General features: G+C 65.0%; 80 protein-coding genes, 1 tRNA gene and 2 pseudogenes. 41 read left to right on the plus strand and 42 right to left on the minus strand.

What is annotated here, in order from left to right:
• Window positions 1-114: 114 nt before the first annotated feature.
• Window positions 115-792, minus strand: a complete 678-nt coding sequence (locus RJT48_RS19510; RefSeq protein ID WP_311174032.1) for a 2,5-diamino-6-(ribosylamino)-4(3H)-pyrimidinone 5'-phosphate reductase — start codon at window positions 790-792, stop codon at window positions 115-117.
• A gap of 169 nt (window positions 793-961) precedes the next feature.
• Here RJT48_RS19510 and RJT48_RS19515 point away from each other — a divergent pair, with 169 nt between their 5' ends.
• Window positions 962-1,987 (plus strand): glycosyltransferase family 4 protein, encoded by a 1,026-nt coding sequence (locus tag RJT48_RS19515; protein WP_311174107.1) that lies wholly within the window; start codon window positions 962-964, stop codon window positions 1,985-1,987.
• Window positions 1,988-1,991: 4 nt separating this feature from the next.
• On the opposite strand, the gene RJT48_RS19520 is transcribed toward RJT48_RS19515, so the two are convergent.
• Window positions 1,992-2,480, minus strand: a complete 489-nt coding sequence (locus tag RJT48_RS19520; RefSeq protein ID WP_425604740.1) for a DUF7510 family protein — start codon at window positions 2,478-2,480, stop codon at window positions 1,992-1,994.
• Window positions 2,481-2,599: 119 nt separating this feature from the next.
• Here RJT48_RS19520 and RJT48_RS19525 point away from each other — a divergent pair, with 119 nt between their 5' ends.
• Window positions 2,600-3,358, plus strand: coding sequence for a GNAT family N-acetyltransferase (locus RJT48_RS19525; RefSeq protein WP_311174034.1), 759 nt, complete (start codon window positions 2,600-2,602; stop codon window positions 3,356-3,358).
• 54 nt (window positions 3,359-3,412) lie between these two features.
• On the opposite strand, the gene acs is transcribed toward RJT48_RS19525, so the two are convergent.
• A complete protein-coding gene (gene acs / locus RJT48_RS19530) occupies window positions 3,413-5,395 on the minus strand; it encodes an acetate--CoA ligase (RefSeq protein WP_311174035.1) in 1,983 nt (660 codons plus the stop codon).
• A gap of 168 nt (window positions 5,396-5,563) precedes the next feature.
• Here acs and RJT48_RS19535 point away from each other — a divergent pair, with 168 nt between their 5' ends.
• The 4 genes from RJT48_RS19535 (at window position 5,564) to RJT48_RS19550 (ending at window position 10,073) form a co-directional block, all read left to right on the plus strand.
• Window positions 5,564-6,175, plus strand: a complete 612-nt coding sequence (locus tag RJT48_RS19535) for a nitrous oxide reductase accessory protein NosL (RefSeq protein ID WP_311174036.1) — start codon at window positions 5,564-5,566, stop codon at window positions 6,173-6,175.
• Entirely contained in the window at window positions 6,175-8,181 is a 2,007-nt protein-coding gene (locus tag RJT48_RS19540) for a NosD domain-containing protein (protein ID WP_311174037.1), read from the plus strand. The genes RJT48_RS19535 and RJT48_RS19540 overlap by 1 nt, the downstream gene beginning before the upstream one ends.
• 22 nt (window positions 8,182-8,203) lie before the next feature.
• Window positions 8,204-8,992: an ABC transporter ATP-binding protein gene (locus RJT48_RS19545; RefSeq protein ID WP_311174038.1), complete on the plus strand. Its 789-nt coding sequence runs from the start codon at window positions 8,204-8,206 to the stop codon at window positions 8,990-8,992.
• Between the two features lie 82 nt (window positions 8,993-9,074).
• The gene (locus tag RJT48_RS19550) at window positions 9,075-10,073 is read left to right on the plus strand and encodes an ABC transporter permease (RefSeq protein ID WP_425604743.1); all 999 of its coding nucleotides are present in this window, start codon (window positions 9,075-9,077) and stop codon (window positions 10,071-10,073) included.
• A 48-nt stretch (window positions 10,074-10,121) separates the two neighbouring features.
• On the opposite strand, the gene RJT48_RS19555 is transcribed toward RJT48_RS19550, so the two are convergent.
• The gene (locus RJT48_RS19555; protein ID WP_311174040.1) at window positions 10,122-10,760 is read right to left on the minus strand and encodes an FAD-dependent oxidoreductase; all 639 of its coding nucleotides are present in this window, start codon (window positions 10,758-10,760) and stop codon (window positions 10,122-10,124) included.
• A gap of 326 nt (window positions 10,761-11,086) precedes the next feature.
• Here RJT48_RS19555 and RJT48_RS19560 point away from each other — a divergent pair, with 326 nt between their 5' ends.
• The 6 genes from RJT48_RS19560 (at window position 11,087) to RJT48_RS19585 (ending at window position 17,812) form a co-directional block, all read left to right on the plus strand.
• Window positions 11,087-12,841: a 2-oxoacid:acceptor oxidoreductase subunit alpha gene (locus RJT48_RS19560; protein ID WP_311174041.1), complete on the plus strand. Its 1,755-nt coding sequence runs from the start codon at window positions 11,087-11,089 to the stop codon at window positions 12,839-12,841.
• Entirely contained in the window at window positions 12,838-13,701 is an 864-nt protein-coding gene (locus RJT48_RS19565) for a 2-oxoacid:ferredoxin oxidoreductase subunit beta (protein WP_311174042.1), read from the plus strand. The genes RJT48_RS19560 and RJT48_RS19565 overlap by 4 nt, the downstream gene beginning before the upstream one ends.
• Window positions 13,702-13,839: 138 nt before the next feature.
• On the plus strand, window positions 13,840-14,928 hold the full coding sequence (locus RJT48_RS19570) for a DoxX family protein (protein ID WP_311174043.1): 1,089 nt from the start codon (window positions 13,840-13,842) through the stop codon (window positions 14,926-14,928).
• 385 nt (window positions 14,929-15,313) lie between these two features.
• On the plus strand, window positions 15,314-16,549 hold the full coding sequence (locus RJT48_RS19575) for a digeranylgeranylglycerophospholipid reductase (protein WP_311174044.1): 1,236 nt from the start codon (window positions 15,314-15,316) through the stop codon (window positions 16,547-16,549).
• Between the two features lie 95 nt (window positions 16,550-16,644).
• Window positions 16,645-17,427 carry an aldo/keto reductase gene (locus RJT48_RS19580; protein WP_311174108.1) on the plus strand — a complete coding sequence of 261 codons (783 nt, stop codon included), beginning with the start codon at window positions 16,645-16,647 and terminating at the stop codon, window positions 17,425-17,427.
• Between the two features lie 190 nt (window positions 17,428-17,617).
• Complete coding sequence (locus RJT48_RS19585; protein WP_311174045.1) at window positions 17,618-17,812, plus strand: DUF7333 family protein; 195 nt, start codon at window positions 17,618-17,620, stop codon at window positions 17,810-17,812.
• Between the two features lie 30 nt (window positions 17,813-17,842).
• Here RJT48_RS19585 and RJT48_RS19590 read toward each other — a convergent pair whose 3' ends face one another.
• Both RJT48_RS19590 and RJT48_RS19595 read right to left on the minus strand, forming a co-directional pair.
• Window positions 17,843-18,949, minus strand: a complete 1,107-nt coding sequence (locus tag RJT48_RS19590) for a DUF373 family protein (protein WP_311174046.1) — start codon at window positions 18,947-18,949, stop codon at window positions 17,843-17,845.
• 125 nt (window positions 18,950-19,074) lie between these two features.
• Entirely contained in the window at window positions 19,075-19,998 is a 924-nt protein-coding gene (locus RJT48_RS19595; protein ID WP_311174047.1) for a coiled-coil protein, read from the minus strand.
• Window positions 19,999-20,351: 353 nt separating this feature from the next.
• Here RJT48_RS19595 and RJT48_RS19600 point away from each other — a divergent pair, with 353 nt between their 5' ends.
• Window positions 20,352-20,801 (plus strand): DUF371 domain-containing protein, encoded by a 450-nt coding sequence (locus RJT48_RS19600; RefSeq protein WP_345784772.1) that lies wholly within the window; start codon window positions 20,352-20,354, stop codon window positions 20,799-20,801.
• Window positions 20,802-20,948: 147 nt separating this feature from the next.
• The gene (locus tag RJT48_RS19605; protein WP_311174049.1) at window positions 20,949-21,779 is read left to right on the plus strand and encodes an endonuclease III domain-containing protein; all 831 of its coding nucleotides are present in this window, start codon (window positions 20,949-20,951) and stop codon (window positions 21,777-21,779) included.
• Window positions 21,780-21,802: 23 nt separating this feature from the next.
• Here the strand turns inward: RJT48_RS19605 and RJT48_RS19610 are convergent, their stop codons facing one another.
• The 3 genes from RJT48_RS19610 to RJT48_RS19620 all read right to left on the minus strand — a co-directional run bounded on the left by RJT48_RS19610 (window position 21,803) and on the right by RJT48_RS19620 (window position 24,987).
• A complete protein-coding gene (locus tag RJT48_RS19610) occupies window positions 21,803-22,285 on the minus strand; it encodes a DUF7332 family protein (RefSeq protein ID WP_311174050.1) in 483 nt (160 codons plus the stop codon).
• A gap of 469 nt (window positions 22,286-22,754) precedes the next feature.
• Window positions 22,755-22,943 carry a hypothetical protein gene (locus RJT48_RS19615; protein WP_311174051.1) on the minus strand — a complete coding sequence of 63 codons (189 nt, stop codon included), beginning with the start codon at window positions 22,941-22,943 and terminating at the stop codon, window positions 22,755-22,757.
• Between the two features lie 127 nt (window positions 22,944-23,070).
• Window positions 23,071-24,987 (minus strand): beta-CASP ribonuclease aCPSF1, encoded by a 1,917-nt coding sequence (locus tag RJT48_RS19620; protein ID WP_311174052.1) that lies wholly within the window; start codon window positions 24,985-24,987, stop codon window positions 23,071-23,073.
• Window positions 24,988-25,214: 227 nt separating this feature from the next.
• Here RJT48_RS19620 and RJT48_RS19625 point away from each other — a divergent pair, with 227 nt between their 5' ends.
• The 4 genes from RJT48_RS19625 (at window position 25,215) to RJT48_RS19640 (ending at window position 29,003) form a co-directional block, all read left to right on the plus strand.
• Complete coding sequence (locus RJT48_RS19625; RefSeq protein ID WP_311174053.1) at window positions 25,215-25,706, plus strand: DUF7984 family protein; 492 nt, start codon at window positions 25,215-25,217, stop codon at window positions 25,704-25,706.
• 82 nt (window positions 25,707-25,788) lie between these two features.
• Window positions 25,789-27,255: a proline--tRNA ligase gene (gene proS, locus RJT48_RS19630; RefSeq protein ID WP_311174054.1), complete on the plus strand. Its 1,467-nt coding sequence runs from the start codon at window positions 25,789-25,791 to the stop codon at window positions 27,253-27,255.
• A gap of 81 nt (window positions 27,256-27,336) precedes the next feature.
• Window positions 27,337-28,152, plus strand: coding sequence for a diadenylate cyclase (dacZ, locus tag RJT48_RS19635; protein WP_311174055.1), 816 nt, complete (start codon window positions 27,337-27,339; stop codon window positions 28,150-28,152).
• On the plus strand, window positions 28,152-29,003 hold the full coding sequence (locus RJT48_RS19640; RefSeq protein ID WP_311174056.1) for a mechanosensitive ion channel domain-containing protein: 852 nt from the start codon (window positions 28,152-28,154) through the stop codon (window positions 29,001-29,003). The genes dacZ and RJT48_RS19640 overlap by 1 nt, the downstream gene beginning before the upstream one ends.
• Window positions 29,004-29,063: 60 nt before the next feature.
• Here the strand turns inward: RJT48_RS19640 and RJT48_RS19645 are convergent, their stop codons facing one another.
• Entirely contained in the window at window positions 29,064-29,573 is a 510-nt protein-coding gene (locus tag RJT48_RS19645; protein ID WP_311174109.1) for an acyltransferase, read from the minus strand.
• 186 nt (window positions 29,574-29,759) lie between these two features.
• Window positions 29,760-31,058 (minus strand): phosphoribosylamine--glycine ligase, encoded by a 1,299-nt coding sequence (gene purD / locus RJT48_RS19650; RefSeq protein WP_311174057.1) that lies wholly within the window; start codon window positions 31,056-31,058, stop codon window positions 29,760-29,762.
• Between the two features lie 184 nt (window positions 31,059-31,242).
• On the opposite strand from purD, the gene RJT48_RS19655 reads away from it, so the two are divergent.
• Entirely contained in the window at window positions 31,243-33,498 is a 2,256-nt protein-coding gene (locus RJT48_RS19655; protein ID WP_311174058.1) for a thioredoxin domain-containing protein, read from the plus strand.
• Window positions 33,499-33,540: 42 nt separating this feature from the next.
• Here the strand turns inward: RJT48_RS19655 and RJT48_RS19660 are convergent, their stop codons facing one another.
• On the minus strand, window positions 33,541-34,266 hold the full coding sequence (locus RJT48_RS19660) for a sensor domain-containing protein (RefSeq protein ID WP_311174059.1): 726 nt from the start codon (window positions 34,264-34,266) through the stop codon (window positions 33,541-33,543).
• Between the two features lie 131 nt (window positions 34,267-34,397).
• Window positions 34,398-34,796 carry a thioredoxin family protein gene (locus RJT48_RS19665; RefSeq protein WP_311174060.1) on the minus strand — a complete coding sequence of 133 codons (399 nt, stop codon included), beginning with the start codon at window positions 34,794-34,796 and terminating at the stop codon, window positions 34,398-34,400.
• Between the two features lie 128 nt (window positions 34,797-34,924).
• Between RJT48_RS19665 and RJT48_RS19670 the strand changes: the two genes are divergently transcribed.
• Window positions 34,925-35,932, plus strand: coding sequence for a PLP-dependent cysteine synthase family protein (locus tag RJT48_RS19670; protein WP_311174061.1), 1,008 nt, complete (start codon window positions 34,925-34,927; stop codon window positions 35,930-35,932).
• A gap of 46 nt (window positions 35,933-35,978) precedes the next feature.
• Here RJT48_RS19670 and RJT48_RS19675 read toward each other — a convergent pair whose 3' ends face one another.
• From RJT48_RS19675 to RJT48_RS19690, 4 genes are all read right to left on the minus strand, one after another.
• Complete coding sequence (locus RJT48_RS19675) at window positions 35,979-38,204, minus strand: LUD domain-containing protein (RefSeq protein WP_311174062.1); 2,226 nt, start codon at window positions 38,202-38,204, stop codon at window positions 35,979-35,981.
• The gene (locus RJT48_RS19680; RefSeq protein WP_311174063.1) at window positions 38,197-38,706 is read right to left on the minus strand and encodes an LUD domain-containing protein; all 510 of its coding nucleotides are present in this window, start codon (window positions 38,704-38,706) and stop codon (window positions 38,197-38,199) included. Before RJT48_RS19680 ends, RJT48_RS19675 begins: the two co-directional genes overlap by 8 nt.
• Window positions 38,707-38,766: 60 nt before the next feature.
• Complete coding sequence (locus tag RJT48_RS19685; RefSeq protein WP_311174064.1) at window positions 38,767-40,731, minus strand: Nramp family divalent metal transporter; 1,965 nt, start codon at window positions 40,729-40,731, stop codon at window positions 38,767-38,769.
• Window positions 40,732-40,875: 144 nt separating this feature from the next.
• Window positions 40,876-41,502: a Fic family protein gene (locus RJT48_RS19690; RefSeq protein WP_425604741.1), complete on the minus strand. Its 627-nt coding sequence runs from the start codon at window positions 41,500-41,502 to the stop codon at window positions 40,876-40,878.
• Between the two features lie 385 nt (window positions 41,503-41,887).
• Between RJT48_RS19690 and RJT48_RS19695 the strand changes: the two genes are divergently transcribed.
• Window positions 41,888-43,627 (plus strand): L-lactate permease, encoded by a 1,740-nt coding sequence (locus RJT48_RS19695; RefSeq protein ID WP_311174066.1) that lies wholly within the window; start codon window positions 41,888-41,890, stop codon window positions 43,625-43,627.
• A gap of 163 nt (window positions 43,628-43,790) precedes the next feature.
• Window positions 43,791-46,874: an FAD-binding and (Fe-S)-binding domain-containing protein gene (locus tag RJT48_RS19700; RefSeq protein ID WP_311174067.1), complete on the plus strand. Its 3,084-nt coding sequence runs from the start codon at window positions 43,791-43,793 to the stop codon at window positions 46,872-46,874.
• A 247-nt stretch (window positions 46,875-47,121) separates the two neighbouring features.
• Here the strand turns inward: RJT48_RS19700 and RJT48_RS19705 are convergent, their stop codons facing one another.
• Both RJT48_RS19705 and RJT48_RS19710 read right to left on the minus strand, forming a co-directional pair.
• Window positions 47,122-47,706, minus strand: a complete 585-nt coding sequence (locus RJT48_RS19705; RefSeq protein ID WP_311174068.1) for a GIY-YIG nuclease family protein — start codon at window positions 47,704-47,706, stop codon at window positions 47,122-47,124.
• Window positions 47,703-48,131, minus strand: coding sequence for a DCC1-like thiol-disulfide oxidoreductase family protein (locus tag RJT48_RS19710; RefSeq protein ID WP_311174069.1), 429 nt, complete (start codon window positions 48,129-48,131; stop codon window positions 47,703-47,705). The genes RJT48_RS19705 and RJT48_RS19710 overlap by 4 nt, the downstream gene beginning before the upstream one ends.
• A gap of 127 nt (window positions 48,132-48,258) precedes the next feature.
• Here RJT48_RS19710 and RJT48_RS19715 point away from each other — a divergent pair, with 127 nt between their 5' ends.
• From RJT48_RS19715 to RJT48_RS19740, 6 genes are all read left to right on the plus strand, one after another.
• The gene (locus tag RJT48_RS19715) at window positions 48,259-50,640 is read left to right on the plus strand and encodes a DEAD/DEAH box helicase (protein WP_311174070.1); all 2,382 of its coding nucleotides are present in this window, start codon (window positions 48,259-48,261) and stop codon (window positions 50,638-50,640) included.
• Between the two features lie 103 nt (window positions 50,641-50,743).
• Complete coding sequence (locus RJT48_RS19720; RefSeq protein WP_311174071.1) at window positions 50,744-51,916, plus strand: alpha-1 4-glucan-protein synthase; 1,173 nt, start codon at window positions 50,744-50,746, stop codon at window positions 51,914-51,916.
• A gap of 46 nt (window positions 51,917-51,962) precedes the next feature.
• The gene (locus RJT48_RS19725) at window positions 51,963-53,144 is read left to right on the plus strand and encodes an extracellular solute-binding protein (protein WP_311174072.1); all 1,182 of its coding nucleotides are present in this window, start codon (window positions 51,963-51,965) and stop codon (window positions 53,142-53,144) included.
• Window positions 53,145-53,163: 19 nt separating this feature from the next.
• Window positions 53,164-54,768 (plus strand): ABC transporter permease, encoded by a 1,605-nt coding sequence (locus tag RJT48_RS19730; protein WP_311174073.1) that lies wholly within the window; start codon window positions 53,164-53,166, stop codon window positions 54,766-54,768.
• Window positions 54,758-55,969, plus strand: coding sequence for an ABC transporter ATP-binding protein (locus RJT48_RS19735; protein WP_311174074.1), 1,212 nt, complete (start codon window positions 54,758-54,760; stop codon window positions 55,967-55,969). The genes RJT48_RS19730 and RJT48_RS19735 overlap by 11 nt, the downstream gene beginning before the upstream one ends.
• Before the next feature lie 3 nt (window positions 55,970-55,972).
• Window positions 55,973-58,300, plus strand: a complete 2,328-nt coding sequence (locus RJT48_RS19740; RefSeq protein WP_311174075.1) for a DUF7846 domain-containing protein — start codon at window positions 55,973-55,975, stop codon at window positions 58,298-58,300.
• Window positions 58,301-58,309: 9 nt separating this feature from the next.
• On the opposite strand, the gene RJT48_RS19745 is transcribed toward RJT48_RS19740, so the two are convergent.
• On the minus strand, window positions 58,310-58,561 hold the full coding sequence (locus RJT48_RS19745; protein ID WP_311174076.1) for a hypothetical protein: 252 nt from the start codon (window positions 58,559-58,561) through the stop codon (window positions 58,310-58,312).
• A 115-nt stretch (window positions 58,562-58,676) separates the two neighbouring features.
• Window positions 58,677-59,825, minus strand: a complete 1,149-nt coding sequence (locus RJT48_RS20855) for an alpha-amylase family glycosyl hydrolase (RefSeq protein ID WP_425604745.1) — start codon at window positions 59,823-59,825, stop codon at window positions 58,677-58,679.
• Here RJT48_RS20855 and RJT48_RS20860 point away from each other — a divergent pair.
• The 4 genes from RJT48_RS20860 to RJT48_RS19765 all read left to right on the plus strand — a co-directional run bounded on the left by RJT48_RS20860 (window position 59,748) and on the right by RJT48_RS19765 (window position 68,889).
• Window positions 59,748-60,437, plus strand: coding sequence for a hypothetical protein (locus tag RJT48_RS20860; RefSeq protein ID WP_425604746.1), 690 nt, complete (start codon window positions 59,748-59,750; stop codon window positions 60,435-60,437). The two genes, RJT48_RS20855 and RJT48_RS20860, sit on opposite strands and share 78 nt — an antisense overlap.
• A 622-nt stretch (window positions 60,438-61,059) precedes the next feature.
• Window positions 61,060-65,601, plus strand: coding sequence for a DUF7997 domain-containing protein (locus RJT48_RS19755; RefSeq protein ID WP_311174078.1), 4,542 nt, complete (start codon window positions 61,060-61,062; stop codon window positions 65,599-65,601).
• 65 nt (window positions 65,602-65,666) lie between these two features.
• The gene (locus tag RJT48_RS19760) at window positions 65,667-66,146 is read left to right on the plus strand and encodes an SRPBCC family protein (RefSeq protein ID WP_311174080.1); all 480 of its coding nucleotides are present in this window, start codon (window positions 65,667-65,669) and stop codon (window positions 66,144-66,146) included.
• A gap of 142 nt (window positions 66,147-66,288) precedes the next feature.
• Window positions 66,289-68,889 (plus strand): outer membrane protein assembly factor BamB family protein, encoded by a 2,601-nt coding sequence (locus RJT48_RS19765; protein WP_311174081.1) that lies wholly within the window; start codon window positions 66,289-66,291, stop codon window positions 68,887-68,889.
• Between the two features lie 43 nt (window positions 68,890-68,932).
• On the opposite strand, the gene cutA is transcribed toward RJT48_RS19765, so the two are convergent.
• Window positions 68,933-69,238, minus strand: a complete 306-nt coding sequence (gene cutA / locus RJT48_RS19770) for a divalent-cation tolerance protein CutA (RefSeq protein WP_311174082.1) — start codon at window positions 69,236-69,238, stop codon at window positions 68,933-68,935.
• Window positions 69,238-69,465, minus strand: coding sequence for a hypothetical protein (locus tag RJT48_RS19775; protein ID WP_311174083.1), 228 nt, complete (start codon window positions 69,463-69,465; stop codon window positions 69,238-69,240). The genes cutA and RJT48_RS19775 overlap by 1 nt, the downstream gene beginning before the upstream one ends.
• Window positions 69,466-69,594: 129 nt before the next feature.
• Here RJT48_RS19775 and RJT48_RS19780 point away from each other — a divergent pair, with 129 nt between their 5' ends.
• A complete protein-coding gene (locus RJT48_RS19780; protein WP_311174084.1) occupies window positions 69,595-70,314 on the plus strand; it encodes an SDR family NAD(P)-dependent oxidoreductase in 720 nt (239 codons plus the stop codon).
• Window positions 70,315-70,513: 199 nt separating this feature from the next.
• Here the strand turns inward: RJT48_RS19780 and RJT48_RS19785 are convergent.
• The 3 genes and pseudogenes from RJT48_RS19785 to RJT48_RS19795 form a co-directional block, all read right to left on the minus strand.
• Window positions 70,514-71,907, minus strand: a pseudogene (locus RJT48_RS19785) (FAD-dependent oxidoreductase).
• Between the two features lie 520 nt (window positions 71,908-72,427).
• Window positions 72,428-72,757 (minus strand): ArsR/SmtB family transcription factor, encoded by a 330-nt coding sequence (locus RJT48_RS19790; RefSeq protein WP_311174085.1) that lies wholly within the window; start codon window positions 72,755-72,757, stop codon window positions 72,428-72,430.
• Between the two features lie 60 nt (window positions 72,758-72,817).
• Window positions 72,818-74,200 (minus strand): M20 family metallopeptidase, encoded by a 1,383-nt coding sequence (locus RJT48_RS19795; protein ID WP_311174086.1) that lies wholly within the window; start codon window positions 74,198-74,200, stop codon window positions 72,818-72,820.
• A 615-nt stretch (window positions 74,201-74,815) separates the two neighbouring features.
• Between RJT48_RS19795 and RJT48_RS19800 the strand changes: the two genes are divergently transcribed.
• Complete coding sequence (locus tag RJT48_RS19800; RefSeq protein ID WP_311174087.1) at window positions 74,816-75,877, plus strand: ABC transporter ATP-binding protein; 1,062 nt, start codon at window positions 74,816-74,818, stop codon at window positions 75,875-75,877.
• Window positions 75,878-76,002: 125 nt separating this feature from the next.
• Complete coding sequence (locus tag RJT48_RS19805; RefSeq protein WP_311174110.1) at window positions 76,003-76,827, plus strand: ABC transporter permease; 825 nt, start codon at window positions 76,003-76,005, stop codon at window positions 76,825-76,827.
• A gap of 127 nt (window positions 76,828-76,954) precedes the next feature.
• Here RJT48_RS19805 and RJT48_RS19810 read toward each other — a convergent pair whose 3' ends face one another.
• On the minus strand, window positions 76,955-78,460 hold the full coding sequence (locus RJT48_RS19810) for a carotenoid oxygenase family protein (protein ID WP_311174088.1): 1,506 nt from the start codon (window positions 78,458-78,460) through the stop codon (window positions 76,955-76,957).
• Window positions 78,461-79,016: 556 nt separating this feature from the next.
• Here RJT48_RS19810 and RJT48_RS19815 point away from each other — a divergent pair.
• From RJT48_RS19815 to RJT48_RS19830, 4 genes are all read left to right on the plus strand, one after another.
• Window positions 79,017-79,313, plus strand: coding sequence for a DUF5789 family protein (locus tag RJT48_RS19815; protein ID WP_311174089.1), 297 nt, complete (start codon window positions 79,017-79,019; stop codon window positions 79,311-79,313).
• A gap of 150 nt (window positions 79,314-79,463) precedes the next feature.
• Window positions 79,464-79,883: a RidA family protein gene (locus RJT48_RS19820; protein WP_311174090.1), complete on the plus strand. Its 420-nt coding sequence runs from the start codon at window positions 79,464-79,466 to the stop codon at window positions 79,881-79,883.
• A 115-nt stretch (window positions 79,884-79,998) separates the two neighbouring features.
• A complete protein-coding gene (locus RJT48_RS19825; RefSeq protein ID WP_311174091.1) occupies window positions 79,999-80,607 on the plus strand; it encodes a DUF7342 family protein in 609 nt (202 codons plus the stop codon).
• Entirely contained in the window at window positions 80,608-81,063 is a 456-nt protein-coding gene (locus tag RJT48_RS19830) for a toxin-antitoxin system TumE family protein (protein WP_311174092.1), read from the plus strand.
• Window positions 81,064-81,422: 359 nt separating this feature from the next.
• On the opposite strand, the gene RJT48_RS19835 is transcribed toward RJT48_RS19830, so the two are convergent.
• The 5 genes from RJT48_RS19835 to RJT48_RS19855 all read right to left on the minus strand — a co-directional run bounded on the left by RJT48_RS19835 (window position 81,423) and on the right by RJT48_RS19855 (window position 85,088).
• Window positions 81,423-81,698: a hypothetical protein gene (locus RJT48_RS19835; RefSeq protein ID WP_311174093.1), complete on the minus strand. Its 276-nt coding sequence runs from the start codon at window positions 81,696-81,698 to the stop codon at window positions 81,423-81,425.
• Between the two features lie 11 nt (window positions 81,699-81,709).
• On the minus strand, window positions 81,710-82,354 hold the full coding sequence (locus tag RJT48_RS19840; protein ID WP_311174094.1) for a hypothetical protein: 645 nt from the start codon (window positions 82,352-82,354) through the stop codon (window positions 81,710-81,712).
• Window positions 82,351-82,617 carry a DUF7123 family protein gene (locus RJT48_RS19845; protein ID WP_311174095.1) on the minus strand — a complete coding sequence of 89 codons (267 nt, stop codon included), beginning with the start codon at window positions 82,615-82,617 and terminating at the stop codon, window positions 82,351-82,353. Before RJT48_RS19845 ends, RJT48_RS19840 begins: the two co-directional genes overlap by 4 nt.
• A 175-nt stretch (window positions 82,618-82,792) precedes the next feature.
• Window positions 82,793-82,866, minus strand: a tRNA-Tyr gene (locus RJT48_RS19850).
• Window positions 82,867-82,952: 86 nt separating this feature from the next.
• Window positions 82,953-85,088 (minus strand): DEAD/DEAH box helicase, encoded by a 2,136-nt coding sequence (locus RJT48_RS19855; protein ID WP_311174096.1) that lies wholly within the window; start codon window positions 85,086-85,088, stop codon window positions 82,953-82,955.
• A gap of 800 nt (window positions 85,089-85,888) precedes the next feature.
• Between RJT48_RS19855 and RJT48_RS19860 the strand changes: the two genes are divergently transcribed.
• A complete protein-coding gene (locus RJT48_RS19860) occupies window positions 85,889-87,091 on the plus strand; it encodes a Cdc6/Cdc18 family protein (protein WP_311174097.1) in 1,203 nt (400 codons plus the stop codon).
• A gap of 134 nt (window positions 87,092-87,225) precedes the next feature.
• On the opposite strand, the gene RJT48_RS19865 is transcribed toward RJT48_RS19860, so the two are convergent.
• From RJT48_RS19865 to RJT48_RS19900, 8 genes are all read right to left on the minus strand, one after another.
• On the minus strand, window positions 87,226-88,014 hold the full coding sequence (locus RJT48_RS19865; protein ID WP_311174098.1) for an HAD-IIA family hydrolase: 789 nt from the start codon (window positions 88,012-88,014) through the stop codon (window positions 87,226-87,228).
• A 169-nt stretch (window positions 88,015-88,183) separates the two neighbouring features.
• Window positions 88,184-89,527 carry a hypothetical protein gene (locus RJT48_RS19870; RefSeq protein ID WP_311174099.1) on the minus strand — a complete coding sequence of 448 codons (1,344 nt, stop codon included), beginning with the start codon at window positions 89,525-89,527 and terminating at the stop codon, window positions 88,184-88,186.
• Between the two features lie 267 nt (window positions 89,528-89,794).
• Entirely contained in the window at window positions 89,795-90,826 is a 1,032-nt protein-coding gene (locus tag RJT48_RS19875) for an ABC transporter ATP-binding protein (protein WP_311174100.1), read from the minus strand.
• Window positions 90,827-90,829: 3 nt separating this feature from the next.
• Window positions 90,830-91,663 carry an ABC transporter permease gene (locus RJT48_RS19880; RefSeq protein WP_311174101.1) on the minus strand — a complete coding sequence of 278 codons (834 nt, stop codon included), beginning with the start codon at window positions 91,661-91,663 and terminating at the stop codon, window positions 90,830-90,832.
• On the minus strand, window positions 91,663-92,586 hold the full coding sequence (locus RJT48_RS19885) for an ABC transporter permease (protein ID WP_425604742.1): 924 nt from the start codon (window positions 92,584-92,586) through the stop codon (window positions 91,663-91,665). The genes RJT48_RS19880 and RJT48_RS19885 overlap by 1 nt, the downstream gene beginning before the upstream one ends.
• A gap of 3 nt (window positions 92,587-92,589) precedes the next feature.
• Entirely contained in the window at window positions 92,590-93,798 is a 1,209-nt protein-coding gene (locus RJT48_RS19890; protein ID WP_425604747.1) for an extracellular solute-binding protein, read from the minus strand.
• A gap of 442 nt (window positions 93,799-94,240) precedes the next feature.
• Window positions 94,241-95,773 (minus strand): FGGY family carbohydrate kinase, encoded by a 1,533-nt coding sequence (locus tag RJT48_RS19895; protein WP_311174104.1) that lies wholly within the window; start codon window positions 95,771-95,773, stop codon window positions 94,241-94,243.
• A complete protein-coding gene (locus tag RJT48_RS19900) occupies window positions 95,770-96,921 on the minus strand; it encodes a Cdc6/Cdc18 family protein (protein WP_311174105.1) in 1,152 nt (383 codons plus the stop codon). The genes RJT48_RS19895 and RJT48_RS19900 overlap by 4 nt, the downstream gene beginning before the upstream one ends.
• A gap of 239 nt (window positions 96,922-97,160) precedes the next feature.
• Here RJT48_RS19900 and RJT48_RS20865 point away from each other — a divergent pair.
• Window positions 97,161-97,376: pseudogene (locus RJT48_RS20865) on the plus strand (DUF7542 family protein); the annotation flags it as partial.
• Between the two features lie 532 nt (window positions 97,377-97,908).
• On the opposite strand, the gene RJT48_RS19905 reads toward RJT48_RS20865, so the two are convergent.
• Window positions 97,909-98,769 carry a helix-turn-helix transcriptional regulator gene (locus tag RJT48_RS19905; RefSeq protein ID WP_311174106.1) on the minus strand — a complete coding sequence of 287 codons (861 nt, stop codon included), beginning with the start codon at window positions 98,767-98,769 and terminating at the stop codon, window positions 97,909-97,911.
• Window positions 98,770-99,027: 258 nt separating this feature from the next.
• Window positions 99,028-99,588 (minus strand): TATA-box-binding protein, encoded by a 561-nt coding sequence (locus RJT48_RS19910; protein WP_089769931.1) that lies wholly within the window; start codon window positions 99,586-99,588, stop codon window positions 99,028-99,030.
• Window positions 99,589-100,291 lie beyond the last annotated feature (703 nt).

The following is a 100,291-nucleotide window of genomic DNA, read 5'->3' on the forward strand; positions in this document are numbered from 1 at the left end:
CCCGAAGACACGCCCGTGGAGACTGTGACCGCTACGGACACGACTCACTTCGAATCTGTGTCTGCAAGTCACGTCGTAGAAACGGGAAGCCTCGGGGCTTGACCCCGAGGCGATTCACGCCGTTCCGCGTCCGTCTACGTCGTATTGCAGGAGTACCCCGTCGTCGATCCGGGTGACGTCCCGGAGCGATAGGTCGGGAAACGTCCCGACGAACCCCGGACCGTCCGCGAGCGTCGGCGTCTCGCGGCCGCCGATGACCATCGACCCGACGTACAGAGACAGTTCGTCGACGAGCCCCGCCGAGAACAGCGAAAAGATGATCTCGCCGCCGCCCTCGACCAGCAGCCGCTCAATACCCCGCTCGGCCAGTTCCTCGAACGCCGCCGGCAGCGACACCTGCTCGTCGCCCGCGACGATGATTTCGGCGCCTGCGTCGGCCAGTGCAGCGCGGCGCTCCCGGGTCGCGGCCGCCGACACGAGGAGGTGCGTCCTCGCTGCGTCGTCGAGGATCCGCGCGTCGAGCGGCGTTCGCCCCGAGGAATCGACGGCGATCCGGGCAGGCGAGGGGGGCTCGTTCCGCGCGGTCCGCTCGGCGCGGAGGTCCTCGTCGTCGAGCGTGAGGTGAGGGTCGTCGGCGAGTACCGTCCCGATCCCGACCAGTACGGCGTCGCTGTCGGCGCGCAATCGGTCGACGCGGGTGAAATCCTCCGGGCCGCTGATTCGCACCTGTTCGCGGCGCCGCGTCGAGAGTTTCCCGTCGACGCTCGTCGCGGCGTTGACGACGACCTGCATACCATTCTCGTGGGGCGGCCGGAACAAGCGGGTTTCGGTCCGCCTGTGCGGGTTTCGATCCGCCTGTCTGGGACGCGCCTGCGCGCCCCCAAACGGTCGCGAAGCTCCACGGACAGGACTTATGTGGACCAACGTGATAGACTCTCGCAGAATGGCGCCGAACGTCCTGATGCTCGGGTGGGGGTTTCCGCCGAACGTGAGCGGCGGCCTGGACACGCACGTCGGGGAACTGTTCGACGGGCTGTCCGACCGCGGCATCGACGTCGAACTCGTTCTCCCCGCGGAGTACGCACCCGAGGACCGGTCGGGGATCGTCGGCGTCCCGACCGGCGACGGCGACATCATCACGAGGGTCGGACGGATGAGTTCGACCTTCGCCGACCGCGCGGCCGACGCGGACATCGTCCACACCCACGACTGGTTCGGCTACGGCCCCGGTTCCCGGGCGAAGGCCAACGCGGACGTCGAGTGGGTGACGACGTTCCACTCGCTGTCGACGGATCGGAACCTCGACCCCCCGCAACGGGAGGTCGAGACCGAACGGCGCCTCGCCGAGCGCGCCGACCACCGGATCGCCGTCAGCGAACTCACCGCAAACGACGTCTACGAGCAGTACGGCGCGGAGTGTGAGGTCATCTACAACGGCTTCTCGGAGTGTGAGACGACGGGCCGGGATTTCAAGGCCGAACTCGGAATCGACGGCGAGATGCTGTTTTTCGTCGGTCGGCACACCGACCAGAAGGGAATCAGTCATCTGGTGTACGCGATGGAGAAACTCCGCCGCGACGACGTCACGCTCGTGGTCGGCGGCTCCGGCCACCTCACGGACCAACTGAAACGCTTCGCGGAACTGTTGGGCATCGAGGACCGGATCGAGTGGGTCGGCTACGTCCCGGAGGAGGAACTCGGCGACTACTACGCCTCGGCTGATCTGTTCGTTTCGCCCTCGCTGGCAGAACCGTTCGGGATCACCATCACGGAGGCGCTTTCGGCCGGAACTCGGGTGGTCGCCACCGAGAGCGGCGTCAACGAAGTGCTTCCCGCGGACTGTGTCGTCGAGGTCGAACCGGACTCCGAATCGCTCGCCGCCGGGATCAGCCGCGGGCTGAATCTCGAAGGGATGCCGGAGTACGACCCGATCACGTGGGACGAGGTCGTCGAGGAGACGCTCGCGTTCTACGAGCGCGTCCTGTAGGCCATCACCGCAACACGCGAACGTCCGTCACCGGCTCGGGGTGGCGGATCCGGTAGCCATCGGCCGTCGAAATCATCCCCTCGCTGGGGAGACTCTCCCGTGCGGCCTGGTAGGGACTGTCGCTTTCGATGCCCCGGTACGGGCTGTCGCTCTCGACGCCCTGATAGGGGCTACTGTCGCTTTCGACGCCGCGGTACGGACTGGCGCTTTCTGCCCCCCGAACGGGAGCATCGCTCGACCCGCGATACGGGCTCTCGTCGTGTGCCGGCTGATACGAACTGTCGTCTCTCCCGCCCGCCTCGCGCTCGAAATCCTCCGGCGGAAGGTAGATCCGTTCGCCCGACGCCGAGCGGACGATCACGGCGGTGTCGCGGTCGCCGTCCATCGTGATGACCGTCTCGCCGTCCTCGACGGTCACCGAGAATTTGACCCGTTCGGCGCCCGCAGACGCCGCAGCGTCGCCGGTGCCGTCCTCACGTCTGTCCATACTCAAACGAGAGACTCCCGCACACTTATATTTCCGCTACTAACTCCCGAACTGACGTATCACATTGTCAATGATACGCACATATACACCCCGAACGTCAAGTACCAGAGTCACAAATTGGGGGTATGGACGTCCGTGATGCAACGAGGGAAGACGTCGACGGCGTTCGTCGCGTCGCAACCGAATCGTTGAGCGCTTCGTACGGGCACGCGATCGACGAAGCAACGATCACCGCAGCTGTCGAAGAGTGGTACAGCCCCGACCGACTGACGGCGTCACTCGACGACGATAGCGAGGTCTTCGTCGTCGCCGTCGACGAGGGCACCGTCGTCGGGTTCGCACAGAGCGAAGTGTCCGACGGGCGCGAGACCGTCGGGTACCTCGATTGGCTCCACGTCCTTCCGGACTACCGCGGCGAGGGGATCGCCTCTCAGCTCCTGGCACGGCTGAAACAGGCGCTCGTGGCCGAAGACGTCGACCGCGTCGAGGGGCGGGTTCTCGCCGAAAACGAGGAGGGCATCTCCTTCTACGAGGAGCAGGGCTTCAGCGAGTTCGGGGAGCGAACCGTCGAGATTCGCGGCGAGTCGTTCACCGAGCGCGTGTACACGGTGTTTCTCGACGACACGGAGGCCGAACCGACCGGCCTCGCGGCGCGGGAGACGGACGACGGTCGGACCGTCTACGTCGCCTACGACGAGTCGGCTCGCGGCTCCGACGCGCCCTTCTTCGCGGTGTATCTCGACGAAGCGCGGACGGAGCGGTACGGCTGGCTGTGCGGCCGCGAGGAGAGTCTGAACGTCGCGATCGATACGATGGAACGGCTGGAGTGCAACGACTGCGGGAACCGCCGTAAGCCCGTCCGCTGGGACGCGGCGTACCTCTAAGGAACGGACCGGTCCTCGCCGGCTATTTTCCCGAACCGGCGTCCTTTCTTCGAGCTATTCCTCGGCTTTCGCCTGGATGTCCGAGACGACGTCCGGGTTCCGCAGCGTCGTCGTGTCGCCGAGTTCCTCGCCGTTTGCGATCTCTTCGAGCAGTCGCCGCATGATCTTCCCCGAGCGGGTCTTCGGCAGTTCGGGCGTGAAGATCACTTCCTCCGGACGGGCGATCGGGCCGATGTCCTCCTCGACGCCCGCGATGATCCGCTCGTGCATCTCCTCGCTCCCCTCGTAGCCGTCTTCCAGGATCACATACGCGTACACGGCCTCACCGGTCACTTCATGGTCGCCGCCGACGACCGCGGCCTCGGCGACGCCCTCGACGCCGACGATGGCCGACTCGATCTCCATCGTTCCCAGGCGGTGCCCTGAGACGTTGAGCACGTCGTCGACCCGGCCGAGGATCGTGATGTAGCCCTCGTCGTCGATCTTCGCGCCGTCTTCCGGGAAGTACACCCACTCGTCGGTCTCCGCATCCGAGTACTCCGCCCAGTACTCCTCGATGAACCGCTCGTCGTTCTTGTAGAGCGTCCGCAACATCCCGGGCCAGGGCTTGTTCACCGTGAGGTAGCCCGCACGACCGGCGTCGACCTCCTCACCGGCAGTGTCGACGACGCGCGCGTCGATTCCCGGCAGTGGCGGGCCGGCCGAACCGGGTTTCATCGTGCCGACACCCGGTAACGTCGTGACCATCATCCCGCCGGTCTCCGTCTGCCACCACGTGTCCACGACCGGGCACTCCTCGTTGCCGATGTGTTTGTAATACCACTTCCACGCGCGCGGGTTGATCGGCTCGCCGACCGTGCCGAGCAGTCGGAGACTGGAGAGGTCGTGCCGCTCGGGATACTCCGTGCCCCACTTCATAAACGCCCGAATTGCGGTCGGTGCCGTATAGAACACGTCGACAGCGTACTTCTCGACGAGTTCCCACAGGCGGTCGCGGTCGGGGTAGTCCGGCGTTCCCTCGTACATCACCGTCGTGGTGCCGAGCGCGAGCGGCCCGTAGACGATGTACGAGTGGCCCGTGATCCACCCGATGTCGGCCGAACACCAGTAGGTGTCCTCGGGCTCTAAATCGAGCACTGCGTGGGATGTCCACGCCGTGTACGCGAGGTAGCCGCCGGTCGTGTGTTTGACGCCCTTCGGCTCCCCGGTCGTCCCTGAAGTGTACATCAGGAAGAGCATGTCCTCGGCGTTCCGCTCGACCGGATCGACGCGGGCGCCCTGGTGGTCGGCCAGCAGGTCGTCCCAGTCGTGCTGGTTGCCCTTCAGGTCGTGGCCGAAGCCGTCGTCGCCGAGGCGGTCGACCACCACCGTCGCGTCGACGCCGTGATCGACGCCGGAAAGCCCCTCGTTGGCCTTGTCGAGGTGATCGAGCGGGTCGCCGCGTCGGTAGTAGCCGTCGCAGGTGACCAGGTATCGTGAGTCGGCGGAGTTCATCCGCGTCGCGAGCGCGTTCGCGGAGAAGCCGGCGAAGACGACCGAGTGCGGCGCGCCGATCCGGGCGCAGGCCAGCATCGCGATGGGGAGTTCCGGCACCATCGGCATGTACAGGGTGACGACGTCGTCCTCCTCGACGCCGAGGTCCCGGAGCGCCGCCGCGAACTCGTTGACCTCGCGGTAGAGGTCCTGATACGTGTAGGTCCGCGTCTCGCCGTGTTCTCCCTCCCACTTGATGGCGACTCGGTTCTTGTCGCCGCTCTCGACGTGACGGTCGACGCAGTTGTACGCAGCGTTCAGGGTGCCGTCGGCGAACCACTCGTAGAAGGGCTCCTCGGAGTCGTCGAGGACCTGGCTGTAGTCGGTCTCCCAGTCGAGGAGGTCCGCCGCGCGAGTCCACGAGCGGGGCCAGTTCTCCTCGAACTCCTCGTAGATCGACTCCTCGGAGATGTTTGCCTGCTCAACGAACTCCTCTGGGGGCTCGAAGGTCTCCTGTTCGACAAGCCGTGCTTCGAGTTCTCCGTCAGCCTCGTCGTCTGCCATATTCATCCACACAATTCGAAGGCCAGTTTATAAATCCCTGCGCCGGAACGAGCCCGACGGGATGCATCCAAATCGGACCGGTTACCACTTCATCGGTCGCCCTGCGGCGACTTTCAGTCTGTAGGAATCTTCGGGGGTGTTTTTCCCAACGATAGCGTAAGAGTGGATATGTCACGCGTGCGGATTCGGCAGCCGGACAGGGCGGCGCAGCCGGCGTCGCTCAGTCGCCGTCGATTTCTCCTTGCCAGTGCGGGTGTCGCCAGTGTTTCTACAGCCGGGTGTCTCGGCGGTGGCGACGATGCCGACGCTCCCGAACCGATCACGGTCCCGGAGGGGGCGACCTGTGAGGTCTGCGGGATGGTGATCCGCCAGCATCCCGGCCCGACGACCGAGATCTTCTACCGGGACCAACAGCCGAGCGGTCACGAGAACCCCGCCCGCTTCGACAGCGTCTGGGAGGCCTACCAGTACGAGTTCGAGAAAGACGACGCGGGCTGGGCGGACGTCGCCTTCTACGTCACGGACTACTCGACGGTCGACTACGAAACCTTCGAGGACGGCGGCGACACGCTGATCACCAGACATTACGAGGCATCGTCGTTTGCTCCTGCAAGCGAGGTGACGTACGTCGTCAACTCCGAGGTGAAAGGCACGATGGGCCGGGATCTGCTCGGATTCACCGAACGGAGCGACGCCGAGGCGTTCCAGTCGGAGTGGGGCGGGTCGCTCACGACACACGACGGCGTCACGCCGGAGATCGTCGCCGGACTCGGAACGTGATGGCGATCCTCTCGCCGAGCGCCACGGGCTGGCTCGCCGTGGCCGTCACGGGCGTTCTCGTCCTCGCCAGCGTCTCCTTCGCGTTGACGCCTGCCGGCGGGGACTCGCTGCGCCCGGTCGATTTCGATGACACCGTGACGATGGGCGGCACCGGCGTCGACACGCGCCGCGCCGAGGCCGAGGGCTTCGTCCTCCCGCGGGCGCAGGTGTTCTTCTCCGGCTACCGGTACGTCGTGGGCTACGTCGGCGTCGAGACGGCCGCGAGCGAACTGAGCGACGGCAACGCGCGACGACAGTTCGGCGATCCGCTGACGGTGTACGTTTCTGATTTCTCGGACATCTCCCCGACGCTCACCGAGGAGGGCTACGTGGTTCCCGAGCGCGGCCGATCCGTCGGCTGGACGCCCGCCGAGACGGCGTCCTTCGTCGTCGGGAGCGACGCCGCGATCCCGTCGGGGTCGGTCGCGCTCTCATTTTCCGAGCGGGATGACGCGGAAGCCTTCGCTGCGGCGCACGGCGGCGAGGTTGTCGACTGGGAGACGCTGCAGGCGACCGTCGGCGATCCGCTGCCGGAACGACTCGCCCGCTTCGAGGCGTCGATCGAGCGGCTGCAGGCCTGGGGGGATCGAACCGCCGCGGCCGCCCGAGAGCGTCAGGACCGACCCGTGAGCGTGGTCGTCGGTGACCGGTCGGCCGTGCCGGCGGACCGCGTGAGCGACCACAACGGGCGAGACGAGATCGCGACCGCCCCGACGATCGCCGATGCCATCGCCGCCGCACCGCCGAACACCACAGTCTACCTGCCGCCAGGGACGTACGAGGTGGACGGTGTCGTTGTCAACCGTTCGGTGACACTCGCCGGTGTCGGGAACGACACGACGGTCCGCGGCGACGGCAACGGCAGCGTCGTCCACATCCGCGCCGACGGCGCGGCGCTCACGGACCTCCGGATCACCGGCGTCGGCGAGGTGGGCAGTCGCGGCAGCGACCGCCGGAACGATACGACTGACTGGGATACCACCGTGCAGTTGGCGTACGGGTACGGCGACGCGGGCGTGATCCTCGACGGCGCGGCGAACGCCTCCGTCGCCGGCGTCGCGATCGACACGCCTGCAAGCGGCGTGATCGTCCGCGAGAGCCCCGGATCAGCGCTGACGAATCTGACCGTTCGGGGGGCCGAAACCGCCCGTGACGGATTTATGGGTGTCGTGCTCATCGGCGCGCCGAGCCTGGTGGAGGACTCGACGTTCATCGACGGCCGCGACGGCGTCTACACGCACCGCGCCGACGGGAGCGTCGTTCGCGACAACGACGCCGATCCCGGCCGGTACGGCGTCCACGAGATGTACACGTCCGCGTCGCTGGTCTCGAACAACACGGTCCGGGACTCACAGGCGGGTGTGATCGTGATGACGCGGCCGACGCGGAACCTCGTCGTCGACAACGACGTCCGCGGGAGCACGTTCGGTGTCGTGCCCGCGGGCGGAGATTCCTATTACGCACACAACGTTGTCGTCGACAACAAATACGGCCTGCAGGTGGCCGGCGACCGGAACGTCTTCGCCGCGAACGTCGTCGTCGACAACGAGATCGGCGCTCGTGCGAACGAGATCCTGCCGTCGAACCGCGTCCTCCGGAACGACTTCGTCGGCAACGACCGCGCGGTCGAATCGAACATCGGGCCGCTCCGGACGTGGACGCACCGCGGCGTCGGCAACCACTGGGGGACGCTACCGATCACCGACGGCGACGACGACGGCGTCTACGACCGCCCCTACCGTCCTTCGGGAACGGTCGACTCGCGACTGAATACAGTTCCGGGGGCGACGTCGCTCGCAGAGTCGCCCGCCGTCGCGACGCTCCGCCGGGTGCAGCAGGCCGTATCCGGTCTCCGGCAGTCGGGCATCGTCGACACCGCCGCGCGAACGAGACCGTACCAACCTGAAGTCGTTGGGAACGTGACTGGAGAACAACGGAACACGACGACTGGAGGTGTCGCAACGTGAACGCAACCGGAGGTGTCGCATTATGAGCGAGGAGCCAGCCCCGTTGCGAGCGACCGGGATCGACCAGTCGTTCGGCGACGTCGAGGTGCTGTCCGACGTTTCGCTGTCGGTCGACCGCGGCGAGGTCGCCGCCATCGTCGGTCCGAACGGATCCGGAAAGTCGACGCTGCTCCGAATCCTGGCGGGCATCAGCCCACCCGACGATGGGACGGTGACTGTGCCAGCCGACGCGGGCGGCGCCCGAAGCCTCGGATTCCTCCCCCAGCGACCGGCGTTCCGGGAGGGATTCACCGCCCGGGACACCCTGCGCTTCTACGCGCAGTTGCTCGACGGCGTCGACGACGAGGACGTCGCGGAGACGCTGGATCGCGTCGGCCTCGCGGGCGTGGCCGATCGTGCCGTGGGCTCGCTCTCCGGCGGAATGACGCGGCTGCTCGGACTGGGGCAGGCCGTGCTCGGCGACCCAGCGGTGTTGATCCTGGACGAACCCGGCAGCGGGCTCGATCCGGCGATGGTCGAACGGCTGTTCGGCATCGTCGGCGACCTCGCGGCCGACGGCACGGCAATCGTCGTCGCATCGCACGAACTGCCCGCTGTCGAGGCACACGCCGATACCGTTTTCCTCCTCGACGAGGGCGATTTCCTAGCGAGCGGTTCCCCGGCCGCGCTCCTCGAAGAGACCGGGACGGAGACGCTGTCGGAGGCGTTCCTGCAGATCGTCGGGACCCGCGCCGGCGAATCTACGGTCAGAGCGGGGGTCGGTCAGCGGGCGAACGATACCGAGACTGGAGGTGAACGGGACGATGAGTGACGAAGCGGCGACGGAAGACGAAGCGGCGACGGAAGACGAAGCAGCGACGGAGGAGGACGCACCGACGGAAGAAGACGCGTCGATGGAAGACGAAGCAGCGACCGAAGAGGACGCGCCGACCGAAGACGATTCGGCGGACAGCGAGCCCAGCGACGGATCTGATACCGATTCGACACCGGAGCCTGACGCCGATCGGGAGGACGAATCCGCCGGCGAGTCGGGTGGCAGAACGGATTATGGCTCGCTCGACGACGTGCGGCAGGACCTCCTGACGGTCGCGACGCGTGAACTCCGGACGATCGCTCGGACGCCCGCGCTCCTGGCCATCTCGGCGGCCTTCGCGGCGAGCGTCTTCGGCGTCGCGTGGGCCGGAACCGGCGGTGGCGGCGGGTTCGTCCCGCTGACGCTCGATCTGCTGACGTTCGTCGAGGTTTTAGTCCCGCTTCTGGCGATCGCGTTCGGCTACCGGTCGATCCTCGGCGACAGAGGGACCGGCGAACTGGACGTGCTCCGGACGTTCGACGTGACCAGAGTCGCCTACGTGGGCGGTGTCTATCTCGGGCGGGCGCTGGCACTCGTCTCGCTCGTCGTCGTCACGCTCCTGGGCGTCGGCCTGCTCGTGCCCTTTCTCACGGCCGACATTCCGACGTTCCTTGCGATCAACGAGGCGGCGGATTCGGGCATCAGATACGTCCGGTTCGTCGTGCTCTCCGGGTTCTTCACGCTCGTCGTGCTCGCGGCGACAGTCGCGATCTCGGCCGCGACGAGGACTGTCCGGACGGCACTCGCCTTTGCGATCGCGCTCGCAGTGGCGCTCGTCCTCGGGATCGATACCGCGCTCGTCGCCGGTCTCGCCGGCGGCCTGGTTCCCGCAGACGGCCTCGCCGTTCTCCTGGCGCTCAGTCCCAACAGCGCCTTTCGCGGACTGGTGCTTACGACAGCGGTCGGGGTGGTCGGCGGCGCAGACATCGCTGCAGGACACTCGCTTTTGAATTTGGTGGGCCTGCTCCTCTGGTGGCTCGGCAGCCTCGCGATCGCCGTCTGGCGCGTCTGGCCGGCCGTCGAGGAGATCGAAGCGTGAGGGAGCGCTCTGTCTGAGACGCCGATCCAGTTCCGGACTCCTGCGTTTTTATCCGAAGTTTTCGACCTTGGCCGCCTCGGGATCGGCGGCCGTGGCCCCCAGGGCGGTCAGCGCGTCGTCGACGAAGTCCGCGAACCCGTAGACGAACACCTGTTCGTCCGTCGAGCCGGTGACGGCGTCGGCGACGGCGTCCGCCAAGTCCGTTTCGGCCACGAACACCGACGCGCCGGCCTCGCGGAGGGCATCGAGGCGGTCGCCGTGTGCCGGCGCATCCGTCCGGTAGACGATCGCGGCCTCATTGCCGTCGGCGACGGCGGCTTCAGCGATGCCGACAGCCGGGCCGATGCCGGGACCGCCCGCGAGTACCACGACGCGCGACTCGCCGTCGTAGAACGTCTGTCCGAACGGGCCGGAGATCTCGATCGCATCGCCCGGTTCCAGATCCAGGAGAAACCGGCTGAACGGCCCGGCTTCGTCGGGATCGACCCCCACGGTGATCTCGAACGTCTCCACGACGTCCGGCGAGGACAGCGTGTAGAACCGACCGTACTCCTCACCGTCGATGGTCGCCGAGAGCTTCAAAAACTGGCCGGGGACGGCATCGAAGCCATCGGGCGATTCCAACTGTAGCGCGACCGTCTCGGGTCCGACATCGTCGACCCCAGTGACGGCGACTGTCGCGTTCATACCGACGCGTTCGGCGCCCGAAGAGAAGGGTCTTTACCTTCGTCGGCGAACCACCGCCGCGAAGACCCACGGACGACTGGGATTCCGGGAGCCGACCTCCCCCTCACTCTGGGGGTTTCGACATCGATTGTCAACACTTCGCACTGCCTGAACTTATGGGTAAACGTTCATCTCAAAAAAGAGTATAAAATATAACTATATCAATTTATAGCCGCCTATATGCGGTTCAAACTAATTATTTGTAAAATTACGTCAGGGGTTTCGCGGCCGTTTTTTGAGGGGCTTTCAGAAGGCTTTTCTTCAATCCCGCGGAAGAGCTAGTTCACATGCCTGCGGACTTCAACTGGGCCATCGGCGGGGAAGCCGGCGATGGCATCGACTCGACGGGAAAAATCTTCGCCCAGGCACTCTCCCGGGCCGGGCGACACGTGTTCACGTCGAAGGACTTCGCGTCCCGGATCCGTGGCGGCTACACGGCGTACAAGGTTCGGACCGCGGTGGACCCGGTACAGAGCGTCGTCGACAGACTCGACGTGCTCATCGCCTTGACCCCGCGGACGATCGAGGAGAACCTCGACGAACTCCACGAGGGGTCCGTCATCATCTACGACGGTGAACGGACCACGATGGCGAACGTCGAGATCCCCGAGGGGATGATCGGCCTCGACGTCCCGCTCAAACGACTGGCCGAGGAGGCCGGTGGGGCAATTATGCGCAACGTCGTCGCGCTCGGGGCCGCCTGCGAGGTCGCGGACTTCCCAATCGAGAACCTCGACAGCGCCCTGGAGAAGCGCTTCGGGTCGAAGGGCCGCGCACTCGTCGAAAACAACCAGGAGGCCGCCCGCAGCGGCCAGGACTACGTCGCGGAGGAGTACGACCACGACCTCGACTACGAACTCGAGACGACCGACGCCGACTACGTCCTCCTGAACGGCGACGAGGCGATCGGGATGGGGGCGATCGCCGCGGGCTGTAAATTCTACGCGGGGTACCCGATCACGCCGGCGACGGACGTGATGGAGTACCTGATGGGGCGGATCGAACAGTTCGGCGGCCACGTCGTGCAGGCCGAGGACGAACTGTCCGCGATCAACATCGCGCTCGGCGCCGCACGCGCGGGCGCCAGATCGATGACAGCGACGTCCGGGCCCGGGATCGATCTGATGTCCGAGACGTTCGGCCTCGTGGCCACGAGCGAGACGCCGCTCGTCGTCGTCGACGTGATGCGCTCGGGGCCCTCGACGGGGATGCCGACGAAACAGGAGCAGGGCGACCTGAATATGATGCTGTACGGCGGCCACGGTGAGATTCCGCGGTTCGTCCTCGGCCCGACTACTATCTCCGAGTGTTTCTGGAAGACCGTCGAGGCGTTCAACCTCGCCGAGAAGTACCAGACGCCGGTCTACATCGCCGCGGACCTCTCGCTTGCGGTGACCGAACAGACGTTCTCGCCGGAGACGTTCGATATGGACGCAGTCGAGATCGACCGCGGGAAGGTCGTCGACGAGGAGACCGTCGCGGAGTGGCAAAACGAGAAGGAGCAGTTCAAGCCGCACGCGATCACCGACGACGGCGTCTCGCCGCGGGCGTTCCCCGGCACGGACGGCGGCGTGCACATGTCGACGGGCCTCGAACACGACGAACTCGGCCGACGGACCGAAGACACGGAGATGCGCGTCGAGCAGGTCGACAAGCGCAACCGGAAGGTCGAGACCGCACGGACCGAAGAGGACTTCTCGTCGCGGGAGTTCGGCGACCCCGACTCGGCGAATCTCGTGATCTCGTGGGGCTCGAACGAAGGGGCGATGACGGAGGCGATCGACCTCCTCGACGAGGAGGGCGTCGACGTCCGGTTCCTCTCGGTTCCGTATCTGTTCCCGCGGCCGGACCTGACCGATGAGGTCGAGGCGGCGGAGAACGTCGTCGTCGTCGAGTGTAACGCCACCGGCCAGTTCGCCGACGTGGTCGAACACGACACGCTCTCGCGGGTCGACCGGGTGAACAAGTACGACGGCGTGCGGTTCAAGGCCGACGAACTCGCAACGGACATCAAGGCGGCGCTGCAGGAGGCAACCCAATGAGCTCAGACGTCAGATTCACGGATTTCAAATCCGACAAGCAACCGACGTGGTGTCCCGGGTGCGGCGACTTCGGGACGATGAATGGAATGATGAAGGCACTGGCGAACACGGGCAACGACCCCGACAACACCTTCATCGTTGCCGGGATCGGCTGTTCCGGCAAGATCGGGACGTATATGCGCTCGTACGCGCTTCACGGCGTCCACGGCCGCGCGCTCCCGGTCGGGACGGGCGTCAAACTCGCCAACCCCAACCTCGAAGTGATGGTCGCGGGCGGCGACGGCGACGGCTACTCGATCGGCGCGGGCCACTTCGTCCACGCCGTCCGGCGGAACGTCGATATGTCCTACGTCGTGATGGACAACCGCATCTACGGCCTCACGAAGGGGCAGGCGTCCCCGACGTCCCGGAAGGACTTCGAGACGCCGACCACGCCCGAGGGACCGCAGCAGCCGCCGGTCAACCCGCTCGCGCTCGCGCTCGCCTCGGGCGCGACCTTCATCGCGCAGTCCTTCTCGACGGACGCCCAGCGGCACGCCGAGATCGTCCAGGAGGCGATCGAACACGACGGGTTCGGCTTCGTGAACGTGTTCAGCCCCTGCGTGACGTTCAACGACGTCGACACCTACGACTACTTCCGGGAGAACCTCGTCGACGTCGCCGAGGAGGGTCACGACCGCACCGACTACGACGCCGCGAAAGAGAAGATCTTGGACGCCAGCAAGGAGTACCAGGGCGTCATCTGGCAGAGCGAGAAGTCGATCCCGTACAGCGAGAAACGCGGCCTCGACACCGATATGTCACAGGTCGACGACGGCGCGCCCGAGGGCGCGATGGATCTGGTTCGCGAGTTCTACTGAACGGCGTCTCCCGGGTTCTACTGATCGGCGTCTCTCGGATCACTCGCTGACCGTATTTCACCCGCAGGCATCCGGAACCCGGGTTAGCTGCCAGGGTCTGGCCGCCCGCCTTTTCCCCGTCGGACCCGTAGTGTTTCTATGAAATTACGAGCCCTCCTCAGCGTTGCAGCCGCGTTCGCACTCCTGCACGCGGCGACCGGCTCCGCTGTCGCTCACGTCGATTACGTCACCGACGGGACAGCCCCCGGATCCGCGGGCGAACTCTTCGCAGCGGTGTTTTCGTCCCCGCTGGCGCTCGTGCTGCTGGCTTCCGGCGGCATCCTCGCTACGGCTGCCGCGGTCGGATACCTTCGGTTTTCCGGATCGCTTCGGGACATCGAGGTGGCGCGGCAGACGCTCGCATCCTACCGTCCGTACCTCCCCTGGATGCTCCGGCTCTCGATCGGTCTGCCGCTCGTGGGGGCGGGTTTCGCGGGGTACCTGTTCTCCCCGAGCGTCGCCGTGAACGCACGACTGCTGCAGGTCGGTATCGGCTTTCTGTTGCTCTTCGGGCTCGCGACGCGCGCGGTTGCCATCGTCGGGCTGCTGACCTACCTGTGGGCGCTGGCGGGGCAGTTCCCCGACCTGCTCTTGGCGAGTGAGTACCTCGCCGGATTCCTCGGCATCGTACTCGTCGGCCCCGGGCAGCCAAGCGCCGATATGATGCTCCGGCGGATGGTGGCCACCGAAGGCACCGTTCTCAGTCGGTTCCAGGGGCTCCCGAAACCCGAGGACGTGCTCTCGGCGCTCGGCCTCACGCCCGCTGTTGCGCCCCTCGCGATCAGGGTGTTTCTCGGAGCGAACTTCATCTACCTCGGGGTGGTCCAGAAGTGGCTCCAGCCGACACAGGCGGCCGCCGTCGTCGCGAAGTACGACCTCACGGCGGTCGTCCCCGTCTCCCCGGAACTGTGGGTGTTCGGTGCCGGCCTCGTCGAGGCCGCAGTCGGCGTTTTCCTCCTCACCGGCACGCTCACCCGTGGGGCCGCGGCGGCGGCGTTCGTCATCCTGACGACCACGCTCTTCGGCCTCCCGGACGACCCGGTTTTGGCGCACGTCACGCTCTTCGGGCTCTCGTCGGCGCTGATGGTGACCGGCGCGGGGCGGTTCTCGATCGATTCGACGGTCGTGCCCCGACTCCGCCGCCGACTCGGCGCCGGCCCAACGAGCGCCGAGCCCTCGTCGGCGTAGACGGAGCCAAGACTCCACGACCGGCCGCTTTGGGCCCTGTTGGACGATGAGGCCGCACCCTGCGGAAGCCGACGTATCGGTGTCGGACTGCGAGCGCGTCCGCGCCGGTGAGGGCGGCGTCTATGGATTCCACCCTCGGCGATCCACCCACCTTACACCATCTCGCGTTCGTCGACAGCGGGATTCCGCCCTCTCGCGGGCATCAGGAATGTTCCGGCGCGTTTTTTACCCGCGCGCCAATGCAAGGTAACAATAGTGATTTCGAACGCCGCGGCGGCCGGTCGAGGACGCGAAAAGGCCGGACAGCACTCGCGGCGCGGCGTTCGCGCGACCACTGCACCGGCACACCGGTGTCCGCAGCCAATACACACTACGGAACTACGCTATGTCTGAGAACTACGACGTCGTCATCGCCGGCGCAGGCCCGGCCGGAGCACAGTGCGCGCGGGACCTCGCGCAGCGCGAGTACGACGTACTCGTGTTAGAAGCCGAACCCGAAGACGGGTTCCCGCGGCAGTCGAACAAGTCCACGGCGGGGACGTTCGCGGCGATGACTGGCGCGTTCGGGGTTCCCGACGAGGTCGTGATGAACTACACCGACGAGGTCATCCTCGAGTCGCCCACCGAGCACTTCGTCCAGAACCAGCCCGGCGCAGTACTGGAGTTCGCGGACTTCAAGCGGTGGCTGGTCGCCGAGGGACGCGAGCACGGCGCGGAGTACCGCTTCGAGGCCCGCGTGAACAACCCAATCGTGGAGGATGGCGAGGTGGTCGGCGTTCAGTACGCCGGCGACGAGGAGGTTTACGCCGATATCGTCGTCGACGCCACGGGGCCGGCGGCGCCCCTCGCCAAGAAACTCGACGTCTGCAACCTCGAACGGGAGAACCAGGCAGTCGGCATCGAGTGGGAGATGGAGGGCGTCGACGTCGACCATCCCGAGTTCGCCGATCTGACCGACGCGATGATGCTGCGTCTGGACCACGAGTACGCGCCCGGCGGCTACTCGTGGATCTTCCACACGGGCGGCGACACCGCGAAGGTCGGCATCTGTTACATCCAGAACAAAAGCTACCAGCAGTACGGCGACACGTCGAAGAGCATCGACGACCACCTGACCCACTGGCTGGAGACTGACCCACGGTTTTCCGATGCCGAGCGGATCGCGGACAAACAACAGCACCGCGGGAGCGCACACATCCAGATGCCGGACGACCTCAGCACGGACAGTTTCATGGCCATCGGTGATACCGTCCCGACCATCGACCCGCTGTGGGGGGAGGGTATCCACAAGTGTATGGAGTCGGCGCGCGCCGCCGCCATCACGGCAGACCGGTGTCTGATGGGATCGGAGCGGGACACCTCCGCGAACGCGATGGCGACCTACGACGACCTCTGGCACGCCCGCGTCGCGCCGAATATGCGCACGCGGTTGACGATGACCCAGTTGCTGTACCTCGCGTCGAACGACCGCTACGACCGCCTGATGAACGACCTGAACGCGATGGACGTCGAGACGCTCAGCGACGCCAACACCGGCAGCATCCGCAGCCTCTCGAAACTCGTCCACCTCGATGACGTCCCCCTACTCGCGCGGTTCGCGAAGCAGCGGCTCGCTGAATGACGCGTCGGGCCGCCGCCCGAACGCCTAACTGGACCGCGATCCTGTGCGTTCGTATGAGTCACGACGAGGAGCGACGCGCTCCGCTCGCGAACGGGATGCCGATGCTGGGACTCGGAACCTGGCAGAACGACGACCCAGCGACGTGTGCCGACACTGTCGAGACGGCGCTGGAGGCGGGCTACCGGCACATCGACACCGCACAGGCGTACGGGAACGAGGAGCACGTGGGGCGCGGCATCGCCGCCGCCGACGTCCCCCGGGAAGAGGTCTTCCTCGCGACGAAAGTCTGGATCAGCGAGCTCTCGTACGACGATGTGCTCGCATCGACAGAAGAGAGCCTCGACAAGCTCGGCGTCGACTACGTGGACCTGCTGTACGTCCACTGGCCGTCGGGCGAATACGACCCCCAGGGGACGCTTCGAGCGTTCGACGAACTCTCCGACGCGGGCACGATAGAAAACGTCGGCCTCAGCAACTTCCTCCCCGAGCAGGTCGACGAGGCGATCGAGCTGACCGAGGCGCAGATCTTCGCGAACCAGGTCGAAATGCACCCCCTGTTCCAGCAGGAGCGGCTCCGTGAGCACTGTGCTGCCCGCGATGTCGAACTGGTCGCGTACTCGCCGCTCGCACGCGGCGAGGTGTTCGAGGTTCCGACAGTATCGGAGGTCGCTGAGAAACACGGCGTGAGCGAGGCGCAGGTGTCGCTCGCGTGGCTCCGCGAGAAGGGCGTCACCGCAATTCCCAAGGCCTCGACGGAGGCGCACATCCTCGACAACTGGCGCTCGCTGGATGTAGACCTCGATGACGAGGACATCGCTGCGATCGACGCGATCGATCGGACCGAACGGCAGCTCGATCCGAGCTTCGCTCCCTGGTGAGGGTCGGGGCCAGCGATCGCCTGATACTGATTACTCTCACTGTTTCCCGCCGAGCGCCGCCAACGGGGATGGCGCTCGGCGGGAAGAGACGAGAGTAATCAGTATGAGGATTGACTGGCTCTCCCAGGTGAGCTCTGCGAATGCGCGACGGGGATAACCGATTTGAGACCCCCGCCCTAAGGCCATCTGTATGGACTTTACCCTATCGACGACTGCCGCGATACTGCTCGCGTTGGTCGTCGCCGGTACCGCCGTCCTGATCGGTGCCGGTGTGATGGCCACGGGCACAGTGTTGATGATGGTCACTCCCGCGATGCTGGTTTTCGGCGTAATCTGTGTCGCTCTGGGCGTCAAGCACGGCGAACACCGGACGCGGGCATCCTGAGCCGTCGGCGCCTTCCGTCGCGCGGCGTGCTCACTGCACGACGTCGTCGAGCGACTCGCCGGTCACGCTCGCGGCCACCCTGACGCCGACGAGGCTGACGACGATCCCCGCGACGATGAATGCTGCAAGCCGCTGTTGGGGCGTAATCACGTAGCCCCACAGCCGTGGATCCGCGAGGACGGCCTCACGCTGGAGGAACCAGCCGGCGAATCCACGAACCACGAACCCCAGCGCGACGACCCCGAACGGGAGATTCAGATACGGCGTGCTCACCTCCTCGGCGCCGATGAGTTCATCGAGGAGTCGCCCCGCGCTCGCGGTCAACGCAGCGAGCGCGAGCCAGGGGACGGCGCTGTAAGTGAACTGCATCGCCCGGACGACGACGGACTCGGGACCTGCGCCCGGACTCACCGAGAGCGCACCCAGGAAGATGCCCACCAGGCCCAGTCCGAGGCTGACTGCGTACGTAACGACCGACACGCGTCCGGAGTACAGCGCCGCACGCACGCGTTCCGGCATCTCCGAGAGGTACTCGTCTATCGCCAGCCCCTTGTACAGCAGCGCGGCACCGAGCGGCGCCGCGAGCCCCGCAAGCGCCACCGCTGGCGGAAACTGCGTCAGCAATATTGGTAGCAAAAGCAGCGTTGCGCCGAGCGGTACCAGCACTGTCGTCCGGAGCTCCTCGTCGGCCAGGAACTGCTTCAGCAGGTAGTACGTCGATTCGATGTCGTGGGCCTGTCGGACGACCACCCGGTCGACGGAATCGACGCGGACCCGGCTTTCGATTACCGGCACGACACGCTCGTCGTTCGCGGAGTCGAGCACGACGATGGCAGACTCGGGTTCGTACTCCGCGACGAGGGAGTCCACCTGCGCTGACAGCGACCGGTCGGCCCCGACCAGCGTGTCGGCGCCGCCGGAGACGACAGCCAGGACCGTCTCCTCGTGCTCGTCACGGAGGTCGCGGGCGACCCGCAGCGACTCCAGGATGCAGTTGACGCTCGAATCCTCGGGATCGGCCAGTCCGACGTCTGTCACGAGCGACTGGATGGCCTCCCAGCCGACGATGGGCGTCTCCAGCCCCGCGGCTCGGCCGATGTCGCCCGACCGATCCACACAGAGGACGAGCGTCGTCACGGGTGTGCGAAGGATTCACTCAGTTAAAACCTTCGTGGTTGGGACCGCTGGTATCGACGGCGCCGAGGCTCGTCGATCGACAAAAAGCGAAAAACGGTCCGGACGGATCCGCGGATCTCCGGCGTCTACAGCAGCCCCGTCTTCTGGAGCTTCATCAGGTCCTCGGTGTCGAGGGTCTCGCCTTCCTTGAACTTCTGGTAGATCTCCTCGGCCTCCTCTTTGGCGGCCTCGCGCTCCTCTTCGCGCTCGTCTTCGCGCTCCTGCTCTTCCTGCTTGTCGAGTTCGCGAAGGCGCTTTTGGACGCGGACGAAGTCCTCGTGGTGCTGGTCGGCGGCCTCCTGGGCCTCGACGAACAGCTCGTGCATCTCGTCGGCCTCGTCGCGGATGTCGTCGGCCTCGCGGTAGGCCTCGATCATCTGGTTGTGATGTTCCTGGGCCTCGTCGGCGAGCTCCGTCACCTTCTGGTGGTGCTGTGAGGCTTCCGAGCGGACCTCCTCTGCCTCCTCGATGAGCGCTTCGAGTTCACCGCTGTCCTCGACTTTCTCCTTCTTCTCGCGGAGTTCGTCGCGTTTGTCCTCGATCTTCTCGATGAGTTCGCGCTCGTCCTCCGTGGAGAGCACCTCGGTCTGCTGGCGGAACTCGAGCTGCTCGATCTCCTCTTCGAGCTCCTCGATGTCTTTGCCGTCGTCGAGCTCGAGGTCCTCTTTCATCTCCTCGACCTTGTCGAACAGCTCGTTGGCCTTCGCGTTGAGCTCGTTCCGCTTTTCTTTGTGCTCTTGGACCTGCTCGTTGAGCTCGTCGCGTTTCTCGCGGTGCTCTTGGGCCTCGTCGACTTTCTCGCGGGTCTTCGCGTTGAGGTCGTCGCGCTTGGAGGCGCGCTCGGAGGCCATCTGATTCAGCTCGTTTCGTCGATCACGGAGCTGCCCCGCGACCTTGATGAGCTGGCCTTTCGAGCCGTTATCGAGCTTGTCGTCGGTAAGCTCGATGTTATCCGTGTCTTTGAGTTCCTGTACGTCGTACTCTTGAAGTACTTCTTCTTGTGTCACCATACGTAATCAATCCTCGATACCATCACCGCTCCGGACCGTGGCGGCCGCTCGTCGATCGCTGTCAACCGTGGATAAGAATTCCCGATCATTCTGCGTGCTGTGCCGCCGGAACGCCGGAGGCGTTCTGGTGACTACACATTGACCACTACCGTATATAAACTTGCCGGTGAATCGATCGCCTGAAAACCGCTCACACATCGCGTGACTGTGGCGTGTGAGGGATTCCCAGTGTTCGGGGGAGGGTATATAAAGAAGTGTGAGGGTGACACCCACGATCGATGGCTCTTCGGACCGAGCGAGACTTACCGCGCCGCCGTCCAACCGGGGATATGGAAGACAGTCCACCCGGGGAGATGCGAGAAGTCGTGCACGCACGCGGCCACGAGAACGTCTCCGCAGAACACGGGAGCACCTTCGAGATCACGACCGACGACTGGCTCACGCCCGCGGGCGACTGTATCCTCGCTGTCGAAGCCGATCGGGCTCCCACGGCCTTTGCGGACGCGTTCGTCGACGCCTGTCGCAACCGCGACGCGACGATCCGAGCTACCCTGACGGCGACGACCGACGAGGGTGACACGCACACGGCCACGATCGTCGGCCGTGGACATCCGGAGCTCTCCTTCGAGAACGAACGCAGCCACGTCGGTCGGACGAGCGACTACGTGGACGACCGGACGGTGCTCGTCGACGCCGACGCGGCGGCGGCCGATCTGGACCGCGACCTCGTCGACGCGCTCGCAGCGGGTGCGGATCTCCGCGTCGAACTGGCGGTCGAACCCGCAGACGGTGGAATGGCGTAGGCGCTCTGTCGACATCCCCGCGTCCGACTTACGGAAAATTCGAGGCGAAAGCCTCGCCCTTGAGGGCGAGGACGAAGCTGACGGCCTGACGTCCCGCGTTCGACTTACGGCCCGACGGCTTTTGTCGCTCCCCTACGAACGGCGTCTATGGCCGAGGAACCGCAGGAGAACATCAGCGGCGGCGACGACGCCGCGGCAGCGGCGTTCGGCGTCGGGGACGCTGGAACACGTGCGGAGGCTGTCGTCGACGAACTGGGCGAGTTGTACTGGCAGAAGACCTACGGCGGCAAGGACGCCTTCGAGTCGCTGGTGCGGACGATCCTCTCACAGAACACGAGCGACGTCGCGAGCCAGCCCGCTCACGACGCCCTGATGGAGCAGTACGGGGCGGACGACTACTCCCGGGAGGACGGCGCCAACGACCACGATCTCGCTGTCGCTCTCGCCGACGCCGAACAGTCGGTGTTGGCGGAGACCATCTCCTCGGCGGGCCTGTACAACCAGAAGTCGGAGATGATCATCGGTGCCGCCGAGCGGATCTGCGAGGAGTACGGCGGCGCGGTCGGGTTCGATCGGTTCGTCAGGGAACAAGCGCCGGGCGACGTGCGGGATGCGCTCTTGGACATCCACGGCGTCGGCCCGAAGACCGCCGACTGCGTGCTCCTCTTCGCCGGCGGGCGCGACGGCGTCTTCCCAGTCGACACGCACGTCCACCGCATCGCCCGCCGGATGGGCCTTGCGCCCGCTCACGCCGACCACGAGACGGTTCGGGAGCATCTCGAAGCTGACGTCCCGGGCGAGAAGTGCGGGTTCGGCCACACGGCGATGATCCAGTTTGGCCGCGAGTACTGCACGGCCCGCAAGCCGGCCTGTCTCGACGGGCCGGAAGCGTGTCCACTCTACGACCACTGCGATCGCGTCGGCGTCGACGAAGTCACGGAGACGGTCGTCGATCCGGTCGAGGCCGCCGGCGACTAGCGGTGAGGGGAAGCCTTCCCGGCTCAGCAACTCCTCGTCTCGACGCCCGAGACCGGGCCGCCGGTCGGCTCGTACGTCGAATCGTCGGTAGTGCCGGCGAACATCGGCAGCGACAGACGGTAATCGAAGAGTATCACGAACGAGTCCCAGACCGCAGCCGTCGATACCCCGTCGGGAGTCTCGTCCAATAGCACGCCCGTCCGGAGCGCGACGATGTCGGTGTCGAGCGCGACCCCGTGGGCCGACAGCCCGAGCGCGCTCGGCGGGGCCGGCGAGGTGAAAAGCGAGGTGTGGACGGTCACGTTGATGTGGGGATTGCCGTCACCGATCGATAGATCGTGGCCACCGGGCGGGAAACAGCGCCGCTCGTCGGTCGTGGACGTCGAATCACCGGACGAGTCCTCGGTCGTCTGCGCTCCGACCGGCACTGCCACGGCACCAACGACAGACGCCACGAGCACGAACGCGACGAACAGGCGAACGGCGAACGAGGGACGGCCGCACATACTCCCCGGTTCGAGATACCCCGGATTAAGTCCCGCGACGCAGTTCTCAGCCTTGATAGGGTTGTTCGAACCGATTCTTCGATCGATCGGATGCAACCTGCGGGTGGTGTTGTTCTGACCCGAAGAGAGTGAAACCGCCGATCCCACGTGTCTCTCGCATCGCTAAAGACGGTGAAAACGATCCGTTCGGGGGACAATCAGCGCTGAATTTCCGCGCAAAATGGTGGTTTTATTTTGTTGACGAAAAGTACCAATGAATGGTACAGGGGAAGGAGGGGTGCCACTGAACTGCCTTCTCCTTCCCCCTGTGCCGATTTCACAATCGGCATCGATACCTATGCTTCGGGAGGATTTGAGTGCTTTGCAGTTGGGCCCGTACTGAACCCAATCCCGCTTGTCTTGGGCGAGCTGCAGTAGTTGATTCGACAAAATTCACCGAATTAACTTTCGAATCGCGCTTCCGTGTAGACTAGTCGGATTTTGGCGAATCGGCCCAAGCAATGAGTTTCTCGAAGCCAGCGAAGACGACAAGAAACAGCGCTTTGAATACACTCCATCTGATTACGTCGAATTCGCCAGTGAAGGCTAACACGTTGAAGATGTAGGACATCGAGGCACCGATCACCCCCGCCAAGTAGAGCTGTCCGCGTACGTACATACTCTGCTATCGACCCCATTACCAATAGCTGTCGGGGAAGAGTTCGATGCGGTAGACGCTCTCTCTACTGAACGGTCACCGTACTGGATTCTTTCGTCTTCGCAGAGGTGCAAATACGGATGACTGCCTACCGGAACCGGAACGTTTCGAGGTTCTTCGGTGTGAAGGTTCGGAGATTGTGATCGTGATACAGCCCCGAAGAGAGGTCCTGGACGGCGCTTTCTTCGCCGTGGACACACAGGACCTTCTCCGGACGGGGGTTCATCGTCGTCACGAAGTTCTCCAGGCCCTGGCGGTCCGCGTGCCCCGAGAAGCCGTCGACCGTGTCGACTTCCAATCCCAGCGAGACCGTTTCCTGGCGTCCGCCGGTACTGCCCCGGTCGATCGTGACCTCCTCGGCGCCATTCTGAATCCGACGGCCGGGCGTGTCTTTCGGCTGGTAGCCGACGAATATCAGCCGGGAGTCCGGATCGGGGCCGACCTGCCGGAGCCACGACAACACTGGTCCCCCGGTGACCATCCCGGAGGGAGCGAGCACGATGCTCGGCTCCCCGTCTGCGGCCGCCGCCCGTTCGTCGTCGCCCTCGATATTGTTGAACGCCTCGGCGAGGAAAGGGTTGTCTTCGGTGTCGAGGAGGCGATCCCGTAGATCGTCGCGGAGATACTCCGGATAGGTGGTGTGGATCGCTGTCGCCTCCCAGATCATCCCGTCGAGGTGGATCGGCATCGTCGGGATTTCGTCCCTCCGCATCGCCTCCGCGAGCGCGAGCATCAGTTCCTGCGATCGGCCGACTGCGGGCGTTGGGATGACGACTGTGCCGTCCCGCTCGTAGGTTTCGGTCACGAGGTCAGCGAGTTTCCGTTCGGCGTCTTCCCCGTCCGTCTGGTAGTCGTTGCGGCCGCCGTAGGTAGACTCCATCACGAGCGTTTCTACCCGCGGGAAGTCGTTCACTGCGCCGTCGAGCAGCCGTGAGTCCGTATACCGGATGTCGCCGGAGAACGCGACGTTGTAGAGGCCGTCGCCGATGTGGAAGTGCGCGATCGCCGACCCGAGCACGTGGCCGGCGTTGTGCAGCGTGAGCTTGATGTCGGGCGCGATATCTGTGACGTTGCCGTAGTCCAGCGTGATCGTGTGCTTGATCGCCTCGCGGACCATCTCGGGACCGTATGGCGGCACCCTGTCTTCGCCCGCCTGCTCGAGGTAATCCAACTGGAGCAGTCCCATCAGATCCCGCGTCGGTTCTGTCGTGTACACCGGCCCGTCGTAGCCCTCGTCGAAGAGCAGCGGGACGAGCGCGGAGTGATCCAGATGTGCGTGCGTGAGCACGACGGCATCGATCGAGTTTGCCCCCGCACCGAGCGCTTCCGGGATCTGTAGGTACGGCCGCTCCTCTCTCCCCTTCTTGATGCCGCAGTCGACGAGGATTCGCGTCTCCGCCGTCGAGATGATGAACGCCGATCGGCCGACCTCGCGACACCCGCCGAGCATCGAGATCCGGACCCACTCCTCGTTTGCGAGCCCCTCGCGGTGGATCCCGCGGCCGACCCGCTCGAGGATCTCACGGCGCTCTTCGCGTTCCTGCCTGAGGAAGTTCCGGACGTTCTCGACGGTCGAGGATTCGATCGGCGGCGTCCGGACGACGTCCGGCGTCCACCCGACCTCGCGGGTGATCTCCCGGAGCGTCGCGCCGCTGTGCCCGATCACTACGCCGGGCTTTTCGGCTTCGATGACGACCTCGCCGGTGTCTTCGTAGAAATCGAGGTCGGTGACGCCGGCGTCGTCGGAGATGAGCTCACGGATCCGTGAGCGGGCCTGTTCTGGCGGCGTCAACGCCGTCGGGTCAGGACGGACGGAGATTCGTTTCCGGAACTTTCCCGCCAGCTCACGGACCAGATCGCCGTTTTCGGCGAACCGCCGCGGGTCGCGGGTGTAGATGACCAGTTCCGGACCCTCGTAGGTGACGTCCGTCACCGAGACGTCGGCCGGTAGTTCCGCCGTGACTTCCCGTTTCAATTCCTCGAGTTGAGTGTCGACTGAATTCATAACTGAGAGCGGCCCGTCGGAGTCCTCGGGGACGGCCGTTGGATCGGGTGTCCCTTCCTCGGTGTGACGTCGGACGGGGATGCGTCAGCGAAACGCCCCGCGTCCTGTGCGACTGTCGTTTGCGACATCTGCGCGGAGAGAGGGAGAACCCGCTTGTTTCGGGATATATCCGCCGGCATATAAAAGCCTTCGCAAAGTGAAAACCCCTTCGCCGCTTCCGGGTGCGTATGAACGTCACGCCCGAACGCGTCGAGTCGGAGGCAAAGTGGGTCCGCGAGCGCGCCGGGACGGTCGTCCCCCTGATCAACGAGACCCGGCGGCGACTCGGGGAGGTGTTCGAGACGGACGTCGACGCCGTGTCCGAGGCGCGGTACCACGAGGAGGTCGCCACCGTGTTCGCCGCGGGCGACGTCGCCGTCAACGCTGCCGCCTACGTCGGATTACTCCGCGAACTGGACGTCAGCGACGACTATCCCGGGTTCGTCGTCGACGAGGTGCTGGGACGGGAACTCGCGGCGACGATCGCGGGCGGCGCGCCGCTGTCGCTTCTGGCGCAGGCGACGTTCCACTACGCGGACGTCACGACCCACTCGGCTGGTGGGGCCGGCGCCGACGACCTCGACGCCGCGCTGGCAGCGGGGTTCCAGACGCGACTGCCCGGGTGGTCGTGGCAGGAGGGCGGAAGTCCCTTCGCGGTCGATCCGGCGACTCTGGAGTGACCGGAAGCGGAGACCGGATAGCTTTTCGACCGTGGCGGGCGGTTCAGGAGATTTAAGGCCGCCCTGGGGCTCGAAAGGGGTAATGAGCGACGACCAGGAACTCGGCATCACCGAGTCCAAAGAGTACAACACCGGGGAGTGGTACGCCGAGGTAGTCCAGAAGGCCGGGCTGGCGAACTACGCGCCCGAGGGGATGAGCGGCTTCATCGTTACGCGACCGCGGGCGTACGAACTGTGGGAACGGGTGCAGGCGCACTTGGACGGCCTGTTCAAGGACACGGGCGTACAGAACGCCTACTTCCCGCTTTTCATCCCGGAGAGCTACCTCGAACGCGAGAAGGACATCGTCGAGGGGTTCGACCCCGAGGTCGCGTGGGTCGAACGCGCGGGTAACCAGGAACTGGAGGAGCGACTCGCCGTCCGTCCCACCTCCGAGTCGATCATCACCCCCTATATCTCCCAGTGGGTTCGCAGTCACCGTGACCTCCCGCTGCGGGTGAATCAGTGGGCCTCTGTGGTCCGCTGGGAAGCGACCGAAACGAAGCCATTCTTCCGGACGAAGGAGTTCCTCTGGCAGGAGGGCCACACCGCACACGCGACCCGCGACGACGCGTGGGCGGAGACGACCCGCCGACTCGACCAGTACGAGGCGACCTACGAGGACCTGCTCGCGATGCCGGTGCTCCGCGGTGCCAAGCCCGAACACGACAAGTTCCCCGGTGCGGACACGACGACGACCGTCGAGGCGCTGATGCCCGACGGCAAGTCCGTCCAGGGGGCGACCTCCCACTACCTCGGCACGTCCTTCGCGGAGGCGTTCGACATCACCTACACCGACGAGGACGAGGAGACCCAGATGGCGCACACGACCTCGTGGGGGCTGTCCTGGCGGGCGCTCGGTGCGCTCATTATGACGCACTCGGACGATCAGGGGCTCGTGTTGCCGCCCGCGATCGCGCCCGAGCAGGTCGTCGTGGTTCCCATCTGGCAGGCCGACACCAAAGACGAGGTCCTCGAATACGCCGAGGGTGTCGCCGACGACCTCGACGCCGCGGGTATCCGCGTCGAATTCGACGACCGCGACGAGCGCAACCCCGGATTCAAGTTCAACGAGTGGGAGCTGAAGGGCGTCCCGCTGCGGATCGAGATCGGCCCCAACGAGGCCGAAGAAGGGGCAGTCACGCTCGTCCACCGCCCCGACGGCGAGTCGGCCGAAGCGGACCGCGACGACATCGCCGACACCGTCCAGTCGCACCTCGACGAGATCTACGCGAAACTGTACGCCGCCGCCGAGGAGAACCTCGAGGAGAACGTCCGCGAGGCAGACAGCCGCGCGGAGATCCTGGGGACGATCGGCCAGCACGGCGGCTACGTCAAGGCGCCGTGGTGCGGTGACGATGACTGCGAGGCCGAGATCAAAGACCAGATCGCCGCCGAGATTGTGATGGTGCCGTTGGACGATCCCGACGCCGAGATCCACGACGGCGAGGTGTGTGCGATCTGCGACGACGACGCCGCCGAGACGGCGTACTTCGCGAAGTCGTACTGATCTCTCTGCGGCGAATCGACCGTCTGACAGCCGTGTGACGACTCCCAAACGCTTTACAGCACCCGGCGAGTACCACTAGTAATGTCGGCGCTATCGGACCTCCTGGGAGATGTCGTGTCGGACGTAGACGGCGTGTTTCTGTTCTCGCCGAGCAGTTCCCACTACGAGCGGTTCGCAGACACCGATCTCGACGCCGACATCGTCGTCGTCGCCCCGGAGAACGCCGTCGACGCCGAGACGTACGTCGAACTCCCCCTGGAGTTCGACAACGTCAGAGACCGGATCAAGTTCGGCATCGAGGGCGCGTTCGAGCGCGAACTCGTCGAGGAGGGCGACGTCATCGTCTGTAGCGTTCGGATATTCGACGGCGACCCCGACAGCGTCGTCCGCCTCCGGGTCGACGAGTCGATGCAGTCGGGCATCTACGACCTCTTTTCGAACTCCCGGGCGGACCCCAGTGTCATCCGGGACGTCTTCGAGGTGGCGATCGAACTCGGCAAGAAGGGCCAGAAGGGCAAGCCCGTCGGCGCGCTGTTCGTCGTCGGTGACGCCGGAAAGGTGATGAACAAGTCCCGGCCGCTGTCGTACAACCCCTTCGAGAAGTCCCACGTCCACGTCGGAGACCCGATCGTGAACGTGATGCTCAAGGAGTTCTCGCGGCTGGACGGCGCCTTCGTGATCTCCGATTCCGGGAAGATCGTCAGCGCGTACCGCTACCTCGAACCCGGCGCAGAGGGCGTCGACATCCCCAAGGGCCTCGGCGCGCGGCACATGGCCGGCGCGGCGATCACCCGCGACACGAACGCGACGGCGATCGTGCTCTCCGAATCCGACGGCCTCGTCCGGGCGTTCAAGAGCGGCGAGATCATTCTGGAGATCGATCCGGAGGAGTACTGATGACCCGGAGTGAGTTCGCCCCGCCTGAGGCCAGCGGCGTGGACGTGGCCGTGGACGCCCCGCTGCAGTTGGATCCCTCGCCGTTCGTCGACGTCTTCTCGAGGCTCCCCCGGCGGATCTGGGCGACGCTGCTCGTCGTGGTCGTCGGCATTCTGCTGGCGATCGTACTTGGCGCCTTCACGAAACGGGTGCTGGTCCGCCTCGGGGTTCCCGAAGCGATCGAGGGGACGGCCTTCGAGCGGACGGCCCGCGAGTTCGACACGTCAACAGTCGAGGTACTCGGAACCTTGGTCCGGTTTTTCATCCTCGGTGTCACCTTCTTAGCGGTGCTTTCGGTCGCCAACGTCGCCGTCGCGGGCAGCTTCTGGGGGCGAGCAATCGAGTTCCTGCCGCAGTTGTTCTTCGCGATCGTGATCCTCATCGTCGGCATCGTCGTCGGCGACAAGGTTCAGCTCATTGTCGGCGAGTGGCTCACAGGGGTCAAGATCGCCCAGATCGGCGTCTTCCCGCGACTCGCAAAGTTCACCGTGTTCTACGTGGCGGTGCTCATTGCGCTGTCACAGCTCGGCGTCGCGACCCTCGCGCTCCTCCTCCTGCTTGCTGCGTACCTCTTTGCGGTGGTCTTCCTGACTGCGATTGCCCTCTCCGATCTGTTGAAATCGGGCGCCGCGGGATCGTATCTCCTGTTGAATCAGCCTTTTACGATCGGTGACGAGGTCCGCATCGGCGAGACGCGGGGAATCGTCCAGGAAGTGAACCTGTTCGTGACCCACGTCGAGAACGACGGCGAGGAGTTCATCGTCCCCAACAGCGTGGTCTTCGAGGACGGCGTCGTCCGGATTCGCGAGTAATCAGAGGTCGTCGTCCGGTTCCGCGAGTAATCAGAGGTCGTCGTCCGGTTCCGCGAGTAATCAGGCGTCGGACTCGTCTGTCTCATCGTCCCCGTCCGTATCGCTGCCCATCGGCCGCGCTGGGACGCCGGCGACTGTCGTGTTCGGGGGAACGTCGCGGGTCACGAGTGAGTTCGCCGCCACTTCTGCGCCCTCGCCGATCTTGACGCCCGGCAGCAACACCGCTTTCGCGCCGATCATCGCGCCGTCGCCGACGACGACCTCGCCCGTCCGGTACTCGTCCTGCAGAAACTCGTGGCAGAGAATCACCGAGTCGTAGCCGACCACGACCCCGTCGCCGAGTGTGATCAGTTCCGGCCAGAACACGTCCGGGGTCGCTTCGAGCCCCCACGAGACGCCTTCGCCGACAGTCACCCCCAGTCGTCGAAGCGCCCAACTGCGAACCCGGAGCGAAGGAGCGATCCGCGCGACCCACACCAGGAGGTAGTTGAGAACGACCCGCCACACCGGCTTCGCATCAGTCCAGTTGCGCAGAGAGTTTGCTACGTCGGGTGTCGGATAGTGCCTCAGGCGGTCGTGTCTGGGCCCCTCGTCATCGAACCGGTCGGTATCGGCCGGTCCGTGGGGAGTCTCGGTTCCGGGTTCGCCACCCGCCTCGTCGTCCTCGCCGTCGTCGATGCTCACGGCCGTCCCTAAGCCGCCGGGCACCAAAAGGTTCGCTCGTCCTCGGCTGCCGCGGACCTGGCCGGGGAGCCGTCAGTCGCCGCGGAGATCGTTCATATGATCGATCCGCCGCTGGACCAGGTCCGCCTTCCCGACGTCGTGGCGGACGCGGAGCCCGTCGCCGGCGGCCGCGAGCGCGTCTTCGGCTTGCTCTTCTGCGGCCGCGATCGAGTCGGCCACGCCCACGACGGCGAAGGAGCGCGAGGTCGTGGTGTAGAGGCCGTCCTCGCGCTCGTCGACGCTCGCGTAAAACAGCAGCGCGTCGCCGGCGCTCTCCTCGTCGACGGTGATCTTTGCACCGCTTTCGGGGTCCGTGGGGTAGCCGTCGGGAACGGCGTACTTGCAGACGGTCGCCTGCGCGGCGAAATCCAGGTCCGGCAGCGACTCGCCGTCGCGGGCGGCGGTCAGGACGTCGAGGAACGACGTCTCGAGTACCGGGAGGGTGTTCATCGCCTCGGGGTCGCCGAAGCGGGCGTTGAACTCGACGACTTTCGGACCCTCGGCCGTGAGCATAAACTGGCCGTAGAGGACGCCCTTGTAGTCCGGCAGGGCGTCGACGGTCGCCTCCAGGATGTCGACCGCGTCGGCGTAGTCGGCCGGGGTCATAAACGGCAGTTCGGCACTGGCGTCGCTGTAACTGCCCATCCCGCCGGTGTTCGGCCCCTCGTCGCCCTCGTAGGCGCGCTTGTGATCCTGGACCGCGGGCGTCGTGCGGACGTCGCCGTTCGCGACGAACGCCTGGACGGTGAACTCCTCGCCGACGAACCGCTCCTCTAAGACGACCTGGTCGTAGTCGTTCTCGCGGAGATACTCCTTTGCCTCCGCCGCGGTCACCTGATCGCCGATGACTTTCACCCCCTTCCCGCCCGTGAGGCCGGCGGGCTTGACCGCGAGGTCGCCGTCGTACTCGTCGATGTAGTCGCAGGCGGCCTCCATCTCGTCGAAGACGGCGAAGTCCGGACAGCCAGGGATCGACTCCGACTGCATGAACTCCCGCTGGAACGCCTTGTCCGTCTCGATGCGGGCGGCCTCGGCGCCGGGACCGAACGTGTAGACGCCCGCTTCGTCGAGGGCGTCGGCGACACCGACTTCCAGGGCTGCCTCGGGACCGACCACAGCGAGGTCGGCGTCGACGTCTTCGGCGTAGGCGACGACGTCATCGACGGCCGTCTCCTCGATCGTCTCGAAGCCCGCGGCGAGCGCCGCGATCCCGGGGTTGCGGTTGCTCGCACACGCGTACAGTTCACACGACGAATCGTCCGTCAGCGCGCGGGCGATCGCGTGCTCGCGTCCGCCGCCGCCGACGAGAAGCACCGTCTCCGTGGTGGACATATCCGAGGGACGTGGGCACGCCGGCCTAAAGGTTGCTCTTCTGCGGCCGAGAAGTACGCATCATCGTGTATCATCGTCGGTTCCTCGGAGGGTGAGCAGCGGTCGCCGAGGTCAACTCTTTCAGCGGGCAGGCATCGATCGCCGGGGTCAACCGCTTTTTCCGCGCGGGCGACGTACGAGCCGTATGGACGATCCCCTTTCGCGGAACCGACTCGACGGGGAGGAGAGCCCGTACCTCCGGCAGCACGCCGACAACCCGGTGAACTGGCAGCCGTGGGACGAGGCGGCGCTGACTGCCGCGCAGGCGACAGACCGACCGATCTTCCTCTCGATCGGCTACTCGGCCTGCCACTGGTGTCACGTGATGGCCGAGGAGAGCTTCGAGGACGAGGACGTCGCGGCAGTCCTCAACGACTCGTTCGTGCCGATCAAGGTCGACCGCGAGGAGCGGCCCGACCTCGATCGCGTGTACCAGACGATCTGCCAACTCGTCACTGGCGGCGGCGGGTGGCCGCTGTCGGTGTGGCTCACGCCCGAGGGCAAGCCCTTCTACGTCGGCACGTACTTCCCGAAGACCGAGGATCCGCGGCGGGGGAACGTCCCCGGCTTTCTCGACATCTGCCGGTCGTTCGCCTCGTCGTGGGAGACGGACCGCGAGGAGATCGAAAACCGCGCCGAGCAGTGGACCGACGCGCTCCGCGACGAACTGGAGACGACGCCGTCGAGCGGATCCGATTCCAAAGAGAGCCCCGGGGCGGGCGCAGGGGGGCCCGGAACAGGTGGCGGCAGCGAGGCAGTGGACGCCGACACACTCGGCGCGGTCGCGACGTCCGCACTCCGGGCGACCGACAAGGAGTACGGCGGGTTCGGCTCCGGCGGCCCGAAGTTTCCCCAGCCGGGGCGCGTCGAGGCGCTGCTCCGCTCGCACGCGGAGACCGGAAACGAAGACGCGCTGTCGGCGGCGACGACGACGCTCGATGCGATGGCCGGCGGCGGGATGTACGACCACGTCGGCGGCGGCTTTCACCGCTACGCCACCGACCGGGAGTGGACGGTGCCGCACTTCGAGAAGATGCTGTACGACAACGCCGAACTCCCGCGGGTGTACCTCTCGGCGTATCAGCTCACCGGCGAGGAGACCTACGCGACGGTCGCCCGCGAGACGTTCGACTTCCTCCAGCGGGAATTCCGGCACGCTGAGGGCGGCTTCTTCAGCACCTTCGACGCCCAGAGCGACGGCGAGGAGGGGAAATTCTACGTCTGGACGCCGGAAGCGGTCGACGCCGCGATCGACGACGAACGCACGGCCGAACTCGCACGCGAGCGGTTCGGCGTGACCGAGGCGGGGAACTTCGAGGGGAAAACAGTCCTCACGATCGCCGCGTCGATCCCAGATCTGGCGGAACGGCACGATCTTTCCGAATCGGAAGTCGTCGACTCCCTCGCCGAAGCGCGGAACGCGCTGTTCGAGGCCCGCGAGTCGCGCATCAGACCCGGGCGCGACGAGAAAATCCTCACGTCGTGGAACGGCCTCGCGATCGGCAGCCTCGCCCGCGGCGGGCTGGTGCTCGGCGACGACACCTACACCGAGCTTGCGGAAGATGCGCTCGCTTTCGTCCGCGAACACCTCTGGGACGGCGAGCGACTCGCCAGGCGCTACAAAGACGGCGACGTGAAGGGAGAGGGCTACCTCGACGACTACGCCTTTCTGGCCCGCGGGGCCTTCGAGTTGTATCAGACGACCGGCGACGTCTCACACCTGCGGTTCGCGCTCGATCTGGTGCGTGTCGTCGTCGAGGCGTTCTACGACGACGACGCGGAAACGCTGTATCTCACCGCAGCGGACGGCGAGACGCTCGTGACGCGGCCGCAGGAACTCACTGACCAGTCGACGCCATCGAGTGCAGGGGTTGCGGCGTCGTTGCTTCTCGATCTCGATGCGTTCGCACCCGAGGCGGCGTTTGCTGAAGTCGCGGGTTCCGTCCTCGATACCCACGCCGACCGGATCCGCGGGCGTCCGCTCGAACACGTCTCGTTGGCGCTCGCGGCGGACAAACGCGCCGGCGGCGGGTCGGAAATCGTCATCGCGGACGACGGAGAGGCCGATGGCTCCGGCGAAGGAGCGGCCGGCGGATCCGACGTGGAAGCCGCCGAGGCGGCCGTCGGGGTTCCGGACTCGTTCCGCGAGTCGCTCGCGTCGACGTACCTCCCTGGCGTCGTGATCTCTCCGCGCCCAGGGACGGACGACGCACTCGACGGATGGCTCGACGCGCTCGATCTGGACGAGGCGCCACCGATCTGGAAGGGACGGGAGGCGCGTGACGGTGAATCCACCGTGTACGCCTGTGAGGGTCGTGCCTGCTCGCCGCCGGCACATTCGCTGTCGGAGGCGCTTGCGTGGTTCGGTCGTTCCGCCGACGAACCTGGCGCAGCGGACTGATCGCGAAAGGGAAGGTGCCGGCAGGTGCGACAAAGGCCGCTGTCAGGGCCTGTTCCCGATTCGGAGGAGTTTCGCCGTGTAGAGCGCGTGGAAGCGCGCCAGGGCGTTCAGGAGGTTCAGCGCGACGAACAGGAACACGACGCCGGCGGCGGCGACGGCGAGCGCCTGGGGGAGAGTCGTCACCACCCAGGAACCGACGGTGTACGCACCGCTCGGTGCACTGCCGAGGAAACTGATCGTTTCCGCCGGGGCGTCGTAGACGAACGGCGCCGCAAGCAGCGCGGCGGTGACGGACGCACTCGTGACGACGGCGACGAACGAGACGAGGCCGAACACGAACTTCGCGAGGAGGAGAACCACGGCCGTCCACGTCGAGGGGGCGGTCACGAGCCGTTTGACGGCTGCGAGGAAGCCGTCTCCGGGCAACGCGATTCCCTCCCGAACGTCGAGATCGCGAAGGAACGCGGGGACCGCGGCCTCGACACCGACGAGCCGTCTCGCCAGGTGAGCCTCGAAGCCGGCGACGGCGGCCGCGGCCGCCAGCGTCCCCAGCAAGATCGGCAGGCCGACCCAGGTGAGCAGGAGTCCGACGCCGATGGTCCCGCCCGTCAGAAGGCCGACGAAGTACGCGATACCGAGTGGGAACGCGAGGAGGAGATAGAGGAGGTTCTTGTACGTCTGTGCACGGACCGGTGCGCCGAGAAATCGACGGCCCAGTCCGCGGAGGGTCTCCGGGGAACCGGTCGTTTCAGCGGTGGACATTTCCATCCGGGGGTTCGCTGCCGCGGACTGTTAATCGACTGAAAAGTAAAACGGGAATTTAACCGATATCCGGTGACGGGCGCCGTCTATACCGGACTCACGGCGGCGGGATCGCCGCCGATAGATCAGGTTCGCACTTAGAGCCGCTCTGCGAGGTAGACCGCGATCGGTACCCGCTCGTCCTCGACGTACCGGGCAACCTCTTCACCGTCGCGTTCGACGACGACGGTCGGAATCAGTTCGATGTCGTACTCCTCGACGAGCGGACCGGTCTTGCTGCCGTCGTCTTCCTTCTCGACAGGATAGTGGTGGACGCGTTCGTCAGGAACGTCTGCTGCGTCGAGCGCGGCGCCGAAATCAGGCAGCTGGCCGCGGCAGTCGCCGCACCAGTCGCCACCCCACACGCGGAAAACGAGTCCGTCCTCGCTCAGTGCCTCCACGACGTCTTCGTAGGAATCTGCGTCCCAAGCGGGGTTCGGTCGCATCGTTTCGAGTTGCCCGCTCGTCGCGTCGCCTTCGCTGTCTGCTTCTGACATATCCAACAGTACGACGCCCGCGGGCGTAAATCTCGCGGTGCGGGCGGTCGGGGAGCCGCAGTGTCGGGGACAGGGTAGCGTCGCCGCCGTCGTCACCGTCTTGTGTCCCTCCGTCGAAGAGTCGGACGATGCACGCGAACGTGTTGGAAGCCATCGGGTCGCCGCTGGTCCGCGTCGACTCCCCGGCAGGGGCGACGGTGGCGGCGAAGATCGAATCGAAGAACCCCGGCGGTTCCGCGAAGGATCGGCCGGCGCTCGCGATGGTCGAGCGCGCCGAGCGGGAAGGGGAAATTTCACCCGGCGACGCCCTCGTCGAACCGACGAGCGGGAACACCGGGATCGGCCTCGCGGTCGTCGCCGCAGCCAAGGGCTACGACCTCACGGTCGTGATGCCGGGCTCGAAGTCGCCCGAACGGCGCGAGATAATGAACGCCTACGGCGCCGACATCGAACTCGTCGACGGCGACATCTCGGCGGCGAAAGACCGGGCGGACGAACTTGAGGAAACGGAAGGAATGGTGCAGCTCCGGCAGTTCGAGAACCCCGCAAACCCCCAGGCGCACTACCTGACGACCGGGCCGGAGATCCTCGAAGCGATCGGCGATCGGACCGTCGACGCGCTCGTGGCGGGCGTCGGCACCGGGGGGACGATCACCGGGATCGGCCGCCGCCTCCGCGAGGAGTTCCCGGAGATGGAGATCGTCGCCGTCGAGCCCGCGGACAACGCGGTCCTCTCGGGCGGCGAGCCCGGGATCGACGATTTCCAGGGGATGGGCCCGGGCTTCGTGAGCCCGAACCTCGACACGGATCTGATCGACGACGTCGAGACGGTCACCATCGACGCGGCCGAGGCGGAGTGTCGCCGACTCGCCCGCGAGGAGGGGATCCTCGTCGGGCAGTCCTCCGGCGCCTCGAACCTCGCCGCAAAGCGCGTCGCCGAGCGGATCGCGGATCCCGACGCAGCCGCCGAGCCCGAGCCTGGCTACGTCATCGATGGGCTCGGCGAGAGCGACGCACGGGGAGAAAGCGAAGCAGCGGGCGACGACGCGGCCGGCACGATCGATGACCCGCCGCTGGTCATCACAGTGTTCTGGGACAGCGGCGAGCGGTATATGTCGACGGGAATGTTCGATTGAAAGTACGGTAGCCCAGCCCTCCGGCGCGGTCAGCCGTCGGGGGCGATCAACCGTCGGGCGCGATCAGTTCGATCGGATGCGTCGACGGCCGGTCTAAGAGCGAATCGAGCTGTTCCAGACAGGAGGTCCCGGAGGCGACGACGGTCCGATCGCGGGCCACGTCGGAGCGGAACCCCTCGGCCAGATCCTCGCCGACGGCCACGCTCAGGTCGTAGTACTCGGATTTGTAGCCGAAGGAGCCGGCCATCCCGCAGCACTCGGCATCTGAGGTCACCACGTCGTAGCCCAGGCGGCCGAGTACTGCCTCAGTGTGGCGTTCCAGCCCGAGCGTGCGCTGCTGACAGTGGCTGTGATACGCGACTCTCTCAGCGCCACCGGCGCCGCCGCTCGACTTGGGCCCGGATAGCGCCGATAGCTCGCCATCGGCCTCGAGCAGGCCGTAGACGTACTCGATCACCTCGTAAGAGTTGTCGGCGAGGTGCTCGTAAGCCTCAGTCGGGAGGAGCCGCTCGTACTCACGCTGGAACATCGCCAGATCGGAGGGTTCGATCACGACCACGTCGCGGTCGGCGTCGAGGTACGGTTCCAGGTCCGCGAAGGCCTCCCTGGCCTTCGACTCGGCGGTGGCGACCATCCCCTGTGAGAGCGGCGCCCGCCCCGAGGCGCCGACGTCGGGGACCACGACGTCGACGTCCAGTGCCTCAAGCGCCCGGACGGCCGCTTTGCCGCGTTCCGTCTGGACGTGGTTCGTGTAGACGTCCGGATAGAGCACGACCCGCCGCACCGGATCGGCAACGGTCGAGTCGCGGGACCGAAACCACGCGCGGAAGGTCTCCCGCTCGAAGGTCGGGAGGTCCCGGCGGCGGTCGACGCCGACGAACCGTTCCATCGCCGCTCGGACGGGGCCCGCGTCGGCGAGCCAGTTCGAGACCGGTGCGGTCGCGCTGCCGAGTCGCGCGAGGGTCTCGAAGTTGCCGAACAGCCGCTTCTGGAGGTCGACGCCGCCGGGTTCGGCGTCAGGTGTGAGTCCCTCGACGAGCGGGTCGAAGGCGCTCGGATCCGCCCCGCGGTTGATCCGGTCGCGGACGACTGTGTTGATCCACGGGATATCGATCTTCACCGGACAGGCGTCGACACAGCGCGAGCAGCCCGTACAGAAGTCGTTGAACTCCCCAGCCGTGTCGAGACCCTCGATGCCGGCCTCCCAGCCGGTCGCGATGCCGCCGGAGTAGGTCTCCCCGCCGAAGGCGTGGCCGCCCACCTGCTGGAAGTTTGCGCAGACGTTCGAGCAGGCCGAACACCGGATGCAGTACAGCGTCTCGCGGAGGTCCTCGTCCTCGCGCATCGCCATCCGTCCGTTGTCGATCAACACGAGGTGGAACTCCCGGTCGTCGCTCCCGCCTTCGATCGGTGCCTCCCCGTCGTCGAAGTCGATCGTCGGCGAGTCGACCGGCGGCGTCAGGACCGAGATGTAGGAGGTGATGTCCTGCCCCGTACCTGACCGGCCGATGAGTTCGACGAACGGCTGGAGGTCCTCGACCGTCGGAATCACCTTCTCGACGCCGGCGACCGCGATATGCGTGTCCGTCGCAGCGATTGTCTTCCGCGCGTTGCCCTCGCTCGTGACGAGCGCCATCGTGCCGGTGTCGGCGGTGATGAAGTTCGCGCCCGTCATTCCCACGTCGGCGTCCTCGATCAGTTCGCCAAGTTGCTCCCGGGCGAAGGCTGTGAGTTCCTCCGCCGTCTGCGGGGGGTCCGCCGGATCGAACTCCGCCGCGAACAGGTCGGCGATCCCCTCCCGCGATTTGTGGATGGCGGGCGCGACGATGTGCGACGGCGCCTCGTCGGCCAGTTGCAGTACCCACTCGCCGAGATCCGTCTCGACGACGTCGAGGCCGTCTGCCGCCAGCGCCTCGTTGACCTCGATCTCCTCGGAGGTCATCGACTTCGACTTCACGACCCGCTCTGCGTCCTGTTCCGCGCAGACGTCGCGGATGTACCGGTTCGCGTCGGCCTCGTCGTCGGCAAGGTAGAGCGTGCCGCCGTTCGACTCGACGCTCTCGCGGAGTCGCTCGATCAGCGACGGCAGGCGGTCGATCGCGTCCTCCTTGATCTCCCGGGCGCGGTCTTTGAGGCCGCCGTAGTCGTCGAGCGATCCCACCGAGTCGTAGCGTCCCTGATTGAATCCCTGGGTGTTGCCCGCGATAGCCTCACCTTCGGTGGTCAGAAGCCGGCGAATCTCCGCCGCCTTCGCTTCCCGTGCCTTACTCATCGAGCATCACCACGTGGACGGTTTTCGGCCCGTGCGCCCCGCGGACGAGCGCCCCCATATCGGCGGTCGCGCTCGGACCCGTCGCGACGATCGCCGACCCCGTGGCGTCGTCGTCGCGGATCGTCTCCCCGAGCCACGTGAAGGCTTCCGGCATCCCCCTGACGACGTCCGAGCGGTCGAGAACGGCCACGTGCCGGTCGACGAAGAGACTGGCCGGTTCGGACCCCCTGTCAGTCATTGGCAACACGACGCTGCCGTAGTCGGCGATCCCGACCCCCGCGGCGGTGACTCCCGTCCGGGCCGCGCGCAGGTCCTCTGTCGTCGGATCCGTCTCGATCCACTCCGGGAGCGCGACGTCCCGATCCGACGGGGACGTGCCGATAGTCGGATCCGTGCATACGTCCCGAAGCGTCGCGTCGAGTCCGTCGCTGTCGGTGTACGTCCACTCGACGTCAAGCCGTTCGAGCGACTCCTCGAACGTTTCGATCGTTCCCCTACTCATACGGGGTAGTTCGGCCCTGTGGATATTGGTCTTTGGATACGCCCGTTCGGACCGCTCGACTCAGTCCGCGAACGGTCCGGTCGCCTCGTCGGCGCCGGACACCGTCCCGCGAGCCCGCCGTTTCGCGCGGATGGAGACGACGACCGCGTAGGTTTCGACAGCGAGGAACAGTCCCCACAGCAGGTAGCCGCCGGGGGCGCTCCCGACGACGACGCCCGTTGTCGCGAACCAGTCGATCCCCGCCTCCCCGAGCGTCCGCCCCACGAGCAGGATGCTGAAGTAGCCGTAGAAGCCGCTGGCCCACCACATCGCGACGACGCGGGGCCAGCCCGGCTGGAGGTGCTCCGGGAGCCGGTTCGTGTTCATCAAAAGCGTCAGCGTGATGTACGGCCACATAATGATTCCCGAGAGCGCGGCGCCGACGACGAGGAAGAAGAAGGGCTCCCGCCCCTCGAAGGGCGCCGAGAACACGAGGATGATGACGATCCCCCACAGGCAAAAGCCCGTCAGCAGCCGCCAGAAGATCGTCGAGAGGTCCCAGTCGGCCGCGCGGCCGTAGCCCTCGTAGATGGCGTCGGCGCTGTTGCGGACGAACGACTCGACGATGGCGTACTCGGTGGTGAAAAGCGCAACGAAGAGTACGACGATAACGAGCCCCCCGCCGATCGAACCGAGCTGGGGAGCGACGTCGACGAGCCACATCCGGATCGCGTCGGTCGATGCACCGGACGCATAGCGGGCGGCGACGGCCATGAGAAGCGTCGCGCCGACGAGGAGACCGACCACGAACGTCAGGAAGTGTTCCAACTGGACGACGCGCCACCAGCCGCGCCACCGCTTGAGATTCGTCTCAGAGGGCGGGAACGCAAAGCCGTTCTCGCGGATGGGTTCGGGGTCGTCGCCCCGCAGCGGATTCCGGACTCGCCCCTGGTAGTTCCCCATTCCGTACCCTTTCTCGCGCATCCACAGCGACTGCGAGAGGTTCAGATAGCCGCCCGCGCCCGCGAAGGCCAGCCCGCCGAGGAAGAGCGCGAGATCCAGTTCCGGCGGGAGTCGGCCGAACCCCGAGACGACGTCGCCGACGTTCGCCAGTTCCTGCCCGGCGCCCGCAACATACGCCAGTGCGATCGATCCGATGACGGCCACGAACAGGAGGCCGATCTGGAAGGCCTCGACGACGTTGTACATCACCGAAGAGAGCTGATAGGAGAGCCACACGAGCACCATCAGCCCGACGGCGACGAGTTTCCACGCCGGAAGTTCGATTCCCAGGGCCGACACCGGTCCCTGGAGGCCGAAGACCGTCGTCGCGATCTGGGCTGCGCCCGCGGCCCATCCCGGCCAGCCCAGGCTCAGGAGGCCGCCGAGCAAGAACACCCACGGCCAGCCGTTGTGGAGCCGCGCGAACGCCCGAAAGACGCTCTCGCCCGTCGCGAGCGTCCACCGCTGGAGTTCGGTGTTGACCACGAACTGTGTGGCCACACCGACCACGAACGCCCAGTAGACTGCCCAGCCGTACTGTGCGGTCAGCGACGGCCAGAAGAGCGTTTCACCGCTCCCCAGCGAAGCGCCGAGCATAATCGCCGAGGGGCCGACGACGTGGCTCACCTTCGGGACTCGCGGCAGGTCCGCAAGCCGGAACCGGCCACCCGTCCCCTCCTCCGGATACGACTCGTCGGACGGCGCACGATCCAGCGCGTCGTAATCGAGCGGCAGATACCAGGTCCCCCGGTACTGTTTGCCCTCGACGTCGGAGGCGTACACCTCGTCGCCACCGGTCGTCGACGGCCCGCGTGCGGCTGCCCCTTTGGGATCGTCCGGGGACGTACTGTCGACGACCTCGTCGGAATCACTGGGGGCGTCGTCTCCAGGATTCTCCGTGCCGGGTTTCCCAGCCTCCGCGGATCCTCCGGGCGATTCCTCCCCGGAACCGACGGAACTCCCCCACGTATCCACGCGGGAGTCGCTTCCGCTCTCTGCGTCCTGCGGGCGACGTTCCCCCTCGTCACCGTCGGATGGGTTCATCTCGATTGGATGGGCCGGATTCGGGTTTCACACCGACACGTCGGCACCGGGACGGCCCACGAGCGATACATACCGAGCGATGACGAGCGACCACAGATAAATCTACAGTATCGTCACGGACGGTTTGCGGCTCCCGGCAGCCAGCTACCCGCCGAGGAAATGCCAGATGTGCTCGCGTTCGTCCGGCGGATCGACGTCGGGGAGGTCCTTCAGCGCGGGCTGGATCGCGTTCCACCACGCTTCAGCCGAGCGGAATCCGGCCGGTTGTTCGCTGTATACGTCGCGCAGGAAGTCGGACTTCGTCGCCTCCGGATAGTCGGTGAGGTAGGCGTAGGCCGCCGACAGGGCTTCCCGGCGTGCGTCGAGTTGCGGGCCGCTCCCCGGCAGGTCCGCGTCCTCGATTGCGTCTCTGACCGCCGGACGGCGACCCGACTGCCCCGGCGACGTCGACTCGGGGGCCTCGTCCATCCCCTCTTCGGATTCCGGTGTGACGAGGGCCGATGGATCGAGGTCCTCGGGATCGATCGGAACCCACCAGACACGGCTCCGGGCGCCGACTTTTCTGGTTTCGAGGTCACCGCGCTCGACGAGCGCGCCGAGTTTGTTGTGGGCGGTCCGGCGCGAGCAGTCCATAGCCTCCATCACGTCGTTGGCGGTCAGCGGCCGCGCCATATCTTCCCGGTCGTGGAACGCTTCGAGCACCCGCTCCGGCGGAATCCGGTCGTCGTACTGCCCGCGGTCGTCCCGGGTCCGGTCGTGGGTCTCGCTCACGTGCGAGAGAGGAGTCGGATTCCTCATAAGCCTTTGCACACGAATACATCTCCTCTACATTCGAGTAAACTACCTTTACACACGAATAATAAGGTGGGGTCAGTCGGTTTCTCATCGGTCGTGAGTCAGATGAGACACCAGCACGGCTATATCGTTCAGAAACGGTGCGAAACCCTCGTTTCCCCCTCTATACTCGTGTGAAGAAGCCCCTCGTCGGTGACTCGATCCCGAGCAACAGGTCCACACAGTTCCCGGCGAACTATAAATGAACGATAAGTATATATAATGGTAGTCGATGGCGTGGGGGTATGGTGCGTCGAATCAGGCACGTATCTGGAATTGACCGTTCGAGACGTCGACAGCGGCCCCCGGAGGGTGACGGATAATGGCAGGGTTGGTCGACGTCGGGATCGCGTTGCTGCCGCTCGTCGTGATCGCGTATCTGATGGTGGGCCGCTTCTGGCCGGCGACACGCGCGATGCCCGTCGCGTGGGTCGTCGCCGTCGGCGCAGGCGTCATCGGGTGGGGAATGAACGCCCAGTGGATCGCGGCGGCGTCGATTGTCGGGTTCATCACCGCCTCGAACATCCTGTACATCGTCTTCGGGGCGATACTGCTCCTGTACACGCTCAAGCGGACGGGCGCGTTCGACGCGATCAACGACGGCTTCGCGTCGGTCAGTGAGGATCGTCGCGTCCAGGTCGTCCTGCTCGTGTTCCTGATGGGCTCGTTTATCGAGGGTGCCGCCGGATTCGGAACGCCGGCGGCCATCGTCGGGCCGCTGCTCGTCGGGCTCGGCTTCCCGCCGATGGCGGCCGTCGTCGTCGCGCTCACCGGGAACCTGATGGCGATCACGTTCGGCGCCGTCGGAACGCCGCTCATCATCGGGATGATCGACATCTTCGGCAGCGTCGATCGGATCGCGACCGAGGTCGTTGCACAGTCCGCCTACGCGGGCGCCGGCGATTCCCAGGCTGCCGTCGCTCAGTGGGTCGGTGACATCGCCGTGTGGGCGGCGTCGTATCACGTCATCGTCGGCATCATCCTCCCGCTGATCGGCGTGGCGATGATGACCCGCTTCTTCGGCGAGGAACGCTCGATCAGGCCCGCACTGGAAGTGCTGCCGCTGACGCTTTTCGCGTGGGCGGCCTTCTCGATCCCGTACTTCCTGACGGCGTATTTCCTAGGGCCGGAGTTCCCGGCGCTCATCGGGTCGATGGTCGGCCTGTTCGTGACGGTCGGCGCGCTGAACGCCGGCTTTTTCCACCCGGACGAAGACTGGGACTTCGAACCGCAGGAGGCGTGGCCCGATCACTGGGTCGGCGAGATTCAGCCCGGCGAGTCGACCTCGGGTGAGACTACGGTCGCGACAGACGGCGGGCAGACGCAGATGTCGCTGGTGCAGGCGTGGACGCCCTACGCGCTCGTTGCCGTGCTGCTCGTGGTCACGCGAGTCGTCGATCCGGTGAACAGTTTCGTCACGATGGACCTGTTCACGCTCCAGTGGGGCGACATCCTCGGGACGGGGCTGAGCGGGTCCTTCGAGATCCTGTATCTCCCCGGCGCCGTGTTCATCGCTGTTCACCTCGTCACGATTCCGCTGCACGGGATGGACCGCGAGGAGATCCTCGGCTCCTGGAGCGAGACGATCGAGAAGGTCACGCCGGCCGTGATCGCGCTGCTCTTCGCGGTCGCGACGGTGCAGATTATGCTCCAGTCGGGTGAGGCGACCGGCCAGGACAGTATGCTGATCCTCCTGTCGAACGAGATGGCCAACGCCGTCGGCGGCGCGTACCCGTTCTTCGCGGCGTACGTGGGCGCTTTCGGGGCCTTCCTCGCTGGCTCGAACACGGTTTCGGACATCCTGTTCGGAACGTTCCAGTACGGCGTCGGCGACAGCATCGGCACGCCGAAGACACTCCTGCTCGGTGCGCAGGCGGTCGGCGGCGCAATCGGGAACCTGATCGCGATCCACAACGTCGTCGCGGCGCTGGCGGTCGTCGGCCTCGTCGGCGAGGAGGGGCGGGTCATCCGGTTGGAACTGATCCCGCTCGTGTACTACGCGACGTTCACCGGCATCCTGACGATGCTCTTCAGCTACGTCCTCTTCCCGGGGGTGTTCTAAACTCCGCACCGGGTCTGCGACGACTTCCGCCGACAGCAACATAGTGACTGACTCCCACGGATGCGACTGTGGACCGACACCGACGGTAGCGATTGCGGGCAGACACCGACGGTAGCGATTGCGGACTCACACTCACGACAACGACTGCGGACTCACTCCGACGATGGCAACTGAACCTGACAAACCACGGCGGGCCGCGCGGGACGAACGGGCGAACTACGACTACGTGAACGAGGACGTCGAACGGCCCGGGCTCCTCGAAGACCTCGCGGCGCTCGTCGACGGTGACGTCCGCTTCGACACGTATACCCGACAGTTGTACGCCACCGACGCCTCGGCGTACGAGCAGACACCCATCGGCGTCGTGCTTCCGAAACACACAGACGACGTCGCCGCCGTGATGGAGTACTGCGCCGAGGAGGGGATTCCGGTGCTCCCGCGCGGCGGCGGCACGAGCCTCGCCGGCCAGACGGTCAACGAGGCTGTCGTGCTCGATCTCGCAAAGGAGATGACGGACGTCGTCGAGATCGACGTCGAGGGGGAGACGGCCCGCGCGCAGGCCGGTGTCAAACTCGGGGACCTCAACGCCGAACTCGAAGCGGACGGACTCAAATTCGCCCCGGACCCTGCGTGGGGGGATAAGTCGGTCCTCGGGGGCGCAATCGGAAATAACTCCACGGGCGCCCACTCCCTGCAGTACGGCAAGACCGACTACTACATCGAGGAGGCGGAGGTCGTCCTCGCGGACGGGACGGTGACGACCTTCGGCGAGGTCGACATCGAAAGGCTCCGTGAACGTGGCGAGGACGGCGACGACCTCGAAGCGGAGATCTACGCGACCGTCGCCCGGATCCTCGAGGAGGAGGCCGACGAGATCGCCGAGCGGTATCCGGACCTCAAGCGCAACGTCTCGGGGTACAACCTCGATATGCTCGTCGACGAACTGCGCGGGCAGCGCCGACTCCCGGACGATTCGGGGATCGATCCCGACAGCGAGCCCGGGTCGATCAACCTCGCGCGGCTGCTTGCGGGCTCCGAGGGCACGCTCGCGACCGTCACGGAGGCGACGGTCTCCCTCGAACCGATCCCGAACACGGCGGCAGTGGCGCTGCTCACGTACGACGACGTCATCGGGGCGATGGAGGACGTCGCGCCGATCCTCGAACACGACCCGGCCGCCGTCGAGGTGATGGACGACGTGCTCTTAGATCTCGCGCGGGACACCACCGAGTTCGCGGACGTGGTCGGACTGCTCCCCGACGGCACGGACGCGGTGCTCCTCGTGGAATTCTACGCTGACGACGACGCGGAGGGGCAACAGAAGGTGGCAGATCTCGTGGCCGACCGGGTACCGGACGGGGAGACTGAAGCCGATCCGAGCGAGGGCGCGGCGTCCCTGACCGAGAAGCCCCGTACCGCCGTCGGCGCGATGGAGGCCCACGACGCCGCCACGCGAGAGAAGTTCTGGAAGATGCGCAAGTCGGGGCTGCCGATCCTGTTGTCGCGGACGAGCGACGAGAAACACATCGCGTACATCGAGGACACTGCCATCCCGGCGGAGAACCTCCCGGCGTACGTGGCTGACTTCCAGGAGATACTCGCAGAACACGACACGTTCGCCTCCTACTACGCCCACGCCGGGCCGGGAGTGCTCCACATCCGGCCGCTGATCAACACGAAGACCGTCGACGGACTCGACACGTTCGAGTCCATTGCCGACGCGGTGACGGACCTCGTCGTCGAGTACGGCGGCTCGGTCTCCGGCGAGCACGGCGACGGCCGCGCGCGGACACAGTGGAACCGGAAGCTGTACGGCGACGATCTCTGGGAGACGTTCCGCGAACTCAAATCCGCCTTCGACCCGGACTGGCTCCTTAACCCCGGGAACATCTGCGGCGAGCACGATATGACGGAGCAGCTCCGGTTCGACCCCGACTACGAGTTCGACGCCGGATTCGAACCGGAACTGAACTGGGATATCGACAACGGTTTCGAGGGGATGGTGGAACTGTGTCACGGCTGTGGCGGCTGTCGCGGCCCGCAGGAGACGACCGGCGGCGTGATGTGTCCGACCTACCGCGCAGCCGAAGAGGAGATCCAGAGCACGCGCGGCCGTGCAAATATGCTCAGACAGGCGATGAGCGGCGACCTCGACGATGAGCCGTTCGACGACGAGTTCATCGAGGAGGTGCTGGATCTCTGTGTCGGCTGCAAGGGCTGTGCGAAGGACTGCCCGAGCGGCGTCGATATGGCGAAGCTGAAGGCCGAACTGACACACGAATACCACCAGCGGCACGGCTCCAGCGTCCGCGACAAGCTCTTCGCGAACTTCACGACGCTGGCGGCGATCGGTTCGCGGCTCGCACCCGTCTCGAACCTCGCCCAGCGAGTTCCCGGGAGCGGTCTGCTCCAGGAGAAGCTCCTGGGCATCGCACGCCAGCGATCGCTTCCGACGTTCCACCGCGAGACGTTCGTCGACTGGTTCACGCGACGCGGCGGCGCGGGCGTCGCTCGGGCGGATGCCGACCGCGAGGTCCTCCTGTTTCCCGACACGTACACGAACCACAACCATCCCGAGGCCGGCAAAGCCGCCGTCCGCGCGCTCGAAGCACTGAACGTCCACGTTCGGATCCCCGACGGCGTGGCCGGATCCGGGCGGCCGCCGCACTCGAAGGGATTCGTCGACAAGGCGCGCGAGGCGGCCCGGACGAACGTCGACGTCCTCGCACCGCTCGTTGCTGAGGGCTGGGACGTCGTCGTGGTCGAGCCCTCGGACGCGGTGATGTTTCAGCACGATTACCTTGATCTGCTGTCCGGCGACGACGTCGAGCGGGTAGCGGCGAACAGCTACGGGGTGCTGGAGTACGTCGATACCTTCCGGTTGTTGTCGGAAGCCGACGTGGAACCGACGCCCGACGCCACGCGACAGTCGCTGACGTACCACGGCCACTGTCACCAGAAATCGACGAAGAAAGACCACCACGCCGTCGGCGTGTTGCGGCGCGCGGGCTACGACGTCGACCCGCTCGACTCGACATGCTGTGGGATGGCCGGCAGTTTCGGCTACGAGGCCGAACACTACTCGATGTCGAAGGCCATCGCCGGCATCCTCTTCGATCAGATCGACGACAGCGACGGCGACGTACTGATCGCCCCCGGTGCCTCCTGTCGGTCACAGTTGGGTGACCGGGACGACGGCGACGAGCCACCCCATCCGGTCGAGTTGCTGGCTGCAGCCCTGACCTGAGCCGGACTATCGCTGCGTCCGCGAGGGATATCGACATTCGAGCCGGCGAACGGCCGGATCTGATCACGACCGACGGTGTGAGGATCTCGACCAACTCGGCTTTTTGATCGCCTCAAATCGTGAAAATAGAGTTACTCGTTGATGAATTATAAATAGTATGCTGTTGTACGAATAGATGCCGGGGTGCCTCTGACATCCGGCGCGTACCGCGTCGGCCTTGCCCGGACCGACGCGGTTCGTTGCAGTTCTACCGCTCGATCCGACGGAACGCATCGAGTACCCGCGAGCGGAGCGTCTCGATCTCGCCGCCGCCGACGAGATGGGTCGGACAGGCACAGTCCGAGGCCCCGAAGCCGTCCAGCGGTCGGTCTTCAGGGGGGTGTGGTCGGTCCGAAGCGTCGCTTTCGATCGGTATCGACCCCACCAGTTCCCGCAGTTCGGCCGCCAGCCGACATTCGGCGTCCGCGTGCGGCGCGGCCACGACAGCCTCCAGCGTCGTGCCCTGGTGGCCGCCGAAATAGTCGATGTGCCAGTGCGTGACGTCGTGGCTGCCCCCGGCGACACGCCGGTGGCGGTCGACGCGGCCCAGCCCGTTCGAGCCGAACGCGCTTCCGACGTAGGCGTACGCGCCGGGAGGGAACGTGGCTGTCCCCAGCGCCCCCACCGTGATCTCCGTAGCTGACGGGAGCGAGTAGACGAGAACGTAGGTGCCGGGCGGTGCCTCACCCGCGCCGATGTCGAGCGCATCGTTTCCGGCCTCGATCGCGGCCGGCGCGACGGTGACCGCCGATTCGCCCGCCTCCGCCGCCGAACCGCCCCGGCCACCGGTCACGCGAGCGCCTCCGGACGTTCCGCTGCGGCGTCGACGAGGCCGTCGAACAGTCCCGCAGCGTCGTCAGCGAGTGGGTAGATCTCGTGGTAGTCGTCGGGGTCGCGGCCGCGACCGCTCGCGAGGCCGACGACCTGGGCGATCCGATCGTAGTTCTCGCGGACGAGCGACCCGACGATTCCGGGTGTGCCCGCGCGATCGGCCAGTTCCTCCGCGGCGGAGCGGCCGGCGTAGACGCGGTTTCGACGGCGGTCGACGAGGAACATCGCGAAGGGCGTCTCGTCGAACTGGGCCCGCAGAAATTCTTGGGCGGCCTCGTCGTACCACGAGATGGCGCCGACGTCGTCGAGTTTTCCGAGCGCCCGCGCGGCGACCGAACAGTAGGGGCACTCGCCGTCGTAAATGAGGATTGCGTCGTAATCGTTCATACCGAAACCTTGGTCCTGCACGGGCAAAACCGTGCTGGGCGACCGGGCGAAATCGGACGATACCGCCGCCACCGAACGGCCGATCAACCGTAACGGTCAGGTCGCCATCACCCGAAGCAGAGGCAACGTGGACGAACTCGTCGCCTGGCTGCGAGAGCGGCCATACTACGCGGGACAGATCCGCGACCATCGGCGCGTCGACGGTTGCGACCCCGACTTCGCCGACGTCGACCTCGAATCGCGACTCGACGGGGCGCTGGCCGAAGAGGGGATCGAGCGGCTCTACCGACACCAGGCCGAATCGATCGCTGCAATCAGGGAGGGCGAAAACGTCGTCCTCGCGACCCCGACTGCGAGCGGGAAGAGCCTCGCGTACACCGTCCCGGCCTTCGAGCGCGCGATGGATCACGGCGGTCGGACGCTCTATCTCGGACCGCAGAACGCCCTGATCGCCGATCAGGAGGCGACGCTCTCCTCGCTCGCGCGGGGACTCGGATTCGGCAGCCGGGTGTCGGTAGCGGAGTACACCGGCCGGCTCTCGAAGTCCGAAAAGCGCGACGTGCGGGACCGCCGACCGACGGTCCTGCTCTCGAACCCCGATATGCTCCACTACGGCCTGCTCCCGCACGCACACCGCCTCTGGGAGTGGTTCTTCGGCTCGCTGGAGACCGTCGTGATCGACGAGATCCACGGCTACCGCGGCGTCTTCGGCAGTCACGTCGCCCTGACGCTCCGCCGGCTGAATCGGCTCTGCGAGCGGTTCGGCAGCGATCCGCAGTACGTCTGCTGTTCGGCGACGATCGGCAACCCGATCGACCACGCCGCCCGCGCGACCGGCCGCGACGCGGACACGTTCCGCCTCGTCGACGAGGACACGAGCGCGACGGGACCGAAGCACTGGGTGCTGTGGAATCCACCGGAGTACGATGCCGAGGACGGGGGATCAGTCTCGGGAGAGACGGGCAGTGCTGGGGCCGTCGGAGGATCAGATAGCACTCCGGGAAGTGGCCGCCGCCGGTCCAGTCACGTCGAGACGAAGCAACTCTTCGTCGACCTCGTCGCCCGCGGGTATCAGACGCTGGCGTTCACCCGCGCCAGGCAGACGGCCGAGCGGTACGCCACCGAGAGCGCATCCGACCTCCGCGAGCGAGGCGAACACGACGCAGCGGCGTCAGTCACCGCCTATCAGGGGACGCTGCGGAACGACCGACGGCGCGAGATCGAGGCGGGCCTACACGACGGCTCCGTCCGCGGCGTCTGGTCGACGAACGCCCTGGAACTCGGCGTCGACGTCGGCGAACTCGACGCCGTCCTCATCGACGGCTACCCCGGCACGCGGATGTCGGCGTTCCAGCAGGCCGGCCGGGCCGGGCGCGGCGACGACGCGGCGCTGGTCGTCCTCGTCGGCGGCGAGGACCAACTCGATCAGTACCTGCTCCGACACCCAGAGGAGTTCTGGGACGGCAATCCCGAAAAGGCCGTCTGCGACCCCGAAAACGGGGAGCTGCTTCCTGACCACGTCGCCTCCGCCGCCACCGAGAACTGGCTCCGGACGGAAGACGAGGCACACTTCGGCGAGACGTTTCCCGACGTCGTGACTTCGCTCACGGCCGCGGGTCGGCTGGACCGGCGCGAAACGGACGAGGGGATCCGCTGGCTCCACGACGGCGATGGGAGCCCCCAACACGAGATGAGCCTGCGGACGATCGAACGCCGCGAGGTCGATCTAGTCGACGACCGCTCTAAGGAGGTGCTCGCGTCGCTGTCATTCTCCGATGCGCTCCGGGACGCCCACGAGGGAGCGATCTACCACCACCAGGGGACCACCTACGAGGTGCGGGAACTGGATCTCGATCGCGACACCGCCGTGCTCCAGCCTTCGTGGGCGGACTACTACACACAGGTTCTTCACGACAAATCGATGACAGTAGAGGCCGACCGGCGGGCCAAGGCGCTTTCGGCCCGCGCCGACGTCGAGGTCCGGTTCGCCGAGGTGACGATGCGGAAGCAGATCACCGGCTTCGAACGGCGCGATCCGCGCCGCGGCGAGGCCATCGGCCGGGAGACGCTCGATCTCCCGGAGACGACGCTGCGGACGTCGGCACTGTACTTTACTGTGCCCGAGGACGTCGAGCGCGAGATGCGCGAACAGGGCGGAGAGTACGGCTTCAACGGGGGCATCCACGCCGCCGAACACGGGATGATCTCGCTGTTTCCGCTCTCGTTTCTCTGCGACCGCGGCGACATCGGCGGGCTGTCGACTCCCTATCACCCGCACACGGATCGCTCGACGATCTTCGTCTACGACGGCTATCCCGGCAGCGTCGGCCTCACCGAGAGCGGCTACGAGGAGATCGAGACCCTGCTCCGTCGCACCCGGGAGATGATCGACGACTGCGACTGCGCTGACGGCTGCCCCGCCTGCGTCCAGTCCCCGCACTGCGGGAACGCGAACGACCCGCTCTCCAAGGACGAGGCGGTACTGCTGCTCGATGCGCTAACGCCGTGAGACGGCTCCGAGTCTCGCGCTCTGAGCGGCCGTGTCGACCGAACCGACGGTGGACGACCGGAGAGCGATAGAACTTTTAGGCCTGCCTAAAGAGACACAGGCGATGACCCAGGACGTCTGCGTCGTGGTCCCGACGATCCGCGACTACGACTGTATGCGCGCGTACTTCGAGAACGCACGCGAGCACGGCTTCGACCTCGATCGGTTGTTCGTCCTCCTCGTGACTGAGGACTTCTGTGACGTCGAGGCGATGGAACAGATGCTCGAGGAGGAGGGCGTCGACGGCGCCGTCTACGACGGCTCCCGCCGCGAGGCGTGGTTCGAAGAGCGCGGGGTGTCGGCGTACTCGCACCTGATTCCGGCCGCATCGCACGCCCAGACCAGTTTCGGCCTCTTGTATATGTGGGCCCACCCCCGGTTCGAGCGCGGCGTGTTCATCGACGACGACACGCTTCCACACCACGAGTGGGACTTCTTCGGACAGCACATGGACAATCTCGACCGGACGGACACAGTCGAGTCCGTCCGCTCAGACGAGCGCTGGGTGAACGTGCTCTACGAGCACGCCGACGAACACGGCCTCTACCCGCGCGGCTACCCCTACTCTGCGATGGAGGAGACCGTCGAAACGGGCCGCCGGGAACTGACCGACGTCGTCGCCTCCCAGGGCCTGTGGACGAACGTGCCGGACCTGGATGCGGTCCGGATCCTGATGGACGGCGACCTGCAGGGACAGGCACAGACCCGGACCGAAAAGGCGGACTTCGACGGCGACTTCGTCGCCGACCCGGGCCAGTACCTCACCGTCTGCTCGATGAACCTGGCGTTCGAGCGGGAGATCATCCCGGCGTTCTACCAGTTCCCGATGGACGAAAACGAGTGGGACGTCGGCCGCTTCGACGACATCTGGTCGGGCGTCTTCCTCAAACGGGCCGCCGACGTGCTGGGCAAGGAGATCGTCAACGGCTACCCGCTGTGTGAGCACAACAAGGCGCCGCGACCGACCTTCGACGACCTGAACAACGAGGTTCCCGGGCTGGAACTCAACGAACACGTCTGGGAAGTCGTCGACGACGTCGCTGCCGACGCGGACTCCTGGCGGGCGGCGGCCACCGCGATGGCGCGAGCGCTCGCCGAGGGCGACTTCTCGACGTGGAACAACGGCGCGTTCCTCAACCACTGCGGGGAGTACTGGCTCGACTGGCTGGACTGCCTGGCCGAACTTTCGGGTGTGACCGAGGAGCGCCGCCCGGAGGCCGCCCTCGCCGACGACTGACCGCGTATCGCAAGGCATAAACGCTTTAGGCTGACCTAAAACCAATATGAACCACACGAACGACACATCGCGATCCTCCACTCGGCGCCGCTTCCTGCGTGCGGCCACTGCGGCGGGGATCGTCGGGATGGCCGGCTGTAACACGCCGGGTGAAGGCGGTACAGCTACGGAAACAGAGGCGGGAACCGAGACAGCGGGCGACGGAGAGTCGCCGGAACAGATCGGCTCCGGACGCTCGCCGTTCGGGGACCGCGAGGTCGGCGGGACGTCGATGGCCGAGATGCCGGACCTCGAAGGCGAACTCACCCTCTACTCCGGTCGCGGCGAGGCGCTCGTCGGCGAACTGGTCGGGTTCATCGAGGACCAGTACCCTGATCTGACGGTCCGCCCGCTGTATAACTCCGCGGCGGAACTTGTCAGCCAACTCGAAACCGAGGGGGACAACAGCCCCGCCGACGTCTTCTACTCCGTAAACGCGGGTGCTCTCGGAGCGCTGGCCGACCGGGGCCGCACCCAGCCGCTCCCCCAGGAAGTCTTAGAGTTCGTCCCCGCGAACTTCCGGGACCCCGACGGCGCGTGGATCGGGACCTCGGGCCGCGCACGCTCGGTTCCCTACAACACGAACACGTTCTCCAATTCGGACATTCCGGACGGCATAATGGCGTTCCCGGAGACAGAAGCCTTCGAGAACGACATCGGCTGGGCGCCGACCTACTCCTCGTTCCAGGCGTTCATCACGGCGATGCGGATCCTCGAAGGCGAGGAGGCCACCCGCGAGTGGCTGAACGGGATGCAGGAACTCGGCGTGAGCCAGTACGGCGACGAGTTCCAGATCGCCCGCGCGGTGGCCGACGGCGAGATCGCCGCCGGCCTGACGAACCACTACTACATCCAGCGGGTCCTGGCCCGGCGCGGGACTGGGGCGCCGCTCGAAACCGCGTTCACGCAGAACGACGCGGGCGCGGTCTTCAACGTCGCGGGCGCCTGCGTCCTCGACACCGCCTCGGACGACACCCTGGCCGCCAACTTCGTCCGCCATCTCCTCTCGGCGGAGGCACAGGACTACTTCGCGCGGACGACCTTCGAGTACCCGCTCGTTCCCGAGGTCGAGCCGATCGGCCGCCTGCCGACGATCGACGAGTTGAACCCGCCGGACGATTTAGACCTCTCACAGCTGTCGGACCTCGAGACCACGATCGAGCTCCTCCGGGACACAGGCGTGCTCTGAGGGGTCCGGCGACCTCACGATGGCTACGGAGCACCGACAAACCGAGGACGACGCGCCCGACGAGGAGTCGCCGCTCCCGCTCGGGCTCTCCGTGGCGGCCGCTGCCGTCGCCGCCGCGGTGGTCCTCCCGCTTCTGTGGCTCGTCCGGACCGGGCTGGCCGTCGGCTTCGAGGAGGCGATCGCGCTGCTCACCCGTCCGACGACGCTCGAGGTGTTCGTCAACAGCGGGCTGCTCGTCGTGCTGTCGACGGCGGCCTGCGTGCTGATCGGCGTCCCGCTTGCCTACCTCACGGTCAGGACCGACCTCCCGTTCCGACGGTTCTGGACGGTCGCGGTCTCGCTGCCGCTTGTCATCCCGAGCTACGTCGGCGCCTTCGCGTTCGTCTCCGCCTTCGGCCCCCAGGGGGGTTTTCAGCGGTTGCTCGCGCCGATCGGCATCGAGCGCATTCCCGAAATCTACGGCCTCGAAGGGACGGTGCTGATCCTGACGCTCTATACGTACCCGTACGTCTACATCACCACGCGAGCGTCGCTGAAATCGATGGACACGACATTGGTCGACGCCGCGCGGACGCTGGAACACGACCGCTGGGAGACGTTCCGGCGGGTGACGCTCCCGCAGATCCGGCCGGCGGTCGCCGCGGGCGCGCTGCTCTCGGGCCTGTACGTGCTGGCGGACTTCGGGACGCCGTCGATTATGCGCTACGACGTCTTCACGCGCGTCATCTACGTCGAGTTCGGGGCGTTCGGCCGCGACACGGCGACGCTCCTGTCGTTGCAGTTGGTGGCGGTGACCCTCGTCATTCTCTGGCTGGAGTCGCGGATCCGCGGCGAGGAGCGGACGTCAGCGGGAGGTCGCTCGCGGGCGCTCGTGTCGCTCGGCCGGTGGCGCTATCCGGCGCTGGCGTTCGTCGTCACCATCGCCACGCTCGCGCTCGCCGTCCCCATCCTCATTCTGCTGTCGTGGCTCGGGACCGCCTCCACGTCGGTGAATCAATCGCTCGCGTTCCAGTGGTCATATGCGTTCAACTCGGTTACGGTCGCGGCCGCCGCTGCTGCGGTCGCCGTCGTCGCCGGGATCCCGGTGGCGTACCTCTCGGCGCGGCACGACGGGCTGCTCCCGACGGTCTTCGAGCGCATCTCCTACGTCGGATACGCTGTCCCGGGCGTCGTCCTCGGCCTCGCGCTCGTCTTCTTCGGGAGCCAGTACGCGACGCCGATCTACCAGACGCTGTATCTGCTCGTGTTTGCGTACGTGATCCGCTTTCTGCCGCAGTCTGTCGGCTCGCTCCGGGCCTCGTTCCTGTCGGTCGATCCGTCGCTGCCGGAGGCCGCCCGGACGCTCGGGCAGACCTCTGTCGGTGCGTTTCGGTACGTGACACTGCCGCTCGTCGCGCCAGGACTATTCGGCGGCGCCGCGCTCGTGTTCCTGACGACGATGAAGGAACTGCCGGCGACGCTGCTGCTTCGACCGTCGGGTTTTACCACCTTGGTCACGCATATCTGGACAGCGTATGAATCGGGGTACTTCGGACAGGCAGCGGTGCCGGCTTTGGTCTTACTTCTGGTCTCTGGGCTCTCGATGCTGGTAATTCTCACACAGGAGGGATACGATGTCAAATAGTACGCAGACGTCGGTTGATTCGGACGCAGAGCGCCGCTCGGAGACGGTCGTCGACGGCCCTGTCGAGGCGACGCCGGAATCGACAACGTCGGAGGACACTGACGACGTCGTCCTCGAACTCGACGGGCTGACGAAGTCCTACGGGACGGAGAACGTCGTCGAGGGGCTGTCGCTGACAGTCCGCGAGGGCGAGATCCTGACGCTCCTGGGACCGTCGGGTTGCGGGAAGACGACGACGCTCAGACTCGTTGCCGGCCTCGAACGGCCGGCCGGTGGTGCGGTCCGGTTGAACGGCCGTTCGGTCTCCGGCTCGTCGTTCGTGCCGCCGGAGGAACGCGGCGTCGGCGTCGTCTTCCAGGAGTTCGCGCTCTTTCCGCATCTCACGGCGCGGGAGAACGTGGCGTTCGGCCTGAAGGACCGTCCCGACGCGGAGGTCGACCGCCGCGTCGACGAACTGCTGGAACTCGTCGACCTAGAGGGACAGGGCGACAGTTACCCGGACCAGCTCTCCGGCGGGCAGCAACAGCGCGTCGCGCTCGCTCGCTCGCTGGCGCCCGAACCGGAGATACTGCTGCTCGATGAACCGTTCTCGAATCTCGACGTCGACCTCCGCGTGGAGATGCGCGAGGAGGTCCGCAAGATCATCAAAGAGACCGGCGTGACCGCCATTTCGGTCACCCACGACCAGGAGGAGGCGCTGTCGATCTCCGACCGCGTGGCCGTGATGAACGACGGCCGGATCGAGCAGGTCGGCGATCCGGAGGGCGTCTTCCAGCACCCAGAATCACGATTCGTCGCCGCCTTCCTCGGGTACGCGAGTTTCATCCCGGGCTACGTCTCCGGCGACGTCGTCGAGACGGAACTCGGGACCGTACCGCGCGAGCAGATCCACGGCCTCGCCCGCGAGTACGACCACACCAAGATCGACCTGCTCGTCCGCCCCGACGACGTGAGCGTCAAGCGTGTCGACGGACACATCACCGACTCGGCGTGCGGGCACGTCGTGGGCCGGCGGTATCTGGGTCCGACGTTCCTCTACGAGGTCGAACTCGACACCGGCGAGTCCGTCCAGTGTATGCACAACCACGACGAGAACATCCCCGAGAACGGGCCCGTCGAACTCGAACTCGACGCCGACCACGAACTCGCGTGGTTCCCGCGGGAACAGCGCCCCGAAGACGACTCGCGATACGGCGACTGAGCCGTGTCGTGGCGCCCCCTGGCGGTCGTTCGCGATCCGCGCGGTTCGCTGCGTCGATTGGCCGGTTCGCTGCGTCGATTGGCCGGTTCGCTGCGTCGATTGGCCGGTTCGCTGCGTCGGTGGGCTGCTTCCCTCCCCGGCCGCGCTCGCGAACACCCGGAACGCGTCGTCGCTGCCGCTTTGGTCCTCGCGGTCGGCGGGTTGATCTACTTCCTCGCGGTCGATCTCTTCCCCTACCACTCCGTCAACGACGACGAGGGCGTCTATCTGTATCAGGCGGCGATGCTGCTCAACGGGACCGTCTTTCTCAGACCCGGCGAGATCCCGTGGGAGGCGGTCCGGCCGTGGTTCTTCGTCGTCGACGAGGCCGGCGGCGAGATCCGAATGTACGGCAAGTACTCGCCGGTCGCGCCCGCGATCTTCGCCGTCGGGAGACTTCTGGGTGATTGGAACCTCGCACTCGCCCTCGTGGCGTCTGGGACCGCCGCGGGCGTCTACGCGCTCGGTGCCGCCGCGTTCGACCGGCGCGTCGGCCTGCTTTCGATCCCCGCACTCGCGGGCGCGCCGCTCTTCTTCCTCACGTCCGCGACGTTCCTCTCGTATGCGCCAGCGACGCTCCTCAACGTCGCGTTCGCCGTCACGTACGTCCGCGCGGCCCGGCGGGGAAGTATCCGCTGGGGTGCGGCGGCGGGGATCGCGGTCGGCCTGGCGTTCTTCTGCCGGCCGTACACGGCTGTTCTCTTCGCGCTCCCCTTCATCGGTCACACGGTGGTCTCGCTGGCGATCGGTGGGCGACGGTGGGGCTGGACGGCGCCCTTCCGCAGGGTGCTGACTCGTGCGCTCGCGATCGCGCTTCCCGGCGTGGCATTCGTCGGCGTCACGCTCGGCTACAACGCGCTCGTGACGGGCGATCCGCTCGTGTTCCCGTACGCCGCGTTCGCCCCGCACGACGGCATCGGGTTCGGCACGCGGGAGATCCTGAATTACGAGCGGGACTACACGCCTGCGCTGGCCGCTGACGTCACCCGTCGAGTGACGGAGTACTTCTTCACCGAGTGGGTCGCCGCCGGTCCGCTCGGGACCGCGCTCGCGGCCGTCGGCGTCGTCGCCGGGGCCTGGCGCAGGCGTGGGCTGATTACGGACGACCGGGCGAGCGGACTGCGGCGGCGGTTCGATCCCTCCGCGGGGATGGCCGACGGCGAGGTCGCCGCCGTCCTGTTTGCGGTCCTTCCGTCGGTGTTCATCGGGGAGGCGTACTTCTGGGGGACGCATAACGGCCTGCGGAACGGACTGATCGATCTGCTGGGCCCGTTCTATCACTTCGACGCGTTGGTTCCGGTCGCGATTTTCACCGCCGCGGGGACCCTCTTCCTCGTTCGTGGCGCCGGGTCCGTGCTCCGCGAGCGGACCACCCGCCGCCGGGCGCGGCTCATCGTCCTCGTCGGCCTCGTCGTCTCCGCGCCGGTCGTGGCATCTGCAGAGATAGCCGCAGTGGAGCGACCGCTCGACGCCAACGAACTGCGGACCGAGAATCTGGCGACCACGTACGAACCGTTCGAGGGCCGCTCGTTCGACGACGCCGTCGTGTTCACGCCCGATCCGTACGGCGACTGGCAGGCGCATCCGTTCCAGTATCTCCGGTCGGATCCGGGCTTCGACGGCGACGTCGTGTACGCCACCGACGGCGGCCCCGAGCGGGACCTCGCCGTATTGGCGGCGACGAACCGGACGCCGTATCGGTTCACCTATCGCAGGACGTGGACGGGCGCGGTCGCCCCGGTGAACCCCGACGTACAGCGCCTCCGCGTCCTCGACGGGGCGTCCGTAAAAGCCGAGACGCAGGTGGGCGTGCCCGCGCAGGCGACGAGCGCGAGCGTCCGTATCGAGACGCCGGAAGGGTACGCCCGGTATTCGGTTCCGGACGCCGCCCGGTCGAACGGGACGGTCTCGATCGACTGGGTGATCGGTCCGGAGACGGCGCGGGCGAGCAATCTCCGGTTCGAGGGAGGGTCGTCCGAGACGGACGGAGACGCTGAGGAGGGCGGCTCAGCCGTGTCGGGTGTCCCGCTGGCTGCCGACCGCGCGGAGGTCGATCTGGTGGTTACCTTCGTCGGCGTCGGCGGGTCCAGCGTCACCTATCGGCAGGAGGCGACGGTCGCGGCCGGCGGCGATGGCGTCCGGGTGGTCTGGCCGCCGGAAACGCGCGTCTGTCGGCTGACTGCCGAATGCGGATACGAGGGGACCTGGGTCGGCCCCGACGGCGACTACGTCGCTGGTGTCTCCGTCGAGACCGACGCACGCGTGGCGGCGCAGGAGTCCGCTGCGAGCTAGCCCCCGCTCTCAGAGCGGGCCAGTGAAGCTGATTTCGAGGAGCCCCTCCTCGATCGCAAGCCGAAGCCGATCGTCGAGCGGCAGCTCGCTCCAGTCGTCGGGGCGGTCGGCTTCCGGAATCTCGTCGAGCCGCGCCACCAGCGACTCGTGGATGAACCGCCCGTTCAGTCCGCAGTCCGGGCAGGTCAGGATGATGAGTCGGACGCGGTAGGGCCGATCCTCGAGACGTCCGCAGTGCGGACACACGTACGATTCGGTCACTACGTTTCGCTACGGACCGAGGTAACTCGTATCTGTGGGTCGAAACGCCGTCCGGGCGCGGCCTCACGAAGCTGACGTCCCCCGTCCGTCTCGAAACCGGAGTCGCCGCCCCGTTTCATCCCGCGTGGAAGACGGCGACATCGTCGATTTCGAGTCCGTCGGCGGTCAGAAGCGATTCACCCGTGACGAGGTCAGTGTCGTCCACCGATTCATCGAGTATCACTGTCGCGGGCGACTCGCCGAAATTCAGGACACACACGTAGGCGCTGTCGTCGAGTTCCCGTCGGAAAGCGACCGCACGATCGGTGTCGGTCTCGTATGAGACCCGTGAGAAGTCGCCCGCCGTGCCCAGTGCGGGAATCTCGTCGCGGAGGTCCAGCAATCGCTCGTAGTGCTCGCGGAACTCCTCGCGGGCGTCCTCCCAGGCGAGCGCGTCGCGGCGGCCGCGCTGCCCGAGTTCCTGGCCGCCGTAGAGCATCGGCACGCCGGGGAGCGTGACGAGCGCGCCCGCGGCAGTCATCGCCGCCTCGTCGCCGCATTCGACGACGTAGCGCGTCTCGTCGTGGTTTTCGATGTAGAGCATAAACGCCGCGTGCGGCGGGAACCCGATCTCGTCGCGGCCCTCGATCGCATCGAGGATGGCGTCGGCGTCGGCGTGACCGCCGCCGACCTGCCGCAGCGTGAAGTACAGCGTGGTGTCGAAGTGCATATCGAACATCCCGTTGTGGAAGTCGGCGACGTAGGGGATGGTCTCGTCGAGGAGCAGAAATTCCGGATCCCGCGATTTCACCCGGTCGCGGAGCTCCTGCCAGAAGGTGTTGGGGACGGCCCACGCCATATCACAGCGGAAGCCGTCGGCCACCTCGAACCACGTGTCGACCGCATCCAGCAGGTGGCGCCGCACGGCGAGGTTCTCGAAGTTCCAGTTGGCGATGTACTCCCACTCGAAGTACGTCTCCGGTTCGCCGCTGTCCTGCCAGTCGTACCAGTCGTAGTACTCCGAATCTGGATTGCCGTACGCATCCTGGAAGAACGGGTGATCGCGCGCGGAGTGGTTCAACACGAGATCGAAGAGCACCTTCATCCCGCGGTCGTGTGCGGCCGAAACGAAGCGCTCGTAATCCTCGCGGTCGCCGAGGTCCTCGGCGATGCTGAAGAAGTCGGTGATGTTGTAGCCGTGGGGCGCGTGGTCGTTCTGCAGCACCGGCGTCAGCCACAGGCAGTCGACCCCGAGTTCTTCGAGGTAATCCAGGCGGTCTGCGATCCGATCGAAGACGCTCCGCCCGTCGGTGGAGGTTGCTGTCGCGCTTCCGTCACTCTCGGTGCCCGTCTCGCCTCCGGGGCCGTCCGTCTCGCCTCCGGGGTCGCCCGTCTCGCCTCCGGGGTCGCCCGTCTCGCCTCCGGGGTCGCCCGTCTCGCCTCCGGGGTCGCCCGTCTCGCCTCCGGGGTCGCCCGTCTCGCCTCCGGGGCTGTCCGCCTCGGTCATCTCTTCGTCGCCGAGGAAGCCGCGGACGTAGATCTCGTACAGTGTCACGTCGGTCGCCCACTCCGGCGGATCGTTCGGCCGCCGGGCAACGAAGGCATCAGTTCGGATTTCGCCGTCGTCGGCCGTCGTGTCTGTGGGCTTTGTGACCGTCCGGCTCTCCCCGCCATCGACGACGACCTCGCGGGAGAAATCGATCGTGTCGGGGACGCTGTAGGTATCGCCGACCGCGACGCCGTGAACGCGGACGCGGTCGCCGACGGCCGAGATCGGGATCCGAAGCTCCCGTCCGTCGCGGCGGATCGCGCCCTCCTTGACCTCGTCGCGGTCGTCGACGAGGAATTCCACGTCCAGGTCCTCGCCGGCGTGCTCGCTCCCCGGGTGTGGCAATAGATTCGCCCAAACGACCAGTTCGTCGCCGTCGACGGTGCCGTGGAGCTGCACCCGCGGTCGTCCGCCGGTTTCTGTCCCGGAACGTGCGCCCGATCCCGACCCGGAAACGGCACCGTGCTCGGGAACCGAGCGGGCTGATCCGCTCTGCGGACCGCTCACTCCGCTTATGCCGCTCGCGGAGCCTCCGACATCGCCGGGTGCGAACTCGCTCGCGAACGCTCGGATCGTGAGGGAGTACGTCTTCTCTCGGGCGTCGAGTTCGAGCGTGTACCTCCCCGGTGCGTCGGGCGAGAAATCGATAACTGCCGTTCCGTCGGGCGGTTCGACGGTACTCGATACGGGCGCGCTCCGGATCCGCCACTCGTAGGTCGCATCCGGATCCGGATCGCGCGGTGCCAGTTGAACCGACTCGCCGACTGCCATAAAGCGTGGGGGCCCGGGGTGTTCCATACACGTCTCCACGGGACGTCAGGCCTTTGTCTTTGCCCCACTCCACAGAAAGCGCCCGATTGTTGACCTCATCTTGTCGAAACCCAGGCACGGGAACCTTTCCTAAACGGCGCTCCGCTCTCGGACCGCACATCCGCCAATACTTATGTCCTGGGACCTCTCGTCCGAGTATATGAGACTACGGACCGTGCTGAACGAGTACAAACGCGACCGCAGTGGGCGGTTCCCCGGGGAAGTGCCCACTATCGACGGCGCGTTTTCGGGGCACGGGGATCGGCTCGTCTACGTCGATCCTGAGGGGGCGATCCGCGACTATTCGGCAGCGCTCTCGGGGTTGTACGGGATCGACCGCTCCAGATTCGCCATCGAGGCCGACGGCGAGATCCGGTGGTTCGACGATCTGGAACCGGTTCGGCAGCATTACTATCGCGAAACGAGTCTGGTGGAGACGGAGTATAACGCGGGCTCGTATACGGTCCATCAGTACGACCTGACGCTCGGGCGGGCGCACGTCACGCACGTCGAACTCCGCGGCGCGATCCCGACTGACGCCCATCTGACGGCGTTTCTGACGCTCGCTCCCGGAGGGAAGGAGACGCAAGTCGGCCGGCTCATCCACGAGACCGGCGGGCCGAACGGGACGCAGGCAGTCGAGGTGTTCCACCGGAACGAACACGACTACGTGACGGCCTCGACCGGCCTCGACGACGTCCGCGGACAGATCCCCGAGCGGTTCGAGGAGATCCTTTCGGCGGAGGCGTTCGACTTCCCGCGCGAAGCCGTCCTCGAACGCTACGAAGACACCCACCTCAGCGGCGACATCGTCGTTTCCGCACCGCTGGAACGGGAAGGCCGCGGCGTACAGACGACGCTTGTCACCCAGCTTTCGGACCACCGCGAGGTGGATCGGGAGGCGGCGATGGCTGATCTCCGACACTGTGCGCTCTCCCACGAGAGCGCCGACGACATCCGCGCGGCCGCTCGCGAGCGCGCTGATATCTCTGTCCCCGAGCACGTCCCCCGGCAACAGACAGTCCGGGCGGACCTGCGCGCACTGTCGCTTTTGACTGCACCGTCCGGTGCACACATCGCCGGGCCGGAATTCGATCCGTTCTACACGCACACCGGCGGCTACGGCTACACCTGGTTCCGCGACGAGGCCGAGTGTGCACGACATCTCCTTGCGAGCGACGATCTGCTCGATCTGGACGTGGGTGACCGGGCGTCGACGGTCGCGGCGTTCTTCTGTGAGACGCAACTCGACGACGGCTCGTGGCCGCATCGGGTCTGGGCCATCGACGGCTCGCTCGCACCGGGGTGGGCGAACGCGCCGATCGAGAACTCCGAGGAGCCCGAGTACCAGGCCGACCAGACGGCCAGCGTCGTGACCTATCTGGCGACCGTGCTTGCCGACCGCGAAGCGGAACTCTCGCCGGCACTCAAATCTCGGATCCGGACGGCGATCGAGGACGGCATCGAGGCACTCGACGACGCGCTGGGGGACGATGGGCTCCCGGCGCCGTGTCAGAACGCCTGGGAGAATATGATCGGTCGGTTCGTTCACACGGCGGCGACCTTCCTCCAGGCATACGCGACGGTCGCGACCGTCACCGTCGATTCAGACCTCGCGGCCCACGCCGAAGCGAAGGCCGACGCGGTCTTCGAGGGACTCGACCGTCTCTGGGACGACGACGCGGAGATATACGCGCTCCGACTGCAGAACAGCAACCGCGACGTGCGGCTCGATTCGGGCTCGTTCGCGCTCGTCGAAGCCTTTTCGAGCTACGAGACGCTGAGTGGTCTGCCCGCGAAGACGCTCTCGCGGCTCGAAGCCCATATGCGGACCGCGCTCGACGAGCTGTACCGGGAATCCCCCGACGGCGACGTCGCCGGACTCGTCCGGTTCGAGGGCGACACCTGGCGGAGCGCCGACCAGGACGGCGAGAAGATCTGGTCGGTCGCCACCGCCTGGGGGGCGGTAGCTGCGACCGAGTTGGCAAGCCTGCTCGAATCGACCGGCGAGACGGCCGTCGCAGCGGAGTTCCTCGAACGTGGGACGGCGCTGTACGAGCTACTGCGGTCTGACGGCCCGCTCTGTACGGACGCGGGCTATCTGGCCGAACAGGTGTTCGACGACGGGACGCCGGACAGCGCGACGCCGCTGGGGTGGTCGCACGCGTTGCGATTGCGGGCCACGGGACTTCTGGCCGCCAAGGACGCGCTGCCGGCCCCGAAGCCGGCGCCCTCGGGGCCTACGGGGCGGCCGCGCTGGACGACCGGTGAGAAGTACGGCGTCGGGACGGTCGCCGACCACCACGCGACCGATCCCTCCCGGCTGTGGTTCACACTGACCGAGGGATCGCTCACGGAGGTCCGCTTCCCGCGGGTCGATCTGATGAACCTGCGGACGCTCGACCTGCTCGTCGTCGACGCCAGCGAGGACGAAACGTACACCGCGCGGACGCACAACGAGACGCGGCGGGACGACGACGCCGACACCATCGAGCGGCGAGCGGAGATCGTAGACGACGACGCGCTGCTCTACAGACACACCGTTGCAGAGACCGGCGACGGGCGGGGTCACGAGTGGACGCTCACCGCCGAGTACGTCACCGATCCGGAACACGACGCACTGCTCGTGGACGTCAGCTTCGAGTCTCACGACGACACCGACTACGAGGTGTACGCCGTCGCGGACCTGGCACTTACGAACACCGGCTCGACGGACCGCGGCATCCGGCTCGGCGGATCCGGGAGCTACCACCTGGTCGCCCGAGACGCGAGCGCGTACGATCAGGCCGGCGTCGCCGACCCGCTCTTGATCGACGAGGACGGGACCGAGTACAGCGTCGCCGCCGCAATGACGGCAAGCGAGCGCTTCGAGTGGGCGACCGTCGGCGTCGCGGGCGCCGACTACCTGGAGGAACTGTTCGCCGAGGGGACCGCTCCGGATCCCGAACGCAGCGTCGACGACGAGCACGTCGTCCTCGTGGGGCGCATCGGTACGGGCGAGACGGTCGGCGAGACGCTGGCGCTGGGATTCGCTCGCCAGGCCGACACGGCGGCGGCACTCGGCGAGGCCGCCGGCGCCCTCAGCCGCGGGTACGAAACGGTCCGGCGCGGGTATCTCGACTCCTGGGCCGACTTCCTCGCCGACAAGGAGTTGCCGGCCGCGGTTCGTGACGACGAGCTGCTCAGCAAGCAGTACAAGACGTGTCTGATGTGTCTGCGGGCGGTCGAGGACAAGACGTTCCTCGGCGCCGGCATCGCCTCCCCGTCGGTACCGTGGGGCGTCGCGGTCGCAGCGGAAGAGTCCCGCGGATACGGGTACAACTTCGTGTGGTCCAGAGACCTCTATCAGGTGTTCACCGCCTTCGAGGCCGCCGGCGACATCCAGACCGGCGTGGAGGCACTGGAATACATCTACCACTACCAGCAGGACGACCACGGGTTCATCCCGCAGAACACGTACCTGAACGGCCGGACGCGGTGGGGCGGCGAGCAGATGGACAACATCTCGTTCCCGCAGGTGATGGCGTGGATGCTGCGCGAACACGGCATCGACTTCGCGGACGTCGAGTACGACTACACCAACGTCAAGCGCTCCGCGGACTACGTCGCCCGCAACGGCCCCGAGACCGCCCAGGAGCGCTGGGAGGAGGAGGCCGGCTACTCGCCGTCGTCGATCGCCGCCGAGATCGCCGGACTGGGCTGTGCCGCCGACATCGCGGCCGCCGAGGGCCACGACGCCGACGCGCTCATCTGGCAGGCGCTGGCCGACGAGTGGACCGACCGCGTCGAGGAGTGGACGGCGACCGGGACGGGCACAAAACGGCACACCAACACGCCGTACTACGTCCGGATCACGCGCGACGGCGACCCTGACGCCGGCCACCTGCGGACGCTCGCGAACAACGGCCCGACGCTCGACGAGCGGGAGATCATCGACGCTGGATTCCTGGAACTCACCCGTCTGGGGATCAAGCCCCCGGACGACGAAATCATTCGTAATTCGATCGCGGAGGTCGACGGCACCCTCCGCGTCGACACGCCGCACGGCCCGGCGTTCTACCGCTACAACGGGGACGGGTACGGCGAGCGCGCGGTCGACGAGGAGGGCGCTCCGTGGTCGATCGAGGCCAAAGGCAAAGGCCGGCTGTGGCCCATCTTTACCGGCGAGCGCGGCGAGTACGAACTCCGCTACGGAACGGAATCGGGCAAGTTGGCGCCGGAGAACCTTCTGGAGACGATGGCCGGATTCGCCAACTCCGGACGGATGCTCGCAGAACAGGTCTGGGACCGCGAGCACAGCACCGAGTACAACTGGGCGTTCGGCGAGGGAACCGGCGCGGCGACACCCCTGGCGTGGTCGATGGCACAGTTCGTCCGACTGGCCCACGGAATCGACGCCGGGCGGCCGGTCGAGACGCCGGACGTGCTCCGGGAGAGATATCTCGAAAGCGACCTCCCGACGGGACCTGATCTCCAGGTCAGTACGCGGTTCGCGGGCGGCGGGCTCGTCGTCTCCGGGAAGACGGACGCTGCTGTCGTCGCAGTCAAGACCCCGTCGGAGACGACGCTCGCGACGCCCGAGAACGGAGCCTTCGAGGCGCGGCTCGACATCGCCCACGGCGAGAACCAGATCGTCGTCGCCGCTGCGACCGACGAAGACCTGACAAGGGCCGGGACGAGCGTCACGCGCTTTACGCTGTAGTTGCCTCCCGTCTTTCGGTCCTCCACTGCCACGCCGCTTTTGTTCCGGCGGGTCCACTCTCGGGTATGGCAACATACTCGCGGCTGACGCGCGTCGCTGCGCCGCTGTCTGACGTGTGGGAGTTTCACTCCAAAATCTCCGGATTGGAGGCGCTGACCCCCGACTGGATGAATCTCCGGGTCGAATCCGTCACGGGACCCGATGGTGAGGCTGATCCTGAGATCCTGGAGAGCGGATCTGAGATCCGAATGTCGATGCGGCCGTTCGGCGTCGGGCCGCGACAGCACTGGACGTCGGTGATTCTCGATCGGGAGGCGGACGACGAGCGGGCAGTCTTCCGCGACGAGATGCGTGGCGGCCCCTTCGAGCAGTGGGTCCACATCCACCGATTCATCGCCGACGGCGACGAGACAATCATCGACGACAACGTCGAGTACGAACTCCCCGGCGGCGGCGTCGGCCGCAGGGTCTCGCCGCTGGCCGTCGTCGGATTCGAGCCGATGTTTCGTGCCCGCCACCGGAAGACGAAGGAACTGCTCGAATAGGGCTATTGTGGCGAGACAACCGCCGCGGAAGGCGGTTGTCCTCCGTAGCTACGGACCTGGCTGTTGGCATCAGCCCTCCAGGACTCGATTTTGGCTCGAAATTCACCGAAAGCACTTACCTGACTGTGGGAGAGTCCCGTGTATGCCGAGCCCTCCAGTCTCGAATCGGACCGACGATTCGGCGTCCGCGACGCGGCGGCGGTTCCTCACCGGCCTCACCGGCCTCGCGGTGAGTTTTCCGCTCGCGGGATGCGGTGGACAGCTGACGAAAACCGAGCGCACTACCGACGGAACGGGAACGGCTCCTGCCGACCGCGGACCCTTCCCGGAACCGATCGGCCCCTGGCCACAGGCCCGCGCCGACGCGGGAAACAGCGGGTTCCTCGCCGCGCCCGCACCGACAGCCGAACCGAGCGTTCGATGGACAACGCGGAGCGCTGGAACGGTCGGAGCGATGGTCGCCACGAGCGGAAACGCCACAGAAAGCGGCGACGGGAGTACCGACACCACACAGGGAGTGTACGTCGCCGCCGAGGACGGCCGCCTGATCGCCGTCGATCACGACGGCGAGGAGCGCTGGCGTGGTGTCGTCGCGGCCGCGCTCTTTCCCCCCGCTGTCGGCGCCGGCCGCGTGGTCGTCCCGAGCCGGGAGCAACTGACCGTCATCGACGCTGAGACCGGCGACGTGCTCCGCAGTGTCGAAATCCCGGACGGCGTTCTCCACTCACCGACGCTCGTCGGGGACCGCGCGTTTGTCGGAACGTTCTCCGGGGGGGTCGTCGCCGTCGACGTCGCAACTGGAGAGCGTCTCTGGCAGGCGGGGGAACCGAGTCGCGCATATCCACCGGTCGTCGTCGACGGGGTGGCGTACGTCACTGCGCGGCGATGGGAGAGCGCAGACGGAGATGACGGCGGGGGCGATACCGACGGCGGCGGCGAACCGGGCGGTGTCCTCGCGGCGCTCGACACTGACACGGGCGACCGACTGTGGGAGTTCGCTCTCGACGGCCATCCCACCGCACCACCGGGATACCACGACGGCGTCGCGTTTGCCGGGACGAATCGCGGGCAGGTGGTGGCTGTTGATGTTGTGTCCGAAGACCCGCAGTTTCGCGAGACCGTCGGCGACTGGGTGACCCGAGGGCCAACGGCTGCTGCGGACGGAATCTACGTCGTCGTTCTCAACGATGGAGTGGTCAAATTGGACAACGAAGGGGTCGTTCAGTGGCAATCGGAGGCCGGCGGCGGAACGAATCCGGTTCTGGGTGAGGACGTCGCGATTGTCGGGACGAACGACGGAGTGGTCGCGGTCGACCGAGACGACGGACAGGTTCGCTGGCGCGGGGAGACCGACGCCGGCGTGGAGTTCGACGTGGCTATCGGCGGCGACACCGGAACTGAGGGCGGTGACGACACCGATGGGTCGGAGAGCAGCGGAAGCGAAGTGCCCGGCGTCGTGTATGCCGGTGACCGGATCGGAACCATCACCGCTTTCGATCTCGACACCGGCGACCGGCGCTTGCGGTTTCCCTTCCGGCCGCGGACGATGCCCGGCCCGATCGTTGGGCCGCGAACGGTGGCCGGCGGCAGTCGCGACGGTGGCGCGTACGACCTGCTGGCGACCGACGGCACCGAGTTCCCCCTCGCCGGAAACCCAGTCGAGTCGGGCGTGTCTCCTGTCGTTTTGGACAGCAGCGATCTGGATGCTGTTGACTCCGGAACGACATCATCGGGCGCGGCATCGTCCGAGGAATCGACTCAGGACCCGTCCGAGCCATCAGGTGAATCGTCGACTGGCGAACGGGATAGCATCTCTGAAGGCTCCGAGACCCTCCTCGGCGGCGGGGCGGGCGGATCGCTCTTTCGGGTACGGACGGTTGACTACGGGGAGCCGCCGCGGACTGCGCTCCCGCCGACGTCGACACCGACGGCCACGCCCGGGCCGGACGAACCGACACGGACCGGGACGCCGCATATCGACTTTCCCGAACCGGAGTCGGTCTGGGAGCGACAGTTGGACCTCACGATCCATTCGCCGATCACCTACGCCGAGGGACTGGCATACTTCGGCACCGGAGACGGTATCGCAGCAGTGGATCCCCGCGACGGGCGGCTTCGCTGGCGGTTTGAACTCGGAGAGAGCGTCGTTGGCGCACCGGCTGTCCAGCAGGCCCGAATAGTCGCGATCACTCGCGACGGTCGAGTTGTCTCTATGTCGACAGATTCCGACACGACCGATCTGAGCGGTGGGGAAATCGACTGGGAAGAATCACTTGCAGCGTCGGTTCTCTCCGGGCCAGCGGTCGATGACGGGGGGGTGTTCGTCGCCGACGAAGCCGGCCAGGTGACCGCCTTCGGGACCGACGGCGCAGAACGGTTCCAGAAAGACGTTGGGGGTGCTGTCCCCGGCGGGCCGTCGGTTACAGCGACACGCGTCTTTGTTGGCACCGAAGGGGGCGAACTGCTCGCGCTCGACCGGGCCGACGGCTCCATCGCCTGGCGGTCCTCGGCGACGGGGCCGATTCGCGGGACGCCCGCAGTCGCCGGCGAGAGCGAGGGTGACCGGACGGTCTTCGTCGGCGATCACGAGGGGACGCTCTCGGCGTTCGACACGACTGACGGCGACCGTCGCTGGCAGGTCGATCTCGGTCAGTGGGTCGACGCTCCGCCGGCCGTCGGCCACGGCGCCGTGTTCGTCGCGGACCAGACCGGACAGGTTTACGCCGTCGTCGGTGACAGTTAAGAGAGGTTTCCTGGCCGCTCTCGACCCCTGAGTTTCTGTCGGCCTACTGGACTTCCTCGTCGATCCAGTCGCCGTAGGAGTTGAGCACGTCGATCTCGTCGAACAGTTCGATGCAGGGAACATCGAACGGGTGTTCGTCCTCGACAGCGGCTTTCAGTTCCGGATACCGCGCTTTCGTCGTCTTCGCGAACAGGATCGACTCCTCGCTACCGGCGTGAACGTCGCCCTCCCACCGGTAGTACGAATCGCAGTCGACGACGTTGACACACGCCGCCAACTTCTCTTCGACGAGGAACTCCGCGAGGTCGCTGGCGGCCTTTCGAGGCGCTGTGATGTAGGCTGTGGGCATTATTCGACGATTTCGATGAGCTCAGCTGGTTCCTCGGTTGAGGACCCGCCATCCAGATATCGATGGACGTCCTCGTACGCTTCTACTTTCTTGGTCGCCTCCATCGCCGCCGCTATGTGGTCCACATCCAGCGCTTCGAGGCGTTCCTCTTCCGCTTCGGCTTTGCGCCCGTCGAGGAACGTCCGAAGACGATCGACGCGTACGCGGTCAATGTGAGTGTCTAACATACGTCTCTCAACGAACAGGTGGCTGTTGAATCTAACGTACGTCTAGGTACCTCTTGAAACCTCCTGTGCCGAGAGAGCGTTTTCGGATTCCGATCCAACCTTTTTGATGCCACCGAACAACCCATCGGTATGACTCGGACTGCAGTCATCGCCGGTGTCGGCCCCGGACTCGGTGAATCACTCGCGCGAAAGTTCGCCGCCGAAGGGTGTCGAGTGGCGCTGTTCGCGCGGACGGAGTCGGTCATCGAGGAACTGGCGGCTGACCTCCCAGATCCGGGCCAGGGGCTCGCAGTCCCCACCGACCTCAGCGACGTCGACGAAATCCGTGCCGGCTTCGCAACCGTCCGAGAGAAGTTCGGCCCGGTCGACGTGCTCGTCAACCACGCCAGCGCGGCATCCTGGCAGGGACTACTGGACTTGGACGTCGAGGAGTTCGAGCGGGCCTGGGCGGTCGGCGGCCGGGGGGCCTTCGTCTGCTCGAAGGAGGCGGTCGGCGATATGGTCGAATCGGGCGGCGGGACGGTCATCTTCACCGGCGCGACCTCCGCGGTCCGAAGTCTCGGCGGGACGATCGGCTTCACTGCCGCGAAGTTCGCCGCGCGAGGGATGGCGATGGATATCGCCCAGGAGTACGGCCCCGAGGGAGTCCACGTCGCTCACGTCGTCATCGACGGGCAGATCGACGGGCCCGGCACCCGCGAGCAGCATCCAGACCGCTCCCCAGACACGTTCCTCAACCCCGACGAGATGGCGGAAACGTACTGGCACCTGGTCGAACAGGACAACATCGACACGATGCCCTTCGAGGTCCACATCACGAACGGGCCGCAGAACACGGAATTCCTCTGATGAGGGCGTGAAATCGGTTCTCCGACAGTAGTAGCACACGCCCGCACAGCGGAGTGGGACTCGCTTCGCAATCGTGTGTTCGACGACGAATACCGCTCCGTGTTTGTGTTCGACGGAATACCGCTCTGTGGTTGGGATACCGTCGGGATTCCGGGGCGGAGACGACAGAAAGTCCGCAGCCGACTCCTCTCGCGGAGTTTCAGCGGCTGTCGATCGTCCCGTTGAGGACCTTCGCTGCGGTCAGCACCGGATCCCAGGTCGGACTGAACGGGGGCGCGTACGCGAAGTCGAACCGTTCTAATTCGTCGACAGTCACTTCGGTATGGAGTGCTGTCGCGACCGAGTTGATACGCTGAGCGACCCCCTCCCGACCGACCATACTGGCACCGAGCACGCGTCCGGTCGTCTCGTCGGCGACGAGAGTAACGGTGATCTCCTCGCTTCCGGGATAGTAATGTGCCCGCGACGGGAGTTCGAGGGTCTTCGAGACGGGGTCGAATCCAACATTTTCGGCTCGCTCGGGATCGACGATGCCGGTCCGGGCGGCTTCGAGATCGAAGGCCTTCAACGCCGCTGTCCCGGCGATCGGCCCTGTTGGAGTGGGATCGCCGGCGATCGTTGCCCCGACCGCTCGACCGTGACGGTTCGCCGTCAGCGCCAGCGGGACGTAATCCGGGGCCCCCGTCACGGTATGCGTCGCTTCCGCACAGTCGCCGGCCGCGTACACGTCCTGGACGTTCGTCTCGCCGTACCGGTCAGTCGCGATCGCACCAGTCGGCCCCGTTTCGATGCCCGCTTGCTCTGCCAACTCGACGCGGGGTTCGACGCCCACTCCGAGGATCGCGAGATCGACGGGGACCGTCTCCTCCGGCGTTTCGATGCTGCGGACACGTCCGTGTTCGCCGTTGAACGCTTCGACCCGTGTATCGAGGGAGAGGTCGACGTCGTGTTCGCGCAGATGCTCCTCGACGATCCGAGCGGTCAACTCCCCGAACGGGTTCAGCACGTGGGGAAGCATCTCGAAGAGGTGGACCTCCAGTCCCCGTTCGTGAACGCTTCGGCCAGTTCGACGCCGACGTACCCGCCGCCGACGATACCGACCCGTTCCGGTTCGACGACCTCATCCGCTCCTTCGATGCCGTGCTCGACTGCCTCACGGATGTCTCCGCCCGCGTCCATCGTCTGCAACGTAAACACCCCATCGAGATCAGCCCCGTCGATCGGCGGTACTAACGCCCGCGCCCCGGTCGCAATCACGAGGTTGTCGTAGGACTGCTCGAACTCGCCGTCGTCGGCTTCCACGATGACCGTCCGTTCGTCAACGTCGATCTCGACCACTTCGTGGGCCGTTCTGAGGTCGATGTCGCGCTCCTCTCGAAACGTCTCAGCGTCGTTGACGACCAGGTCTTCCAGCCGGTCGATGTCCCCCTTCACGTAGTACGGGAGCCCACACGCACCGTAGGATACCCACTCGCCGCGCTCGCAGACGATCACCTCCTGCTCCGGGGCGTCCCGTTTGAGTTTGCTTGCCGCGCTCAATCCAGCCGCATCGCCACCAACCACGACCGTTGTCTCGTCGTTGTTTGTCGCCATACTTTATATTTGAATATGCGAATATTTGATTCCTTCGAGGGCCGTCTCAAACTGCGGTACCGTGGCCCCGTACCCTTCGACCGCCGGGTGGAATGGGATGATGTCGGCCATCGCGGCGGTTGATCGCTCAGATCCGTGGCCGAGAGAGACCGATCTGACGTAGACCACTCTCGGGTCCGTTCGCCACCGCCCGCGGAGACGATGACGGTCGTGCCGCCATCGGGGTGAGACTTCAAGCAGGTTTCCAGTTCCGCCTCGCTCAGTTCTCCCTCGACGTACTGTCGGCGGAGCGTCTCCGTCCGTGCTCTCGGCGTCCGTGGCTGTTTCCCGGTTGTCGACGCCGGGCGAGCCACCAGTGGAATTTTGACGCCGAGCGAACCACCAGGAGAATGGCGACGCAGAGCGAACCTCCAAGAGAATGGCAACGAGTGCGAGGGCGACGAGTGATGGCAACGAGTGCGAGGGCGACGAGGATAGCGACGTTACGTGGCGTCGATTTCCAACGCCTCTTTGGGCATCGTCAGGCTTCGAGCCCGAGCGTTTGCTCCTCCTCAAGCGTGTCGAAGAGGACTTCCCGGATCTTCATCGACGCTTCGACGAGACGGTCGTCGCGGATCGTGTAGTAGCTGCGATTCCCCTCCGTTCGCTTCGTCACGACTCCCTTGTCCCGCATTTTGCGGAGGTGTTGTGACACCGTCGGCTGTGGAATGTCGGTGGTCTCTGCGAGACCAGTCACCGTCCGCTCCCCGTCTTTGAGGACGTAGAGCATTTTCTGCCGCTTTGCGTTACACAGAACCTGGCAGAGATCGGCGTGTCGCTCGAAGATTTCGTCGGCGGGAAGTTCGGTCATCTGTATATTCTAACACGCTAATATACAAAAAGTTATGCGACCGCCTCGGGCAATGTGCGATCAGTTGGAACCGCTGTCCTCGCTTTCCGACGAGCCAACAGCCTCCGTCAGCGCGGCGAATCCGAACGGCAGTTTGGTGAAGACCCGAGCGTTATTCTGCAATGCTTGGACCGTGATGTACTCGTCCGCGGCGTGGGCCGTGTCCGTCCCGAACGCGAATTCGATCGTGGGAACGCTCTCGTTCCGCAGCGTTTTCGCGTCTCCGCCACCGGTTGCACTCCGCCGGAGGACCGGTTCGTTGGCGACAGACTCTGCGAGCGTGGCCGTCGCCTCGACCAGCGGGCTTTCGAACGGTTCGTAGGTGCCGATGCTCCACGAAACGTCTGCTATCTCGACTGCAGGGTGGTCCTGTATGAGCGTTTCTATCTGATCGAGAATCGACGGCGTGTGGACTCCTGCGGTCAGTCGGATATCGAGTTCCGCGGTGGCGGCTTCGGGGACGCTGTTGACGGTCCCTCCCCCCTCGAACGTGCCGACGTTCACTGTTGGCGTTGTGAAGAGTCGCCACGCTGTCTCGCGGTCCATTCGTGGCGTATAGAACGAGACCGACTCCTCGACGATCGGGATCATCTCGTCGTCGAGAGCGAAATCGACCTGCCGCAAGCGTTCGCGCAGTTCCGTGATAGCCTCGAACAGTCTGTCGATGGCGTTCTCGCCGAGCGGCGGTCGTGACCCGTGTGCGGCCTTCCCAGTCGCTTCGAGCGTGAGCCAGATACTTCCCTTGTCGGCGATCGTGACAGAGTGTGAGCCGGCCTCGCAGGTCGTCTCCCCGATGACACAGGCGTCTGCTGTGAGTCGGTCCTGATCGAGAAGAGCGCGAAGACCTGCATCTCCCGCAGTTTCTTCGTCGCTGACGACGGCGAGCTGAAGCGTGACCGGTGGCACGACACCCGTTTCGACGTACGCCCGGACGGCGTGCAACATCGCAGCGATAGCGCTCTTCATATCGGTTGCCCCGCGACCGTAGATCTGATCGCCCTCACGCTCGCCGAGCGGGTCGTGCGTCCACCCGTCTGGCTCGTACGGGACAGTATCGACGTGCCCGTTGTACAGAAGCGTGGTCTCCGTCTTTCCCGGGAGCGTAATCAGCAGGTTCGGTTTGGCCTCATCCTCGATGACCAGTTCACTCCGAAGCCCGAGAGTGGTCGCGTACTGCTCGATATACTCGATGATCTCACGGGTGTCTCCCGGCGGATTCTGGCTCTCGAACCCGATCAGATCCTGTGTCAGTTCAATCAGATCTGCCTCGTGTTCATCGAGAAACGCCAGTAATACCTCGGAGTCCTCGTCGACCTTCTCTGGAAGCGTCTCGGTCGTCTGGTCTCCGAAGCAGAAGGGACAGCATCCTTCGGCGTCTTCCTCCGATCTTTCGAACCCGGGCATAGTGTGGGAGTTGTGTCGGTTTGGCTGGCTTGGCTTACGAGAGGTATTCAGCGGACGATGTTGTTATAATTGGGAATCGACGCTCTGCGGATAAAAATATTCGTATAATCAAATATAAGTTAACAACATTTTGGGGTTTCTTCTGTACCGCTACCTCACGGCGTTCCCAGTATCGTTACTGCGGACAGATTTAGAGAGTTCCGTGGGTCTGGCATCGCATCTCGAACGTATCGTAAACAGCCCCCCGCGCGGACGTCGTCCGGGCACGGCTGTTCGTCACCGACATCGACGACTGGGAGGTAATCACCGAAACCCACGGCTGGGAGGTTCGGATAGCCGACGGGTCCGAGGGCGGTGCCCGGTCTGAAATCTCCGGTGTCGAGTTCACTTCGGAGTGGATTTCCCGGATTCGGCAGGGATTTCCCGGATTCGACAGCCGACCTTCGACCGAGGTACATCGACGGAGATGGAAGGTCCCATTTTTGATTGCAGATCGGATGTGGCTGCCGCTACGGGGCGTGACCGGCAACCCAATTCCACTGTGTCGAGAGCTCACGGCCGCGGAGGATTGTCCAGACGGACGCGACTAAATGCGTTCAGCCCCTAAATCGGATAATGGTGAAGAGCGCGGCGACGGATCGTGAGCCAGTCGGAGTCGATGCGACGACGGACCGTAACACGGCTGGTCGCGACAGTTCGGGCGAGTCGGCGCTCGCGATCGACGGCGTCTCGAAGCGATTCGGGATCGGCGAGGATGCAGTTCTGGCGGTCGACGACGTGAGTCTGGACGTTACCCGGGGTTCCGTTGTGGGATTGCTTGGGCCGAACGGCGCCGGCAAGACGACATTGATCAAGTGCGTGCTCGGGATCGTCATCCCGGACGCCGGCTCGGTTCGCATCTTCGGCACCGACGTGGCCGACGGCCGCCGGGCGGCGTACGCAGATGTCGACGCAATGTTGGAGGGTGCGCGCAACGATTATTGGCGCCTCACGGTCCGCGAAAACCTGCGGTACTTCTCGACGATTCACGGCGTCGATCCGGATTCGGTGGCGGAGCGACACGACCGGCTGCTAGACCGGTTCGATCTCGCAGCGAAGGCCGACACGCCCGTTCGGGAGCTCTCCCGGGGAATGAAACAGAAAGTGTCGCTCGCGAGCGTCCTCGCGGGCGGGGCAAAGCTCGTGTTCCTCGACGAGCCGACGCTCGGGCTCGACGTCGAAAGTTCCCGCACGTTGCGGCGGGAGCTGCGCCGTCTCGTTCGCGAGGAGGACCTCACCGTCGTCCTCAGCAGCCACGATATGGGCGTCATCGAAGATGTCTGCGATCGCGTCGTGATGATGGCAGACGGGCGGGTCGTCGCCGACGACTCCGTCACGGCACTGCTGTCCGGGACGAGTCGGGACTCGGTGCGTGTGACGAGCGTCGACATCGACGACGCGGTCCTCACGACGCTTCGAAGGCGATTCGAGGTTCAGGCCGTCGAGTCAGTCGACGGTCGCACACAGATCGAGGTTACCGCGGCGGGCGACGCGCTCTACGAGTTGCTGGACGAACTCCGCGAGGCCGGGGTCACCGTCGAAGACATCAGAACCGTGCAACCGGACTTAGAGGAGGTATTCGTCGATCTGACCGGGATCGGATCGGAGAGACTCGGCGGCCAGGAGCGTCCATCGTGAGTCGAGACATCGACACAGCGGTATGTGACGGCGGTAGCGATCCGTCGACCACCAGTGGTGTCGCCGAGGAGGATTCTCGGTCAACCGCCGGTGTCGCCGACGAGGATTCCCGGTCAACCGCCAGTATCGCTGACACTCCCCGGTCATCCACAGGTGTCGCCGCCGACGAACCCCGCCCAGCCACCTACTACCACCTCGCACGGGCGGTCCTCTACCGCGAGTATCTGATCTTCGTCCGCTACCCTGCAAACGCGATCGGAGGGATCGTCATCGCGCTGTTCTTCTTCGGGGTGCTGTTCTACGGCGGGCGACTCCTCGCCGGGCAGGCGTTGACTGACTCCCTGGAGGGGATCATCGTGGGATACTTCCTGTGGACGCTGTCCGTCGGCGCGTACTCGTCTGTGTCGAACGATATCGGCAGCGAAGTGCAGTGGGGAACCCTCGAACGCCACATTACCACCCCGTTCGGATTCGCGCCGGTGGCGCTGCTGAAGGGGGTTGCGAAGGTCGTTCGGACGTTTCTCACCAGTGCCGCCGTTCTCGCGGTAATGTTGCTACTCACTAGGACCCGACTCAGCATCGACCCGATCACGGTGATCACGGTGGCAGGCCTCGCGATCACCTCGGTGATCGGGCTCGGATTCGCGGCCGGCGGCATCACGGTCCTCTACAAGCGGATCGGCAACTGGCTGAATCTCCTGCAGTTCGGGTTCGTCGTACTGATCTCGGCGCCGGTGCTCGACGCCCCGTGGACCCGTTTTCTCCCCCTCGCTCACGGGAGCGCACTGCTCCAGCGGGCGATGGTCGACGGCGTCCGACTGTGGGAGTTCGGCATCTTCGATATCGGGCTGCTCGTCGGCGTCGCTGTCGGCTACCTCGTCGGGGGGTACATCGTCTTTCACTACGCGACGCGTCGAGCGCGACGGCTTGGCGTGCTCGGAGATTACTGAGACCCGCTTTTGAGGCGCGATTGGAATCAACGCGACACAGGAGTCTCGAGTCAGGAAACGCACAGGCCTACGTCGCCGATGCCAGACCCGCCGATGCCAGACCACATCCCTGCGCCGAACAACGGCCTCAATCGGTCGGTTTCGCCCGGATCTCCGGAAAGTACCGGCCGTGGAAGTCGAAGGGTGTGGCGTGGGGAAGGTCGATCCGCGCTCGTTCCTCGAAGCGCTCGCCGTCGAGGACGAGCAGGCGCGAGTGGCCGGCGTCGATATCTAAGGCGACCGTGAGCACGACGCCCGCGTCTTCGGCAGCGTTCGTGTCCGCTGTCTCGTCTGCTCCGGGCACGAAGAGCGGCTCGCCGAAGTAGTCGCCGCCGCTCTCGAACTCTGTCACGGCGCCGGTCTTCACATCGTATTTCATCACGCCGGTTGCCCAATCGGTCGCGGGCTGGTCCATACTCATCGCGTAGACGTAGCGGTGCGGCTGACACCACCGTGCGGGTGAGACGGTAGGCAGTGCCGTCCCCTCGTCGTACAGGGTTTCCCGAGTTATCGTCACATTGCCGGTCCCGTATCGGGCCTTTCCCGTCACTCCACCAAGGTCGACTGTGAATCGTTCGAGACGTCCGGCGATAGCGTCGAGGTCCCCCTCCCGAAGAGTTTCGAGGGAGAGTTCCTCGATTGCCGTCGCGTCCGGGATCGTCTCCACGTCCAAAACCAGGCCCGTCCCGGCGTCCCGCTCGAAGGCGTTGACGTGGTGAAAACCGAACAGCGCATCCGTAATCGGGTCGGCGACGACCTCGCCGCTGCCTCGATCGATGACGATCACTCGCGTCCCGCGGTCGGGTTGCCACTCGAACTGCTCGATGAAGGGTGCCTGGCGCCCGGGTTTGAAAAACGAGAGCGGGTTCACCCGGAGCGGGAATTCCGTGAGCACGACGTAGTGTGGCGTCAACGCGAAACTGTGCATATACGCCGGGGCGTCGGTATCGACGCTGCCGACGTGGCGTCGCTCGCCGTCCTCGGTCAGCGCGTGGACGTGATAGGTGCTGGTGCGGCCGAACGCCGTCTCGACGTTGAACAGCGTTCCCGTCGCTGGGTCGCGTTTCAGGTGCGCACACGCCAGTTGGCCGGCAGGCTCTGGTCCGTCATACTGGAAGTGTCCCTCGACGGCGAACGTCTCTGGATCCAACACGACCGCCCGCGGGGACTCTGTCAGCGCGAGATATCGATCCCCGACGCGCTCGACGATGATGTTGGTGTTGTCATACGGCTCGGTGAACAGCGCTTTGACACGGTCTCGGAGTGTCGTCTCGCCAGTCGCGAAACCGCCGGTGAAATCACCCCTCTGTGCCTCCCCGTAGGCGTCGGTCTCGAGGAACCGATTTCGGTAGTGAACGGCGTCTTCGGCCCCGTCGACGGCGGCTCCCGCCCGGTTTTCAGGGTCGAACGTGAACCGATAGCACATCGCCAACCCGTCGAACCAGTGGTCGACGCTCTTCCCGCCGGGGAGCGAGAAGGTTCCGGGCCCGGTGCGGATGAGGCTTCCAGTCAACCACTCGGGCAGGGATCCCTCGACTGCGAGTGACGCCGTCCGCTCGTCGTCGAGCGAGTGGAAGCCAGGATGCGATTCCATATTCCCATAGCCGGTCGGCAGCGAGTAAACGATACTGGCCCCGCCTGTCGGTCGCATACGGTCACATTGATGTTTTCGCAGATACCGATGCGGTGTTGACGAGTGCTTCAATGTCCGGTGAGCCTCTGTAGTGTTGGGGGGACGAAGCGAGATATCGTGGATAGCCGTTCACTGACGGGACACGGAGATTTGGGTCCGGTCACCCAGTCGAAGCGGCGAGTCAGTACCCGATATAGAACGTGGCGGGAACGGGAGAGCGGTGTCACTTCCCTCCGCACTGGGATCAAGGCAAGTCGGTTTCGCGGTTTCGGCCCCACCGATGTCCGGCGACTGGCCGTTCTCGATATCGACCGAGGAGATCTGACGAGGATGCCACCAGTTGCTTCTGTAGTCTGTGGTCGTAGATGTAATTTCTGATTTTTGACACGAATAGAATGTCACCTGCTGTAACTCACATAATCAAATCTCGGCACCTGATAAAAACTATCAGGGTTGATTTGTGTTCGCCACCTGCGGATAATACGGTGATCGAAATATCGGTTCCCAAACAGTAGAGATGGAATATTCAGAAACAGAACAAGTCGTCGAAGAGTCGCTCGAGTTCCCAGTGATGCATTCGACTGTAATTGAACAGATCGGGGCAGTTGAAATAACGTCTCCCTACGGTGATTCGGTGACTATTCAGGAAACGTTAGACCCACTCGAAGAGGGGAAGTACTTAACCTCGAATGCACTCTATACCGCAATTATCGGGAATCTCGGTGAGACATTCATTGGACGCAAATATTATGATGACCGGAGCGGGACGGCGTTCGGAACCGACGTGGACGATGAATCTATCGTCTCGTTCTGACCGTTGCTCCCGCTCTCCCTGACCTGGTGCTGCTTCAGCGAGGGTATCCTCCCGTGGCTTCCATTGAGATAGTTTGCCAGTCTAATTGATAACTTCTTCCACTCTTGCGATCCCCGAAATAGGTTTCACACTCCCACATAGCCAGTAGATATGGAACGCCGCCGAATCACCTCCGGCACTGAGTGGGAATCGCGCGTCGGTTACTCCCGCGCAGTCAGAGTCGGCTCGCAGATCCACGTCTCCGGCACGACCGCGACCGACGAAGACGGCAACGTCTTCGGCGAGAACGATCCCTACGAGCAGACCAAACAGGCGCTCTCAAACATTGAGGACGCGCTCGCGGAGGCCGACGCGTCGCTGGACGACGTTGTCCGAACCCGGATGTTCGTCACCGATATCGACGACTGGGAGGCAATCGGCGAGGCGCACGGAGAGTACTTCGGTGACATCCGGCCGGCCACGAGTATGCTCGAAGTGAGCCGGCTGATCGATCCGGCACTCCTCGTCGAGATCGAGGCCGTCGCGGTCGTCGACGAGGCCGTCGCGGTCGTCGACGAAGACGAATCTTGAAATACCGGGGCTTTTGCAGGGGGTGCAACGACGATGATATTCGAGTAACGATGTGACGAAATATAGATTTTCTCCAACAAAACAAATTTACGTCCAAGTGGTGTAATACGGTGCAATGGCAGACGGCAAATACGCGGATGACCGCTGGGAGGGCGACGTCAACGAGGCCGCCGTCGAGGACTGGAAGGCCGACACGACGACCTTCGAGCGCGTCCGGCAGATCATCGACGTCACGACCGAGCCACAGAGCGCGGGCGAGATCGCCGATCGCGCTCGCGTGAGCGATCCGACCGCGCGGAAGCACCTCGCCGCACTCGCGGAGACCGGCCGCGTGAAGACGATCACGACGGACGCCGGCACGCGGTATATGCGTGCCCCGCAGATGCTGGCGATGCGCCGGATCGCCGACATCCACCGCGAACACACGAAAGACGAGATCCGCCAGGCGATCCAGGATCTCAAAGAGGAGCGCCGAGAGTTCCAAGAGCAGTACGACGTCGTCGACGTCGACGAACTCACGCTCGAATTAGAACCCGGCGACGACGGCTGGCAGGATCTCACGCGCTGGCAGCAGATCGAGCAGAACCTGGAGATCGCTCAGGCGGCGCTCACGCTCTACGATTTCGACCCCGACGACAGCCGCTCGGCCGCGGCTCGCGCGTCCGATGGCACCGTCGCACGGGAGCGAGGGACACTCGGCGACGACACGGGCGGAACGGCATAGATGGCGCCGCAAACGGATATCGAGGGGAACGTCGGCCCGATCGACGACGTCGCACTCGACCGGATCCGAACGGTGTTCACGCGTCTCGACGGCCTCGTGGAGACGGCGGGGTTCGACAGTCGTCTGGATCCGACGAAGCTCGAAGTACAGTTCTCCGACGGCATCGCCGATGCGTCCTGGTGTCGGTTCGACGTCCGATGGTTCCAGAAGGGATACTACAGCTTCCATCACGTCGACGAGCAGGACGTCAATTTCCGGTACGACTACCATCCGAAGCCGGACGCACCGGTGAAACACTTCCACCGACCGCCGGAAGCGCGCTCCGACGACGTTGAGGAGTCCTGCGTCACCGCTACTGGTCCGATGATCGTTGCGCGAGCAGTCCACAGTCTCTGGCGGCGGGCGTACGAAACGGATTCAATAGCGCATCTTAACGAAGCCGCGAATCCACCATAGTGAGGACCCGTCCACCTCTCAGCGGCGTTCGGAGAGATCTTCGTCATCAGGTGTTCCCGCGTTCTGTTTTCGACACGCCGCTACAGTTGGACGGACACGTATGACGAATCGCGCGTCGATCCGTGCTGCTCGATGAGTCCGTAGCGTTCCAGCAAGTTCAGGTACCGCCGTCGCTATCGTCGGCGAGAGACTACTAATACTGGTCTCGCGGTGCTTGATCACACGCGAGCCAGTGCGCTCCGAGCAACTCCGATTCGATCTGACTAAGTTAGAACTTCCTGCACTCGGGGAGTGAGACATACGAGAGCCGCAGGCTTCCGTCACGCTCCCGGCGGTGCGAACCGACGCGGTTCCTCAGATTAACCGACTCTCCAACGTATTCGAGCGGCGGCTCCGGATCCGGCATCGGTGATATTCGCCGCGCCGCCGACGATCGCTAAGAGGAGCGCTCCGAGGCCATCGATGAACGAGGTCGCCGGGATGATGAACACGTCGAAGAGCGTCCCAATGAGCTCGCTCGTCTTAGCGAAAAACTGCAGGACCGGGTAGATGAACGCCGCGAAGAGCACGCGGCTCACGTTCGACGATGCGATCTCCTGCAGATCTGATATCGGCGGGCCTGGGACTTCTACCATACTATACCACCTCAGAACAATCCTCGGATGCGAGCCCAAACGGCTCCGAGCGCGGCGACGATGACGCCGATCACCGGGATGTTACTCAGTGGGCCACCGCCACTGTCGTCGATCGGACCACCCACGACGCCGGAGGATTCGATAGCGTCTCGCTCGTCTCCGGTGACGAGATAGTTCGCGTTGAAGGCGATTGTTTGACCGGGCTGGATCGTCGAGTCGATAGTGACCTCTTCGCCCTCGTTGTCGAACTGCGAGGTGACCTCCGACCAGGAGGTGATATCATCAAAGTCAGTGTCTCCCGTCCCTTCGGCATTCTGGACGGTGAGGTACCGGTTACTCGGTACCGCGACCTCGGCGCGGAGCTCCGCGTTGGCGTAGCTCCGGTCATACGCACTCCGGAGCTTGAGCCGGTAGTAGAGGTCGGCTCGGTCGCTAAATCTCGGGTAGCCGTCGGCCGACGAGAAGCTGGCCTCGGCGTCCTCGCTCTTCCGATACTTGTAGCACTCGACGCCCTCGGCGGTGGTCTCTCCACCGCACTCCGGACACTCTGGATAGTCGTCGACATCGTCGACAAGCTCCTCGGCGCGATCCACAAGCGAACACTGCTTACACTTCCGCCGAGGAGTCGGAGCGCTGCAGGAGACACACCCGGTCATCGATCTCCCTCCTGTTCAATGCGCTCGATGAGCCACGTCGTCGAGTTTCCGTTGTGAGCCCACTTTGAAGCCTGGAGACCGACGCTTTCAGCAGCAATTTCGAGGGTTCGACCGACTCGCTTCGCGTTCGTATCGAGGTGTTCACTCAGATCGCTACTGTGTAGATAGAGGTGCGAATCGTCCCCGAGTCTATCGAGTAGCAACGAGGCGATATCTTCCTGCAGTTCGTCGGGAATATAGACTGCGTCTTTCGTCGAATTCACGCAGACCACCCCCGTTCAACTATACTAACCGGCAGACAGCGAACGGAGGCGGCTTGCCTCCAATTCAACTCCCCATTTTCGTGCCGATTTCGAAACCCCAATTCTGACGTTTTGGGTGTCCCAGAAGCCGTATATCGGTATCTAGGAGTATGCCACAGTTCGGCCAAAAATCGAGTCCGCCCTCCCCGAATTGAACGGGGGACAAGCCGATCTACAGTCGGCTGCTCTACCAGGCTGAGCTAAGGGCGGGCACCTCAACGTAGCACGGCTGTCAGACTTAAGGGTTACTCATCGGGTCTGTCGATTATCGGCGACGACTCTGCTTTGGAAGGAGTTTACTCCGATTCCGTCTCGCGTTCTGTGCCCTGTCCGAGGCTTCGTTCCGATTCAGTCACCCGCACTCCTTTCTCGGCCAGATGACGCATCTGTCGCTGGGCGAAGTCCTCCTCGGACGTGCCGCGGGTGGCGAGCACGTACACCATCGATCCACCCGCGGGCCGCATCGTCCGCCCGGCGCGCTGTGCTCCTTGGCGGCGCGAGCCGCCGAGCCCGGAGGCGACGATCGCCAACTCCGCGTTCGGGAGGTCGATTCCCTCGTCGCCGACGCGTGAGATAACCAGGGTCCGAAGGTCGCCCTCGCGGAACGACTCGAACACTCTTTCCCGTCGGTAGTGAGGCATCTCGCCGCTGACGAAGGGAACGTCGAGCGCGTCCGCCAGCGTCTCGCCCTGATCGAGCCAGTCGACGAAGACGAGCGCTTTCGCATCGGGGTGTGCCTCCAGCAATCGACGGGTTTCGGCGACTTTCTGGGGATTTTCGGCGGCGATCCGGTGTCTGCCGCGTCCGTCGGCGCTCGCATATTCGTTGCGCGCAGTGTCGTCGGCCCACGGGACGTACTGGATCCGGACCTCCGGCTCTTGCACGTAGCCCGCCTCGAAGAGCTTCGACCAGTCGGTCCCGATCGGTGGCCCGATGAGCGTGAAGATCTCCTTTTCCTTGTCGTCCTCTCGGACGGGAGTCGCGGAGAGCCCGAGTCGGTGTTTCGTCTGCAGATCCGCGCTTCGGCGGTAGATCTTCGCGGGGATGTGGTGGACTTCGTCGTAGACGACGAGCCCCCACGCTCGGGAGTCGAACAAGGAGCGATGCCGGTCCATTCCGGCGGTCTGGTAGGTCGCGATCGTGACTGGGCGGATTTCCTTTTGTCCGCCGTGATACTCGCCGATCTGCTCGTCGGAGAGTGTCGTGTGCCGGCGGAGTTCCGCACGCCACTGCGACGCGAGTTCACGGGATGGCACGAGGATCAGCGTCTCGCCACCGACTTCGGCGAGGGTGGCGATCGCCGTCACGGTCTTGCCGGCGCCGGAGGGGCCGACGAGCACACCGGACTTCTGTTCTAGGAAGCGGTCGACCCAGTCGCGCTGATAGTCCCGGAGGTCGACAGTCAGGTCCGTCTCGAGTGGGTCACCAGGATCGAGTTCACGGTCGTCCTCGACTGGATAGCCCGCCTCGTAGAGCACGCGCTTGATCTCCGCTTCGGTACCCTCACGCACCCAACTCTCCGTATCGGAGATTGGTGCGACCAACTGTTCGTCGTCGAGTTTCTGTCTGGCGACGTTCCCCATCAGGCTCTCGGAGGCGGCTTCGAGGATCACGTAGCCGTCCTCGTGGGTGAAGAGCCTGAATCGGTTCGCCCGCTTCCACTGCGTTTCGATCCACTCTTCGAACTGCGGCGAGCGGCGAGGGAGTACCGACCGGATCACGCCGAGAAGGTCGTCGACATCGTCGAATGGTGCCTGCCAGATGTCTTCCTGTCTCACCGTGTAGAGGTAGCCGCGAGAGTCGGTGTTTCCCTCGGCGGCGGTCCGCTCGCGCTCGCCCGTCGAATCGAGGAGGTGGGCGAATTGCGAGAGTTGAGCGCGCGTGTACTGCGTCGGCTGGTCGACGACGATCTCTCTGCGCTCGGGGAACAGGACGACACGCTCCCTGTCGGCGAGTTGCTGCCACTCGGTCGGAAAGTACACGACTGGGTCAGGTTCGACGTCGACCCGCTGGACACTCCCCGCATCCGTCAATGCATCGAGATCGGCGGCGGCCGCGGCCTGCGTCGTGTCGAGTCGTCGGGCGACTTCCGAGGCTGTCACCACGGGGCGGCCCTCTGCCTGCAGCGCGTCACGGAACCGGTCTAGATCGATTGTGGTCGTGTTGCGTTCGTGGGCTGGTCCCTTGCCGCGCTCTGGACCGGTGTCCTGATCTGCAGTAGCAGCCGGGTAATCATCCGGGCTGGCGTCGGTAACTTTGGTGTTCGAGTCAGGATCAGCGCCGTCATCCGAGTCAGGATCAGCGCCGTCATCCGAGTCAGGATCAGCGCCGTCATCTGAGTCCGCACCAGCGTCGTCATCCGTAGCGGAGACCGGGAGGTCGGCACCGTCGTCTGTAGTTCCGTCGGGGCGATCCCCCGTCTCCTCTGTCATTACACGGAGGAAGGGCCCCGATCGGGAAACGGTTTGCGACTACATTTTTTCAGATTCGGACGCACACCAGGTTTCCGGTGAAGCGGTTGCAAACGGGGTCCCTCTGTAGTGAAGCGAGGCACACCGTGTTTCCGGTGAAACAATCCGATTATCGATCTGACCGACTAAGTGATTCCCGTAAGACGCCATCTGATGATATCTCCCCGACGAATAGGTCGGGCCTCAGCGTTTACACACCGCGTTTCCGGTGAAATACCTCATCTTAGTCCCAATTTGGAGTTGCCTTCGCGGCCGATCTATAGTAGCGTTTGCAAGTCGTCGCTCACACGATCGCTCGACAGCGTACGGTTGGATCAGTAATCAGTTGCAAACGCTACAATAAAGTTCCCTTCACGGCGGTATTCTGACCTTCAAATAGCAACATATTTATTCTATAGTTTTGTATAGGCCATTAAGAGAGTTCTCAAAGACTGTGTAATTGGTTCTTCGCGGCGCAGTCGAAACATTCCAAATCCCTTGGACTCGGTATGACACCGTTTTCGGCGCCGGTATGACGCCGTTTTCGGCGCTCAGATCTCCGCCCCCAGGCCTTCATTGAAGCACGCGTTCGTTCACACACCGGGTTTCCGGTGAATAGAAACCTCCGCTTCATCTCCGCTTACTCCTCCTCTCTCCCTGTTCACCGGAAACACGGTGTGTGTGTGTCGACGGTGTGATTTCCGTCCGCCAACCGGACCACATTCGCCCGATCCCCTCTCGGAATGACAACGTATTTCACCGGAAACCCGGTGTCCTGCAGTATGTCGAACACGAGCGACGATCTCTTCACGCGGGAGGATCCCATCTTCGCCAACAAGGAACTCCTCGAAATCAACCATCTCCCCGGGGAGAGACGCATCGTCGGCCGCGACGACGAAATCGCCGACCTCGCCGCGGCAGTAAACCCCGCGATATTCGGACAGAGCCCGAGTAACGTCCTCATCTACGGGAAGACGGGAACGGGCAAGTCCCTCTGTGCGAAGTACGTCTCTCAGCGGCTGGTCGAGACGGCCCGCGAAGAGGACGTCAAGGCCACCTTCGCCTACGTCGACTGCGCGCAGGACACCACCGAGACGCAGGCGGTCCAGACCATCGCCGACAGCGTTAACGAGCCCGATGTCACCGAGATCAAGGTCCCCGACAAGGGACTCAGCACCTCGACGTACTACAAGCGGCTCTGGCGGATCCTCGATGCGCAGTACGACGTCGTCCTCATCCTCCTCGACGAGATCGACAAACTCTCCGACGACGACATCCTGATGCAACTGTCACGGGCGGGCGAGGCCGGGAAGATCGACGACTGCAAACTCGGGGTGCTCGGGATCAGCAACAAGATCCAGTACAAAGATCGGATGGACGAACGGGTCAAATCCAGCCTCTGTGAACGGGAGTTCGTCTTCCCGCCGTACGACGCGAACCAACTCAGGAACATTATGGAGGCCCGGTCGGACGCCTTCCGCGACGGCATCCTCGAACCCTCGACAATTCCACGGGCGGCGGCACTCGCCGCGCGGGAGCACGGGGACGCCCGGAAAGCGATCGACATCCTCCGGTACGCCGGCGAGATCGCCCAATCCGAGGGCGCCCGAACCGTCCGCGAGGAGTTCGTCACTCAGGCTCGCGAGCGCGCGGAGACCGACCGCTTCCGGGAACTGATTCGCGGGTCGACGCCGCACTCCCGATATGTGCTCCAAGCGCTCGCGATTCTCTCCCTCTCGAGTGACCGACAGGAGGGATTCCGGACGAGTCGGGTCTACGAGGTCTACGAGAACATCTGCGAGGGCCAGGGCTCGGATACGCTCTCGTTGCGTCGGGTCCGAGACCTCCTGAAAGAACACGCCTTCCTGGATATCATCGAACAGTCGAAACACAGCGGCGGGAGCGCCGAAGGGAGTTACACCAAACACCAGCTGCTCGAAGATCCGGGCGTCGTCAAGGAAGTCCTGACCGAAGACGTGGGGTAGGTAGCGTCGGAAGGACTCCCAGGAGTTGCACAAAAGCCGGCTGAACCGCGGTCCGGGACCGCGAGTCCGACCGGCAGCGAGTGCGTTTGGGTGGAAGGCTTCGCATTCAGCGGGAACTGTGAGTGAACGACGATCTACCGCTCCTGCAGTACTTCGTCGATATCCGCCAACGATTCCAGGACGTAATCCGGCGAGATCTCCGATTCCTGGAGGATTTCTCGGTCTGTCACGCCCGACAACACGAGCACCGTCGTCATCCCGGCGCGTTTTCCCATCTTGATGTCGGTCTCGATCCGGTCGCCGATCATCAGACACGACTCCGGTTCCACACCGACCTTATCGAGCGCGGTTTCGACCATCGTCGGCGACGGTTTCCCGAGGATCTCGTCGACGGTCTGGCCAGTCACGCCCTCGATGGCGCCGATCATCCCCGCGGCGTCCGGAATCGCCCCACCCTCGATCGGGCAGGTCCGATCCGGGTTGGTCGCGACGAACGGCGCCCCACCATCCAGCGTCTCCAATGCGAGTTCCAGGGCCTCGTAGTCGAACTGTCGATCCATCGACGCCACGACGAGATCGCCGGGGCGCTCGGTCGTCGTAGACAGTCCGGCGTCGTGGAACTCCTCGAGCAACGGCGTCTCGCCGACGACGAACGCCTCTGCGGTCGGATGGTTCTTCTTGAGGTACTGGGCTGTCACCCACCCCGAGTTGATGACGTCGCTTTCGGCTGTCTCGATGCCGAGTCCCGTCAGTTTCTCGCTGTAGTCCCGACGGCGGGCGATCGCCTTGTTGGTGAGGAACAGCACCTCTGCTCCGCGGTCCCGGAGCCGCTGAACGCTCTCGTCGGCACCGGGGACGAGTCCATCGCCGAGATAGACCGTCCCGTCGAGATCCAAGATCGCCGCTTCGTAGGCCCCGTTCATCCCTCACACCGGATCGGACGTGTTTCCGATCCCGATTGTACGCGGTGACTCATTCCGGGTCCATTCCGCTCGTTTCCCCGCCCGCGAGGCTCAGATGCCGCTCCAGTTACCGATACTGTGCAACCGTTCAGTAAACGAGCAGTGCGTTCTATCATTTATCTCTCAGGCCCTATCTCTCGGCGTCGACGTACGGGTTGGGTGCGACGGTGGCTGTGATCTCTGTCTGTGCGTGCGATTCGACCTTCGGGTTGGGGGAGTCGCCGCCCTTTTCGCCCCAGACGAGCGTCACCTCCGTGCCGGGTTCGCTGTACTCCTGATCGACGAGCGCCAGGGACAGCACCGACCGCTCGTTGTAGGTGTAGCCGAAGTACTTCGCCAGCCCGACGGTCTCGTCGCCGTCGAGCACCTCGTCGTAGTGGAAGACCGCCCAGTACGGCATCGAGAGATCGAAGTACTTGTACGTCTCTCCCTCGCTCAGGAGCGATCTGAACAGGTCGAGCACGTCCTCGTCGTCCCACACGAGCGTCACTTTCTCCCGCTGTGGCTCCTCGACCATCGTCTCCACCGCCTCCTTGCCGACGAAGTCGTGATCGAAGTCGATGAAGCGCTCGTAGCCGAGTTCGATCGGATTCAGGTAGTAATCGGAGATGTCCTCGGAGTAGAAACTCCCGCCGAGCGTGCTGATCGCCTCGTAGGTGTCGGCGTCAAGCCACTCGCGGTAGTCTGCCATCTCGTCACCGTAGACTGCGGGCAGTGGCCGGGCGATCCACCCTTTTTCCTGTCCCTGCGCCTTGTAACTCTTCTCGCCGAGCTGTCTGAGGCCGTGGGGTTCGCCCGCTTCCACGAGTGCATTGCGGACTGCCTCGCCCTCCTCCCAGGGGCCCCAGATCTCGAAGCCGGCGTTCGAGGCCATCGAATGTTTCAGCGCCCGTACTTCCACGCCGGCGATGGTTACCTCGTCGAAGTTGAAGAACGGAATTTCCGGCAGCGGCCCCTCGACGGCGGCTTTCATCACGTCGAGCGCGTTCGGTCCCTGCAGCTGGTACCGGAACGTCCGGTGGGGTTCGTCCTTGTCGTGATACCGCTCGTCGGCCGTCGATGTCGCGTCGTAGTCGGCGGTTTCGAGGTTGTACTCGACCCAGTTCGGCGTCACCGGCGTCCCGGTCAGTTTCAGTTGGTTTTCGTCCAGGAAAAACAGGATCCCGTCGCCGATCAGGTAGCCGTTCGGATTGCAGGCGACGAACTGCTTGGCCTGTCCCGGTTCGAAATTCGTGAAGTCGTTGACGCCCAGATCCGCGAAGACGTCGAGCGCCTCGGGGCCCTCCACGTAGAGATCCTTCTGGTGATGAGAGAGATCCGAGAGGCTGCAGCTCTCCCGCCAACTGCGGACCTCTTCGATCCAGTTCGTGTGCTCTTCGGGGACCGGGTAGGGGTGGCGGCCACGATTCTTCCGCAGAAACTCCGTGGGGCTCTCCGCTGACCCGAGCGCGTCGTCGAAGGTTCGATCAGTCATGGTTCCCGTAGACCTTCTCGGGTATCTGCCTTAAAAATTACTTCCAATCCCGGGAGTGCAAGTAAACAATCGGGACAGGTGCCCCGACCGCGGCCGAAACGATCCGCAGTGGGACACCGACCGCGGCCGAAACGATCCGCAGTGGGACACCGACCGCGGCCGAAACGATCCGCAGTGGGACACCGACCGCGTTCGGACCCAGTCCGCGAAGCGACGTCGGTGTCCGCCGCCCACCGACGTGATCTGTCCAGATGCTCCGGGCCCGAATTACCTGGTCGACTCGATCACGTGCACCGTATCCGGATCGATGTCCACAGACAGTGTGTCTCCGGTCGAGACGTCCGTGAGCGATCGGTCCAGGCTGAGAATCACCTCCTGTCCGTCCGGGAGAATCCCCCTCGCCTGGATGTGTTCTCCTTGATAGAAGAGGTTCGTCACCTCGACGTCGATCGGCCCCTCGCCGACCACGATGTCGTCAGGGCGGACGAGCATCGTCACCTCCCCGTCGGCACCGGTGCCCGGGTGGGCGTCGATCTCAGCGAACCCGAGGGAGACACGGTCGCCGTGGATCGTCGCCTTCAGGAGGTTCGCGGTTCCGATGAACCCGGCGACGAACTCGTTTGCCGGCTCCTCGTAGATCTCCGCGGGCGTCCCGATCTGTTCCAGGTGGCCGTCGTTCATTACGGCGATGCGGTCGCACATCGACATCGCCTGTTCTTGGTCGTGCGTGACGTACAGCGTGGTCACGCCGAGGTCGTCCAGCAGTTCCCCGAGTTCCTGTCGCAGCGTCTGTTTCAGTTTGGCGTCCAACCCCGTCATCGGCTCGTCGAGCAGCAGGATATGGGGTTCGATCGCGAGCGCCCGGGCGAGGCCGACGCGCTGCTGTTGCCCGCCGGAGAGCGTCTGTGGGCTGCGTTCTGCCAGTTCCTCGATGTCGAGGAGTTCAAGCAGTTCGTACGCCCGTTCCTTCCGCTCTTCTTTGCCGACCCCGTGCATCTTCGGCCCGAAGGTGATGTTCTTCAGCACGCTCATATTGTTGAAGAGCGCGTACGACTGGAACACTAGGCCGACATTTCTGTTCTCCGGGGGGACGTGCGTGACATCCTCGCCCGCGTACCGGATCGTCCCGCCGGTAGCCGTCTCGAACCCGGCGACCAGCCGCAACGCCGTCGTCTTGCCGCATCCGGACGGGCCAACGATACCCATCACTTCCCCGTCGGCGATGTTGATCGAGACATCGTCGACGGCAACTGTCGAATCGAATCGTTTCGTGACGTTTTCTAGTGCAACCTCTGACATAGTTCAGATCCTCCGGAACGAACCCCTGTTACCGATGATTTGCAGTGAGATCGTGACCAGCGCGATCAGCAGGAAGAATATCGAGACTGCCGCGGCCGCATTCAGGAACGACGCGTTCGTGATGTTGTTGTACAGGAAGATCGCCAGCGGGGGCGTCCCGCGCGAGTAGACGATATACGAGAAGTTGAATTCGGCGGCTGCGAGTGTCCACGAGATAATGGAACCGGCGATGATTCCCGTCTTTGCGTTCGGGACAATCACTGTGAGGAACGTTCGCGGCCAGGACGCCCCGAGCGACCGAGCGCTCTCCTCGAGTTGCCGGAGATCCATCGACTGGAAACTCGACTGGACTGCCATCACCATATACGGTGCTTTCAGCAGCGAATACCCGATTATCAGGGCAATTCCGGACGTGGACAGGTCGGGATAGGTCCGGAGGAACGCGATGCCCAGGATGATCCCGGGTGCGAGCGGGAGGATGGCGAACACGTTGACCCAGTCTCGCCCCCAGAACTCGTAGCGGGCGATGGCGTATGCAATCGGGACGCCGACGATGAGGTTGATGATCACCCCACCGAGGGCCAGTCCGGTACTGTACGCCAGCGACGAGCCAACCGCGACGTCGGCACCGATGTCCGTTCCGTAAATGACGTCACTCCAGTGGTCGAAGGTGACGAACCCGGTGGGGAAGACCGCCGACCAGTCAGACGCGAACGAACTGAGGAACGTCATCACGACGGGGAAGGCGAGGAACACCAACGTCAGAACCAACACGAGCTTGACAAACGAACGGCCGTACCTCGCCGAAACGCTGCCCTCAGAGAAGCGACCCACCATCAGATACTCACCTCGGCTGTGGTGTATTTGAGTATCAGTACTGTGAAGCCGAACACGAACGCGAACCAGAGCGTCGCCATCGCGGACGCCTGCGCGATGTTGAACCCTTGGGTCAGTTCACGGTCGATCTGGAGGGTCCACACGAGCAGTCCCTTCAGGATCAGCACCGTGCCGAAGATGGCCAGGCCAGTCCGAAACACCAGGACGGCCGCGCCGATCAGGCCCGGTTTTATCTGCGGCAGTGTGACGTACCGGAACGTCTCTAATGGTGTCGCACCCAGAACCCGGGCTGCCTCCTCGGCGTCCGTGTTGACCTCGGCGTAGGTTCCACGGAGCAACAGCAATGCTCGTGGAATCATCGAGTAAATGTACGCGAAGAACAGTCCCAACACACCGGTCGAAAACGCGACATCGATACGCGATTGCCCGGACAGGAACGCGATGACGTTGGTGAACACTCCCGTGTTACCGAACAGGATGATGATCATAAACGCCGCCACGATCCCGGGTAGACTGTTCGGGAAGGACAGCACAGTCAGTATCGCCGGTTTCGCGGGCAACCGGTACTTTTCGAGCGCGTGGGCGACTGGGACAGCCACACAGATCGAAGCGACCGTCGTCGCCGCCGCGAACCAGAGCGTGTTGAACGCGATATTCCGGTAGTACGGATCTGCCACCAGTGTCTGATAAAATTCGGTGGTGAATCCCTTCGTCACTAACCGGCTTTCCGAAAAGCTGATACGGAACATTTCAGCCAACGGAAACACCCCCGAAATCAGGAGGAGGATACTGAACGGTAAACACAGAGTGATGACTCGACGTATCTCACGCTGTCGTTCCGTCGTCGGCGACACTACCGACTCGACAGCATTGCGAACGGCGTTCGAGACGCGCGTGCTCGTCGATAGTTGATCGGTTGCCATTCCTCAGAGTTCCGCTCCTCGCGTGATGTCCTGAATAATATCCGATTGTTTGTCTATCAGCTCCGCTTGATCGACGATGAACTGGGTGTCCTCGTAGCGGCTCTGCGCTGGGAACTCGTCGGGCATCTCCATCTCGGGTGCGCGGATCGGTCGGGCATACGCGTCCAGGAAGTGCTGCTGTCCTTCGAGGGAGAGCACGTAATCCATAAACAGTTTGACCGCCTCGGGGTTCGGTGCGTCCGCCAGCATCGCGTACCCGTACAGCGCGTTGTACGCACCTGCATCGCCGTCCGGCCCCTCGAGTAGCGCCACGCCGACGTTCTCTTCGGGGACGTCCTCGTTGTTGTACTTCAGGTCCAGTCCGGAGTAATCGTACCTGATGAACGAGCTGTACTCCCCGCTCGTGAACTGCGCGAGGAAGTTGTCGGTGAACTCAGCTCCACCCTCTTGGATCTCGTTGTAGTAGTCGATCACGGGCTGGACGTCGTCGAGACTCCCGCCGTAGGCGTTGTTGATCGACAGCGCGGCTGCGAGACCGACAGCAGCCTGTGGCGTCTGGAGGGCGAGGTCCTGCATCACGTCGGGATGCTTCAGGTCGTCCCACGTTTCAGGTTCGTCCAGTCCCCGCTCCTCGAAGATATCTTTGCGGTACGTGACCGCGGTCGTCACCTTCCGCGTTCCGGTACAGTGACCGTTTTCGGTCTTCGCGTCTTCGGGGACCTTGTCCCAGTTCGCTGGTTTGTACGCTGTGGTGAGCCCGTCCCGCATTGCCTGGATCGCGAACGTGTATCCGCCGTTAAACGCCGAGTGAGTCGGGTTCTGCGAGTGAGTCCGCGCGTCCTTGAGCGCCTCTCCCGACGACCGGTCGTCGTCGTTGAGTTGGACGCCGTACTGCTCGTTGAACGCCTTCATCACCGACGGCCAGTTCATCCATCCCGACTGGACGGCGTACACGTAGAGCTTCTCGTCGGTCGGGAAGTTGTCCGAACAGACCGTCGTCTGGGAGTCGTCGTAACCGACTTCGTAGGTCTCGCCTGAACAGCCGTCGCCGCCACCGTCTCCATCGCTGTCGCTGTCTCCACCGCTGTCGCCGCCACTGTCTCCATCGCTGTCGCCACCGCCGCCGTCGCCGCCGAGACAGCCCGCAACGCCGCCGCCGAGGATTACACCGCTCGATGCAAGGATTTTGCGCCGTGTGGTCGGATCTTTAATCGGCACTCTTGACACCAACAGTAAACGGATTACTGACAATATATCATAAATCTTTGGCCGTAACGTCGCCTCGTTCTCCGCAGATTCGACCGACGGAGGCGGGATAACCCGAGAATCACTCGCTCCCGGCTAATTCAGACAGCGGTTCATCACCTGAGTGACCCGCGTACGCCTCTGGTCTCGGCTATACCGACCGATTCCCCCGGATTCCGAACAGTTTCGGGCGATGTACGCAATCAAAGTCGGTATATAGTCTATTTATATGTACCCAACCGTCAATAAACAATCGCCGGAACGAGGGGTAATCAGATTTCCGCCTGTGACCGACTATCGGATTTTCACCCCCGACTGACCATCGAGTTTCTGCCTCCGACTGACCATCGAGTTTCTACCTCCGACTGACCATCGAGTTTCTGCCTCCGACCGACCATCGAGTTTCTGCCTACGACCGACCATCGGGTTCGCTCTGGTGCCGGGCGAGCGTTTCGACAGTGTCTCGCCACCCGTGATATGCCTCGTCGACGGCATCGGCATCTCCTGTCGGCGAAAACGTCCTGCTCGCCGACCGCGGCGGGGCGATTTCGTCGATCGAGTCCCACACGCCCGTCGCCAGGCCAGCCGCCAGGCCGACACCCAGGGCGGCGGTTCCAGTCACGTTCGATCTGACTAGGGGCCGGTCGATGAGGTCCGCCTGCAGCTGCGCGAAGTTGTCGTCTTGGATCGCGCCGCCGTCGACGAGCAGGCGGCTGTGCTCGCTGTCGCTCGCCCGTTCAGCCGCTTCGATCACCGCCCGCGTCCCGAACGCGATCGCCTCGACGGCCGCTCTGAGGATGTCCGCCGCCTCGGTGTTCCGCTGTATCCCGAGGATCCCCGCGTCGAGTTCGGGCACCCAGTCGGGAGCCCCGAGGCCGCCGAACCCGGGGACCAGGGTGACTGCCCCCGGGGACGCTGTCCTGCGAAGCTGATCGAGCCCCGCGGCGTCGTCGAGGAGGCCGACCTCCCGGAGCCACTCCAGGATCGCACCGGTCGCAAAGACTGGGCCCTCCAGCCCGTACTGGGGCTTTTCGCCGGCCTGTTGGAACCAGATCGTTGTCAGTAGCTCCCCGTCGGCGTCGACCGGCTCGGTACCTGTATTCTGGAGGAAGAAATTCCCCGTCCCGTAGGTGACTTTCGCGTCCGCATCGTCGCAAGCGACGCGGCCGAGTAGCGCTGCCTGCTGGTCGCCCATCACGCCCGTCACGGGGACTTCCGCGTTCAGGATCCCCTCCGGATCGGTCCTGCCGAACCCGTCCGGATCGCTGGAGGGGTGGACCGTCGGGAGCGCGGCCGGCGGAACGTCGAACAGTGCGAGCAACTCGTCGTCCCACTCGCAGTCGTAGATGTCGAAGAGCATCGTCTGGGCGGCGTTGGTGACGTCCGTCGCGTGCGTGCCCGTGAGATTGTACAGGAGCCAGGAGTCGAGGGTTCCGAGCAGCACCTCTCCAGCCGCCGCCCGCTCGCGCAGACTGGCAGCGGCCCCAGTACTCTCAGGACCGTGGGTCAGCAACCACTCGACGTTCGGTGCGGCGAAGTACGCGTCCGGGACGAGTCCCGTGCGCTCTCTGATCAGTCGTCGGTCGTCCGTATCCAACTCTGCGACCCGGTCGGTCGTCCGTCGATCCCGCCAGCTGACGGCGTTCGTGACGGGCTCCCCGGACTCGGCCTCCCACAGCAGCACGGTCTGCCGCTGGCTCGAAATGCCGAGCGTGGAGAGCCGCTCGGAGTCGATGTCCGCCTGCACGAGCCCCCGTCGGATCGCGTCGGTCGCACAGCTCCACAGCGTCAGCGGATCGTACTCGACGCGATCGGGCGCCGGCGTCAGCCGCTCGTGCGCCGTGAACGCCTCCGAGATCCGCTCGCCGTCGCTGTCGAACACGACGAACCGGGTTCCGCCCGTGCCACCGTCGAGCGCGCCGATGTAGGGCCCGGGACTCATCGATCTCTCAGCGCCGCGAACAGCCGCGCCGAGAAGTTCGGCGCCACGCCGCTGGGGCGACGACCGTTCGTCGCGCCGCCGACAGCCACCGCCCGCCGTTCGAGCACACCGAACTGGGCGAGTTCGTAGAGCAGGCGCTTCACCGTGCCCTCGGTCAGGTCGGTCCGATCGGCGATCCGCGCGGCCACGGCGTCGATCCGCTCGTCGCCGTCGGGGGAGAGCTCAAGCACCTGTTCGAGGACCTGTTTTTCGTTGTCGGACAGCGCCAGTACCTGGCCCATCGGCACGCCGTCGGTCGGGACTGCCTCGATTCCGGCGTCGATGTGAGCGTCCCGTAGCCGGGTTTCGCCGTCGGCTTCCGCCTCCGTCGCGGCGACGAACAGTGCGGCGAGGGCGTCGTGGGCGTCGCCGTCGGCCCACTCTGCGATCCGCTGTGTGTGGGCGTGATCGAGGGTCTGCGAGAGCCCGCGGGACCCTCTGACGGTGAGGATGTCGACGAGTTCGTACGTGTACGCGGGCACGTGGACCTGCTGTTCCGGGAGCGGCATCGACAGTTCCTCGGGCGGGTCGCGACCGACGCCCAGCCAGGCGAGGTTGTCGAACGGTTCGAAGAACGACCCCAGTTCGGAGACCCCGGTCGTCGTCGCCTCGCCGAGGTGGTCGACGGCGACGAGGACGGTTTCGCTCGCCCCGAGTACGGAGGTAATCCGCTCTTCCAGTGCGTCTGTACTCACGCCGCGCTCCGGGACAGTGTCGACGAGCAGCCCATCCAGGAGTTCGCGGTAGATCCGGAACCGGCTGTTTGCGTACCGCGCGTCGAGATAGACGAACCGGACGTCGGCGCGGCCGCTGCCGCTCCGTGTGGCCGTATAGAACGGCCGTTGCCCGGTCATCTCGGATTCCAGTGCCGAAATCAGCGCTGTAACGATTGCCGACTTGCCCGCTCCGGGGGGGCCCCAGACGTACGTGTTTGGCGGCACTGCCCGGTCGAAAAGCGGGTCGATCGCGTCCAGCATCGCCTCGAAGAGCGTCTCCCGTCCGACCGGTTCGGGGGGATGCACCGCCGGATTCAACGCGTCGCGGTCGACGATGAGATCGTTTTCCTGGCTCCGGCTTCGTCGCCGATCGATCCGTTCCGTGAGGTCCATAGGACTATTTAGATATCTACTCTTTCTATACCAGCCGTAAATTTCTTGTTGCGGTTCTCGCAATAATTGCCGCTCGTTTCGCCGAGATCCGCGCAGTTAATTCTAGCGGATATAGACACCAATGGCCGCACAACGCGCGACAGTTATCGTCCCGTTTGCAACTGATTACTCATCCGATCGCACGCCATCGTGCGATCGTGTGAGAGAAGACTTGCAAACGGGACGATACTTGCACCGAGTGCGAGCGGACGGAAACCTTCGACAGACTCGCGCGGGCGCGGTCGTTTATCGAAACGCACCGCGCGGAGACCGGGCACGAAGCGACGTGGGAACTGCACCGACTCGCTCCGGGTGTCGAGCGCGCCGGCGACGACGCCGGCGTCTGTGGCCGTCCCGGGTGTACGTCCGAAGACTCGCCGCTGTATCTGGACGACGAGACGAGCGTCCGCGACTGACAACGACTGTTGTAACTGTTTCCCGGTGTTCGCACCCGGTACCGACGATCACCGGGAAGAGACTACAACAGCCAGTACGAGAGTACCTCCCTTCTCCCACATCGGTTCGGGGGCCGTCGATCTACCCCGTTTTTCACCGTTCGGTAGCGCGGAGGCCCCGTCCTCAGCGAGCGAAGTGAGCAGGGCGGGGAGGAAGCGCGTTCGCATAGGTTTAACACGCCCCGAGACAGACCCTGTTACACTCCACGGGGATCAAAACGGACCGCGTGGAGGGGCCGCCGTAGACCGGCCCTGAATCCGGGGACAACGAAGCCAGACGAATGGCCGAGAACACCGGAAATTAAAGTCGGGTGAGACGGCTTCGGACTTCGACCACGGGACGAAACACCGCGCAGGAATCCCCTCCGCGTGCTCGTCCTGCCGCCGTGAACCGCGCCACGTCCATATACGGAGGCGGATGGAAACCGTAACCACGGGGAAAGCCCCGCCCTCAACAAGCGAGCCCAACGGCGAGCGAGTAGGGCGGGGTAGTTTACAACTCCTGTCGACTCGCCCGCTCGCGAATCCGTGAGAACGTTCGGTCCGCCCAGGTGACGAACGCGTCGTCGGTGCCGTCGACGCTCGCGACCAAGTTCCCGTCGTCGTCGTACGCACCCAGGTACGCGTGGTCGTCGACGGTCATCAATCCGAACTCCAGCGGTTCCGCGGCGACGTACAGTTCGAGTCCCGGCAGTTCGGCTGCTCGCTCGAAATCCCGCGGATACTCCTCCATCGACGCTTGCAGGACGTTCTCGTCGACGACGAGTTCGACGTGACTCTCGGGGCCGATGGCCCGGTCGGCCGCTCTGTTGAAGATCTGGCTCACGATCGGCGTTATCCCGTAGAACTCATCGACGGGCCTGTCGTCGACGACTGAGAGAAACCGATTCAGCGGCGCGTGGGGGCTTTCGGCGGTCGACTCGGCGTGCGTGAGGCTCGTGAGCGTCTCGTATTCCAGCGCCGAGACGACGTCGACGCCGCGGAGGTTCCGAAGCAGTTTCCGGCACCGGATCGTCGCCTCCGCTCGCGCCTCGAACTCCTCGTATCCCTGCGCGAGCAGTTCACCCGCGGGGGTGAGCCGATACCCTTCGGCCGTCGAGACCTTCTCCGCCCAGCCGCGCTCGACGAACGCGCCGACCGTTCGCTGTGCAGTCTCGCGGGCGCAGCCACACTCGGCGGCGAGTTCACTCGGCCGATAGGTTCCCTCCCGCAACGTCCGGAAGATGTCGACGCGTACCGCCGATCCGACGAGAAACGAGATGTGGTCGCGGGTGTGCGCCGCCTCCGTGGCTGACCCCGCGGCTGACGCGTCGGTCGTTCCTGTCGACGTTTCCTTTTCAGGTCTCATTGGCATCCGATTCGTCTTCGTCTCCTGTTTGTCTTCTCGTGCGATCGTCTGCGTGTGCACACAGGGCGTCAAGCGGGCGATACCGTTACGCGCGTTATAGCTTCCAGCGCCGTCACGCACGCTATCGCATTCCGGTACCGGTACGCACGGTGCTGTACAACGGTCACGCCCTCACGCCCGCCACGTTTGGGCGTCCGTTACGCCGTTACCGTTATCTGGGTCACCGCGCGGTCCGACTACCGACGCGAGCCGATACGATCCGTATTAGCCGAGCAGACCCAGATCGTCGATCCGCTTTACGATCTCTTCGACGGCCGTCTTCGCGTCGTCGGTCCGCTTGCCCCCGGTGATGACGATCTTGCCCGAGCCGAAAAGCAGGATGACGACTTCGGGTTCGTCCATCCGGTAGACGAGGCCCGGGAACTGCTCGGGTTCGTACTCGACGTCTTCGAGTCCCAGCCCGATCGCCAGCGCGTTCAGGTTGAGGTTGTGGCCGAGATCCGCACTGGAGACGATGTTCTGGACCGTGATCTCGGGGTCCTCGTCGACCGGGATGCTCAGGCCCCGGAGCTTCTCGAAGATGATCCCGAGCGCCTCGTGGACGTCGTCGATGCTCTTTGCTCCCGTACAGACGATCTTCCCCGAGCGGAAGATCAGTGCTGCAGCCTTCGGCTCCTGCGTCCGATAGACGAGCCCCGGGAAGTTATCGGGGTTGAAGTCCGCACCGGGCAGGTCCTCTGCGAGCGCTTCGAGGTCAAGCTCCTGTCCGATCCCAGTCGATGCGACAACGTTCTGTATCTCGATTGAATCTGCCGGCGCACTCATGCTCTGTCGGAATATCTTCCCCCTCCCTTATAAAGGCCCCCGTTATAAAGAGTTGGCTCGGTCGCGTATACGCGCCCAGGCGCACGCGAAGAATCATTTTCAACGGAGACGATCTCCCGCATCTCCATCGTAGACAATCCCTCGAACCTTCCTGTACCTCCATCGTAGACAATCCCTCGAACCTTCCTGTACCTCCATCGTAGACAATCCCTCGAACCTTCCTGTACCTCCATCGTAGACAATCCCTCGAACCTTCCTGTACCTCCATCGTAGACGATCTCCTCCCGACAAACTTTCTCGTCGACAGGCCGGTTTGGCCCCCGGTGGGCAAACGGTCACTCGCTTTCGACGACCGTTCGTGTTATTAGACGAACACACATATTCCACACAATTTTTCGAAACTCGTTCGGAACCAACGGGGTTAAGTACAACCCGGGCATCAGACAGTAATGCGAAGAACACGACGCGATTGGGTGCGGTTCAACTCCGCACGCACTCGCCGTCCGGGTCCCCCGCGGCGTCGCCGTGGGCGGGACGGATTCAACGGGTTTATACCCGTACACCGTTTCGATCAATCCGGACACGAGATGAGGATTCCACCCCTGCGGTCCGCCGTACAGATGGGATCTGATGTTAGCCTTGGTGGTTCGGTGACACCTGTCTGGTGGCACTGAACGACCAACGAACGGACCACGCAATGAAG

Origin of the sequence: Halobellus ordinarius, assembly GCF_031823395.1 — an archaeon.
Taxonomy (GTDB): domain Archaea; phylum Halobacteriota; class Halobacteria; order Halobacteriales; family Haloferacaceae; genus Haloquadratum; species Haloquadratum ordinarius.

Coding starts and splice junctions, on each gene's coding strand:
- RJT48_RS19510 (WP_311174032.1), bottom strand. CDS start 792: ATGCAGGTCGTCGTCAACGCCGCGACGAGCGTCGACGGGAAACTCTCG.
- RJT48_RS19515 (WP_311174107.1), top strand. CDS start 962: ATGCTCGGGTGGGGGTTTCCGCCGAACGTGAGCGGCGGCCTGGACACG.
- RJT48_RS19525 (WP_311174034.1), top strand. CDS start 2,600: ATGGACGTCCGTGATGCAACGAGGGAAGACGTCGACGGCGTTCGTCGC.
- acs (WP_311174035.1), bottom strand. CDS start 5,395: ATGGCAGACGACGAGGCTGACGGAGAACTCGAAGCACGGCTTGTCGAA.
- RJT48_RS19535 (WP_311174036.1), top strand. CDS start 5,564: ATGTCACGCGTGCGGATTCGGCAGCCGGACAGGGCGGCGCAGCCGGCG.
- RJT48_RS19540 (WP_311174037.1), top strand. CDS start 6,175: ATGGCGATCCTCTCGCCGAGCGCCACGGGCTGGCTCGCCGTGGCCGTC.
- RJT48_RS19545 (WP_311174038.1), top strand. CDS start 8,204: ATGAGCGAGGAGCCAGCCCCGTTGCGAGCGACCGGGATCGACCAGTCG.
- RJT48_RS19550 (WP_425604743.1), top strand. CDS start 9,075: ATGGAAGACGAAGCAGCGACCGAAGAGGACGCGCCGACCGAAGACGAT.
- RJT48_RS19555 (WP_311174040.1), bottom strand. CDS start 10,760: ATGAACGCGACAGTCGCCGTCACTGGGGTCGACGATGTCGGACCCGAG.
- RJT48_RS19560 (WP_311174041.1), top strand. CDS start 11,087: ATGCCTGCGGACTTCAACTGGGCCATCGGCGGGGAAGCCGGCGATGGC.
- RJT48_RS19565 (WP_311174042.1), top strand. CDS start 12,838: ATGAGCTCAGACGTCAGATTCACGGATTTCAAATCCGACAAGCAACCG.
- RJT48_RS19570 (WP_311174043.1), top strand. CDS start 13,840: ATGAAATTACGAGCCCTCCTCAGCGTTGCAGCCGCGTTCGCACTCCTG.
- RJT48_RS19575 (WP_311174044.1), top strand. CDS start 15,314: ATGTCTGAGAACTACGACGTCGTCATCGCCGGCGCAGGCCCGGCCGGA.
- RJT48_RS19580 (WP_311174108.1), top strand. CDS start 16,645: ATGCCGATGCTGGGACTCGGAACCTGGCAGAACGACGACCCAGCGACG.
- RJT48_RS19585 (WP_311174045.1), top strand. CDS start 17,618: ATGGACTTTACCCTATCGACGACTGCCGCGATACTGCTCGCGTTGGTC.
- RJT48_RS19595 (WP_311174047.1), bottom strand. CDS start 19,998: ATGGTGACACAAGAAGAAGTACTTCAAGAGTACGACGTACAGGAACTC.
- RJT48_RS19600 (WP_345784772.1), top strand. CDS start 20,352: ATGCGAGAAGTCGTGCACGCACGCGGCCACGAGAACGTCTCCGCAGAA.
- RJT48_RS19605 (WP_311174049.1), top strand. CDS start 20,949: ATGGCCGAGGAACCGCAGGAGAACATCAGCGGCGGCGACGACGCCGCG.
- RJT48_RS19610 (WP_311174050.1), bottom strand. CDS start 22,285: ATGTGCGGCCGTCCCTCGTTCGCCGTTCGCCTGTTCGTCGCGTTCGTG.
- RJT48_RS19615 (WP_311174051.1), bottom strand. CDS start 22,943: ATGTACGTACGCGGACAGCTCTACTTGGCGGGGGTGATCGGTGCCTCG.
- RJT48_RS19620 (WP_311174052.1), bottom strand. CDS start 24,987: ATGAATTCAGTCGACACTCAACTCGAGGAATTGAAACGGGAAGTCACG.
- RJT48_RS19625 (WP_311174053.1), top strand. CDS start 25,215: ATGAACGTCACGCCCGAACGCGTCGAGTCGGAGGCAAAGTGGGTCCGC.
- proS (WP_311174054.1), top strand. CDS start 25,789: ATGAGCGACGACCAGGAACTCGGCATCACCGAGTCCAAAGAGTACAAC.
- dacZ (WP_311174055.1), top strand. CDS start 27,337: ATGTCGGCGCTATCGGACCTCCTGGGAGATGTCGTGTCGGACGTAGAC.
- RJT48_RS19640 (WP_311174056.1), top strand. CDS start 28,152: ATGACCCGGAGTGAGTTCGCCCCGCCTGAGGCCAGCGGCGTGGACGTG.
- purD (WP_311174057.1), bottom strand. CDS start 31,058: ATGTCCACCACGGAGACGGTGCTTCTCGTCGGCGGCGGCGGACGCGAG.
- RJT48_RS19655 (WP_311174058.1), top strand. CDS start 31,243: ATGGACGATCCCCTTTCGCGGAACCGACTCGACGGGGAGGAGAGCCCG.
- RJT48_RS19660 (WP_311174059.1), bottom strand. CDS start 34,266: ATGGAAATGTCCACCGCTGAAACGACCGGTTCCCCGGAGACCCTCCGC.
- RJT48_RS19665 (WP_311174060.1), bottom strand. CDS start 34,796: ATGTCAGAAGCAGACAGCGAAGGCGACGCGACGAGCGGGCAACTCGAA.
- RJT48_RS19670 (WP_311174061.1), top strand. CDS start 34,925: ATGCACGCGAACGTGTTGGAAGCCATCGGGTCGCCGCTGGTCCGCGTC.
- RJT48_RS19675 (WP_311174062.1), bottom strand. CDS start 38,204: ATGAGTAAGGCACGGGAAGCGAAGGCGGCGGAGATTCGCCGGCTTCTG.
- RJT48_RS19680 (WP_311174063.1), bottom strand. CDS start 38,706: ATGAGTAGGGGAACGATCGAAACGTTCGAGGAGTCGCTCGAACGGCTT.
- RJT48_RS19685 (WP_311174064.1), bottom strand. CDS start 40,731: ATGAACCCATCCGACGGTGACGAGGGGGAACGTCGCCCGCAGGACGCA.
- RJT48_RS19695 (WP_311174066.1), top strand. CDS start 41,888: ATGGCAGGGTTGGTCGACGTCGGGATCGCGTTGCTGCCGCTCGTCGTG.
- RJT48_RS19700 (WP_311174067.1), top strand. CDS start 43,791: ATGGCAACTGAACCTGACAAACCACGGCGGGCCGCGCGGGACGAACGG.
- RJT48_RS19710 (WP_311174069.1), bottom strand. CDS start 48,131: ATGAACGATTACGACGCAATCCTCATTTACGACGGCGAGTGCCCCTAC.
- RJT48_RS19720 (WP_311174071.1), top strand. CDS start 50,744: ATGACCCAGGACGTCTGCGTCGTGGTCCCGACGATCCGCGACTACGAC.
- RJT48_RS19725 (WP_311174072.1), top strand. CDS start 51,963: ATGAACCACACGAACGACACATCGCGATCCTCCACTCGGCGCCGCTTC.
- RJT48_RS19730 (WP_311174073.1), top strand. CDS start 53,164: ATGGCTACGGAGCACCGACAAACCGAGGACGACGCGCCCGACGAGGAG.
- RJT48_RS19735 (WP_311174074.1), top strand. CDS start 54,758: ATGTCAAATAGTACGCAGACGTCGGTTGATTCGGACGCAGAGCGCCGC.
- RJT48_RS19755 (WP_311174078.1), top strand. CDS start 61,060: ATGAGACTACGGACCGTGCTGAACGAGTACAAACGCGACCGCAGTGGG.
- RJT48_RS19760 (WP_311174080.1), top strand. CDS start 65,667: ATGGCAACATACTCGCGGCTGACGCGCGTCGCTGCGCCGCTGTCTGAC.
- RJT48_RS19765 (WP_311174081.1), top strand. CDS start 66,289: ATGCCGAGCCCTCCAGTCTCGAATCGGACCGACGATTCGGCGTCCGCG.
- cutA (WP_311174082.1), bottom strand. CDS start 69,238: ATGCCCACAGCCTACATCACAGCGCCTCGAAAGGCCGCCAGCGACCTC.
- RJT48_RS19775 (WP_311174083.1), bottom strand. CDS start 69,465: ATGTTAGACACTCACATTGACCGCGTACGCGTCGATCGTCTTCGGACG.
- RJT48_RS19780 (WP_311174084.1), top strand. CDS start 69,595: ATGACTCGGACTGCAGTCATCGCCGGTGTCGGCCCCGGACTCGGTGAA.
- RJT48_RS19790 (WP_311174085.1), bottom strand. CDS start 72,757: ATGACCGAACTTCCCGCCGACGAAATCTTCGAGCGACACGCCGATCTC.
- RJT48_RS19795 (WP_311174086.1), bottom strand. CDS start 74,200: ATGCCCGGGTTCGAAAGATCGGAGGAAGACGCCGAAGGATGCTGTCCC.
- RJT48_RS19800 (WP_311174087.1), top strand. CDS start 74,816: ATGGTGAAGAGCGCGGCGACGGATCGTGAGCCAGTCGGAGTCGATGCG.
- RJT48_RS19810 (WP_311174088.1), bottom strand. CDS start 78,460: ATGGAATCGCATCCTGGCTTCCACTCGCTCGACGACGAGCGGACGGCG.
- RJT48_RS19815 (WP_311174089.1), top strand. CDS start 79,017: ATGGAATATTCAGAAACAGAACAAGTCGTCGAAGAGTCGCTCGAGTTC.
- RJT48_RS19820 (WP_311174090.1), top strand. CDS start 79,464: ATGGAACGCCGCCGAATCACCTCCGGCACTGAGTGGGAATCGCGCGTC.
- RJT48_RS19825 (WP_311174091.1), top strand. CDS start 79,999: ATGGCAGACGGCAAATACGCGGATGACCGCTGGGAGGGCGACGTCAAC.
- RJT48_RS19830 (WP_311174092.1), top strand. CDS start 80,608: ATGGCGCCGCAAACGGATATCGAGGGGAACGTCGGCCCGATCGACGAC.
- RJT48_RS19835 (WP_311174093.1), bottom strand. CDS start 81,698: ATGGTAGAAGTCCCAGGCCCGCCGATATCAGATCTGCAGGAGATCGCA.
- RJT48_RS19840 (WP_311174094.1), bottom strand. CDS start 82,354: ATGACCGGGTGTGTCTCCTGCAGCGCTCCGACTCCTCGGCGGAAGTGT.
- RJT48_RS19855 (WP_311174096.1), bottom strand. CDS start 85,088: ATGACAGAGGAGACGGGGGATCGCCCCGACGGAACTACAGACGACGGT.
- RJT48_RS19860 (WP_311174097.1), top strand. CDS start 85,889: ATGTCGAACACGAGCGACGATCTCTTCACGCGGGAGGATCCCATCTTC.
- RJT48_RS19865 (WP_311174098.1), bottom strand. CDS start 88,014: ATGAACGGGGCCTACGAAGCGGCGATCTTGGATCTCGACGGGACGGTC.
- RJT48_RS19870 (WP_311174099.1), bottom strand. CDS start 89,527: ATGACTGATCGAACCTTCGACGACGCGCTCGGGTCAGCGGAGAGCCCC.
- RJT48_RS19875 (WP_311174100.1), bottom strand. CDS start 90,826: ATGTCAGAGGTTGCACTAGAAAACGTCACGAAACGATTCGATTCGACA.
- RJT48_RS19880 (WP_311174101.1), bottom strand. CDS start 91,663: ATGGTGGGTCGCTTCTCTGAGGGCAGCGTTTCGGCGAGGTACGGCCGT.
- RJT48_RS19885 (WP_425604742.1), bottom strand. CDS start 92,586: ATGGCAACCGATCAACTATCGACGAGCACGCGCGTCTCGAACGCCGTT.
- RJT48_RS19895 (WP_311174104.1), bottom strand. CDS start 95,773: ATGAGTCCCGGGCCCTACATCGGCGCGCTCGACGGTGGCACGGGCGGA.
- RJT48_RS19900 (WP_311174105.1), bottom strand. CDS start 96,921: ATGGACCTCACGGAACGGATCGATCGGCGACGAAGCCGGAGCCAGGAA.
- RJT48_RS19905 (WP_311174106.1), bottom strand. CDS start 98,769: ATGCCAATGAGACCTGAAAAGGAAACGTCGACAGGAACGACCGACGCG.
- RJT48_RS19910 (WP_089769931.1), bottom strand. CDS start 99,588: ATGAGTGCGCCGGCAGATTCAATCGAGATACAGAACGTTGTCGCATCG.